This is a genomic window from Streptomyces xylophagus (assembly GCF_000716435.1).
GTDB classification, from domain to species: Bacteria; Actinomycetota; Actinomycetes; order Streptomycetales; family Streptomycetaceae; genus Streptomyces; species Streptomyces xylophagus.
In genome coordinates this window covers 169,398-284,740 of record NZ_JNWO01000021.1, presented here as the reverse complement: position 1 = coordinate 284,740, position 115,343 = coordinate 169,398, and the positions used below count along the sequence as shown (strand labels likewise).

The 115,343-nt window shown below is 69.9% G+C and carries 100 protein-coding genes, 1 tRNA gene and 1 pseudogene (2 of these 102 cut by a window edge); 45 read left to right on the top strand and 57 right to left on the bottom strand.

Annotation, left to right across the window (positions count from 1 at the left end; genetic code table 11):
- The 3 genes in view from OO70_RS37590 to OO70_RS37580 are tightly spaced (at most 11 nt apart) and all read right to left on the bottom strand, a layout consistent with a single transcriptional unit that may run on beyond the window.
- Positions 1–180 carry the 5' portion of a 3-oxoacyl-ACP reductase gene (locus tag OO70_RS37590; protein ID WP_043681777.1) on the bottom strand. The gene continues 603 nt to the left of window position 1, outside the view, so only the first 180 of its 783 coding nucleotides appear in the window; the start codon lies at positions 178–180; its stop codon lies off the left edge, out of view.
- Entirely contained in the window at positions 177–1,556 is a 1,380-nt protein-coding gene (locus OO70_RS37585) for an aldehyde dehydrogenase family protein (protein ID WP_043681774.1), read from the bottom strand. The genes OO70_RS37590 and OO70_RS37585 overlap by 4 nt, the downstream gene beginning before the upstream one ends.
- Positions 1,557–1,567: 11 nt before the next feature.
- On the bottom strand, positions 1,568–2,938 hold the full coding sequence (locus tag OO70_RS37580; RefSeq protein WP_043681771.1) for a glutamine synthetase family protein: 1,371 nt from the start codon (positions 2,936–2,938) through the stop codon (positions 1,568–1,570).
- A gap of 85 nt (positions 2,939–3,023) precedes the next feature.
- Between OO70_RS37580 and OO70_RS37575 the strand changes: the two genes are divergently transcribed.
- Both OO70_RS37575 and OO70_RS37570 read left to right on the top strand, forming a co-directional pair.
- Entirely contained in the window at positions 3,024–3,758 is a 735-nt protein-coding gene (locus OO70_RS37575; RefSeq protein ID WP_043681768.1) for a FadR/GntR family transcriptional regulator, read from the top strand.
- 137 nt (positions 3,759–3,895) lie between these two features.
- A complete protein-coding gene (locus tag OO70_RS37570) occupies positions 3,896–4,600 on the top strand; it encodes a gamma-glutamyl-gamma-aminobutyrate hydrolase family protein (protein WP_043681766.1) in 705 nt (234 codons plus the stop codon).
- A 67-nt stretch (positions 4,601–4,667) separates the two neighbouring features.
- On the opposite strand, the gene OO70_RS37565 is transcribed toward OO70_RS37570, so the two are convergent.
- Positions 4,668–5,591, bottom strand: coding sequence for a LysR family transcriptional regulator (locus tag OO70_RS37565; protein WP_051742004.1), 924 nt, complete (start codon positions 5,589–5,591; stop codon positions 4,668–4,670).
- Positions 5,592–5,661: 70 nt separating this feature from the next.
- Between OO70_RS37565 and OO70_RS37560 the strand changes: the two genes are divergently transcribed.
- A complete protein-coding gene (locus OO70_RS37560; RefSeq protein ID WP_043681764.1) occupies positions 5,662–6,771 on the top strand; it encodes a TDT family transporter in 1,110 nt (369 codons plus the stop codon).
- Here the strand turns inward: OO70_RS37560 and OO70_RS37555 are convergent.
- The 4 genes from OO70_RS37555 to OO70_RS37540 form a co-directional block, all read right to left on the bottom strand.
- The gene (locus OO70_RS37555; protein WP_043681761.1) at positions 6,698–7,417 is read right to left on the bottom strand and encodes a helical backbone metal receptor; all 720 of its coding nucleotides are present in this window, start codon (positions 7,415–7,417) and stop codon (positions 6,698–6,700) included. The two genes, OO70_RS37560 and OO70_RS37555, sit on opposite strands and share 74 nt — an antisense overlap.
- Positions 7,417–7,980, bottom strand: a complete 564-nt coding sequence (locus OO70_RS37550; RefSeq protein WP_043681759.1) for a helix-turn-helix domain-containing protein — start codon at positions 7,978–7,980, stop codon at positions 7,417–7,419. The genes OO70_RS37555 and OO70_RS37550 overlap by 1 nt, the downstream gene beginning before the upstream one ends.
- A 350-nt stretch (positions 7,981–8,330) precedes the next feature.
- Complete coding sequence (locus OO70_RS37545; protein ID WP_043681756.1) at positions 8,331–10,127, bottom strand: ABC transporter permease/substrate binding protein; 1,797 nt, start codon at positions 10,125–10,127, stop codon at positions 8,331–8,333.
- Positions 10,120–11,169, bottom strand: a complete 1,050-nt coding sequence (locus tag OO70_RS37540) for a quaternary amine ABC transporter ATP-binding protein (RefSeq protein ID WP_043681753.1) — start codon at positions 11,167–11,169, stop codon at positions 10,120–10,122. The genes OO70_RS37545 and OO70_RS37540 overlap by 8 nt, the downstream gene beginning before the upstream one ends.
- 121 nt (positions 11,170–11,290) lie before the next feature.
- Between OO70_RS37540 and OO70_RS37535 the strand changes: the two genes are divergently transcribed.
- From OO70_RS37535 to OO70_RS37525, 3 genes are all read left to right on the top strand, one after another.
- On the top strand, positions 11,291–11,659 hold the full coding sequence (locus OO70_RS37535) for a hypothetical protein (protein WP_043682022.1): 369 nt from the start codon (positions 11,291–11,293) through the stop codon (positions 11,657–11,659).
- A gap of 21 nt (positions 11,660–11,680) precedes the next feature.
- Complete coding sequence (locus tag OO70_RS37530; protein ID WP_234337027.1) at positions 11,681–12,610, top strand: 5'-3' exonuclease; 930 nt, start codon at positions 11,681–11,683, stop codon at positions 12,608–12,610.
- A 90-nt stretch (positions 12,611–12,700) separates the two neighbouring features.
- Positions 12,701–13,540 carry a siderophore-interacting protein gene (locus OO70_RS37525; protein ID WP_043682016.1) on the top strand — a complete coding sequence of 280 codons (840 nt, stop codon included), beginning with the start codon at positions 12,701–12,703 and terminating at the stop codon, positions 13,538–13,540.
- 104 nt (positions 13,541–13,644) lie between these two features.
- On the opposite strand, the gene OO70_RS37520 is transcribed toward OO70_RS37525, so the two are convergent.
- From OO70_RS37520 to OO70_RS37510, 3 genes are all read right to left on the bottom strand, one after another.
- Complete coding sequence (locus OO70_RS37520) at positions 13,645–14,421, bottom strand: ABC transporter permease (protein WP_043681749.1); 777 nt, start codon at positions 14,419–14,421, stop codon at positions 13,645–13,647.
- Positions 14,418–15,440, bottom strand: a complete 1,023-nt coding sequence (locus OO70_RS37515) for a daunorubicin resistance protein DrrA family ABC transporter ATP-binding protein (protein ID WP_043681747.1) — start codon at positions 15,438–15,440, stop codon at positions 14,418–14,420. The genes OO70_RS37520 and OO70_RS37515 overlap by 4 nt, the downstream gene beginning before the upstream one ends.
- Before the next feature lie 180 nt (positions 15,441–15,620).
- Positions 15,621–16,241: a PadR family transcriptional regulator gene (locus OO70_RS37510; protein WP_043682013.1), complete on the bottom strand. Its 621-nt coding sequence runs from the start codon at positions 16,239–16,241 to the stop codon at positions 15,621–15,623.
- Between the two features lie 224 nt (positions 16,242–16,465).
- Between OO70_RS37510 and OO70_RS37505 the strand changes: the two genes are divergently transcribed.
- The 3 genes from OO70_RS37505 to OO70_RS37495 all read left to right on the top strand — a co-directional run bounded on the left by OO70_RS37505 (position 16,466) and on the right by OO70_RS37495 (position 20,660).
- A complete protein-coding gene (locus OO70_RS37505) occupies positions 16,466–18,037 on the top strand; it encodes an amino acid permease (protein WP_043681744.1) in 1,572 nt (523 codons plus the stop codon).
- A gap of 645 nt (positions 18,038–18,682) precedes the next feature.
- Positions 18,683–19,687, top strand: a complete 1,005-nt coding sequence (locus OO70_RS37500) for a terpene synthase family protein (protein WP_043681741.1) — start codon at positions 18,683–18,685, stop codon at positions 19,685–19,687.
- A 31-nt stretch (positions 19,688–19,718) separates the two neighbouring features.
- Entirely contained in the window at positions 19,719–20,660 is a 942-nt protein-coding gene (locus tag OO70_RS37495; protein WP_078651709.1) for an RluA family pseudouridine synthase, read from the top strand.
- Positions 20,661–20,678: 18 nt separating this feature from the next.
- On the opposite strand, the gene OO70_RS37490 is transcribed toward OO70_RS37495, so the two are convergent.
- The 6 genes from OO70_RS37490 to OO70_RS37465 all read right to left on the bottom strand — a co-directional run bounded on the left by OO70_RS37490 (position 20,679) and on the right by OO70_RS37465 (position 26,156).
- Positions 20,679–22,169 carry a cytochrome P450 gene (locus tag OO70_RS37490; RefSeq protein ID WP_043681734.1) on the bottom strand — a complete coding sequence of 497 codons (1,491 nt, stop codon included), beginning with the start codon at positions 22,167–22,169 and terminating at the stop codon, positions 20,679–20,681.
- Positions 22,170–22,230: 61 nt separating this feature from the next.
- Entirely contained in the window at positions 22,231–22,851 is a 621-nt protein-coding gene (locus tag OO70_RS37485; RefSeq protein ID WP_043681731.1) for a GTP-binding protein, read from the bottom strand.
- Complete coding sequence (locus OO70_RS37480) at positions 22,832–23,236, bottom strand: DUF742 domain-containing protein (RefSeq protein WP_043681728.1); 405 nt, start codon at positions 23,234–23,236, stop codon at positions 22,832–22,834. Before OO70_RS37480 ends, OO70_RS37485 begins: the two co-directional genes overlap by 20 nt.
- Positions 23,233–23,640 carry a roadblock/LC7 domain-containing protein gene (locus OO70_RS37475; RefSeq protein ID WP_019066134.1) on the bottom strand — a complete coding sequence of 136 codons (408 nt, stop codon included), beginning with the start codon at positions 23,638–23,640 and terminating at the stop codon, positions 23,233–23,235. The genes OO70_RS37480 and OO70_RS37475 overlap by 4 nt, the downstream gene beginning before the upstream one ends.
- On the bottom strand, positions 23,637–25,223 hold the full coding sequence (locus OO70_RS37470; protein WP_051742000.1) for a sensor histidine kinase: 1,587 nt from the start codon (positions 25,221–25,223) through the stop codon (positions 23,637–23,639). Before OO70_RS37470 ends, OO70_RS37475 begins: the two co-directional genes overlap by 4 nt.
- A 297-nt stretch (positions 25,224–25,520) precedes the next feature.
- Positions 25,521–26,156: a TetR/AcrR family transcriptional regulator gene (locus tag OO70_RS37465; RefSeq protein WP_043681723.1), complete on the bottom strand. Its 636-nt coding sequence runs from the start codon at positions 26,154–26,156 to the stop codon at positions 25,521–25,523.
- A 174-nt stretch (positions 26,157–26,330) separates the two neighbouring features.
- Here OO70_RS37465 and OO70_RS37460 point away from each other — a divergent pair, with 174 nt between their 5' ends.
- The 4 genes from OO70_RS37460 to atzF are packed head-to-tail and all read left to right on the top strand — an operon-like array spanning position 26,331 to position 32,942.
- Positions 26,331–27,155: an urea amidolyase associated protein UAAP1 gene (locus OO70_RS37460; protein WP_043681720.1), complete on the top strand. Its 825-nt coding sequence runs from the start codon at positions 26,331–26,333 to the stop codon at positions 27,153–27,155.
- Positions 27,152–27,751, top strand: coding sequence for an urea amidolyase associated protein UAAP2 (locus OO70_RS37455; protein WP_043681717.1), 600 nt, complete (start codon positions 27,152–27,154; stop codon positions 27,749–27,751). Before OO70_RS37460 ends, OO70_RS37455 begins: the two co-directional genes overlap by 4 nt.
- On the top strand, positions 27,748–31,257 hold the full coding sequence (locus OO70_RS37450; RefSeq protein WP_043681714.1) for a 5-oxoprolinase/urea amidolyase family protein: 3,510 nt from the start codon (positions 27,748–27,750) through the stop codon (positions 31,255–31,257). Before OO70_RS37455 ends, OO70_RS37450 begins: the two co-directional genes overlap by 4 nt.
- The gene (gene atzF, locus OO70_RS37445) at positions 31,254–32,942 is read left to right on the top strand and encodes an allophanate hydrolase (RefSeq protein ID WP_267881250.1); all 1,689 of its coding nucleotides are present in this window, start codon (positions 31,254–31,256) and stop codon (positions 32,940–32,942) included. Before OO70_RS37450 ends, atzF begins: the two co-directional genes overlap by 4 nt.
- A 79-nt stretch (positions 32,943–33,021) precedes the next feature.
- Here atzF and OO70_RS37440 read toward each other — a convergent pair whose 3' ends face one another.
- The 11 genes from OO70_RS37440 to OO70_RS37390 form a co-directional block, all read right to left on the bottom strand.
- Positions 33,022–35,886 (bottom strand): DEAD/DEAH box helicase, encoded by a 2,865-nt coding sequence (locus OO70_RS37440; protein ID WP_043681709.1) that lies wholly within the window; start codon positions 35,884–35,886, stop codon positions 33,022–33,024.
- Positions 35,887–35,971: 85 nt separating this feature from the next.
- Positions 35,972–36,934: a twin-arginine translocase subunit TatC gene (tatC, locus tag OO70_RS37435; protein WP_199827486.1), complete on the bottom strand. Its 963-nt coding sequence runs from the start codon at positions 36,932–36,934 to the stop codon at positions 35,972–35,974.
- 48 nt (positions 36,935–36,982) lie between these two features.
- Entirely contained in the window at positions 36,983–37,264 is a 282-nt protein-coding gene (tatA, locus tag OO70_RS37430; protein ID WP_043681703.1) for a Sec-independent protein translocase subunit TatA, read from the bottom strand.
- Positions 37,265–37,524: 260 nt separating this feature from the next.
- A complete protein-coding gene (locus OO70_RS37425; RefSeq protein WP_043681702.1) occupies positions 37,525–37,719 on the bottom strand; it encodes a hypothetical protein in 195 nt (64 codons plus the stop codon).
- 19 nt (positions 37,720–37,738) lie between these two features.
- Positions 37,739–38,050: a hypothetical protein gene (locus OO70_RS37420; RefSeq protein ID WP_043681699.1), complete on the bottom strand. Its 312-nt coding sequence runs from the start codon at positions 38,048–38,050 to the stop codon at positions 37,739–37,741.
- Complete coding sequence (locus OO70_RS37415) at positions 38,047–39,072, bottom strand: helix-turn-helix transcriptional regulator (RefSeq protein ID WP_078651708.1); 1,026 nt, start codon at positions 39,070–39,072, stop codon at positions 38,047–38,049. Before OO70_RS37415 ends, OO70_RS37420 begins: the two co-directional genes overlap by 4 nt.
- Before the next feature lie 19 nt (positions 39,073–39,091).
- Complete coding sequence (locus OO70_RS37410; protein WP_043681693.1) at positions 39,092–40,045, bottom strand: helix-turn-helix transcriptional regulator; 954 nt, start codon at positions 40,043–40,045, stop codon at positions 39,092–39,094.
- Between the two features lie 130 nt (positions 40,046–40,175).
- Positions 40,176–40,547: an FKBP-type peptidyl-prolyl cis-trans isomerase gene (locus OO70_RS37405; RefSeq protein ID WP_043681690.1), complete on the bottom strand. Its 372-nt coding sequence runs from the start codon at positions 40,545–40,547 to the stop codon at positions 40,176–40,178.
- Positions 40,548–40,638: 91 nt separating this feature from the next.
- Positions 40,639–41,652, bottom strand: coding sequence for an FKBP-type peptidyl-prolyl cis-trans isomerase (locus tag OO70_RS37400; protein WP_043681687.1), 1,014 nt, complete (start codon positions 41,650–41,652; stop codon positions 40,639–40,641).
- 141 nt (positions 41,653–41,793) lie between these two features.
- Complete coding sequence (gene pafA / locus OO70_RS37395) at positions 41,794–43,155, bottom strand: Pup--protein ligase (protein WP_043681683.1); 1,362 nt, start codon at positions 43,153–43,155, stop codon at positions 41,794–41,796.
- A gap of 9 nt (positions 43,156–43,164) precedes the next feature.
- Positions 43,165–44,424: an MFS transporter gene (locus OO70_RS37390; RefSeq protein ID WP_043681680.1), complete on the bottom strand. Its 1,260-nt coding sequence runs from the start codon at positions 44,422–44,424 to the stop codon at positions 43,165–43,167.
- Positions 44,425–44,523: 99 nt separating this feature from the next.
- On the opposite strand from OO70_RS37390, the gene OO70_RS37385 reads away from it, so the two are divergent.
- Positions 44,524–45,543 (top strand): LacI family DNA-binding transcriptional regulator, encoded by a 1,020-nt coding sequence (locus OO70_RS37385; RefSeq protein WP_043681677.1) that lies wholly within the window; start codon positions 44,524–44,526, stop codon positions 45,541–45,543.
- Positions 45,544–45,601: 58 nt separating this feature from the next.
- Here OO70_RS37385 and prcA read toward each other — a convergent pair whose 3' ends face one another.
- The 6 genes and pseudogenes from prcA to arc form a co-directional block, all read right to left on the bottom strand.
- On the bottom strand, positions 45,602–46,348 hold the full coding sequence (gene prcA / locus OO70_RS37380) for a proteasome subunit alpha (protein ID WP_043681674.1): 747 nt from the start codon (positions 46,346–46,348) through the stop codon (positions 45,602–45,604).
- A 70-nt stretch (positions 46,349–46,418) separates the two neighbouring features.
- Positions 46,419–47,264 (bottom strand): proteasome subunit beta, encoded by an 846-nt coding sequence (gene prcB / locus OO70_RS37375; protein WP_043681671.1) that lies wholly within the window; start codon positions 47,262–47,264, stop codon positions 46,419–46,421.
- Positions 47,216–47,410 (bottom strand): annotated as a pseudogene (locus tag OO70_RS52995) (endonuclease domain-containing protein); the annotation flags it as partial. The pseudogene OO70_RS52995 and the gene prcB, both read right to left, overlap by 49 nt.
- Positions 47,411–47,539: 129 nt before the next feature.
- Positions 47,540–47,758, bottom strand: coding sequence for a ubiquitin-like protein Pup (locus OO70_RS37370; protein WP_019066113.1), 219 nt, complete (start codon positions 47,756–47,758; stop codon positions 47,540–47,542).
- A 155-nt stretch (positions 47,759–47,913) separates the two neighbouring features.
- The gene (gene dop / locus OO70_RS37365; RefSeq protein ID WP_199827485.1) at positions 47,914–49,425 is read right to left on the bottom strand and encodes a depupylase/deamidase Dop; all 1,512 of its coding nucleotides are present in this window, start codon (positions 49,423–49,425) and stop codon (positions 47,914–47,916) included.
- Positions 49,426–49,670: 245 nt separating this feature from the next.
- The gene (gene arc / locus OO70_RS37360) at positions 49,671–51,437 is read right to left on the bottom strand and encodes a proteasome ATPase (RefSeq protein WP_043681664.1); all 1,767 of its coding nucleotides are present in this window, start codon (positions 51,435–51,437) and stop codon (positions 49,671–49,673) included.
- Positions 51,438–51,823: 386 nt separating this feature from the next.
- Here arc and OO70_RS37355 point away from each other — a divergent pair, with 386 nt between their 5' ends.
- The gene (locus OO70_RS37355; protein WP_043682010.1) at positions 51,824–52,129 is read left to right on the top strand and encodes a ferredoxin; all 306 of its coding nucleotides are present in this window, start codon (positions 51,824–51,826) and stop codon (positions 52,127–52,129) included.
- Between the two features lie 30 nt (positions 52,130–52,159).
- On the opposite strand, the gene OO70_RS37350 is transcribed toward OO70_RS37355, so the two are convergent.
- The 3 genes from OO70_RS37350 to OO70_RS37340 form a co-directional block, all read right to left on the bottom strand.
- Entirely contained in the window at positions 52,160–52,741 is a 582-nt protein-coding gene (locus OO70_RS37350) for a hypothetical protein (RefSeq protein ID WP_043681661.1), read from the bottom strand.
- Between the two features lie 249 nt (positions 52,742–52,990).
- Positions 52,991–53,896: a tRNA (adenine-N1)-methyltransferase gene (locus tag OO70_RS37345; RefSeq protein ID WP_043681659.1), complete on the bottom strand. Its 906-nt coding sequence runs from the start codon at positions 53,894–53,896 to the stop codon at positions 52,991–52,993.
- Between the two features lie 139 nt (positions 53,897–54,035).
- A complete protein-coding gene (locus OO70_RS37340; protein ID WP_043681657.1) occupies positions 54,036–55,802 on the bottom strand; it encodes a site-2 protease family protein in 1,767 nt (588 codons plus the stop codon).
- Positions 55,803–55,977: 175 nt separating this feature from the next.
- On the opposite strand from OO70_RS37340, the gene OO70_RS37335 reads away from it, so the two are divergent.
- Both OO70_RS37335 and OO70_RS37330 read left to right on the top strand, forming a co-directional pair.
- Complete coding sequence (locus OO70_RS37335) at positions 55,978–57,000, top strand: RecB family exonuclease (RefSeq protein ID WP_234337026.1); 1,023 nt, start codon at positions 55,978–55,980, stop codon at positions 56,998–57,000.
- A gap of 938 nt (positions 57,001–57,938) precedes the next feature.
- Positions 57,939–58,610, top strand: coding sequence for a response regulator (locus OO70_RS37330; protein WP_019066105.1), 672 nt, complete (start codon positions 57,939–57,941; stop codon positions 58,608–58,610).
- Positions 58,611–58,692: 82 nt separating this feature from the next.
- On the opposite strand, the gene OO70_RS37325 is transcribed toward OO70_RS37330, so the two are convergent.
- From OO70_RS37325 to metH, 4 genes are all read right to left on the bottom strand, one after another.
- Positions 58,693–60,273, bottom strand: coding sequence for an ABC transporter substrate-binding protein (locus OO70_RS37325; protein WP_043681656.1), 1,581 nt, complete (start codon positions 60,271–60,273; stop codon positions 58,693–58,695).
- A gap of 69 nt (positions 60,274–60,342) precedes the next feature.
- Positions 60,343–61,947 (bottom strand): ABC transporter substrate-binding protein, encoded by a 1,605-nt coding sequence (locus tag OO70_RS37320; RefSeq protein ID WP_043681654.1) that lies wholly within the window; start codon positions 61,945–61,947, stop codon positions 60,343–60,345.
- 429 nt (positions 61,948–62,376) lie between these two features.
- Complete coding sequence (locus tag OO70_RS37315; RefSeq protein ID WP_043681651.1) at positions 62,377–63,072, bottom strand: HAD family hydrolase; 696 nt, start codon at positions 63,070–63,072, stop codon at positions 62,377–62,379.
- Between the two features lie 98 nt (positions 63,073–63,170).
- Positions 63,171–66,689, bottom strand: coding sequence for a methionine synthase (gene metH / locus OO70_RS37310; RefSeq protein WP_043681648.1), 3,519 nt, complete (start codon positions 66,687–66,689; stop codon positions 63,171–63,173).
- Between the two features lie 319 nt (positions 66,690–67,008).
- Here metH and OO70_RS37305 point away from each other — a divergent pair, with 319 nt between their 5' ends.
- From OO70_RS37305 to OO70_RS37290, 4 genes are all read left to right on the top strand, one after another.
- Positions 67,009–67,773, top strand: coding sequence for an IclR family transcriptional regulator (locus tag OO70_RS37305; protein ID WP_043682004.1), 765 nt, complete (start codon positions 67,009–67,011; stop codon positions 67,771–67,773).
- Positions 67,774–68,165: 392 nt separating this feature from the next.
- Positions 68,166–68,945, top strand: a complete 780-nt coding sequence (locus OO70_RS37300; protein WP_043681645.1) for an MIP/aquaporin family protein — start codon at positions 68,166–68,168, stop codon at positions 68,943–68,945.
- Positions 68,946–69,028: 83 nt separating this feature from the next.
- Positions 69,029–70,567, top strand: coding sequence for a glycerol kinase GlpK (gene glpK / locus OO70_RS37295; protein ID WP_019059123.1), 1,539 nt, complete (start codon positions 69,029–69,031; stop codon positions 70,565–70,567).
- A gap of 9 nt (positions 70,568–70,576) precedes the next feature.
- Positions 70,577–72,193 carry a glycerol-3-phosphate dehydrogenase/oxidase gene (locus OO70_RS37290; protein ID WP_043681642.1) on the top strand — a complete coding sequence of 539 codons (1,617 nt, stop codon included), beginning with the start codon at positions 70,577–70,579 and terminating at the stop codon, positions 72,191–72,193.
- Positions 72,194–72,306: 113 nt separating this feature from the next.
- On the opposite strand, the gene mtnK is transcribed toward OO70_RS37290, so the two are convergent.
- The 4 genes from mtnK to OO70_RS37270 form a co-directional block, all read right to left on the bottom strand.
- Entirely contained in the window at positions 72,307–73,476 is a 1,170-nt protein-coding gene (mtnK, locus tag OO70_RS37285; protein ID WP_043681639.1) for an S-methyl-5-thioribose kinase, read from the bottom strand.
- Positions 73,477–73,498: 22 nt separating this feature from the next.
- A complete protein-coding gene (locus OO70_RS37280) occupies positions 73,499–74,545 on the bottom strand; it encodes an ABC transporter permease (RefSeq protein WP_043681636.1) in 1,047 nt (348 codons plus the stop codon).
- A gap of 67 nt (positions 74,546–74,612) precedes the next feature.
- Positions 74,613–76,142, bottom strand: a complete 1,530-nt coding sequence (locus OO70_RS37275; RefSeq protein WP_043681633.1) for a sugar ABC transporter ATP-binding protein — start codon at positions 76,140–76,142, stop codon at positions 74,613–74,615.
- Positions 76,129–77,226 carry a substrate-binding domain-containing protein gene (locus tag OO70_RS37270; RefSeq protein WP_043682001.1) on the bottom strand — a complete coding sequence of 366 codons (1,098 nt, stop codon included), beginning with the start codon at positions 77,224–77,226 and terminating at the stop codon, positions 76,129–76,131. The genes OO70_RS37275 and OO70_RS37270 overlap by 14 nt, the downstream gene beginning before the upstream one ends.
- A gap of 541 nt (positions 77,227–77,767) precedes the next feature.
- Between OO70_RS37270 and OO70_RS37265 the strand changes: the two genes are divergently transcribed.
- The 3 genes from OO70_RS37265 to mtnB are packed head-to-tail and all read left to right on the top strand — an operon-like array spanning position 77,768 to position 79,694.
- Positions 77,768–78,367 carry a 1,2-dihydroxy-3-keto-5-methylthiopentene dioxygenase gene (locus tag OO70_RS37265; protein ID WP_043681630.1) on the top strand — a complete coding sequence of 200 codons (600 nt, stop codon included), beginning with the start codon at positions 77,768–77,770 and terminating at the stop codon, positions 78,365–78,367.
- A complete protein-coding gene (mtnC, locus tag OO70_RS37260) occupies positions 78,364–79,089 on the top strand; it encodes an acireductone synthase (protein ID WP_043681627.1) in 726 nt (241 codons plus the stop codon). Before OO70_RS37265 ends, mtnC begins: the two co-directional genes overlap by 4 nt.
- Positions 79,086–79,694: a methylthioribulose 1-phosphate dehydratase gene (mtnB, locus tag OO70_RS37255; RefSeq protein WP_043681624.1), complete on the top strand. Its 609-nt coding sequence runs from the start codon at positions 79,086–79,088 to the stop codon at positions 79,692–79,694. Before mtnC ends, mtnB begins: the two co-directional genes overlap by 4 nt.
- A 108-nt stretch (positions 79,695–79,802) precedes the next feature.
- Here mtnB and mtnA read toward each other — a convergent pair whose 3' ends face one another.
- Positions 79,803–80,843 (bottom strand): S-methyl-5-thioribose-1-phosphate isomerase, encoded by a 1,041-nt coding sequence (gene mtnA / locus OO70_RS37250; RefSeq protein WP_043681620.1) that lies wholly within the window; start codon positions 80,841–80,843, stop codon positions 79,803–79,805.
- Positions 80,844–81,152: 309 nt separating this feature from the next.
- On the opposite strand from mtnA, the gene OO70_RS37245 reads away from it, so the two are divergent.
- The 8 genes from OO70_RS37245 (at position 81,153) to OO70_RS37210 (ending at position 89,672) form a co-directional block, all read left to right on the top strand.
- Positions 81,153–82,205, top strand: coding sequence for a BMP family ABC transporter substrate-binding protein (locus OO70_RS37245; RefSeq protein ID WP_043681617.1), 1,053 nt, complete (start codon positions 81,153–81,155; stop codon positions 82,203–82,205).
- Positions 82,186–83,709 carry an ABC transporter ATP-binding protein gene (locus OO70_RS37240; protein ID WP_043681614.1) on the top strand — a complete coding sequence of 508 codons (1,524 nt, stop codon included), beginning with the start codon at positions 82,186–82,188 and terminating at the stop codon, positions 83,707–83,709. The genes OO70_RS37245 and OO70_RS37240 overlap by 20 nt, the downstream gene beginning before the upstream one ends.
- A gap of 1 nt (position 83,710) precedes the next feature.
- On the top strand, positions 83,711–84,796 hold the full coding sequence (locus OO70_RS37235; RefSeq protein ID WP_051741996.1) for an ABC transporter permease: 1,086 nt from the start codon (positions 83,711–83,713) through the stop codon (positions 84,794–84,796).
- Positions 84,796–85,668 (top strand): ABC transporter permease, encoded by an 873-nt coding sequence (locus OO70_RS37230; protein ID WP_043681608.1) that lies wholly within the window; start codon positions 84,796–84,798, stop codon positions 85,666–85,668. Before OO70_RS37235 ends, OO70_RS37230 begins: the two co-directional genes overlap by 1 nt.
- Positions 85,665–86,417 carry a nucleoside phosphorylase gene (locus tag OO70_RS37225; RefSeq protein WP_043681605.1) on the top strand — a complete coding sequence of 251 codons (753 nt, stop codon included), beginning with the start codon at positions 85,665–85,667 and terminating at the stop codon, positions 86,415–86,417. Before OO70_RS37230 ends, OO70_RS37225 begins: the two co-directional genes overlap by 4 nt.
- The gene (locus tag OO70_RS37220) at positions 86,414–87,709 is read left to right on the top strand and encodes an amidohydrolase (protein ID WP_043681602.1); all 1,296 of its coding nucleotides are present in this window, start codon (positions 86,414–86,416) and stop codon (positions 87,707–87,709) included. The genes OO70_RS37225 and OO70_RS37220 overlap by 4 nt, the downstream gene beginning before the upstream one ends.
- Positions 87,710–87,794: 85 nt before the next feature.
- Positions 87,795–88,466 carry a FadR/GntR family transcriptional regulator gene (locus OO70_RS37215; protein ID WP_033283704.1) on the top strand — a complete coding sequence of 224 codons (672 nt, stop codon included), beginning with the start codon at positions 87,795–87,797 and terminating at the stop codon, positions 88,464–88,466.
- A 198-nt stretch (positions 88,467–88,664) separates the two neighbouring features.
- Positions 88,665–89,672 carry a PAC2 family protein gene (locus OO70_RS37210; RefSeq protein ID WP_043681598.1) on the top strand — a complete coding sequence of 336 codons (1,008 nt, stop codon included), beginning with the start codon at positions 88,665–88,667 and terminating at the stop codon, positions 89,670–89,672.
- Between the two features lie 78 nt (positions 89,673–89,750).
- Here OO70_RS37210 and mshC read toward each other — a convergent pair whose 3' ends face one another.
- The 4 genes from mshC to OO70_RS37190 form a co-directional block, all read right to left on the bottom strand.
- Positions 89,751–90,980, bottom strand: a complete 1,230-nt coding sequence (mshC, locus tag OO70_RS37205) for a cysteine--1-D-myo-inosityl 2-amino-2-deoxy-alpha-D-glucopyranoside ligase (RefSeq protein WP_043681595.1) — start codon at positions 90,978–90,980, stop codon at positions 89,751–89,753.
- Positions 90,981–91,074: 94 nt separating this feature from the next.
- Positions 91,075–91,893: an SCO1664 family protein gene (locus tag OO70_RS37200; protein WP_199827484.1), complete on the bottom strand. Its 819-nt coding sequence runs from the start codon at positions 91,891–91,893 to the stop codon at positions 91,075–91,077.
- Positions 91,857–92,447, bottom strand: coding sequence for a DUF3090 domain-containing protein (locus OO70_RS37195; protein WP_043681589.1), 591 nt, complete (start codon positions 92,445–92,447; stop codon positions 91,857–91,859). The genes OO70_RS37200 and OO70_RS37195 overlap by 37 nt, the downstream gene beginning before the upstream one ends.
- A gap of 75 nt (positions 92,448–92,522) precedes the next feature.
- Positions 92,523–93,209 (bottom strand): histidine phosphatase family protein, encoded by a 687-nt coding sequence (locus OO70_RS37190; protein WP_043681586.1) that lies wholly within the window; start codon positions 93,207–93,209, stop codon positions 92,523–92,525.
- 71 nt (positions 93,210–93,280) lie between these two features.
- On the opposite strand from OO70_RS37190, the gene corA reads away from it, so the two are divergent.
- Positions 93,281–94,279: a magnesium/cobalt transporter CorA gene (gene corA, locus OO70_RS37185; RefSeq protein ID WP_043681583.1), complete on the top strand. Its 999-nt coding sequence runs from the start codon at positions 93,281–93,283 to the stop codon at positions 94,277–94,279.
- Positions 94,280–94,282: 3 nt separating this feature from the next.
- On the opposite strand, the gene OO70_RS37180 is transcribed toward corA, so the two are convergent.
- A complete protein-coding gene (locus OO70_RS37180) occupies positions 94,283–95,071 on the bottom strand; it encodes a ferritin-like domain-containing protein (protein ID WP_043681581.1) in 789 nt (262 codons plus the stop codon).
- Between the two features lie 236 nt (positions 95,072–95,307).
- Positions 95,308–96,363, bottom strand: a complete 1,056-nt coding sequence (locus OO70_RS37175; protein ID WP_043681579.1) for an LLM class F420-dependent oxidoreductase — start codon at positions 96,361–96,363, stop codon at positions 95,308–95,310.
- Between the two features lie 186 nt (positions 96,364–96,549).
- Between OO70_RS37175 and OO70_RS37170 the strand changes: the two genes are divergently transcribed.
- Positions 96,550–97,533, top strand: coding sequence for an aldo/keto reductase (locus OO70_RS37170; protein WP_043681576.1), 984 nt, complete (start codon positions 96,550–96,552; stop codon positions 97,531–97,533).
- Positions 97,530–99,761: a helix-hairpin-helix domain-containing protein gene (locus tag OO70_RS37165; RefSeq protein WP_043681572.1), complete on the top strand. Its 2,232-nt coding sequence runs from the start codon at positions 97,530–97,532 to the stop codon at positions 99,759–99,761. Before OO70_RS37170 ends, OO70_RS37165 begins: the two co-directional genes overlap by 4 nt.
- A 143-nt stretch (positions 99,762–99,904) precedes the next feature.
- Here OO70_RS37165 and OO70_RS37160 read toward each other — a convergent pair whose 3' ends face one another.
- Complete coding sequence (locus OO70_RS37160; RefSeq protein ID WP_043681569.1) at positions 99,905–100,639, bottom strand: hypothetical protein; 735 nt, start codon at positions 100,637–100,639, stop codon at positions 99,905–99,907.
- Positions 100,640–100,686: 47 nt separating this feature from the next.
- On the opposite strand from OO70_RS37160, the gene OO70_RS37155 reads away from it, so the two are divergent.
- Entirely contained in the window at positions 100,687–100,875 is a 189-nt protein-coding gene (locus OO70_RS37155) for a DUF5703 family protein (protein ID WP_005485166.1), read from the top strand.
- Between the two features lie 75 nt (positions 100,876–100,950).
- Here the strand turns inward: OO70_RS37155 and OO70_RS56920 are convergent, their stop codons facing one another.
- From OO70_RS56920 to OO70_RS37140, 3 genes are all read right to left on the bottom strand, one after another.
- The gene (locus OO70_RS56920) at positions 100,951–102,084 is read right to left on the bottom strand and encodes a chaplin (protein WP_043681563.1); all 1,134 of its coding nucleotides are present in this window, start codon (positions 102,082–102,084) and stop codon (positions 100,951–100,953) included.
- 190 nt (positions 102,085–102,274) lie between these two features.
- Complete coding sequence (chpH, locus tag OO70_RS37145) at positions 102,275–102,508, bottom strand: chaplin ChpH (protein WP_043681560.1); 234 nt, start codon at positions 102,506–102,508, stop codon at positions 102,275–102,277.
- A 172-nt stretch (positions 102,509–102,680) separates the two neighbouring features.
- Entirely contained in the window at positions 102,681–104,006 is a 1,326-nt protein-coding gene (locus tag OO70_RS37140; protein ID WP_043681557.1) for a M20/M25/M40 family metallo-hydrolase, read from the bottom strand.
- Between the two features lie 200 nt (positions 104,007–104,206).
- Between OO70_RS37140 and OO70_RS37135 the strand changes: the two genes are divergently transcribed.
- From OO70_RS37135 to OO70_RS37115, 5 genes are all read left to right on the top strand, one after another.
- Positions 104,207–104,291: transfer RNA gene (locus tag OO70_RS37135), tRNA-Leu, on the top strand.
- A 277-nt stretch (positions 104,292–104,568) separates the two neighbouring features.
- Positions 104,569–108,432, top strand: a complete 3,864-nt coding sequence (locus tag OO70_RS37130) for a Pls/PosA family non-ribosomal peptide synthetase (protein WP_043681555.1) — start codon at positions 104,569–104,571, stop codon at positions 108,430–108,432.
- Between the two features lie 80 nt (positions 108,433–108,512).
- On the top strand, positions 108,513–109,856 hold the full coding sequence (locus OO70_RS37125; protein WP_043681551.1) for a M1 family metallopeptidase: 1,344 nt from the start codon (positions 108,513–108,515) through the stop codon (positions 109,854–109,856).
- Positions 109,857–109,920: 64 nt separating this feature from the next.
- Positions 109,921–110,652 carry a hypothetical protein gene (locus OO70_RS37120; RefSeq protein WP_043681548.1) on the top strand — a complete coding sequence of 244 codons (732 nt, stop codon included), beginning with the start codon at positions 109,921–109,923 and terminating at the stop codon, positions 110,650–110,652.
- Between the two features lie 19 nt (positions 110,653–110,671).
- Complete coding sequence (locus OO70_RS37115; protein WP_199827483.1) at positions 110,672–111,052, top strand: YchJ family protein; 381 nt, start codon at positions 110,672–110,674, stop codon at positions 111,050–111,052.
- A gap of 5 nt (positions 111,053–111,057) precedes the next feature.
- Here the strand turns inward: OO70_RS37115 and OO70_RS37110 are convergent, their stop codons facing one another.
- Complete coding sequence (locus OO70_RS37110; protein WP_043681542.1) at positions 111,058–111,759, bottom strand: FadR/GntR family transcriptional regulator; 702 nt, start codon at positions 111,757–111,759, stop codon at positions 111,058–111,060.
- A 130-nt stretch (positions 111,760–111,889) separates the two neighbouring features.
- Here OO70_RS37110 and OO70_RS37105 point away from each other — a divergent pair, with 130 nt between their 5' ends.
- The 4 genes in view from OO70_RS37105 to OO70_RS37090 are tightly spaced (at most 56 nt apart) and all read left to right on the top strand, a layout consistent with a single transcriptional unit that may run on beyond the window.
- Complete coding sequence (locus OO70_RS37105) at positions 111,890–112,408, top strand: gluconokinase (protein ID WP_043681539.1); 519 nt, start codon at positions 111,890–111,892, stop codon at positions 112,406–112,408.
- 56 nt (positions 112,409–112,464) lie between these two features.
- On the top strand, positions 112,465–113,862 hold the full coding sequence (locus OO70_RS37100) for a GntT/GntP/DsdX family permease (protein WP_043681536.1): 1,398 nt from the start codon (positions 112,465–112,467) through the stop codon (positions 113,860–113,862).
- A 10-nt stretch (positions 113,863–113,872) separates the two neighbouring features.
- Complete coding sequence (locus OO70_RS37095) at positions 113,873–114,631, top strand: glucose 1-dehydrogenase (RefSeq protein ID WP_043681533.1); 759 nt, start codon at positions 113,873–113,875, stop codon at positions 114,629–114,631.
- A gap of 17 nt (positions 114,632–114,648) precedes the next feature.
- Positions 114,649–115,343: the 5' portion of an L-idonate 5-dehydrogenase gene (locus tag OO70_RS37090; protein ID WP_043681530.1), read on the top strand. 331 nt of this gene lie beyond the right edge of the window; 695 of the gene's 1,026 nt are visible here — the first part of the coding sequence; the start codon lies at positions 114,649–114,651; its stop codon lies beyond the right edge, outside the window.

Genomic DNA, 115,343 nt, shown 5'->3' with positions numbered 1-115,343 from the left:
GAACAGCCCGCCGACCTCGTCGGCCGCCGCCTTGCCATGGGTCTCGTCGATGTCGCCGCAGACGACGTGCGCGCCCTCGGAGGCGAGCCGGCGCGCGGTGGCGAGACCGATGCCGCTGCCGGCTCCGGTGATGACGGCGGTACGGCCGACGAGACGCCGGCAAACAATCTCTGAGGTCACTGTGCGGGGCCCTCCGTGCTGATGAAGACGTTCTTGGTTTCGGTGAAGGCGGTGAGCGCGTCCGGGCCCAGTTCGCGGCCGATCCCCGACTGCTTGAAGCCGCCGAAAGGGGTCCAATAGCGGACGCTGGAATGGGAGTTGACGGACAGGTTGCCGGCCCGGACGGCCCCCGAGACGCGCAGGGCGCGGCCGACGTCACGGGTCCAGATGGAGCCGGAGAGGCCGTAGTCGGTGGCGTTGGCCAGGCGGATCGCGTCCGCCTCGTCCTCGAAGGGGAGCACTACGGCGACGGGGCCGAAGACCTCCTCGACGGCCACGCGTGCGTGCGGGTCGACGCCGGTCACCACCGTCGGCGGGAACCAGAAGCCGGGGCCTTCGGGAGCCTTGCCCCGGATGCCGTCGAGGTCGTCCGTGACGTACGAACGGACGCGCTCCAGCTGGACCTTGGAGATCAGCGGGCCCATGTCCGTCGTCTCGTCGGCGGGGTCGCCGACCGTCACCCCCTCGATCGCGGGGGTCAGGAGTTCCAGGAAGCGGTCGTAGGCGCTGCGCTGGACGAGGATGCGGGTGCGGGCGCAGCAGTCCTGGCCGGAGTTGTCGAGGAAGGACATGGGGGCCGCGGCTGCGGCGGCCTCGATGTCCGCGTCGGCGAAGACGATGTTGGGGCTCTTGCCGCCGAGTTCGAGGGTGACGCGCTTGAGGAGCGCCGACCCCTTCGCCAACACCTGTTTGCCTACGGCCGTTGACCCCGTGAACACGATCTTCGCGACGCCGGGGTGCTCGACGAGCGCGGTGCCCGCGACCGGGCCGTGCCCGGGCAGCACCTGGAAGAGGCCCTCGGGAAGACCTGCCTCCAGGGCGAGTTCGGCCAGCCGGAGCGCGGTCAGCGGGGTCGTCTCGGCCGGCTTGAGGATGACCGCGTTGCCCGCCGCGAGTGCCGGTGCGGTGCCCCAGGCGGCGATCGGCATGGGGAAGTTCCAGGGCGCGATCACGCCCACCACGCCCAGCGGTTCGAGGATCGTGATGTCGAGACCGCCCGCGACGGGGATCTGCCGGCCCGTCAGCCGCTCCACTCCCCCGGCCGCGTAGTCGAGCAGATCACGGACGTTCCCGGCCTCCCAGCGGGCGTTGCCGACCGTGTGCCCGGCCTCGCGCACCTCCAACTGGGCCAGTTCTTCGAGGTATTGATCGACCGTGGCCGCGAAGCGGCGCAGCAGGCGGGCCCGGTCGGCGGGCGGGAGCGCGGCCCACTTCGCCTGGGCCCGCGCGGCGCGTACGACGGCGGCGTCCACGTCGGCCGCGGTGGCGGCCGGGACGGTGGCGACGACCTCCTCGGTGGCGGGGTTGAGCACCTGGAGTTCAAGCTGGTTGGACAACGAAGGACCTCTCACAGACGTTCGAAGGAGCGACGCAGCTCCCAGTCGGTGACGGCGGCGTCGAAGGCTTCCAGTTCGACGCGCGCCATGTTGCGGTAGTGCGCGACGACCTCGTCGCCGAAGGCGGCCTTGGCGATCGGGCTGTTCTCCCACAGCTCGGCGGCCTCGCGGAGGTTGGTGGGAACGTGCGCGTAGTCGCCGCTGTAGGCGTTGCCCGCGCAGGCCTCCGGCAGCTCCAGCTTGTGCTCGATGCCGTAGAGCCCGGCCGCGACGAGCCCTGCCACCGCCAGATGCGGATTGACATCCCCACCGGGCAGCCGGTTCTCGAAGCGCATCGAGCGTCCGTGGCCGACGACCCGCAGCGCGCAGGTGCGGTTGTCGTACCCCCAGGCGACGGCGGTCGGCGCGAACGAACCGGGCTGGAACCGCTTGTACGAGTTGATGTTCGGGGCATAGAGCAGCGAGAAGTCGCGGAGCGCGGCGAGCTGCCCGGCGAGGAAGTACCGCATGACCTCGGACATGCCACCGGGGTCGTCGGCGGACCCCGCCATGGCGTTGCCGCCCTCGCCGTCGCCGAGCGAGAGGTGGATGTGACAGGAGTTGCCCTCGCGTTCGTTGTACTTCGCCATGAAGGTCAGCGAGACGCCTTCCTGCGAGGCGATCTCCTTGGCGCCGGTCTTGTAGACGGCGTGCTGATCGCAGGTGACGAGGGCGTCGTCGTAGCGGAAGGCGATCTCGTGCTGGCCGGGATTGCACTCGCCCTTGGCGGACTCGACGGTCAGGCCCGCAGCGGCCATTTCGTTGCGGATGCGGCGCAGCAGCGGCTCGATGCGCCCGGTGCCGAGCACCGAATAGTCGATGTTGTACTGGTTGGCCGGCGTGAGCCCTCTGTAGTTGGCGTCCCAGGCCTGTTCGTACGTGTCCTTGAACACGATGAACTCCAGCTCCGTACCGACCTGCGCGGTGAAACCGTGCTCGGCAAGGCGCTCCAGCTGGCGGCGCAGGATCTGGCGGGGTGCGGCGACCACCGGCGATCCGTCGTTCCAGGCGAGGTCGGCGATCAGCATGGCGGTGCCGGCGTTCCAGGGCACACGGCGGAGGGTGGACAGGTCCGGGTGCATGGCGAAGTCGCCGTAACCGCGCTCCCAGGAGGACATGGCGTAGCCGTCGACCGTGTTCATCTCGGTGTCGACGGCGAGAAGGTAGTTGCAGCCCTCGGTGCCGTGCCGGAGCACGTCGTCCAGGAAGAAGGGGGCGGCGAACCGCTTGCCCTGGAGCCGCCCTTGCATGTCGGGGAAGGCCAGGACGACAGTGTCGATCTCACCACTGGCAACGAGGCGTTGGAGTTCCTCGACGCTCAGTGGGGGTGTGCGGTCTGCCACGGGAAAGCCTCCTTCGGCTTCTACGGTCAGCCGGAAGCCATAAGGTATTGCGGAGAACCATTGCTTGGGAAGGGGGTGCCGCCATATGTCGCTGGATGCGGAGAACGGGCTTGAGGACCGGTTGACCCCGGTACTGCGGCCGGTGCGGGCGGGCAACGGCTTCGAAGAGGCGCTGGAACAGATTCTGCAGGTCGTGCGGCTGGGTCTGGTGCCGGGGGGGGAACGGTTGCCGGCCGAGCGGGAGCTGGCCGAGCGGCTCGGGATCAGTCGGGTCACGCTGCGCGAGGTTCTGAAGGTACTGCAGGACCAGGGTCTGGTGGAGTCGCGGCGCGGACGCTACGGCGGGACGTTCGTCCTGCCGAAGTCGGACGCCGGCGGCGAGGACGAGCTGCGGCGCCGGATCAGCGTCGTCGACATCGAGGACGTGCTGCGCTTCCGCGAGGTGCTGGAGGTCGGCGCGACCGGCCTGTGCGCGACGCACGGCCTGACCGCCGAACAGGCGGGCCGCCTGCGCGACGCCCTCGCCCGCACGCACGACGCCCCGCTCGCCGACTACCGCCGCCTGGACACGCTCCTCCACCTCACCCTGGCCGAGCTGTGCGGTTCACCGACCCTGACCGCGCAGTACGCGGCGGTACGGGCCACGGTGAACGACCTCCTCGACTGCATCCCCCTCCTCGTCCGCAACCTGGAGCACTCGCAGCGGCAGCACATCGCGCTGGTGGAGGCGGTGCTGGACGGGGACGCGGACGGGGCGCGGGAGATGATGCGGGAGCACTGCGCGGGGACGGCGGCGCTGCTGCGGGGGTTCCTGACGTAGCCCTGCGGGGCGGGGGCGGGGGCGGGGCGCAGGTGGACCTTGCCCTTCGGGGTCACCCTCGGCGAAAGTAGCCCCTGCAAAGGTACGGATGCAATCCATTGCTCCGGGCCCTTCGGTTGCTTCAGGTGGGAGGACGCATGGCGGGCAGGCCGCTGATCGGCATCAGTACATACCTGGAGGCCGAAGCGCATTGGGGCACATGGCAGTTGGAGGCGGCGCTGCTGCCCGCCGGCTACCCACGGCTCGTCCAGCGCGCGGGCGGCCTCGCCGCGATGCTGCCGCCGGACTCCCCCGAGCACGCCGCGGCCACCGTCGCCCGCCTCGACGGCCTGGTGATCGCCGGCGGCCCCGACGTCGAACCGGTCCGCTACGGCGCGGAGCGCGACCCCCGCACCGGCCCGCCCGCTCTCGCCCGCGACGCCTGGGAACTCGCCCTGATCGAGGCCGCGTTGACAGCCGGCGTGCCGCTCCTGGGCATCTGCCGGGGAATGCAGCTCCTGAACGTCGCCCTCGGCGGCACCCTCGCCCAGCACATCGACGGTCACGCGGAGACCCCGGGCGTCTTCGGCCACCACAAGGTCAAGCCGGTACCGGGAACGTTGTACGCGTCCGCTGTACCCGAGGAGACCTCGGTACCCACCTTCCACCACCAGGCCGCGGACCGCCTGGGCACAGGCCTCACGATATCGGCCTGGGCCGAGGACGGCACCCCAGAGGCGATCGAACTCCCCTCCGCAGACTGGGTGTTGGGGGTGCAGTGGCATCCGGAGATGGGCGAGGATCTGCGGGTGATGCGGGCGTTGGTGGAGGCGGCGACGGCGGCTGGGGCGCGCATCTCTTGACCCACCGAGTCGGGTGGTGGGTGGGCATAGGTCGGGGGGCTGGGGGCGGAGCCCCCAGGGCGGGGCGCTAACCCCGGGTCAGGGACAGCAACTCCCTTGCCGGTCCCGTAGGTCGATGCCCCGTAGGCCATACCGCCCTCAAGTCCCGGGCCAGGGACACCCCTTCCACCGGGATGCGGACCAGCCTCCGCATCGACAGTTCCTCGCCCACCGCCAGTTCGCTCAGGACAGCCGGCCCCGCTCCGCTCACCGCCGACGCCTTGACCGCCGTAGTGGAGGACAACTCGATGAGGGGGCGGGCCAGGCCGCCCAGGGCTGCGTCCAGTACTTGCCTCGTGCCTGAGCCCTTCTCACGGAGGATCAGCGGTGTGGACGCCAACTCCTCTGCCGGGACCGGGCGTCGGCGGCGGGCCCAGGGGTGGGTCGGGGCCGTGACGACGATCAGGTGGTCGTGGGCGATCACCGTCGAGTCGAGGCCGGGCGGGACCGACAGGCCCTCCACGAAGCCCAGGTCCGCCTCGTCGGACAGCAGCTGTTCCGCGACCGTCGTCGAGTTGCCGGCCAGCAACGAGACGGCTGTGTCGGGGCGTTGGGAGCGGAGGGCCAGCAGCCAACCCGGGAGCAGGTACTCGGCGATGGTCATCGACGCTGCGACGCGGAGCCGGGAGTCGCGGCGATGCCGTAGCGCCTGGGCACCGGCGTCGAAGGCCGCGGCCGCCTCGACGACCCGGCGGGCCCAGTCGGTGACCAGGGCCCCGGAGTCCGTGAGGCGTGAGCCGCGTGGGGAGCGGTCGACCAGAGCGACGCCGAGTTGCCGTTCCATGGAGCGGATACGGCTGCTGGCGGCCGGCTGGGTGATGCCCAGTTCGCGGGCCGCGGCGCCGAGGCTGCCGAGCCGTGCCACCGCCAGGAGCAGCTCCAGCGCGCCCAGGTCCGGCACCCGGTGCGCTATGGACCCCTCCCGCTGCTCACCCGTCTCACCGTTGCTCATAAATCCAGTTTATGTCCCCATAGACAGATACTCCCTGGTCGCGTGTCTCAGCCCGCGAGACGGTGAAGGCATGGTCACCGCCGTTCGTCACCTCGGACCCAACTGGTACGCCTCCGTCATGGGCACCGCCATCGTCGCCACGGCCGGTGCCGGGCTCCCTGGCCACCTCCCGGGGCTGCGCACGGCCTGCACCGCCGTCTGGGCCCTCTCCCTCGCGATGCTCCTGGCCCTGCTCGCCGCCCGCACCCTGCACTGGACCCACCACCGCGACCAGGCCCGCGCCCACCTCCACGATCCCGCGATGGCCCCGTTCTACGGTTGCCTCGCGATGGCCCTGCTGGCGGTGGGCGGCGGTGCCCTGGTCGTCGGGCAGGACTGGATCGGGATGCGGGCGGCGGTCGTACTCGATGCCGTGCTGTTCGCGGCCGGTACGGCCGTCGGGCTCACGGCCGCCGTCGCCGTCCCGTACCTGATGGCCGTACGGCATCACGTGCACCCCGCGCAGGCGACCCCCGTGTGGCTGCTGCCCGTCGTCGCCCCCATGGTGTCCGCCGCCCTCGGACCGCTCTTGGTGCCCCACCTGCCGCCCGGACAGCCCCGGGAGACCCTGCTCCTCGCGTGCTTCGCGATGTTCGGACTGAGCCTGCTGGCAACCCTGTTGATGCTGCCGCTGGTCTTCGCCCGGCTCGTCGCCGGCGGACCGCTGCCCCTCGCGCTCACCCCGACGCTCTTCCTCGTACTGGGTCCGCTGGGTCAATCCATCACCGCCGTAGGCAAGTTCGCGGACTTCGCCCCGGGAGTCGTACCGGCCCCCGACGCCCAGGGCTTCAGCCTCCTCGCCGTTCTCTACGGCGTCCCCGTCATGGGCTTCGCCCTGCTCTGGTTCGGCCTCGCCACCGCGCACGTCGTCCGCGCCCGCCGCCGGGGCATGGGCTTTTCGATGACCTGGTGGGCGTTCACCTTCCCGGTCGGCACCTGCGTCACCGGCGCCGAGACCCTGTCCCGGCACACCGGCCTCGCCGTCTACGACGGGCTCGCGATCCTCCTCTACGGCGTGCTGGTCGCCGCCTGGGCCACCGCCACCTGGCACACGGCACGCGGGCTGGTCAGCGGTGAGCTGCTCGCAGGGCCGCGCCCAGCACCCGTGGCGCCTCGGCCAGTGACGGCCCGTACCAGGTGAGGTGCCTGCCGCTGACCAGCGCGCAGGGCAGGCCCGGGAAGGCCTCCGGGCCGTCGTCCGCCGTGAAGCGGTACGGCTCGTCCGGGAGGACCACCAGGTCGGGGGCGCTCGCCCGCAACTCCTCGACCGTGGCGCGCGGATAGCGCTCGGCGTGCGCCGCGTACGCGTTCTCCACGCCCAGCCGGGACAGCACATCGCCCGCGAAGGTGTCCCGGCCCAGCACCATCCAGGGGCGGCGCCAGACGGGGACGACGGCGGTCAATCGGCTTTCGGGGGCCGGGAGTTCAGCCCATGCCCGCTCGGCCACGTCCAGCCAGCGCGGTCGTAGCGACGCTCCGCACGCGTCGAGCACCCGGGCCAGTTCGCGGAACGCCTGCGGGACGTCACGCACTTCGGTGACCAGGACCCCAACACCCGCCTCCCGCAAGGCCGCCAGGTCCGGCGCGCGGTTCTCCTCCTCGTTGGCGATCACGAGGTCGGGGGCGAGGGCGAGGATCGGGTCGAGCTTCGGGTTCTTCGTGCCGCCGACGCGGGTGACGTCGAGGTCGGGCGGATGGCTGCACCAGTCGGTCGCACCGACCAGAACTCCCGGCGCCGACACGGCGATCGCCTCGGTCAGGGACGGTACGAGGGAGACGACGCGCATCAGCGCGGGCGGTCCTGGACCGCCTCGATGTGCTCGGCCACCGCGACCACGACCACCCGGGTGTCCGGCACGGTCGCGCGCCAGCGGTGCCGGACGCCTCCGGTGAGGTACATCGTGTCGCCGCGCACGAGGCGGTACGCACGGCCCTCCGCCTCGATCTCGACGGCGCCGTCCGCGACGTACATCAACTCGTCGTTGCGGTGCTGGAATTCGCGCCCGGCGTCGTGGTCGCCGGTGAACTCCGAGGCATGCAGCTGGTGGTGACCCCGCACAAGGGAACGCATCCGGGGTGCGGCCGACTCGGGTTCCTCGGCGCGGACGACGTCGACGCTGCACGCGGGGTCGGCGGCGGCGAGGAGTTCGACGGCCGTGGTGCGCAGGGCGTCGGCCACCTTCTCCAGGGAGCTTCGGCTGGGGCGGGCGCGGTCGTTCTCGACCTGGCTCAGGAAGGGCACCGACAGGCCGCTGCGTTCGGCCACGACGGCGAGGGTCAGCGAGAGCGCACGGCGTCGCCGCCGTACGGCCGCACCCACCCGAAGGGGCTGTTCTTTGTGGTCGCCCATCGCTCCGGCTCCCTCCTTCGCTCGTCGGTCCTGGTTGCTTCTGTCGCTACATCTGAAACTGCCTCTGATGAGTTCTCTGCACCCTACGCATGTTCGGCAAACCGTTTCATGCGCCTGTCACATCCACGTCACACAGCGTGCGATCGGACCTCACAGTTCTGGCCAGTGCGGGAGGGCCCACCGCCCCTCGATCCGCGCGAGAGTTCGTCCCTCCTCTTCAATGCGTACGCGGCCGCCTGTGTTCCCGCTCACATCGCAGGCCCGATTACGGGGTTTCGTAGCGCTATGTGGTTGGCCGGATTCTTTCCGTACCGGCGAGGGCCGTTCCCGGGGCGGCGGCTGCGGGGCCGTCAGGTCACCGGGGCCAACTGGTCGACGAGGCCCGGGTGTTGCTTGAGCCAGCTGCGGACGGCGGCCTGTTCCTCGCCCTTGCCCGACTTCTGGATCTGCGCCTCCAGACCGGTGAGCTGTCCCTCGGTCATCCGGAAGTCCCTCAGCCACTTGCCGACGTCGGGGTTGTCGGCGGCGAAACCCTTACGGGCCACGGTGTGCACGCCGTCGCCCTTGCCCCAGGCGTTCTTCGGGTCCTTGAGCTTCTTCAGCTTGTACTCGCTGTACGCCCAGTGCGGCGACCAGAGCGTGACGACGATCGGCTGCTTCTTGGCGTACGCGCGCTGCAGCTCGGCCAGCATCGCCGGGGTGGAGCCGTCGACGACGTCGTAGGAGCCCTGGAGGCCGTACTCCTTGAGGACCTTGGTCTTGAGGAGGCCCATCATTCCGGCGCTCGGTTCGATGCCGGTGATCCTGCCGCCGAACTCGGAGGCGTGGGTCTTGAGGTCGGCGAGGGTGTTGACGTCCTTCATGTACGACGGGACGGTCAGCTCCAGGGACGTGGAGCCGTACCAGCTGCCGAGGTCGTCGAGCTGCTTGCCGTACTTCTTCCAGTACTCGGCGTGCGTGGTGGGCAGCCAGGCGTCGGTCTGGAAGTCGATCTGGCCGGTGGCTACGCCGGTGTAGAGGGGGCCGGCGGCGTACTGGGTGGTGGTGACCTTGTAGCCGCGCTCCTCCAGGACTTCCTTCCAGAGGAAGGTGGAGGCGATGCCCTCGTCCCAGGGGATGTAGCCGATGGTGATGTTCTTGCCCTTGCCGACGTCCGTGGCGGAGTTCACCTTCGTGCCCGAGGAGGGGCCGAAGATGCCCATGCCGCCGGCCACCAGGGCGAGGACGACCACGCCGATCACGGCGAACGCGGGGCGGGGGCGGTAGTTCCAGGGCTTGGCACCGCCGGCCATGCGGGCCTTGGCTGCGGCCCTGCGGCCCAGCGGGGAGATCTGGGTGCCGAGCGCGCTGGTCATGCGGTCCAGGTAGATGGCGAGGACGACGATGCCGACGCCCGCCTCGAAGCCGAAGCCGATGTCGAGCTGGCCGATGGCCTCGTTGACGGCGCCGCCGAGTCCGCCGGTGCCGACCATGCCGGCGATGACGACCATCGACAGGCCCAGCATGATGACCTGGTTGACGCCCGCCATGATCGTCGGGAGCGCGAGGGGCAGTTGGACGCGCAGCAGGGTGTCGCGCGGTGAGGTGCCGAACGCCTCGGCCGCTTCCACGAGTTCGGCGTCCACCTGGCGGATGCCCAGCTCGGTCATGCGGACGCCGGGGGCGAGCGCGAAGATCAGAGTGGCGATCACGCCGGCGGAGGTGCCGAGGCCGAAGAAGAGGATCGCCGGGATCAGCAGCACCATCGACGGCATCGTCTGGAGCAGGTCGAGAGCGGGTCGTACGACCGCGCTGACCGTCCTGGAACGGGCCGCCCAGATGCCCAGCGGGATCGAGATCACCAAGGCGATGACGGTCGCGACGAGTACCAGGGCGAGTGTCGACATGGCCCGGTCCCACAGGTCGAGCGAGTCGATGAGCAGGAATCCGGCGAAGGCCAGGACACCCGCGACCAGTCCGCGCAGCCACCAGGCGATCACCGCCAGGATGCCCGCCAGGAGCAGGGGTTCGGGGGCGGCGAGGGCGGCGTTGATGCCGTCGTACATGCCCTCGACGACGGTCTTGATCGCGTCGAAGAGCCAGGACATGTGGGCGAGGAGCCAGTCGACACCGGAGTCGACCCAGTCGCCGAGCGGAAGCCTAGGCATGGGCGGCCACCTCCTCCGCGGATTCCCCGCCGAGGAACGCGACCAGGCGTTCCTGCGGTACGACTCCCACGACCTCGTCGGCCTCGTCGAGCACCGCGACCGGGTGGGTGAGGCGGGCGCTGAGGGCGCACAGGTCGGTGAAGGGGGTGTCCGGGGTGGCGGTCGCGCAGGCGCAGTCGGCCTCGTGGCCGTCGACGCCGGTGTCCATGACGGAGCTCGCGGTCAGTACCCGGGAGCGGTCGACGTCCTGGATGAAGGAGGCGACGTAGTCGTTGGCCGGGCGGAGCAGGATGTCCTCGGCGGTGCCGGTCTGGACGATGCGGCCGTCGCGCATGACGGCGATGCGGTCGCCGAGGCGCATGGCCTCGTTGAGGTCGTGGGTGATGAAGACGATGGTCTTCTTCAACGACTTCTGGAGTTCCAGGAGTTGGTCCTGCATGTCCCGGCGGATCAGCGGGTCGAGCGCGCTGAACGACTCGTCCATGAGGAGCAGGTCGGCGTCGGTGGCGAGAGCGCGGGCCAGGCCCACGCGCTGTTGCATGCCTCCGGACAGCTCGTCGGGCCAGGAGTCCTCCCAGCCGGCCAGGCCGCACAGGGCGAGCGCCTCGCCGGCGCGGCGCTCGCGCTCGGCGCGGGGTACGCCCTGCACTTCCAGGCCGTAGGCCGCATTCTCGCGGACGCTGCGGTGCGGGAAGAGCGCGAAGTGCTGGAAGACCATGCTGATCTTGCGGGCGCGGACGGCGCGGAGTTCGCGGTCGCTGAGCGCGGTCAGGTCCTGGCCGTCGTAGCGGACGCGGCCCGCGGTGGGTTCCAGGAGTCCGTTGAGCATGCGCAGGAGGGTGGACTTGCCGGAGCCGGACAGGCCCATGACGACGAAGATCTCGCCAGGGGCGACGGAGAAGGAGGCGTCGACGACGGCGGCGGTGATGCCGTCGGCGCGCAGTTCCTCCCGGTCGGTTCCCTGGCGGAGCCGCTCGACTGCCTGGTCCGGTCGTCTGCCGAACACCTTGTGCAGGTGTTCGGCTTCTAGCCTGGCTGACACGTGTACCTCTCGATGGGGGGCGGGACTGGCCGCGCCTGCCCTGGCCCGTCACCCGCAAACGCGAAGGTGCTTCAGGTCACTCGCGTCGTAGGATCGCTTCCCGAGTCCCTGGGGGGTGACCGTGGAACGACCGGACGACCGGCTGCCGTCGGCCTTTCGCTTCGGCACGGAGCTCGTCGCCTGGGTGGGCATGCCGTGGGCGCTGGCCCGTCATTCCTGGGTGCTGGCGGTGCTGTCACTCGTGGTGCTGATCGGGCTGCCGACCGTGTTCGCCACTCCCGGCGACAAGGAGCGGGCGGTCGTGCCGGTACCGGGGTGGGTCACGATCCTGCTGGTGCTGCTGCAGATCACCGGTGCCCTGGTGGCCGCCTGGTGGATCATGCCGCTGTGGGCCGCCGTACTGGTGTCCGTGCTGGCCGCCGTCACGCTGGTCACGGAGCGCCCGCGGTGGACCTGGCTGCTCTCGCTTTCGTCCCGCGCCGACACCTGACCGTCCGCGCGGTGCGGCATGATGCGTGACGTGACCGGACGACTGATGCTCCTCGACACCGCCTCGCTCTACTTCCGCGCCTACTTCGGCGTCCCGGAGTCCGTGAAGGCACCGGACGGGACGCCGGTGAACGCCGTGCGCGGGCTGCTCGAATTCATCGACCGGCTGGTCAAGGACCACCGTCCCGACCAGCTGGTGGCGTGCATGGACGCGGACTGGCGGCCGCAGTGGCGGGTCGACCTGATCCCCACCTACAAGGCGCACCGCGTCGCCGAGGTGCGCGAGAGCGGCCCGGACGCGGAGGAGGTGCCGGACACGCTCTCCCCGCAGGTGCCGATCATCGAGGCCGTCCTCGACGCGGTCGGCATCGCGCGCGTGGGTGTCGAGCCGTACGAGGCGGACGACGTGATCGGTACGTTCACGGCGCACGCCAAGGGCCCGGTGGACATCGTCACCGGCGACCGCGACCTGTACCAGCTCGTCGACGACGCCCGCGGGATCCGGGTGCTGTATCCGATCAAGGGCGTCGGCATGCTCCAGCTCACCGACGAGGCGCTGCTGCGCGAGAAGTATGGAGTCGACGGTAGGGGGTACGTGGATCTGGCGCTGCTGCGCGGCGACCCCAGCGACGGGCTGCCGGGGGTGCCGGGCATCGGCGAGAAGACGGCGGCGAAACTGCTCGCCGAGTTCGGTGACGTGCCCGGGATCATGGCGGCGATCGACGATCCGAAGTCCAAGCTGACACCCTCGCAGCGCAAGCGCCTCGACGAGGCGCGGCCGTACGTCGCGGTCGCGCCCAAGGTCGTACGGGTCGCGGACGACGTACCGCTGCCGGATGTCGACCCGACGCTGCCGCACGCGCCGCGTGATCCGGAGCTGGTGGGCGCACTGGCGGAGCGCTGGGGGCTGGGCGGATCATTGCAACGACTGCTCACCACGCTGGGCGCGTAAGCATTGTTCTTGACCCTTGCTTTCTTGCCTTTCACAGAGAATGTAGTGCTAACTTAGGTAAGCCTAAGCATGGGAATCTGGGAGGCCGTCATGGCAGAACGTCCGGCACGGAAGCCGCGAAAGCCCCACTCCGCGCAGGTCGTCCGCACCGAACGCCTGACTCCCCATATGCAGCGGGTGGTGCTCGGTGGCGAGGGTCTGGCCGAGTTCTCGGCGGACACCTGCACCGACCATTACGTGAAGCTGCTGTTCCCGGCCGGGGGTGCGACCTACCCCGAGCCCTTCGACGTGGAGCGCATCCGGGCGGAGTTCCCGCGCGAGCAGTGGCCGGTGACCCGGACCTACACCGTGCGCGCCTGGGACCCCGAGCACCTCGAGATGACCCTGGACTTCGTCATCCACGGCGACGAGGGCCTCGCCGGGCCGTGGGCCACCCGCGTCCAGCCGGGCGAGACCGTCCACTTCATGGGCCCCGGCGGCGCCTACGCCCCCGACGCGGGCGCCGACTGGCATCTGCTCGCCGGGGACGAGAGCGCGCTGCCCGCGATCGCCCGCGCCCTGGAGTCGCTGCCCGAGGGCGCCACGGCACACGCTTTCGTGGAGATCTCCGGGCCCGAGGAGGAGCAGAAGATCGACTCCGACATCGAGGTCGTCTGGCTGCACCGCGGAGACCGTCCCGTCGGCGAAACACTCGCCGCGGCCGTACGGGCACTGGAGTTCCCGGAGGGCCGGATGCACGCGTTCGTGCACGGCGAGGCGGCCTTCGTGAAAGACCTGCGCGCCCTGCTGCGGGTCGAGTTGGCGATTCCGCGCGAGGACCTGTCGATCTCCGGCTACTGGCGGCTGGGCCACAACGAGGACGGCTGGCAGGCGTCGAAGCGGGAGTGGAACGCGAAGATCGAGGCGGAGCAGGAGGGCGTCGCCGCGTAGGTGCGCCACGGAGGGTGCCGCTTTGGGTTGTTTGGCGTCTGCGGGTGCGTTGTGGCTGGTCGCGCCGTTCCCCGCGCCCCTTCGGGGCGCTTGTCTCGGGGCGCTTATACGGACCGCTGATACGACCTGAACGTACGGATCGACAGCCATACCGCTGCCACCGCCAGCCCCAGTAGCGCGCCACCCCGGCTCAGCACGTCGCCCCAGTCCGGGTGTTCGCTCATCGCCGAACGGCCCGCCACCATCGCCCAGTTGAGCGGGTTGAAGTCGGCGGTGTGCCGCATCCACGAGGGCATCTGGGACGGGGCCATGAAGGCGCTGGAGAGGAATGTCAGCGGCAGCAGCAGGAACGTGTTGATGCCGATGATGGATTCCCGCTCGCGCACCAGCATGCCGAGCGCGTTGGAGAGCGCCCCGAATATGGTGCCGAGCAGTACGGACGCCGCGACCAGGATCGCGATGCCGCCGATGCCGCCCGGGTAGTCGGCGCCGCCCAGCAGTCCGAGCAGCACGATGACCACCGACTGGAACGCGGTCACCAGGCCGTTGTTGACGACGTTGCCGTTCATCAGCGCGGCCCGGCTGACCGGGGTGGTCAGGAAGCGGTTGAGGGTGCCGCGCTGGATCTCCTCCAACGTGCCCATGCCCGCCCACATGTTGGAGCTGAGGGCGCTCATCGCGACCACACCGGGGACGAGGTAGTCCAGGTACGAGGTGGTGCCGAAGCCGCCGAGTTCGACGACCTTCTTGAAGAGGTTGCCGAACAGGAACAGCCAGATCACCGGCTGGATGAGCGTGATGACCGCGAAGGCGGGCTGCCGTACGAACACCATGAGTTGACGCTGCGTCATGTACCAGGTCTGCGATACGGCGGTGCTCATCGCGCACCTCCGGCGACGGCGACGGCGAGCTGCTCGGTGCCGTTCGAGTCGGCCTCGGAGTAACGGCGGCCCGCGTAACGGAGGTAGACGTCGTCGAGTGAGGGGCGGGCGACGGTCGCGGCGGCGACTCCGACGCCGACGCGCTCGAACGCCGCCAGCAGTAGGGGCATCGCGGCCGCTCCGTCGTCGGCGCGGGCACTGACCCGGCGCCCGTCGACCAGCACCTCGTGCACGCCCGGCAGTCCGACGAGGGTGCCCCGCAGGAGCGTACGACCGGCGTCGCCGACCGCTTCCCGCAGCTCCAAGTGGACGGCGTCGCCCCGGAGTTCACCCTTGAGGGAGTCGGGGGTGCCTTCCACGACGACCCGGCCGCGGTCGACGATCGCGATGCGCTCGGCGAGCCGGTCGGCCTCTTCGAGGTAGTGCGTGGTGAGCAGGATGGTCAGTCCCTCCTCCCCCGCCAGCCGACCGATCTCGTCCCACATCGCCGTGCGGGCCTCCGGATCGAGGCCGGTGGTCGGCTCGTCGAGGAACAGCACCTCGGGCCGGTGCACCAGGCCGAGCGCCACGTCCAGGCGGCGGCGCATTCCGCCGGAGTAGCCCTTCACCGGGCGCTTCGCGGCGTCGGTGAGGGTGAAGCGGTCGAGGAGTTCGTCCACCCGCTTCGCGAGGGCGGCGCCCTTCAAGCCGTAGAGCCTGCCCTGGAGTTGGAGGTTCTCGCGGCCGGTCGCCGTCGGGTCGGCGCCCGAGTTCTGGGCGACCACACCGATCGCGCGGCGGACCCGGTCCGGGTGGCGCAGGACGTCGTGGCCGGCGACGGTGGCCGTGCCCGAGTCGGGGCGGGCCAGGGTGGTGAGGATCTTGACGGTGGTGGACTTGCCGGCGCCGTTCGGGCCGAGGAGGCCGAAGACGGTGCCGGGTTCGACGGTGACGTCCATGCCGTTGAGGGCGGTGACATCGCCGGGATAGGTCTTGATCAGCTGACGCGCCTGGACCGCGGGCGCACGGGTACCACTCATGACGACTGCTCTCCCTGTGTGGGCGGATGTGTGCAAGGGCACGACTGATCCGTGTGAAGAGCGCCGGGCTATCCTGGGTGTGCCGCACCTCGATCGCCTGGCTCTGCCGCACGGCGGGTCAGTTCGGGGTTCGTGACCCCGGCGGGGCTGCTGCAACAGCCCGGTCGGGGTCAGTCCTGTTCATGCGAACTCCGGTGGCAGCTCCCCCGTTTCGTGGAAGTGGCGCCATCCGTCGACGCCGGCGAGCGAGCCCCTCTTGATCTCTTCGACGAGATCTCGGACCCACGCCGTCTGCGCCTGGACCATGTGCAACTGGTACTCGGTCTCGACCAGGAAGAGCCGGGGCACCGTCTCGTACAGCTTCTCCAGCGCCCCGCGCTGACTCGCCGCCTGCACCTCCAGGGTCCCCACCCGCTCCTCCAGGAGCGTCACCACCTCATCGGGCGGCAGGGCGCCGAGCAGGGACAGGGCGGTCTCGAAGATCGGGTACTCCTTGACCGGGCGGGCCAGCAGCTCGGACAGCCACTCGGTCATCTCCTCGCGGCCGGCCCCGGTCAGGCCGTAGACCGTGCGCTCGGGGCGGTTGCCCTTCCGCTCTATGTCGGCGACCTCGACGAAGCCGTGCTTCTCGAGGTTCTGCACGACCGTGTAGAGCGATCCGTAGTTGATCTTCGTGCTGGTGTCCTTGCCCTGGCGGCGCAGGGTCTGGGCGATCTCGTACGGATGCATGGGCTTCTGCCAGAGGGTGACGAGCACGGCGAGGGCCAGCGGATTGCTCAGCTTGCGACGCTTCCCGGCCATCGGGATCCCCACCTCCATCCGCGCCTCGCGTCCGAATATCCGTGACCGAACATATCGCGAGTTCGAGGCGGACGTCAATACACACGATGTATCGCGTTTCCAGTGCGATGGCAAGAGCGTGAGGACTTAGGCCCGCACCGGACACGGCGGCGTGACGCGGCCGAAACAGCCTCTCCCTAATTTCTGTCACCCGACAGGAATTCGCGCCGAAGGCAGGTGCCGCCGTGGCCACAACCACCCCCTCCGACGTTCGCCCCGATCCGCCCCACTCCCCCGACGACGGCTCCCTCGCGGAGTTCGGCTACCGCCAGGAGCTGCATCGCAGCCTCGGCCGGTACGCGTCGTTCGCGGCCGGGTTCTCCTTCATCTCCGTACTGACGACCGTCTTCCAGTTCTTCGCCTTCGGGTACGCGTTCGGCGGCCCGGTCTTCTTCTGGGCCTGGCCGATCGTGCTGGCCGGCCAGCTGCTGGTGGCCGCCTGCTTCGCCGAACTGGCCGCGCGCTACCCGATCTCGGGCGCGATCTACCAGTGGTCCTCGCGCCTCTCGAACGCGACCTTCGGCTGGTTCGCCGGCTGGATCATGGTGATCGGGCAGATCGTGGTGGTGGCCGCGGCGGCCCTGGCCCTCCAGATGGTGCTGCCGGCGATCTGGTCGGGCTTCCAGCTGGTGGGCACCGACCCCGCGCCCACCTCACCGGACGGCGCGGCCAACGCGGCGGTCCTGGGCGTGATCCTGCTCGTCCTGACGACCGTGGTGAACATCCTCGACAACCGCGTGATGTCGGTGATCAACCGGGTCGGAGTGACGGCGGAGATCATCGGCGCGATCCTGATCGTCGTGCTCCTGCTGACCCACTCGAAGCGCACCCCGACCATCACCTTCCACACGACCGGCAGCCTGGAGGGCGGACTGCTCGGCGCGCTGCTGGTCGGCTCGTTCACGGCGGCGTACGTGATGATCGGCTTCGACAGCGCGGGCGAGATGAGCGAGGAGACCCACAACCCGCGCCGCACCGCGCCCCGCACGATCCTCACCGCGCTCAGCGCCGCGGGCCTGCTAGGCGGCCTGATCATCCTCGGCGGCCTGCTCGCCGCCCCCAGCCTGACCGACGGGCACCTGGGCGTCGACGGCCTGAGCTACGTCCTGACGAGCAGGCTCGGCGACGGCGTCGGCAAGGCGTTGCTGGCCGACGTGGTGGTGGCGATCGCGGTGGCGACCCTGGCCATCCAGACGGCGGCCTGCCGCATGCTCTTCTCCATGGCCCGCGACGGCCAACTCCCCTTCTCCGGCCGCCTGTCCAAGGTCAACCCCCGCACGGGCATGCCCAGCGCCCCCGCCCTCGTCGTGGGCGTCCTGTCGGCAGTGCTGCTCCTCCTCAACTTCGCCTCCCCGGACGCGTTCCTCGCCATCGGCACCACCTGCATCGTGATGCTGTACCTGGCGTACGCGATGGTGACGGGCCCGCTGCTGATCCGCCGCGTGCGCGGCGAGTTCACCACCGACGGCACGGACGAGACGGGCGCGCGCCTCTTCTCCCTGGGGCGGTGGGGAGTGCCGGTCAACGCCCTGGCGCTTCTCTACGGCCTCGTCATGACGGTCAACCTGGCATGGCCGCGGGCCGCGGTGTACGACCCGGCGGGCGGGCACTGGTACTTCCAGTGGTTCACGGTGCTGTTCCTGGCGGCGACGGTTGCGTTCGGAGCTGTGTACCGGCTCATGCGCGCGCGCCGCGTGCGCTCCGCGACCGAACCTGCTCGATCCTTTGCTGATACTGCTCAACTACCGCCGAAATAGGCCTTGTTGTGGTCGGTTGACGGCGCATGGACAGCTCACTGGACGGAGCGCGAAGCCGCGCATCCGGCAAGCGGAGAGCCGTTCCATGCGCCGGGGTAGCTCCATGCGCCGGGGCAGAGCGCCCTTTTGGGGAGGCGGGGGCCGTCGCATGGTCCGGAGCAAGGGTCTTTCAGGGCGAATTGACGACATCACTCGATGTCGCACCCGGACCCGTTGGAGGTGGTGCCCGGATGCCCGCGACGGCCGGCAGCGCGACACCTCGCGACGGCGCCTTCCCTGAGTTCCGTCCGGCCTCGAACAGTTGACTAAATCCGCTGGCACAACGGAAGGTGGAGACGATCCGCGACCGCACCGCCCGGCGGTCGCGTCCAAGGCCACGGCTGACGGCACCACCGGCACGCGGTCGATGGGACCCGCTCGACCGGTTCAGCTCGCAGGCCTCATTCGTGCACGAATCAGCCACGCCGCAGTCACGGCGTAGGGAGCACAGCGCGCAGTTCGTGGACTTGGTCGGCTCCGTCACGTCACCCGGAGGGCAACGCCAAGGGCTCCCCCGCGAGTCTCCGATTCCGTGCTCCGCACAGCCGAAAGGCCTGACAACCGCTGCCCGTGTCAGGCCTTGCGTCCCGACAGGAGATCAGCACGATGAGCACATCCTCGCTCCGATCACATTACACATGGCAGGGGAACCCGTACGTCGAATTGCTGAATCGCGACGGCGACGACTGGACGTACGACATGGGGCTCCTGCCCGTCGCGGCCGACCCGGACGAGTGGGCGGCCATCGGGCTCGCCGACTGCACCGCGTGGTGCTATCCCGGCGCGGACAAGGATGAGCTGTTCCTCGCCTACCACCTTTACGCATGGATGTTCGCCCTGGACCTGCTGTTCCCGAGGACCTTCAAGGCCGAGCGCGATCTCCACGGAGCGCGGGCCCTGGTCGACCGGCTCTCTCTGTTCATGCCGCTGCACGGCACCTCCCACGCGATGCCGAAGCACCCCATCGAGAGGTCCCTTGCCGATTTATGGATACGGATGACGCCGACCCGGTCGACGGACTGGAAACGCAACATGCGGGACGCCGTGCTGGAATACGCCGACGGGCAGTGCTGGGAACTGGAATGCATGTGCACCGGGCGTATTCCTGATCCGGCCGAGTACCTTGGCCGCCGCCGCGGCTCGTTCGGCGGCCAGGTCGGGATCTGCCTTGCCGAGCACGTGGCCGGCGCGGAAGTGCCGGCGCGCGTGCGCCGCTCCCGCCCCTTCCGTGCGCTGACGGACGCCTGGATAGACCTTCAGACTCTCTACAACGACGTCCGCTCCTACCGTCGAGAGGTCGAGAAGGAGGACGAGATATGCAACTTCGTCCTCGTGTTCGCGAGGTTCCTGGACGTCTCCGTCGACGAGGCCGCAGCCGTGATAACCCGGCTGCGTACGGCCAGGCGGTCGGAGTACGAACACCTTGAGAACACTCAACTCCCGGACCTCTGTGAACAGTTGCGGCTGAACGGCAACGATCGTGAGCAACTGTCGGCCGTCGTCGAAGTGATGGGTTACCACCTCGCCGCCGTCGACGCCTGGACGACCACCGCCCCGCGGTATCAGGCGCCTGCCCCGGGAGACGCGCCATCCACAGTTCTTGGATCCTGAGAACCCGCACCGCCACGTACGCTTGATCGTGATGAGACGCCGTACCCCGCTCCCGCCCTCTCCCCTGCCCCAGCGCGACGGAGTGGATCCGGTGCGGGTGCGGCTGCCGGCCGGGAACGCGTGGGCGACCGTGCGGGATCATCTCGTGGCCCGGCTCGCGGCCGGGGCCGAGGTGATCGACACCATGCTCGAAGAGGGACGGATCGTGGACGTCACCGGGCACCCGGTGTCGCGGGACACGGCGTACGTGCCGGGGATGTTCGTGTGGTTCCACCGGGAACTGCCGGACGAGGAGCGCGTGCCGTTCCCGGTCGACGTCGTGTACCGGGACGAGCACGTGGTGGTGGCCGACAAGCCGCACTTCCTGGCCACCACCCCGCGCGGCAGCCACGTCGCCGAGACCGCCCTGGCGCGGCTGCGGCGGCAGCTGGGAATCCCGGCACTCGGCGCGGCCCACCGCCTCGACCGGCTGACGGCCGGGCTGGTGCTGTTCATCGTGCGACCGGAGGAGCGCGGCGCGTACCAGTCGCTGTTCCGCGACAGGCGGGTGGCGAAGGAGTACGAGGCGGTGGCCCCGTACGACCCGACGCTGACCCTGCCACGCACCGTGCGCAGCCGGATCGTCAAGGAGCGCGGGATCCTGGCGGCCCAGGAGGTCGAGGGCGAGACCAACGCGGTCAGTCGGGTCGAGCTGCTGGAGCACCGGCACGGGCGGGCCCGGTACCGGCTCACCCCGCGTACCGGGCAGACGCACCAACTGCGGGTGCACATGAGCGCCTTGGGGGTGCCCATCCTCGGCGATCCCCTCTATCCGGTGGTGACCGACCCCGTGCCGGCCGGTGATTTCCGGCGTCCGCTCCAACTGCTGGCGCGGGGCCTGGAGTTCACCGATCCGGTCACGGGGTACGAGCACCGGTTCGTCAGCCCGCGGGTGCTGCGGGCCTGGTCGTCGTACGAGGAATGGGCGGAGTGACCCCGCCGGCCGGTCGGCTCATTCGCCGTGCCACCAACGCAGGAAGCGGCGGAACAGGCCCGGCCGGCGGGCCGGTTGGGGCACCGGCGCCGGAGCGGGCACCGCGGCGGGCTCGTCGACCGGGACGGCGGGCGCCGGAACCGTGGGCCGGACCGGCGCGGAGCTGACCTCCCAGTCGTTCGGGCGCTGCCGCATCGACGGGTTGACGGCGGGCAGTTCCGTGACGTCCTGCTGGGCCTTCGGCGCGAACCTCACCGGCAGTTCCACCAGGTGCCGGTTCCCGATGGACGACCGCCAGCGCAGTTCGTGCTCCCCGCAGGCGAGCTGGATGTCCGGAACACGGGTCAGCAGTGCGTCGACGCCGACGTCGGCGATGGCGCGGCCGATGTCCTGGCCCGGGCATTCATGGGTGCCGCCGCCGAAGGCGAGGTGCGAGCGGTTGCCCATCATGTTGGCCTTGAGGTCGGGCCGCACCCGGGGGTCCACATTGCCCGGCGCGGGCGCGAACAGCAGTCCGTCGCCCTTGCGGATGCGCTGGCCGCCCAGCTCCGTCTCCTGCTTGGCGAAGTAGGCGAAGACGGTGCTGAACGGCGGCTCGTCCCACAGGGACTGCTCGACCGCCTCGGGCACGGTCATCTGGCCGCCGTTCAGCTGGGCCCGGAAGCCCGGTTCCGTGAGCACCATGCGCAGCACGTTGGCGAGGAGGTTGGCCGTGGTCTCGTAGGAGGCGAGGAGCACCACGCGCAGGTGTTCCCTGAGCTCCTCGTCGGTGAGCCCCGCCGGGTGGGTGACGAGATGACTCGTGAAGTCCTCCTGAGGCTGGGCCCGGCGACGGACGGCGAGCCGGTTGAGGACCTCCATGAGGTAGGCGTGGCTGGCGAGCGCGGTCTCGCTGCCCTTGAGACAGTCGCGGGCGGCATGCACCAACCGGTCGCCGTACTCCTCGGGCATGCCGAGGATCTCGCACATGACCGCCATCGGCAGATGCTCGGCGAACTGGGAGACCAGGTCGGCCCTGCCCCCCTCACAGAACTCGTTGACGAGGTGTTGGGTCGCACGGTAGATGTGCCGGCGGATGCCCCGGTGGTCGATGGTCGACATGGCGCCGGTGACCGCGTCGCGCAGCCGCCGGTGCTCGTCGCCCTCGGCGTGCGCGCAGATCGGCTGCCAGGCGAAGTGCGGCATCAGCGGGTGGTCGGGCTTGACCTCGCCCTCCAGCATGGGAGTCCACAGCCGGCTGTCCTTGCAGAACTGCGAAGGGCTGCTCACCATGTGCAGGTTCTCGCCGTGGCCGAGCACCACCCAGATCGGCACGTCCTGGTGCAGCAGCGCGGGGGCCACCGCACCGTGTTCGGCGCGGAGTTGCTCGTACACGGCTCCCAGGTCCTCGGCCTCGGGACCGTACAGCCGGCGCAGTCCGCCGGGGCCCGTGCCGTGTGCGGGGCAGCCGGGGGGCGGACCGGGCGAAAGGTCGTCCGTATCGGTCAGGGAGTGGGGTTCAGACGTCACGGTGTTCGCTCCGAAACTGAAGTGGATTCGGTGTCAGGGGAGTTGGGGCAAAGGGGTGGGGTCAGGTGAGTGAACCCGTCAGGGCGAGGGAGTGCAGAAAGCCCATCAGCGTCATCAGGACGTCCCGGCTGGAGGCCCGGCGGCGTGCGTCGCACTCCACGATGGGGATCTCCGGTGCCAGGTCGAGCGCCGCCCGCAGGTCCTCGATGGGGTAATGCGGGCCGTCCGGGAAGGAGTTGACGGCGATCACGAACGGCACGCCGCGCTCCTCCAGCCGTCCTATGACGTCGAAGCTGACTTCGAGGCGGCGGGTGTCGATCAGCACCACCGCGCCGAGCGCGCCCTCGAACAGCCCGTTCCACAGGAACCAGAAGCGTTCCTGGCCGGGGGTGCCGAAGAGGTACAGCACCAGTTGGTCGGTGATGCTGATGCGGCCGAAGTCCATCGCGACGGTGGTGGCCGTCTTGCTCTCCGAGCCGTAGTTGTCGTCGACGCCGACGCCGGCCTGCGTCATGGTCTCCTCGGTGGTCAGCGGCCTGATCTCGCTGACCGAACCGACCATGGTCGTCTTGCCGACCCCGAAGCCGCCGACGATCACGATCTTCACCGCGGCCTGGGCCGTGTGCGGGAGATGGTCCTCGGTCCGTGGACCCGTGATGGTGTCAGAGCTTTTGAAGTCCATGCATCACCGCTTCGAGGAGGGAACGGTCGGGGAGCGCCTGGCGGACGATCGGGGCGCGCGCCTGCACCAGTTCGGCCGTCAGCAGCTCGGTGAGCAGGACGGTCACCACGCTGTACGGCAGGTTGAGATAGGCCGACAGCTCGGCCACGGACAGGGGGGCGATACAGAGCCCGAGCAGGGTCGCCTGCTCCGGAGTGGCCGACTGCGGCGCGTCGGAACGCGCCACGATCAGCGTGACCAGGTCGAGTTCGGCCCGGTCACCGTCCTCGGCCGCGCCGGTGAGCACGTACAGCCGCTCCGGGATCTTTCCTTCGCCCTGTTTCTTCGGGGGTTCGGGCGGCGGTTCTTCCTTGGGATGTCGCCGTCGGCGTTGCGGAGGAGTCATACGGTCTGCCCGTTGCGCCTCGGCGGGCTGGTGAGGTGGGCGCCGATTCTGACGACGAGGTCGCGCATGCGGTTGCTCATCAGGCCGGGTTCGGCGACCACGTCGGACAGGACGGCCAGATAGGCGTTGGCGCCCGCGGCCATCAGATAGAAGTAGCCGCCGTTGATCTCGATGATGACCATCTTCATCCGGCCGTCGCTGCCCGGGATCTCGGAGGCGACGGCGCCCGCCAGGCTCTGCAGTCCGGCGCACGCCGCGGCGACGCGGTCGGCGGCGTCCGGATCGCCGCCGTAGCGGGCGATGCGCAGTCCGTCGGCGGACAGGACCACGATCTGCTGGATGCCGGGCACGCCGTCGGCGAGATCCTTGAGCATCCAGTCGAAGTTGGCTCGCTGCTGGATCACTTGAGGTCCCCCTCGTCGTCGGCCTCGACACGGGCCGGCTCGGTCTTCTGGGTGAAAGCGGTCGGGTCCGGGTCGCCCTTGAGGCCTTCCATGAACGCCTCGACCCACAGGCCCGGTTCGGGTTCGTCCTTCTTCTCCGGCTCGGGCTCGGGCGTGCCCCAGGCGGAGCGGGCCTCCCTTGCGGCGGCCTCGGCGCGCTCGGCGGCGGCCTGTTCGGCGTACCGCTGGGAGAGCGGGGTCTTGACCCGGCTGCGGCGCTGCGGCAGGCCGCCCGCCGTCCACTCGGTGACCTCGGGGATCTCGTCCTCCATGCTCACCGAGGCCGGGATGCGCGGGCTGGTGGGGCGGCGGCGCTTGACCGTGCGCTTGGGTCCCTCGAGCGCGCCGAGCTCCACCTTGGGCACGGCGGTGGCGCCGATGCCGTGGGCGAGTCCGGGCGCGGTGCCGGGGGTGAGCATCTCGCTGGGCACGATGAGGACGGCGCGGACGCCGCCGTAGGCCGAGGCCCGCAGCGAGATCTGCATGTTGTACGTCGCGCAGAGCCGGCCGACGACGGCGAGGCCCAGGCGCGGGCTCTCGCCGAGGTCCTGGAGGTCGGTGCCGGCCTTGGCGCGCTCCAGCATGCCCTCGGCGCGGGCCCGGGACTCCTCGCTGAGGCTGACGCCGCCGTCCTCGATCTCGATGGCGACGCCGGTCTGCACCTCCACGGCAGTGACGTGGACCTTGGTCTGCGGGGGCGAGTAGCGGGTGGCGTTGTCGAGGAGTTCGGCCGCCGCGTGGATGACCGGCTCGACGGAGATGCCGCGGATGTTGACCTTGGCGATGGAGTGCAGCTCGATGCGCCGGTACTCCAGGATGCGGGACATGGCGCCGCGCAACACGCTGTACAGCGGCACCGGTTCGGGCCACTGGCGGCCGGGGCGGCCGCCACCGAGCACCGAGATGGAGTCGGCGAGACGGCCGATCAGCGCGGTGCCGTGGTCGATGCGCAGAAGGTCGTCGAAGACCTCGGGGTTGCGGCCGTGGTCCTCCTCCATCTCCCGGAGTTCCTTGGCCTGTTGGTGGACGATGGCCTGGACACGGCGGGCGATGCTGACGAAGGAACGCTGCGCGGAGTCACGCATGTTCTCCTCGCGCTCCACGATCCTGAGCACGGTCCTCAGCAAGTCGCGCTGCGGCTCCGGAAGTTGCCGCCACTCGGGATCGGCGTCGACGACTTGGCGAATCACCTCTCCGGGGGATTCTCCACTGCTGAGCCGGTGCAGCGTGGCGGGCAGGATCTCCTGGCCGAGACGGACCATCTCCTGGGTCTGGTCGGCGATCCGCCGTTCCAGATACGCGGTGTGACGGTCGTGCTCGACGCGCAGGTCCCTGAGGTTGCGTCCGCGGCGGACCGCTTCGGCCGCCGTGAGGATCACCAGGAGTGTGGCGACGGCACCGCACCAGCCGACGGCCATCCGGGCAGGCCCCGCCACCAGGGCGACGGCGGCCCCGGTCGCCGCGGCCATCACTATGGCAGGCGGCAACAGCACGCGCGCGTAGGGAAGTTCACGGCCACCGGGAGGCGATTGAACACTCACCATGTATGCCCTCTGAGACAGGTCGGCTGGGGGGGGAAGGGGGAAAACCAGGGGGGAGCTTCTGTATCTTTTGCATGTTTGGGAACAAGCGCACGAATACAGCCCAACTCGGTGCGCTGCGGGCGAGCTTAGTCCGACCGGATCATCGCTGTGTCATATTCAGCAAGCCCCTGAAAAGGGACACAAGAGAGGAGTACCCTCAGCCCATTTGCACGCAACGGCACCAATCGCACACCATGAGTAACGACGTACGGGCATACGAAAATCACTCACCGTAATGAGTGAAGCACCTGTTCCGGATCAGATTCCGGCGATGCGCAGCGCGGCGTCGGCCGTCGCCTCGGCGAAGGCGGACACGGGGCGTTCGGGGTCGGAGCGGTGCACGAGGATGACCCCCTCGATGAGCCCGAACACCAGATCCGTGCGCAGCTCCAACTCGCTCTTGACCAGCGCCCCACCGGCGGCCGTGGCGGCGAGCAACTGCCGGTAGGCGTCCTTGAGTTCGGCGCGTACGGCATGGAAGCCGGCGAAGCGCTCGGCCCGCACCTCGGGCAGCAGATAGAGCCCGCCGAGGTTGTGCGAACCGCCGCACAGCAGCTCGACGTCGGTGCGGCACAGCTCCCACAGCCGGCCCTCGGCCGGGGTGGCGTCGTCCGCGAGGAGTTCCCGGGCGTAGGCCAGCGAGGGCGTGACCGTGGACTCCAGGAGGTCCGCGAGCAGTTCCTCCTTGCCGGAGACGTAGTGATACATGGACGCCTGCCGCATGCCCGCCCGCTCGGCGACTGCGCGGGTGGTGGTGGCCGCGTAGCCGCGGGTGGTGAACAACTCGGCGGCGGCGGCGAGGAGTTCGGCGCGCGGGGTCAGTCCGCTGTCCGGCCGCTGATCGGCCCGCGGCCTGCCGACCCGGCGGCCCCCCTGTGCACCTGTTGTCCCCATGCGTTCGATCCTCGCACACGACCCCGCACGGCAAACGCCCGACGATCTTCGTGAGGGCTCGGTAACCGACCGGCAACACCCGGGCAACCCCGACGACCCGACGGCCTCCTAATTTCTGTCGAGCGACAGAAATGTCGTACGACCGAGATGTCCCCGCAGCCGGAGGTCCCCGCAATGGCGACAGCGACCACTTACGGAGCCCGCGCCCACGCCCGCGCCCAGGAGGGCAGGCGCGCCGAGGCCATGCCCGTCGTCCCGGCCGGCGACTGGCCGGCCCCGCCCTGCGAGGCGGGCCACCTGGTGTGGGCCGAGACGGTCGCGGGCGGCAACTACACCCACCGCGTCCTGGCCCGCGGCACGGAACTCCGCCTGACCGACCTGCGCGGCGACGCCTGCGCCCACTTGCTCCTGTACGCGGCCGACCGCCCCTGGGAGCGCCTGAACGTCGCCGACACGGTCAAGGTCCAGTGGAACGCCTACCTCGGCGAGGGCCAGCTCCTCCTCTCCGACCAGGGCCGCGTCCTCGCCTCCCTCGTCGCCGACACCTCCGGCCGCCACGACGCCCTGTGCGGCACCTCGACCCTCGTCCGCAACACCGAGCGCTACGGCGACGGCACCCCGCAGTCCGAATCCCCCGCCGGCCGCGAGCTGTTCAAGCTCGCCGCCGCCAAGAACGGCCTGGAACCACGTGACTTGCCGCCCTCGCTCTCCTTCTTCCAGGGCGTCGAGGTCCGCGACGACGGCTCCCTCGACTTCACCGGCTCGACCGGCCCCGGCGGCAGCGTGACCCTGCGCGCCGAGCAGGACGTGACCGTACTGATCGCGAACGTGCCGCATCCGGTCGATCCGCGCGACGACTACGTCAGCACCCCGCTGGAGGTGCTCGCCTGGCGCGCCGAGGCCACCGAGCCGGGCGACCCCCTGTGGGAGGCCACGCCCGAGGGCCGCCGCGCCTTCCTCAACACCACGGAATTCCTTGCCGCAAGGGGGCTCGCATGAGCACGACCGTCGTTCCCGCCCGCGCCGCCTGGTCCGCCGTCGTCCGGACGGGCGAGACCCTCACCATCACCGACCTGCACGGCAACCAGGCCGTCGACTTCCTCGTCTACGACGCCCACGACACGTCGGTCCGCTACAGCGCCCCCGACACCATCCACGCCCAGGGCAACCTCTTCCTGACCACCGGCAGCGTGCTGATGTCCAACGAGCACACCCCGCTGATGACCGTCACCGACGACGAGGTCGGCCGGCACGACACGGTCGGCGGCGCCTGCTCCAAGGAGTCCAACACCCTGCGCTACGGCCACCACACGTGGTCGCAGCACGCGTGCGTGGACAACTTCCTCGCGGAGGGCGCCCGTTACGGCCTCGGCAAGCGGGACCTGGTCTCCAACATCAACTGGTACATGAACGTGCCGGTCGAGAAGGACGGCACCCTCGGCATCGTCGACGGCCTCTCCGCGCCGGGCCTGAAACTGACCCTGCGCGCCGAACGGGACGTCCTGGTCCTGGTCTCCAACTGCCCCCAGATCAACAACCCTTGCAACGGCTTCGAGCCGACGGCCGTGGAGATGACCATCGGGGTCACGGAATGACCTTCGACACGCTGCTGATCGCCAACCGGGGCGAGATCGCCGTCCGCATCATCCGCACGGCCCGCGAACTCGGCCTGCGCACGGTCGCCGTGTACTCCGACGCCGACCGCTCGGCACCCCACGTACGGCTCGCCGACGAGGCGGTACGGCTCGGCCCGGCACCGGCCAAAGAGTCGTACCTGGACGCCGACTTGGTGCTCAAGGCGGCCAAGGACACGGGCGCGGGCGCGATCCACCCCGGCTACGGCTTCCTCTCCGAGGACGCGGCCTTCGCCCGGCGCTGCGAGGACGCCGGGATCGTGTTCGTGGGCCCGACGCCCGCGCAGCTGGAGCTGTTCGGCGCCAAGCACACCGCACGCGCGGCGGCCGAGGCGGCCGGGGTCCAACTGGCGCCGGGCACAGGCCTGTTGGCGGACCTGAACGAGGCGCTCGCCCAAGCCACGCTGATCGGCTACCCCGTGATGCTCAAGGCGACCGGCGGAGGCGGCGGTATCGGCATGTCGGCATGTCGCTCCGCCGACGAACTGACCGAGGCCTGGGAGCGGGTGCAGCGCGTCGCCGCCGCCTCCTTCTCCTCCGCCGGAGTCTTCCTGGAACGCCTCGTCGAACACGCCCGCCATGTCGAGGTACAGGTCTTCGGCGACGGCGAGGGCAGGGTCGTCACCTTCGGCGACCGCGACTGCTCCCTCCAGCGCCGCAACCAGAAGGTGGTGGAGGAGGCCCCCGCACCGGGCCTGCCCGACTCCATCCGTACCCAACTGGCCATCTCCGCCCGCGACTTGTGCGCCTCGGTCGGCTACCGCTCCGCCGGCACGGTCGAGTTCGTCTACGACGCGCGGCGCGAGGAGGCCTACTTCCTGGAGGTCAACACCCGTCTCCAGGTGGAACATCCGGTCACCGAGGAGGTCTACGGCGTCGACCTGGTCGCCTGGATGCTGCGCCTGGCCCGCGGTGAGACCGACGTCGTCCAGGACCCGGGCAACCCGCACGGCCATGCCGTCGAGGCCCGCGTCTACGCCGAGGACCCGTCCCGCGAACACCGGCCCAGCGCGGGCCTGTTGACCCGGGTCGAGTTCCCGCACGGCGTGCGCGTCGACGGCTGGGTGGAGACCGGCACCGAGGTGACGACGTCGTACGACCCGATGCTCGCGAAGGTCATCGCGTACGGCTCCGACCGCGCCCACGCGCTCCGACGGCTCGACGAGGCACTGGCCCGCACCCGCGTGGACGGCATCGAGACCAACCTGGGCCTGGTGCGGGCGGCGCTGGCCGAGCCGGACTTCCGCACGGCCACCCACTCCACAGCGACCCTGACCACCGTCACCGACCCCACTCCCCGCATCGAGATCGTCTCCGGCGGCACCCTCACCACGGTCCAGGACTGGCCCGGCCGCACCGGCTACTGGCAGGTCGGCGTCCCCCCGTGCGGCCCGATGGACGACCTCTCCTTCCGCCTCGGCAACCGCGCGCTCGGCAACGAGGACGGCACCCCCGGCCTCGAATGCACCCTCCAGGGACCGACGTTGAGGTTCACCCACGCCACCACGGTGTGCGTGACGGGCGCCCCGGCACCAGTGACGATCGACAGCGCGCCGATCCCGCAGTGGGAGCCGGTGACGGTACCCGCAGGCGCCGTACTGGAGATCGGCGCCCCGGCCGAACACGGCCTGCGGACCTACGTGTTGTTCGCGGGCGGCCTGGACGTGCCCGCCTTCCTGGGCAGCGCGAGCACCTTCACTCTGGGCCGCTTCGGCGGCCACGGCGGCCGGGCCCTGCGCACCGGTGACGTCCTGCACGGCGGCACGGTCGCCGAGGGCACGCCCGTACCCACCGCCGACCGCCCGGCCTTCGGTGCCGTGTGGGACGTGGCGGCGGTCGAAGGCCCGCACGCGGCACCGGAGTTCTTCACCGAGGACGACATCCGCGACTTCTACGCGGCCGACTGGAAGGTCCACTTCAACTCGGCGCGCACGGGCGTCCGGCTGGTCGGCCCGAAGCCGCGCTGGGCCCGCACCGACGGCGGCGAGGCGGGCCTGCACCCGTCCAACATCCACGACACCCCGTACTCGGTCGGCGCCGTCGACTACACGGGCGACATGCCGGTACTGCTCGGCCCCGACGGCCCGTCCCTCGGCGGCTTCGTCTGCCCGGCGACGGTCATCAGCCAAGAGCGCTGGAAACTGGGCCAGTTCAGGCCCGGCGACACAGTCCGCTTCCTCCCGGTGCACGTCGACGGCTCAGCCCGCCCTGACATCGTGGACGGCGGAATCCTGGCCCGGGACGGCGACGTCACGTTCCGCCGCAGCGGCGACGACAACCTCCTCGTCGAATTCGGCCCCATGCAACTGGACTTGGCGCAACGCATGCGGGTCCACGCCCTCATGGAGGCGATCACGGAGGCCGACTTCGAAGGCGTCACGGACCTCACCCCGGGCATCCGCTCGCTCCAGATCCAAACGGACCCGAGCCGCCTCCCCCAGCACGAACTCCTCACCTCCGTAAGGGAGATAGCGTCGGCACTCCCGCCCACCGACCAACTGATCGTCCCCTCCCGCACGGTCCACCTCCCCCTCTCCTGGGACGACCCGGCGACCCGCGAGGCCATCGCCCGCTACATGGCGGGCGTCCGCGACGACGCCCCCTGGTGCCCCTGGAACATCGAGTTCATCCGCCGCGTCAACGGCCTCGACTCGGTAGAGGACGTCTACGGCACGGTCTTCGACGCGGAATACCTCGTACTGGGCCTGGGAGACGTCTACTTGGGCGCGCCCGTGGCTACCCCCCTGGACCCCCGCCACCGCCTGGTGACGACGAAGTACAACCCGGCCCGCACCTGGACGGCCGAGAACTCGGTCGGCATCGGCGGCGCGTACCTCTGCATCTACGGCATGGAGGGCCCCGGCGGCTACCAGTTCGTGGGCCGTACGACCCAGGTGTGGTCGGGCTGGCAGCAGCGCGGCGCGTTCGAACCGGGCTCCCCCTGGCTGCTGCGCTTCTTCGACCGCATCAAGTGGTACCCGGTGGAGCCGGACGAACTCCTCGACCTCCGGGCAGACATCACCTCCGGCCGCTTCGTCCCCCGCATCGAAGAGGGCACGTTCTCACTCGCCGAGTACGAGGCGTTCCTCACCGAGAACGCCGAGTCCATCGCGGAGTTCAGGTCCCGGCAGCAGACCGCGTTCGGCGCGGAACGCGACGCCTGGGAGGCCGCCGGCGAGTTCACCCGCGCCGAGGCGGCAGCCGCCCCGGCACCCCCACAGGCCGAGGTGACGGTCCCGGCGGGCGGACGCCTGGTGGAGGCCGAATTCGCCGCGTCCGTATGGCAGTTGAACGTAGAGCCAGGCGACGAGGTGACAGTCGGCCAACCCCTCCTGGCCCTGGAGGCAATGAAGATGGAGTCCAGGGTCCACGCCCCGATGGCCGGAGTGGTCACGGAAATCCTGGCCAGGCCCGGCGACCAGGTCGAAGCGGGCACGGCGTTGCTCGTCCTCGCCCCCGCAAGCTGAACCTCACGCCGAACCGCAAGGAGCACCAAGAGATGTCGACCATCGTGTCCCGAGTCCGCGCCGCCTACGCCCGCATCGAGGCAGTGGACCGCCCCGAGATCTGGATCGACCTGCGCCCGCAGGCAGAGGTCGAGTCCGAGGCGCGGGCGATAGCCGATCGAGTGGCGGCAGGCGAACAACTCCCCCTCGCCGGTCGCCTGTTCGCGGCCAAGGGCAACATAGACGTCCACGGCCTGCCGACAACGGCAGGCTGCCCGGCGTACGCCTACGACCCGGAGACCGACGCCCCGGTGGTGACCCGCCTCCGCGCGGCCGGCGCGATCGTCCTCGGCACCACGAACCTCGACCAGTTCGCCACGGGCCTGGTCGGCACCCGCTCCCCGTACGGCGCGGTACGCAACGCCCACGACCCGGAGCGGATCAGCGGCGGCTCCAGCGCCGGTTCGGCCGTCGCCGTGGCCCTCGGCATCGTCGACTTCGCCCTCGGCACCGACACGGCGGGCTCGGGCCGGGTCCCCGCCGCCTTCAACGGCATCGTCGGCCTCAAGCCCACCAGGGGCCTGGTCCCGACAACGGGGGTAGTCCCGGCCTGCGCCTCGATCGACTGCGTGACGGTCTTCGCCCGCACACTCCCGGAGGCCGAACAGGCCCTGTCCTTCATGACCTCCCCACCGGCCCGCGACCTCCCGCTCCTCCCCCAGCGAGCCCCCGGCCCATGGCGCATCGCGGTCCCCACGCGGGAACAACTCGGCGAACTGGACGAAGGCTGGGCGGAGGCCTACGAGGCGGCGGTGGAACAGCTCAGGAGCGCGGGCGCCGAGATCCGCACCCTGGACCTCACCCCCTTCACCGAGGCGGCGGCGATGCTCTACCAGGGGGCGTTCGTGGCCGAGCGCTACACAGCGGTAGGCACCTTTGTCGACAAGGCGATCGCATCCGGCACCGAGGGCCTGGACCCCACGGTCACCGGCATCATCACCCGGGCCCGAGACATCCCGGCCCACCAGCTGTACACCGACCAGGAGCGCCTGGCGGCCCTGCGCACCCGGGCCCTGTCGGAACTGGCCGACGCGGACGCCCTGTTGCTCCCGACAACTCCGGGCCACCCGACCCTGGCCGAGGTAGCCGCCGACCCGCTCGGGGCAAACGCCCGCCTGGGCCGCTTCACCAACTCCACGAACCTCTTCGACCTGGCGGCGGTAGCAGTCCCGTCGGGCGAGGTGAACGGGCTCCCCTTCGGGGTGATGCTGATCGGCCCGGCGTTCACCGACGACCGCTTGGCGCGCATCGCGGGCGAGTTGGAGCCATCGCTCCAACTGGCCGTCGTAGGAGCCCACTTGACGGGCCAGCCCCTGAACCCCCAACTCCTGTCCCTGGGCGCCCACTTGGACCGCACGACTACGACAGCGCCGGTGTACCGCTTGCACGCCCTGGCGACGACTCCGCCCAAGCCGGGCCTGGTGCATGTGGGCGAGGGCGGCGCGGAGATAGAGGCGGAGGTGTGGCGACTCCCGGCGGAGGGCTTGGGCCGCTTGCTGGCAGCACTCCCCCGCCCAATGACACTGGGCAACGTGCAACTGGCAGACGGCACAAGCGTCCCGGGCTTCCTCTGCGAGCCGGCAGCTCTGGAAAACGCAGAGGACATCACAACCTACGGGGGCTGGCGAAACTACGTGAGCTCTTGAGGGCCGCAAGGCTCACTCCCTAGGGGCGCGGGGAACTGCGCGCCCAGCCACAACGCACCCGCACTCGCCCCTCAAACGGTCACCCCACAGACGAGTAGGCCACCACTCCCCGCAGCAACAGATCAACAGCCTTACGCGCATTCTTAGCCACGGTCGAAGACGCCTCGCCCCCAGAAACCGGCGCCGCCGCCGAAATCTGCCCCAACACATCAATCACCTGCTTGCACCACCGAACAAAGTCCCCGGCCGGCATCTCCACCTCCCGAAGGACCTCGTCCAACCCCTTCCCACTGGCCCACATATACGCGGCCCAGGCAAACCCAAGATCCGGCTCCCGCTGCCCAACCCCTTCGGTCTGAGTGATCCGGAAATCCTCCTCAAGGGCATCAAGCCGCCCCCAGATCCGCACCATCTCACCGAGCGCGGCCTTGGCCTTGCCGGACGGCACCTTCGGCGCCGTCGCGTCATCGCTGACCCGCGCCTCGAACACCAAGGCAGAGACGCACGCGGCGAGTTCGGCAGGGGCGAGCCCCTCCCAGACGCCCTCCCGCAGACACTCACTGGCGAGCAGATCGAGTTCGCCGTACAACCGGGCCAGCCGCTTCCCGTGCTCGGTGACATCGTCGCCGCGCAGATAGTCCAGCTCGGTCAGCAGCGCGACGATCCGGTCGAAGGTCCGGGCGATCGTGTTGGTCCGCCCCTCGATCCGCCGCTCCAGCTGCGTGGTGTCCCGCTGCAGCCGGTGGTACCGCTCGGCCCAACGGGCGTGGTCCTCACGGTCGGTGCAGCCGTGACAGGGGTGCGCCCGGATCGCCGTACGCAACTGCGCGATCTCCCGGTCATCGGCGGCCTGCGACCGCTGCTTGCGGGCGCGCTCCGGCGGGATGTGCCCGGCCTTGGTGCGCAGCGCGGAGGCCAGGTCCCGACGGGACTGCGGGGAACGGGCGTTGAAGGTCTTCGGGATCCGCATCCGGTCCAACGCCTCGACGGGCACCGGGAAGTCGATCGACGCGAGCCGCTTGACCTGCCGTTCGACCGTGAGGACCAGCGGGCGCGGCCCGTCGTGCTGCTCGAAGCCGCGGTGGCCGTTGGACCGCCCTGCGGGCAGTCCCGGGTCCAACACCAGCGCCAGACCGGCGTACTTGCCGGTCGGGACGTGGATGATGTCTCCCGGCTTGAGCTTCTCCAGCGCTACGGCGGACTCGGCCCGCCGTAGGGCCACGCCCTGCCGGGCCAGCTCGGTCTCCCGGTCCTTGAGCTCGCGACGCAGCCGCATGTAGTCGTCGAAGTCGCCCAAGTGGCAGGTCATGGAGTCCTTGTAGCCCTCCAGACCCTCCTCGTTGCGCTGCACCTGCCGCGAGATCCCGACGACGGACTTGTCCGCCTGGAACTGCGCGAAGGACGTCTCAAGGAGCTCACGCGACCGGTGCCGCCCGAACTGGTCGACGAGGTTGACCGCCATGTTGTACGACGGCTTGAAGCTGGAGCGCAGCGGATACGTGCGCGTGCCGGCCAGTCCCGCGAGGTGCTCGGGACTGATCCCGCGCTGCCACAGCACGACGGCGTGACCCTCGACGTCAATGCCGCGCCGACCGGCACGACCGGTCAACTGGGTGTACTCGCCGGGGGTGATGTCGGCGTGCTGCTCGCCGTTCCACTTGACGAGCTTCTCCAACACCACCGAGCGCGCGGGCATGTTGATGCCGAGCGCCAGGGTCTCCGTGGCGAACACGGCCTTCACGAGCCCGCGCAGGAACAGCTCCTCCACGACCTCCTTGAACGTCGGCAGCATGCCCGCGTGATGGGCCGCGATACCGCGCTCCAGGCCCTCCAACCACTCGTAGTACCCGAGGACATGCAGGTCCTCGTTGGGAATGGACGCCGTGCGCTCCTCGACGAGGGCGCGCACCTTTTCCCGCGCGTCGTCGTCGTTGAGCCGCAGCCCGGCGTACAGACACTGCTGCACGGCGGCCTCGCAGGCGGCGCGGCTGAAGATGAACGTGATGGCGGGCAGCAGGTCCTCGCTGTCCAGCCGCTCGATGACCTCAGGACGGCCCGGCGTCCACACCCGCGAACGCGATCTGCGCTCGCGCTCCCGGTCGGCCTCACGCATGGCACGGCCACGCTTGCGGTCCTGGTACGAGGGGCGCTGGGCCTCCATGCGGGCCAGGCGGGTGAGGTCGGGGTTGACGGCCTTCTTGTTGCCCTCGCCCTCCTCGAACAGGTCGTACATCCGCCGCCCGGCGAGCACGTGCTGGAACAGCGGGACGGGCCGGTGCTCGGAGACGATGACCTCGGTGTGGCCGCGGACGGTGTCGAGCCAGTCGCCGAACTCCTCGGCGTTCGACACGGTCGCCGACAGGGAGACCAGGGTCACCGACTCGGGGAGGTGGATGATCACCTCCTCCCACACGGCACCACGGAAGCGGTCCGAGAGGTAGTGCACCTCGTCCATGACCACGTATCCGAGGCCGAGGAGGGTCTGCGAACCGGCGTACAGCATGTTGCGCAGCACCTCGGTGGTCATGACGACCACCGGTGCCTCGGAGTTGACGCTGTTGTCGCCGGTGAGCAGGCCGACCTTGTCCGCGCCGTAGCGGCGGCACAGGTCGGCGTACTTCTGGTTCGACAGTGCCTTGATGGGGGTCGTGTAGAAGCACTTCTTGCCCTGCTGGAGGGCGAGGTGGACGGCGAACTCGCCGACGATCGTCTTGCCGGAGCCGGTGGGCGCCGCTACCAGCACGCCCTTCCCCGCTTCGAGCGCCTGGCAGGCCTCGATCTGGAAGGGGTCGAGACCGAAGTCGTACATCTCGCGGAAGTCCGCGAGCGCGGTGGCCTGCTCGGCTGCCCGCAGGCGGGCTGCCGCGTACCGCTCGGCCGGGGAGAGGTCCTCTGTCATCGTGCTTTCGAGCGTACCGGGCGCCACTGACAACAGGACGATCATTATCCGTTCCCATGAACCCCGCACACACGGAGACCGGCCGCCCGCGCTGCGGGAACGGCCGGTCTCGGCGGAGATCCGGAGGGGATCAGGTCACGTCGTCATAGCCGTTGACCCGGTCCGAACCCGTACCGCTCGCCTGCTCGGGCAGAGCTGCCCGGCCGGCCGAGACGGCTTCGATCTCACCGATGTCCTCGGGAGTGAGGTCCAGGTCGGAGGCCTCGTCGTCGCCCGGTCCCTCCGCATCGCGGCGGCGCTTGCGCCGGTCGTTGACCAGGGAGAAGACGACCGCGGCGAAGTACAGCACCCAGATCGGCCCGGCCAGGGCCAGCATGGTCAGCGGGTCGGTGCTGGGGGTGGCGACGGCAGCGAAGACCGTGATGCCGAGGATCATGCCGCGCCACCAGCCGAGCATCCGCTTGCCGGTCAGCGCACCCGTGAGGTTGAGCATGATCAGCAGCAGTGGCAGCTCGAAGGAGAGGCCGAAGACGAGCACCATGCGCGTGACCAGGTCGAGCAGGTCGTCCAGCGGCAGCAGGTTGTTGACGTCCTTGGGCGTGAAGCCGATCAGGACCTGCGCCGTGGTGGGCAGCACCTTGTAGGCGAAGTAGGCGCCGCCGAGGAACAGCGGAACGCCGGTGCCCACGAAGGAGAGCGCGTACTTCTTCTCGTTCTTGTGCAGGCCGGGGGCGACGAAGCCCCACAGCTGGTACAGCCAGACCGGGGAGGCCAGGACGACACCGGCCATCAGGGACACCTTCAACGCCAGGGTGAACGGCGTCAGCAGACCGTTGATCGTGATCTGCGCGCACGGCTGGGACGTCTTGGACGTCTTCGCCAGCTGCTCGAAGTTCTGGGAGCAACCGACCGAGTGCAACACCGGCTTGGTGATGATGTTGACGATGTCGTTGTAGAAGAAGGCGGCCACGCAGGTCACCACGATGATGGCGAGCATCGCCTTCGCGAGCCGGTTGCGCAGCTCGCGCAGATGGTCCGCGAGGGGCATCCGCCCCTCGGGGTCCTTCTCCTTCGTGCGGGCAGACTTAGGCAACCCACGTCCTCATCTCGTGCGGCAGGCCGGGGGCGTCCCGGCCCTGCGTCAGCGCTTGGTCGTGTCCGACGGCTCAGTGACGGGGCGCGAGCTGGTCACGTCGCCGGGGGCCGCCTGGATGGTGCGCTGCACGGGCTCGTCGGTGTTCGGCGGGCCGGCGGGGGCGGGGGTGGTGTTGCCCTCTTCCTTCATCGCCTTGGCTTCGCTCTTGAGGATGCGGGCGGACTTGCCGAGCGAGCGGGCCATGTCCGGAAGCTTCTTCGCGCCGAAGAGCAGCACGATGACGACGAGGATGAGAATGATCTCGGGAGCTCCGAGCCTTCCGAACATAAGTCTTTACCTTCTCACCGAGGCGGCTGGGGTGGGGGTGCTGTCCGATCGCTCGGACATGTGTCCGACGTTCGTGCTGCCAGCGATCGTAACGCTCAGGGGTAAACGTCAGGCAATCCCCGTGCGTACTCCCGGTCCGCGCTCCGGGCCTCGTTATCCGGACCGCGATCAGCAGCGTACCTGCCCCCACCGACAACGTGACAGGGCAAAGTGACGCGAAGCGCATCAGGCGCGCAACTCACACCCCACGCATACGTGACTCACAGTGCGTCGACGGAACGGGCCGTCGCCACGGCCGCCCGTTCCAGGTCCTCGGCCGCCCTGTTGATGCGCTGCGCGGCGTCCGTGACCTGGCGTCCGAGCCGCTGCGCCTCCAGGAAGACCCGGACGGCGAGCACGCCGAGCACGGCGAGACCAAGGAAACCCACAGCTACCGCGACCATCGCCCAGAACATGGGGCGAGCCTAGACCCTGTTATCCGACGGAGGTCAGCCGCAGGGTCCTGACCCCGCCGCCGGTGAGCAGTTCGACGATCCGCTCACCCGCGGGCTTGCGGACCGCGGCGCCGCAGTCGGGGCAGGTGAACGAGTAGAACGTGGTGCGGCTGGTGGCGCCGATGGCGAGACGCAGGGCGCTCGCCGCCAGTTCGAAGTTGCCCCGGCAGTCCGGGCAGCCCGCTCTGAACATCACCGGCACCACGCTCTTCATCCCGGCGAACGCGGCGGCCACCGTCATCTCCGGAACACCCGAGACGCCCGGGACACCCGACATCGTCGACTCACTCACAGCCCTTGCTCCTGCCTGTCGTCAACTCCGTGCACACCATCAACAACGCCCTGCGGTCCGTCGTACGCCGTCAACGCCTCGCGGGCGGCCCGTCGGGCGCTGTCGGCGAGGTCGCCCGGCGAGACGATCCGGCCGTCGCGCCCGAGCCGTAGGGCCAGGCGTCGCAGGGACGTCGGGTCGGGGGTGCGCAAGGTAATACGCAGCCCGCCGTCGGGAAGCTCATCGGCACTGTCGTGCGGGTAGTACTCGGCGACCCAGCGTCCACCCGGGCCGACCTCCACGACGACCTCCGGGTCCTCGGCGGCGGGCTGCACCAGCGCCTCCGACAGGTCCCGCAGTTCGATCTCGGGCGGCGCGGACGGCTCGTCGAGGATCTTGATCTCGGCGACCCGGTCGAGCCGGAAGGTGCGGCGCGCCTCGGAGCGCCGGCACCAGGCCTCCACGTACGTGTGCCCGACGCTGACCAGGCGGATGGGGTCGATCTCGCGCTCGCTCAACTCGTCGCGCGCGGGCGAGTAGTAGCGGATCCACAGGCGCCGGCGCTCGGAGATCGCCCGGTCGACGTCGGCGAAGACACCGCCCTCGGACTCGAAGGTCACCGAAAGCCGTGCACTGGCTCCGGCCGCCTCACCGGCCGCCGCCTCCAGCTTGGCGTTGGCCCGCAACAGCGCCTGCCGGTCGCTCTCGCGCAGGCCCGGCAACGTGGATACGGCGCGGGCGGCCACCAGCAGCGCGGTCGCCTCGTCGGCCGCCAGCCGGAGCGGCTCGGCGACGTCGTCGGGGTTGTGCCACCAGATGCGGTCGCCGTCGGTGTCGATGTCGAGCAGGTCGCCGCCGCGGAAGCTGGTCCCGCACATGGGCAGGATGTCGAGGTCGGAGACCAGCTCGTCCTCGGTGATCCCGAAGGCACGGGCCACGTCCTCGATACGTGCTCCGGGGCGCTCCTTCAGATAGGTCACCAGGGAGAGCATCCGCCGGGTCTGGTCGATGGCGTTCACGGGCCTGACCGGTTTGCCTGCCACAGTTCTCTTCCGCTCCCCCTCAGCCCTTGGCCACGGCACGCAGCCGGTCCACCACGTCGGCCCGCAGCTCGGCGGGCTCCAGGACCACGACATCGGGCCCGAACTCCACCAGCCAGGCGTCCAGTCCGTGGCCGTACGGAATCTCCAACTCGTCCCAGCCGTCCCCGAGTTCCCGCACCGCCGTGGCTTTCGCCCGCAGGGGGTACCCGGAGCCGGTGCGCAGCCGGATCAGCGCGGAGCGGTCGGCGGTCTCCCCCGCCCAGCTCGCGACGGTCTCGCGCACGGTCACGACATCGGGGATGTCCGCGGTGAACCGCCCGTTGCGCGACCGCACTCTGCCGGTGATCCGGGAGAGCCGGAAGACCCGCTCGGCCCCGCGGTCCCGGTCCCAGCCCGCGAGGTACCAGTGGCCGCGCCAGCACTCGAGGGCCCACGGCTCGACGCTCCGCGTCTCGGGGCGGGCGGCGGTGGCCTTGCGGTACTCGAACACGACGGGCCGACGGTCGCGGCAGGCCAGCATCAGCGGCTCGAACGACGCCTCGTGCACCGGAATGCGCGGCTCCAGGGCGCCGTGCGGCTCGTACGGGTCGAGGTCCTCGGGCATTCCGGCCGCGCGCAGTTTCTGCAGGGCGCCGCTGGCGGCACCGGCGAGACGGGCCTGCTGCCACACCTTGGCGGCGAGACCGAGCGCGGCGGCCTCCTCGGCGTCGAGGGTGATGGGCGGGAGGCGGTTGCTGTCACGGCGGGCGAGATAGCCGACCTCGCCGTCCAGGTTCTCCACCGTCTCGATGACCAGCCCGAGTTCGCGCAGATCGTCCTTGTCGCGCTCGAACATCCGGTTGAAGGAGTCGTCGGACCCGGCTTCGAGGTAGGCCTCGATGGATTCCCGCAGCTCACGCTTGCTGAGCGGCCGCCGCGTCCCGAGCAGACACAGCGCGAGGTTCATCAGCCGCTCGGCCTTGGCAATGGCCATCGACGCCCTTCGCCTTCCTATGTGCTTACGAACGATGACCGTACCGCCCCACGAGGGCCCGGCAAAAGCCGAGGGCCCATGCCCGAGCAGGCATGGGCCCCAGGTGATCGGGTCCGGTCGGATCCGGTGATCAGACGGCGACGAGGTCGACCACGAAAATCAGGGTCTCGCCCGGCTTGATCGCCGGGGTCGGGCTCTGGTTGCCGTAGGCGAGGTGTGCCGGGATGGTCAGCTGGCGACGGCCGCCGACCTTCATGCCCTGCACGCCCTGGTCCCAGCCCTTGATGACACGGCCGCCACCGAGCGGGAACTTGAACGGGGTGCCGCGGTTCCAGCTGGCGTCGAACTCCTCGCCGGTGCTGAAGGCCACGCCCACGTAGTGGACGGTGACGTTCTGGCCCGACTTGGCGACCTCGCCCTCACCCTCCCAAAGGTCCTTGATCTCCAGGTCGGCCGGGGGCTCGCCACCCGGGAAGTCGATCTCGGGCTTCTCGATGCTCACGTCTCTAGCTCCTGCTTGTGTACGACAAGGCAACTCGGACAGTCTCGCATCCCGGTCGGAGTCGTGCGCCGGGACGCCCTCCACCTGTGGACTACATCGCCGCCAGGATGTCGACCGAGAAGACCAGGGTGTCGCCCTTCTTGATGGCACCGCCGGTCGGCGGGGTGTCGCCGTAGGCCAGGTCCGGGGGCGCGACGATCATGACGCGGCTGCCGACCTTCTTGCCGGTGACGCCCTGCGCCAGGCCCTTGACGACCGACTCCATCTGCGAGATCGCGAACTGGCTCAACCGGCCCTGGGAGTACGTCGATTCGAACTCCTTGCCGGTGTTCCAGACCACGCCCTTGAACTGGCACAGGATCGTCTGGGACGCCTTGACGACGGCTCCGTCGCCCTCCAGGACGTAGTTCGACACCAGCTTCTTCGGCGGGTCCGCCTTCGGGATGGTCACCGAGGGGGCCTTGCCGTCGGTGTTCGTGCCGACCTTGGGCAGCGCGGCGTCGGACTGCGCCACGGTCGTGCCCTTGGCGGAGCTCTTGACGTTGAAGGAGTCCTGCACGTCGATCACGAAGACGAGCGTGTCGGTACCCTTGATGCCCGCCTGGCTGTTGCCCGTCGTGCCGTACCCCCAGGTCGGCGGGATGGCCATCACGACGCGGCTGCCGACCTTCCGGCCCGCCAGGCCGTAGCGCCAGCCGTCGATGATGCTGCCCTGGGCGAGCTGGATCACCAACGGGGTCTTGCGGTCATAGGAGTTGTCGAAGACCTTGGCCGAAGACCAGATCTGGCCCAGGTAGTTGACCTGGACGAAGTCGCCCTCCGCTACGGCCTTGCCGCTGCCCGCGATGACCGTCTTCACCGCGAGGTCCTTCGACGGATCGCCGGTGCCCTTGGCGACGGTCGGCTTCTCGTCGAACTTCGTGCCCGCGGTGATCGCCGGCACCGGACCGTCCACGACCTTCGGCGGCGGAGCGGTCGTGGCCGAGCCGGACGGCGAGGGCGACGGCGACGCGCTGGCCTTGCTGGAGGAGGAATCGCTGTCACCGCACCCCGCGAGCGTCACGAGTCCTGCGGGAACAGCGATGAGAAGGGAGCGTCGGCGCACGGTGAAGGCCTCGTATCGGTCGATCTTGTTGATGGCGTGCGCGCAACTCTACGGCGTGGCACGGGCCCCGTACGTGAAACGTACGGGGCCCGTGTGGCGTACCGAATATGTATCCGGACGTCGGTGTCCGGACGCTTTCGCCTACATTCCGGCGATCAGTTTCTCCACCCGGTCGTCCACGGAACGGAACGGGTCCTTGCACAACACCGTGCGCTGTGCCTGGTCGTTGAGCTTGAGGTGGACCCAGTCGACGGTGAAGTCCCGTCGCTGCTCCTGGGCCCTGCGGATGAAGTCGCCGCGCAGCCGGGCCCGAGTGGTCTGCGGGGGAACGGACTTGCCCTCGAAGATCTTCAAGTCGTTGCAGATCCGGGCGGCTTGGCCCTTCCTCTCGAGGAGGTAGTAGAGCCCTCGGCGACGGTGGATGTCGTGGTAGGCGAGGTCGATCTGGGCGACCCGCGGGTGGGACATCGTCATGTTGTGCTTGGCCCGGTACCGCTCGATCAGCTGGTACTTCATGACCCAGTCGATCTCGGTGCCGATCCGGTCGAGGTCCTCGGCCTCGATCGCGTCGAGCGTGCGGCCCCACAGTTCGAGGACCTGCTCGACGGTGCCGGTGCGGATGCCGCGGCGGTCTACGAAGTCCACGGCCTTCTCGTAGTACTCGCGCTGCACCTCGATCGCGGAGGCCTCGCGGCCACTGGCCAGGCGCACCTTGCGCCGGCCCGTGATGTCGTGGCTGACCTCGCGGATCGCCCGGATCGGGTTCTCCAGGGTCAGGTCGCGCATCACCGTGCCCGCCTCGATCATGCGCAGCACCAGGTCGGTGGCACCGACCTTGAGCAGCATGGTCGTCTCGGACATGTTCGAGTCGCCCACGATGACGTGCAGTCGCCGGTAACGCTCGGCGTCCGCGTGCGGTTCGTCACGGGTGTTGATGATGGGCCGGGAACGCGTCGTCGCCGAGGAGACGCCCTCCCAGATGTGTTCGGCGCGCTGGCTGACGCAGTACACGGCGCCGCGCGGGGTCTGCAGAACCTTGCCCGCGCCGCACAGAAGCTGACGCGTGACCAGGAAGGGGATGAGGATGTCCGCGAGCCGGGAGAACTCGCCGTGCCGTGCCACCAGGTAGTTCTCGTGGCAGCCGTACGAGTTGCCCGCCGAGTCGGTGTTGTTCTTGAAGAGGTAGACGTCGCCCGCGATTCCCTCCTCGTGCAGGCGTCGTTCGGCGTCCACCAGGAGTCCTTCGAGAATGCGCTCGCCGGCTTTGTCGTGGGTGACCAGTTCGGTCACGTTGTCACATTCGGGGGTCGCGTATTCCGGATGTGAGCCCACGTCGAGATAGAGCCGGGCGCCGTTTCGCAGAAAGACATTGCTGCTGCGGCCCCATGACACGACACGGCGGAAGAGGTACCGAGCCACTTCGTCGGGAGACAGACGCCGCTGTCCCCTGAACGTACACGTGACGCCGTACTCGTTCTCCAGCCCGAAAATGCGGCGGTCCATGACTGAACATTACGCCCGATCCCCTGTGCTGAAACGGGGTTCGACGGCACGGTTTGGATCATTTTCCGATGAAGCCGCAACCACCGCACCCCCGGCGGGAGCTGCGAGGACCCGTCCGGTCGCCACCAGAACCAGCAGCGACACGGCCCCGGCGACCCCCGGCACGGCGAACCCCCACAGGGCCCCACCGGCCTGTACGACCGGGCCCGCGACGCCCGTTCCGACCGACGCGCCCACGGTGAACGTCGTCACAAGCCACGAGAAAGCCTCGGTGACCGTGCCCTTGGGCGCGTGCCGGTCGACGATGATGAAGGCGCAGGCGAGGGCGGGCGCGAGGAACACCCCGGCGAGCACGGTGAGCAGCACCATGGCGACCGCGCCCGGCATGAGCATCAACGGCAGGTAACACACCGCCAGGAGCCCCACCAGGACCCGCAGTCGGCGCTCGGGCACCCCGCTCCACTGCCGCGCCCCGTAGACGGTGCCACCGAGCAGCGCGCCCAGACCGATCGCCGCCATGAGCCAGCCGTACACCACGTCACCACCGTGCTCGTCCGCGTACGGAACAGAGGCGACCGTGATAGACCCCATCGCGATCCCGACGAACAGGAACGCGCCCAGCAGCGCCAGCAGCCCCGGCGAGCGCAGGGCGCCCAGCCAGTGCGCCTCACGCGGCGCCGAACGCCACGCGCGCGAGGGCGGCGACGCGACCACGGAGAGGGCGCCCAGCACCCCGATGACGTTCAGCACGAGCAGCGCCACCGGGGCGGACCACAGCGACACGAACACCGTCACGAGCAACGGCCCCACGGTGAACATGACTTCCTGCGCCACCGCGTCCATGGCGTAGGCCGTGTGCACCTGGTCCTCGCGCCGCAGCACGGCCGGCCACAGCGCGCGCAGACCGCCCTCCAGGGGCGGCGCGAAAAGACCGGCGCCCGCCACGGCGACGTAGGCGAGGGGCAACGGATCGGTGCCGCCGAAGGCGAAGACCGCCATGGCGAGCGCCGACAGGATCGCGGCGGGCAGCTGCACACGCGGCTGCCCGTGGACGTCCACCAGCCGCCCGAGGAGGGGCTGCCCGACCGCGTTGGCGACGCCGTAGACGGCCGCCAGCGCCCCCGCGAGGCTGTAGGTGCCGCCCTCGGCGCGGATGAACAGCACGATCGCGATCGCGGCGGTGGCGTTCGGCAGCCGCCCCACCAGCGTGCCCACCAGCAGGCGGCTGGCGTGCCTCGCCCTGAGGATCTCCAGATATCCCACGGCCATGCCCCACCCTCACGTTTTACGTATAACTTCCACTGTCATACGTACCATGTGCCCTGTTCACGCGTCCAGACGGAGCACAGTCGAAGGAGCAGGCCCACGGTGGCACGAGGCAGCACCCGCCCCACGAGCCGCGACGTCGCACAGGCGGCGGGAGTGTCCCAGGCCGCGGTCTCGCTGGTGCTCGGCGACAAGTGGCGAGGCCGCGTCTCGGAGACCACCGCTGAACGCGTCCGCGAGGCCGCACGCGATTTGGGCTACCGCCCCAACCTCGCCGCCCGCAATCTCAGGCTGGGACGCACCCGTACCGTCCTCCTGGTGGTCCCGGTCCTGACGACGGAGTTCTTCGCCGGCGTCTACACCGGCGCCGCCCGCGTCGCCGCCGAACACGGCTTCGGCGTGGTCCTCTACCCCTCCCCCGAGGGCATCGGCCCCGCCCGGGACCCCTTCGCCTCCGCCCAGGCCGCCCTGGACGGCGTGATCGCCTCCTCCATGGCCGCCGACGCCCTCACCGCGATCCGCGGCGACCAGCTCCCCCTGGTGATGCTCGACAGCGACCCGGAGGGCAGCCTGGGCGCCGCCACGGTCAACCTGGACATCGCCGACGGCGTCCGCCAGGTCGCCGAACACCTACTGACTCTGGGCCACCGCCACTTCCTGCACCTGGCCGCCGACGTACCGTCCTGGACCTTCGAGGTACGCGCGCGTGAACTCGCCGCGCGGGTGGGTGCCGTGGAAGGCACCTCGGTACGTACGACCCGGGCCCCCATCTCGATCGAGGGCGCCCTGGCCGCCGCCGAGGCCGCGCTCTCGCTCCCCGGCCCCCGCCCCACCGCCCTGGTCTGCGACGACGACAAACTCGCCGCCGGCGCCTACAAGGCCGCCCGCCGACTGGGCCTGCGCATCCCGGACGACCTGTCGGTCACCGGCCTCGACGACCTCGCCCTGGCCACCGCCATCGACCCGGAACTGACGACGGTCCGCCTCGACGCGGAACTCTTCGGAGAACACGGCATGCGAGCCCTCCTGGCGGTCCTGGACGGCCGCGTACCGGAGGAGGGCGACATCCCGGTGGAGCTGGTCGTACGGGGCTCCACGGCGCCGCCGAGCGCGTCGCGCTGAAACGCCGCGCGCCCCGGCCGAGGTGGCCGGGGCGCGCGAGAGGCTGGGTGAGGCCGGCTCACTTCTCGTCGTCGGAGTCGTCACCGTCGGACGAGGTGTCCGCGGCCTCGCCCTCCAACAGGCGGGACAGCTGACGCCCGACGATCCGCTTGAACTTGCGGGCCTGCGGGCGCGTGCGGTCCAGGACCGCGACCTCCAGGCGCTCGGCGGGAATCTCCCGCTCGCTGCCGTTCGTGTCACGGGACAGGGACTGCACGGCCAGCTTGAGCGCCTCCGCGAGAGTCATGCCGTCACGGTGACGCTGGTCCAGATAGGTACTGATCGTCTCGGCGTTGCCACCGACCGCGACCGAGCCGTGCTCGTCCACGATCGAACCGTCGTGCGGCAACCGGTAGATCTGATCGCCGTCGGGCGTGTCCCCGACCTCCGCGACGACCAGCTCCACCTCGTACGGCTTCTCGGCCGCACTGGAGAAGATCGTGCCGAGCGTCTGGGCGTAGACGTTGGCGAGACCGCGGGCGGTCACGTCCGCACGGTCGTAGGTGTAACCGCGGAGGTCGGCGTACCGCACGCCGCCGATCCGCAGGTTCTCGTACTCGTTGTACTTTCCGGCGGCCGCGAACCCGATCCGGTCGTAGATCTCGCTGAACTTGTGCAGCGCACGGGACGGGTTCTCGCCGACGAAGACAATGCCGTCGGCGAACTGCAGCACGACCAGGCTGCGGCCACGGGCGATGCCCTTGCGGGCGTACTCCGCCCGGTCGGCCATCGCCTGCTGGGGTGAGACATAGAACGGCGTCGACACCGGTATCCGTCCCTCTCTTTAAAGTTCCGTCGAAGTCACTGGATCACCTTGAATGAGAACGGGCCCCGGGTCAGAGCAGCGCGGCGCGCGGGCCGTCGGGCTGCTGCAGTCGCCGTTCCAGGATCGAGCGGGCGATCTCGGAGGACTCGTCGTCGGTGAGTCGACGGAAGCCGTCCTCGGTGATCACGGTGACGATCGGGTAGATCCGGCGGGCGACGTCGGGACCACCGGTCGCCGAGTCGTCGTCAGCCGCGTCGTAGAGGGCCTGGACCACGAGGGTCGTGGCCTCGCTCTCGGTCAGCTGGTCGTGGAAGAGCTTCTTCATGGCGCCCCGCGCGAACACCGAACCGGAGCCGGTGGCCGCGTAGCCGAGCTCCTGGGAGCGGCCGCCCGTCACGTCGTAGGAGAAGATGCGGCCCTTGCCGCGGTCCACGTCGAACCCGGCGAAGAGCGGGACCACGGCGAGGCCCTGCATGGCCATGCCGAGGTTGGAACGGATCATCGTGGACAGTCGGTTCGCCTTGCCCTCCAGGGAGAGTTGGGCGCCTTCGACCTTCTCGAAGTGCTCCAGCTCCAGCTGGAAGAGCTTGACCATCTCCACGGCGAGTCCCGCGGTGCCGGCGATGCCGACGGCCGAGTACTCGTCCGCGGGGAACACCTTCTCGATGTCCCGCTGCGCGATGACATTGCCCATGGTGGCCCGCCGGTCACCGGCGAGCACCACGCCACCGGGGAAGGTGACAGCGACGATCGTCGTGCCGTGCGGGGCCTCGATGACGCCCTGGGTGGGCGGCAGTTGCCGATTGCCCGGGAGGATCTCCGGCTGATGATCGGAGAGGAAGTCCATGAAGGACGACGACCCAGGCGTCAGGAAGGCAGCTGGTAGACGCCCAGTGCTACGAGTGTTGGCTTCCACGAGGATCCTTCCAAGTAGGCGGCAGCCCGACGAACAGCGTCGGGATCAACTCCCAACTTGCCGATGGCCGAATTGCAGTTGAAGCACGTTGTGCCACGGACCCTACCCGTCTCATGGCGGTGATCCACATGAACGGCGGAGGCTTTCCGATGCCACTCCGAAGAGGGCGAAGACTGCGTGCGGCTTGGTCTCGCCGCACCGCACGCAGCACTTCATCTTGGACTCGCCCGCCACCACGCCACCCCGTTCACCTTCGAATCGAAGGGTAGAGCGGCCTACTGGCCGCCCTTCTGAACGAAGGAGCGCACGAAGTCCTCTGCGTTCTCCTCGAGGACGTCGTCGATCTCGTCCAGAACCGAGTCGACATCGTCGCTCAGCTTCTCGTGGCGCTCCTTGAGGTCGTCGGTCGCCTGCGCTTCCTCCGCCTGCTCCTCGACCTCCTCCGTGGAGCGCGTCGCCTTCTGCTGTCCGCCGCCGGTGTCCTTGGTCGCCATAACCCTCACCCCGCTCGGTTCGACGTTCTTGATCAGACCCTACTTGCAGGGACTGACATCGGCCCCGCAGTTCCTACAACGTACGGCGGCCACCTCGATGATTCCCGGCCACCGGACATTCCACCCTGTCCGGCGCCCTGGATCCGAGGGGCCCCTCAGCCGCCCGACAGGACCCTGACCAGGTCTTCCGCCGTGCGACAACGGTCAAGGAGCTCCTTGACGTGATTACGCGTTCCGCGAAGCGGTTCCAGGGTTGGGACGCGCTGGAGCGAGTCCCGGCCCGGGAGGTCGAAGATCACGGAGTCCCAGGAGGCCGCCGCGACATCGTCGGCGTACTGCTCCAGGCAGCGTCCGCGGAAGTACGCGCGCGTGTCCTCCGGAGGCGTCGTACGCGCCCGCTCGACCGTGTCCTCGTCCAGCAGCCGCTTGATGCGGCCGCGGGCCACCAGGCGGTTGTAGAGACCCTTCTCGGCCCGTACGTCCGCGTACTGGAGGTCGACCAGGTGCAGCCGGGCCGCGTCCCAGTCGAGGCTGTCGCGGCGCCGGTAGCCCTCCATGAGCTCCCGTTTGGCGACCCAGTCCAGTTCGCCGGCCAGGCTCATCGGGTCGTTCTCCAGCCGGTTGAGCGTGTCCTCCCAGCGGGCCAGGACGTCCTTGGTCTGGTCGTCCGCGTCGGAGCCGTAGCGCTCCTCGACGTATTTGCGGGACAGCTCGTAGTACTCCATCTGGAGCTGGACCGCGGTGAGGGTCCGGCCGCTGCGGAGGGTGACCAGGCGCTTGAGTGTGGGGTCGTGGGAGACCTGGTGGAGGGTGCGGACCGGTTGGTCCACGGCCAGGTCCACCGCGATGAAGCCGTCCTCGATCATGGAGAGGACCAGGGCTGTCGTGCCCAGTTTGAGGTAGGTCGAGATCTCGGAGAGGTTCGCGTCGCCGATGATCACGTGCAGGCGGCGGTACTTCTCGGCGTCCGCGTGCGGTTCGTCGCGGGTGTTGATGATCGGGCGCTTGAGGGTGGTCTCCAGGCCGACCTCGACCTCGAAGTAGTCGGCGCGCTGGCTGAGCTGGAAGCCGTGCTCGTGCCCGTCCTGGCCGATGCCGACGCGGCCCGCTCCGGTGACGACCTGACGGGAGACGAAGAAGGGCGTCAGGTGGCGCACGATGTCCGAGAAGGGGGTCTCCCGCTTCATCAGGTAGTTCTCGTGCGTGCCGTAGGAGGCGCCCTTGTTGTCGGTGTTGTTCTTGTAGAGGTGGATCGGCTGGGCGCCCGGGAGTTGGGCCGCGCGCTCGGCGGCCTCCGCCATGATGCGCTCGCCGGCCTTGTCCCACAGGACGGCGTCCATGGGGTTGGTGACTTCGGGGGAGCTGTACTCCGGGTGTGCGTGGTCGACGTAGAGCCGTGCGCCGTTGGTGAGGATGACATTGGCGAGGCCGATGTCCTCGTCGGTGAGCTGGCTGGAGTCGGCGGCCTCCCGGGCGAGGTCGAAGCCCCGCGCGTCCCGGAGCGGATTCTCCTCCTCGAAGTCCCAGCGGGCCCGCCGGGCCCGGTGCATCGCCGCCGCGTAGGCGTTGACGATCTGGGACGAGGTGAGCATGGCATTGGCGTTGGGGTGGCCGGGGACGGAGATCCCGTACTCCGTCTCGATGCCCATTACTCGCCGTACGGTCATGCGGCCCTCCTTGCCCGGCGGCGCCCTCGGTCGGGGGCACCGCTCAAGTACCGCTGGCGCTCCGGTGCGTGTGCGGTGCCCGTCCCCGCACTGCGCGACTCGGCGGTACCGAAGAGCCTAGAACGGCTTTGCGCTGGTGGGGAGATCATTTGCGTCATTGCCTCGCGCGCCCCTTGTTGCGGTCATGGCCTGAAAAGCAGTCGGCTGCGGGTACCCACCATGGGCACCCGCAGCCGCCCTGTTTTTTACAGGTACTGACCGGTGTTCGCCACCGTGTCGATGGAGCGTCCGGTGTCGGCGCCCTGCTTTCCGGTGATGAGCGTACGGATGTAGACGATCCGTTCGCCCTTCTTTCCGGAGATCCGGGCCCAGTCGTCGGGGTTGGTGGTGTTGGGCAGGTCCTCGTTCTCCTTGAACTCGTCCACGCACGCCTGGAGGAGGTGCGAGACGCGGATGCCCTTCTGCTTGTGGTCGAGGAAGTCCTTGATGGCCATCTTCTTGGCCCGGCCCACGATGTTCTCGATCATGGCGCCGGAGTTGAAGTCCTTGAAGTAGAGGACTTCCTTGTCACCGTTGGCGTAGGTGACCTCCAGGAAGCGGTTCTCCTCGGATTCCGTGTACATGTGCTCCACGGCCGTCTGGATCATGCTCTGGACGGTGGTGGTCTTGTCGCCGCTGTGCTCGCCCACGTCGTCGGGGTGGAGCGGGAGGCGCTCGGTGAGGTACTTGCCGAAGATGTCCTTGGCGGCCTCGGCGTCGGGACGTTCGATCTTGATCTTCACGTCCAGGCGGCCGGGGCGCAGGATGGCGGGGTCGATCATGTCCTCGCGGTTCGAGGCGCCGATGACGACCACGTTCTGCAGGCCTTCCACGCCGTCGATCTCGGCGAGCAGCTGGGGGACGATGGTGTTCTCCACGTCCGAGCTGACACCGGATCCGCGGGTGCGGAAGAGGGACTCCATCTCGTCGAAGAAGACGATGACGGGTGTGCCCTCGCTGGCCTTCTCACGTGCACGCTGGAAGACCAGGCGGATCTGCCGCTCGGTCTCGCCGACGTACTTGTTGAGGAGCTCGGGGCCCTTGATGTTGAGGAAGAAGCTCTTGCCGGTGGCCTGTCCGGTGACCTCGGCGACCTTTTTGGCCAGCGAGTTGGCGACGGCCTTGGCGATGAGCGTCTTTCCGCATCCGGGAGGCCCGTACAGCAGGACGCCCTTGGGCGGCCGCAGTTCGTGCTCCTTGAAGAGGTCGGGGTAGAGGTACGGCAGTTCGACCGCGTCGCGGATCATCTCGATCTGGCCGCCCAGACCGCCGATCTGCTCGTAGCCGATGTCGGGGACCTCTTCGAGGACGAGTTCCTCGACCTCGCTCTTCGGTACGACCTCGTAGACATAGCCGGACCGAGGTTCCAGCAGAAGGGCGTCGCCGGGGCGGATGACGACGTCCAGGAGCGGCTCGGCGAGCCGTACCACCCGTTCCTCGTCGGTGTGCCCCTGCACGAGAGCGCGTTCGCCGTCCTCGAGGATCTCCTTGAGGGTGACGATGTCGCCGACGCGCTCGTACTCCATGGCCTCGACCACGTTGAGCGCTTCGTTGAGCATTACTTCCTGGCCGCGGCGGAGCTCTTCGAGATCCACGCTTGGGCTGACGTTCACCCGCAGTTTGCGACCGCCGGTGAAGATATCCGCTGTGCCGTCCTCGTTGGCCACGAGGAAGACACCGAAACCGGCCGGCGGCTGTGCGAGCCGGTCGACTTCTTCCTTGAGGGCCACGATCTGGTCGCGGGCCTCACGGAGCGTGTTGGCGAGTCGCTCGTTCTGGGCGGACACCCCGGCCAGATTGGTCTGCAGCTCGACGATCCGCTCTTCGAGAATCCTCGTGTGTCGCGGAGAGTCGGCGAGCTTACGTCGCAGGACGGCGATCTCCTGCTCAAGGTAGGCAATCTGCCCGGACGGGTCGTCGGACCCTCGTCCCGGGCGGATGCCGCGGTTCATGTCGTCGTCGTGGGCTGCCACGGTCCTCACCTCCTCCAAGGGGAGCTGGACGCTTCCAGACCCTACCTGGGTGGGTGTCGATTGAAACCCCTAGATCACAAAGACTGTCAAGGTGTGTCGTCGGTCACCCTGCGCTCTCCCTCACGCCGTGTGGATACCCACTCAACGTGATTCAGAAGCGGACTGTTCCAAGGCCGGGTTGGTCAAAACCCTTCACGGCGGACGTGAGTTGCCGTGCGGGCGGGTTCGACGCCCGGTGGAAACCGGCCAATGTGCCCCTGACTGAGAGTGTCCATGCGGACAGTGTCCGTCATCGGGCGGCGGGAAACCTGAGATCGCGGAGAAAGGTCGTCCGGGCGGCCGGAGGTAGGGTCGAAGGTGTTCAACACCCTTCGGAATCAGGAGACATCACCGTGCAGGACGAGGCCGCGGCCGACGGCGAGGCGCTGGAGGTCTGGATCGATCAGGATCTCTGTACCGGCGACGGCATCTGCGCCCAGTACGCCCCCGAGGTCTTCGAGCTGGACATCGACGGTCTGGCCTATGTGAAGAGCCCGGACGACGAGCTGTTGCAGGACAAGGGCGCCACCACGCCGGTACCGCTGCCGTTGCTGGTCGATGTCGTGGATTCCGCGAAGGAGTGTCCGGGCGACTGCATTCATGTGCGCCGGGTCGCGGACCGGGTCGAGGTGTACGGGCCGGACGCGGCCTGAGGCCGGCTGTTCGTCAGATGCTCCGGGTCGTCAGATGCTCTGGGTATTGCCGGGCGTGGAGCGGACGAACTCGCCGTCCTGCCACTGCCACTTGGCGGTCTCCTTGACGTCGGGGCAGCAACTGGGCACGTCCTCGGTGGAGTAGCCGAGGAGTGTGGCGAGTACGGCTCCGTCGCGTACGGCGAAGTCGGTGACGGTTTCCCGGGCCTTCGGGGCGACCAGGGTGGCGACCACGCGCGGCTTGTCGGTGTTGGCCGCCCGGGTGAGGACGTAGACGCCGTCGGGCGGGGTACCCATGCCCGCGTCGCAGTGGACCACGGCGACCGTCTCGGGCCTGCCGTCGCCGTCGAGGTCTCCGGTGGCCTTCTTCTGCACGATGGCCTTCAGGGGGCCGCACTGGATGGGGAAGTCGACGCCCGTGGTCGCGGGTGCGGAGGCGGCGGGTGCGGACTTCGCCTGGGGGCCGGAGGCCTGGGCGGCGCGCGCGGAGTCGGGCTGCAGGACCGAGGAGAGGGCCACGACGCCGGCGAGTGCCGTGGCGGTGGCTACCCAGTGGATGGGCCGGGTGTTCGTGTGTGCCAGTTCCAGTTCCGGGACGGCGGAGTGCTGCACTAGGAGTGTCTCCTGTGAGGGCTGTGCCGGTGGGGGTGGCCTGCATGGTGCCACACGGCACAGTGCGGGGGAACGGCGGGGTGGGCAGTTCGTTCGCACGCTCGCACGGGGCGACCCGATGGTGCGGTACGTCGGAGGATTGCGGTTCGTCAGAAGCAGGACGCCGTGGCCGGGTTCCGGAGGTTTTCCGGGAACTCGGCCACGGCGTTCGCGCGTTGAGTGCGGCACAGGGCCGCCAATGGAGGGGGCTCAGCGGCCGGTGGCGCCGCCGTCCGCGTTCGGGCCGGTGTAGTCGTCGCCGTAGGCGCCCTTGGCGGGGCGGCGGCGGCGCATGGGAGGCTCGACGCCGTCGGCGAGGCGCCGGGCGGTGAGGAGGAAGCCGGTGTGGCCGATCATCCGGTGGTCGGGGCGGACGGCCAGGCCCTCGACGTGCCAGTTGCGGAGCATCGTCTCCCAGGCGGTCGGCTCGTTGAAGCAGCCGATCTCGCGGATGGACTCGACGGTCCGCGCGAGCTGGGTGGTGGTCGCGACGTAGCAGCACAGGATGCCGCCGGGCACGAGCGCCTTGGAGACGGCCTCCAGGCACTCCCAGGGGGCGAGCATGTCCAGGATGACGCGGTCCACGTCCGTGTCGGACAGGTTGTCCTGGAGGTCGCCGACGGTGAGCTGCCAGGCGGGGTGCGGTTCGCCGAAGTAGCGCTCCACGTTCTGCTGGGCGATCTCGGCGAAGTCCTCGCGGCGCTCGTAGGAGTGCAGCATGCCCTGGTCGCCGATGGCGCGCAGCAGGAAGCTGCTGAGCGAGCCGGAGCCCACGCCCGCTTCCACGACGCGGGCGCCGGGGAAGATGTCCGCGAAGGACAGGATCTGCCCCGCGTCCTTGGGGTAGACCACGGCGGCGCCGCGGGGCATGGACAGGACGTAGTCGGGGAGCAGGGGGCGCAGCGCGAGGTAGGCGACGTTTCCGGTGGTGCGGACAACGCTGCCCTCGGGTGCGCCGATCAGCTCGTCGTGCGGGAAGGAACCCTTGTGGGTGTGGAAGTTCTTCCCCGCTTCGAGCGTGAACGTGTAGTGGCGGCCCTTGGGGTCGGTCAGCTGAACCTGGTCCCCGACCTTGAAGGGCCCGCGCCTGCGGGCGGCACCGGTCGGTTCGGACATGTGACCAGCCTACCGGTCCCCGGAGAGAGCCCCGACCAACTCCAGGTGCGTGCGGAACTGCGGCAGTTCGTGGCTGGTCGCGCCCACGCGGCGGAGCCGCAAATACATGCAGCCCCGCGCCACGCCTGACGGGGCGCCTTCAGCTGGGCCTTGCCATGGCCTTCACGAACGCCCGCTCCACGTCCGCGGCGGACAGGACGCCGTAGATCTCGCCGGTCTCCTCGACCACGAGGTACTCGGTGGCGGGGGTGGCGCGCAGGGCGTCGAGGAGGTCCTCGCCGGCCAGCTCCGCGGAGACCCGCATGCCGTCGGTGAGGTCCTGGGCGAGGCCGCTGACGGAGACCCAGGGGCGACGGTGTTCGGGTACGCCGACGATGGCGGCCTCGCGGACGAGGGAGAGGGGCTGGCCGTCGGCGTCGACGACGACCAGGGCGCGGGCTCCGGCGGCGTTGGCGCGGCGCAGCGCTTCGGAGAGGGGGGTGTTGGTCTCGACGGGTACCGCGCGGCGGGTGAGGTTGCGGGCGCGGAGTTCCGGAAGGTGTTCGCGCAGTCGGGCCATACGGAGGCTGTTGCCGGCGCCGGTCCAGATGATCGCGGCGAGGATCGCGGCCAGGAGGGCGTCGGTGACGGTGTCCATGCCGTTGATGTCCTCGGTGTTGGTGCCGAGGGCGCCGGTCTGGGTGAGCAGCGGCAGGCCGATGAGGACGGAGACGGCGAGGGCGCGGCCGACCCAGGCGGCGGCGATGGTGCCGCTCATGGGCCTGCCGGTGATCTTCCAGACGACGGCGCGGAGCATGCGGCCGCCGTCCAGGGGCAGGCCGGGCAGGAGGTTGAAGGCGGCCACGATGAGGTTGGAGACCATCAGGCCTGCCAGCAGGACGCCGGGGACGGTGCCGGGCTCCACGGGCTGCATGGCGAGGTAGAAGATGCCCGAGAGGATCAGCGAGAGCAGCGGGCCGACGAAGGCCAGCACGAACTCCCTGCCGGGGGTCTCGGCCTCCTTCTCGATCTCGGAGACCCCGCCGAAGAACTGCAACTGGATGCGGCGGACCGGGAGTTTGAAGCGGAGGGCGGCGACGGTGTGGGCGAGTTCGTGCACCAGGACCGAACCGTAGAAGGCGACCGCGAAGAAGAGGGCCACGAGGTAGCGGGCGGCGCCGAGTTCGGGCAGGACGCGGTCCAGCTGACCGCCGAACACCCAGGTGATGAGCGCGGCGACGAGGAACCAGCTGGGGGCCACGTAGACGGGCACGCCGAAGGGGCGGCCCATGAGCAGGCCGCCGCCGGGTTCTTTGGGGCGGCGCGGGGGGCGGCCCTTGGCGATGCCGGGGTCGGTGTGAGGGGCGTCGGCTCCGGACCGGGCGTCGGGGTCGGTGTGGGCGTAGGGGAGGTTGGGGTGGCTGGGGGTGCGGTCGTGGTCGTCGGTGTGGTCATTGCCCGTGGGCGCGCCACCAGGCTTCGGCTCACCGTTCAGGTGGGCGTGCGCCGGGGGGACGGGAACCGGAACGGCGGCGGGGGGTGCGTCAGCGGGAGCCGGGGCGGAAGGGGTCGAGGGCGCGGGAGTGTCGTCGTGCGCCGTGTCGGTGTCGGTGTCCGTCCGGTCGTGCGGGGCGGGCGACGTGCTCGGCTCCGAGCCTCCGTCACGCGTGACGTGCTCGTGCGACGTGCTCGCCTCGTCGCGGGACTCGGGCGGGGCGCTGACGTCCTCGCGCTCCCCCGACGACACGGTCGCGTCCTTCTCGTCCTCAGGCGCCTGGGCGGATGTCTCGGACCCAGGCGAGTCGGAGTCGCCGTGTTTCGGTTCGGGGGTGCCGGGGTCGGCGGCCGGGGTCGTGGCACCCGTGGCGTGCTCGGTCGGCTCGTTGGTGCCGGACCGCGGCTGCCCGCTCCCGCCGCTCTCGTCCACGGTTTCCCCTCGTTCGAAGCGTCCTCCGCGCCAGCCGGGCGGAGGGGTCTCGGGTCGATGGTATGCGGCGGTCGCGACGCGTTCCGCCCCGGCACCCCCCGCGTTTCCCCGGCTGTCGCGAGCGCGTCGGCCGGGATCGGGTCACTGTCAGTGGTGGGCCGTAAGGTCTGTGGGCATGGAGACCAGTACCGAGGGTGTCGCAGGGGTGTCCGGCGACGAGGGCGCGGCGGCGGGGCCGACCGCGGAAGTGACGGTGGAGACGGGGACGGCGAGCGTGGCCGAGCGCGTCGCCATAGCGCCTGCCTCGCTGTCGCCCTCGCGTGCCAGTGACTTCATGCAGTGCCCGTTGTTGTACCGGTTCCGGGTGATCGACCGGCTGCCGGAGAAGCCCAGCGAGGCGGCGACCAGGGGGACCTTGGTGCACTCCGTCCTTGAGCGGCTTTTCGACGCGCCGGCGGCCGAGCGTACGGCGCCGCGTGCCAAGTCGCTGATTCCCGGGCAGTGGGACCGGTTGCGGGAGTCCAGGCCGGAGGTCGTGGAGCTGTTCGCCGACGATCCGGAGGGCGAGCGGCTGGCGCGCTGGCTCGGGGAGGCGGAGCGGCTGGTCGAGCGGTGGTTCTCCCTGGAGGATCCGACGCGGCTGGAGCCTGCCGAGCGGGAGATGTTCGTCGAGGCCGAGCTGGATTCGGGGCTGAAGCTGCGCGGGATCATCGACCGGGTCGATGTGGCGCCCACGGGTGATGTGCGGATCGTCGACTACAAGACGGGCAAGGCGCCGCGGCCGGAGTACGCCGAGGGCGCGCTGTTCCAGATGAAGTTCTACGCGCTGGTGGTCTGGCGGCTGAAGCAGGTCGTCCCACGGCGGCTCCAGCTGGTGTATCTCGGCAGCGGGGACGTTCTGACGTACGACCCCGTCCTCGCGGACCTGGAGCGGGTCGAGCGCAAGCTGCTGGCCCTGTGGGAGGCGATCCGGCTGGCCACGGAGACGGGCGAGTGGCGTCCCCGCCCGACCAAGCTGTGCGGCTGGTGCGACCACCAGGCGGTGTGCCCGGAGTTCGGGGGGACTCCCCCGCCGTATCCGTTGCCTGTGCGGGGTGCCTACGGCGTTTCTGCGGGGGTGGCGGAGGCGGGGAGCGATGTCTCTGCGGAGGGTTCGGAGGCGGGAGACGGCGTTTCCGCGGGAGGGCCGGAGGCATAGGTACGGCCTTCCTCCGGAGGGAGCGAAGGCAGGGGACGGCGTTCCCGCAGAGGGACCGGAGGCATAGATACCGCGCTTCCGCAGAGGGGGCAGATGCAAGAGGCGGCGTTCCCGAGTAGGGGGCGGATGCGTAAAGTACGGCGTTTCCGCAGAGAGGCCGGAGGCAGGAGACGGCGTTCCTACGGAAGGGCCGGAGGCACAGGTACCGCGCTTCCGTCGAGAGACCGGATGCTCCAGACGATCTCCCCACCAGGGGTCGGAGGCTATGGGGCGGCGGGCCAGGCGCGCCCGGTGCCCGGTGCCCGGTGCCCGGTGCCCGGTGCCCGGTGCCCGGTGCCCGGTGCCCGGTGCCCGGTGCCCGGTGCCCGGTGCCCGGTGCCGACGAGAGTGTTGCCGCCCAAGGGCCCGAGGCACTCGACGATGTTTCCGTCGGGGCCCGGCGGCGACCGACGGGGGTACCGGGACGGCGACGTTCTGTCCGCCCCGCCGAGGTGACCGACGGAATTCCCGGCTGAGCCCCGAAGGCAGCAGACCCCTGTTCCGCCAGGGACAGGGGCCAGAGCCGGAGCCGGTGAACGTGCCGGAGCTGACGGATGCGCTTCCCGCCCAGGCTTCGGGGGCAACAAACACCCCTCCCGCCCAAAGCGCCGAGGCAACGGGCACTCTCCAACGCCATCGCCCGCACAGCTCCCGAGGCGCCCGACCGTAGGTCACCCCGGCCTGGGCTACGGCGCCGACCTTGCCGCACAGGCCACGCTGGTCGAGGTTCCCGGGCGGGCCGCCCCGAGCCCAAACGCAGCGAACGCCTCTTCCCTCATCGCCCTGGGTGCAGCAACCAGTACCCCACCGGAAGCCCCAGGCCCCACCCCCTCCAGGCCGGTCGCGTCCCACGCCGCGGCGCAGGGCAGAATGGGGCCGGGCTAGCGAAGGAGACTCACGTGGCCATCCGCGTCCTACTTGTCGATGACCAGCCGCTGCTGCGCACCGGGTTCCGGATGATTCTGGAGGCGGAGCAGGATCTGGCCGTCGTCGGTGAGGCCGGTGACGGGCTGCAGGCGCTCGACCAGGTGCGGGCTCTGCAGCCCGATGTGGTGCTGATGGACATCCGTATGCCGCGGATGGACGGGGTGGAGGCGACCCGGCAGATCACCGGTCCCGGGCGGGACGGTCCGGCGAAGGTGCTGGTGCTGACCACCTTCGACCTCGACGAGTATGTCGTGGAGGCGTTGCGGGCCGGTGCCAGTGGGTTCCTGTTGAAGGACGCGCCGGCGAATGAACTGGTGCAGGCGATCCGGGTGGTGGCCGCCGGTGAGGCCATGCTCGCGCCGAGCATCACGCGGCGGTTGCTGGACAAGTACGCCGGTCATCTGCCGTCCGGTGACGAGCCGGTCCCGGATGCCCTGCACACGTTGACCGAGCGCGAGGTCGAGGTGTTGAAGCTGGTGGCGCGCGGGTTGTCGAACGCCGAGATCGCCGCCGATCTCTTCGTCAGCGAGACCACCGTCAAGACGCATGTGGGGCATGTGCTGACCAAGCTGGGTCTGCGTGACCGGGTGCAGGCCGCGGTGTACGCGTACGAGAGTGGGTTGGTGCGCCCCGGCGCGCAGTGAGTAGACCCCGGTACACGTGACATACGTAGAAGAGGGCGCCCCTTCCTGACAGGGGCGCCCTCTTCGTGTGTGCGGGCCCGGGTCAGCCCTTGCTGAGTTCCCAGAAGCGGAACACCGTCGAGGCGTCCAGGCAGTACTCGAGGCCGTAGACGTTGTCGCGGGTGACCGCGTACTGCTTGGCCTGCCAGACCGGGAGGACGGGCAGTTGGTCGGCGACGATGTCCTGGAGTCTGCCGTAGTCGGTGTCGGTGGCGGAGCGGTCGCTCTGGGCGGCGGTCCTGGGGATGAGCGTGTCGGTGATCGTGTTGTTGGTGTAGTTGTTGCTCAGCACGTTGCCCTTGCCGAAGAAGGGGGCGGTGAAGTTGTCGGCGTCCGGGTAGTCGGGCACCCAGCCCTTCACGTAGACGCCGTACTTGCCCTTGGTGATGTCCTTCTCGTACTGGCTGTAGGCCACGGACTTCACGTCGGCGTCGAACAGGCCGCTGGCGTTGAGCTGCCCCGCGATGGCCTTCAACTCCCGGTCGGTGGCCGGGCCGTAGCGGGACGGGGTGGACCAGAGGGTCAGTTTCACCTTGTCGGTGATGCCGTCGGCCTCCAGCGCGGCCTTGGCCTTGGACTTGGAGGGGCGGTCGCCGTAGGTGTCGAAGAAGGACGTGGTGTGTCCGGCGATGCCGGCCGGGATGATCGAGTACAGCGCGGTCGCCGTGTCCTTGTAGACGTCCCGGATGAGGGCTTCGCGGTCCAGGAGGTGGGCGATTGCCTTGCGGACGCCGATCCGTCCGGCGACCGGGTCGTCCATGTTGAAGACCAGGTGCTGGACCTCGGCGCTGCTGCCCTCGACGACCTCGACGCCGTCGCTGTCGTCGGAGTTCTCGATGTCCGCGATGTCGGTGGCGGTCAGGCCGCGGTAGGCGATGTCGATCTTGTTGTCGAGGAGGGCCGTCTTCAGGGCGGCCTGGTCGCCGTGGAAGAACTTGAGGGTGACGCCGGAGTTCTTGACCTCGGCGGTGCCCTTGTAGGTGTCGTTGACCGAGAAGACGGCCTCGTCGTCGCCGTAGGAGTCGAGTTTGTACGGCCCTGAGCCGACGGCCCGGCCGTCCTCGCGCAGTCCGTTGGCGGCGTACTGCGTGTGGTCGACGATCGAGCCGGCGCCGGAGGCGATCTTGCTCGGGAAGGTGGCGTCGGACGTGTTCAGGTGGAAGACGACGGTCTTCTTGTCCGGTGTCTCGACCTTGTCGAGCATGGGGAACATGATCGCGGGGCCGGCACCGTCGTTGATCTTCAGCATGCGGTCGAAGGAGAACTTGACGTCCTTCGAGGTGAGCGCGTCACCATTGCTGAACTTCAGACCGTCCCTGAGGGTGCAGCGGTAGACCTTGGCGCGGGTGTCCGTGAAGGAGCACTTCTCGGCGGCCTCCGGCTGCGGTTCGGTGCCGCCCTTGGGGAAGCTGAGCAGCGACTGGAAGACGTTGTTGAACAACAGCCAGGAACCGGGGTCGTAGCCGGAGGCGGGGTCGGTGGCCAGGACGTCGTCGGACATTCCCATGACCACGGAGGAGCCGGTGCCCGAGGAGCCGCCCGTCTGGGTGCCGCAGCCGGTCAACAGGCCGGAGGCCAGCCCCGCCACGATCGGCAGGACTGGCCACTGGTGGAGCTTGTTCACTGCATGTGCCTTGTCGTTGGTGCTTCGAAGCCCGGGGCTGTGCGTCCCGGCCCCGGGCACACGGGGCTGTCAGTTGCCCACGCCTCGGCCCAGCTCCCAGAGCTGGAGGGTCGAGGAGGAGTTGAGCACGTACGCGGTGCCCGTGACGTCGTTGCGTGCGGCGACGTACTGCTTGCCCTGCCACAGCGGGATCATCGGGACGTCCTGCGCGACGATGTCCTGGATGGCCGTGAGGCTCTTGGAGGCGGTGAGCCGGTCGGCCTCGCGGCGGGACTCCGGGATCAGCGTGCCGATGATCTCCGAGTTGGCGTACGGCGAGCCGAGGGTGTTGTCCTTGTCGAGGAACGGCGCGAGGTAGTTGTCGGCGTCGGGGAAGTCCGGGAACCAGCCCATCCCGTAGACGTCGTACTGACCCTTCTGCTCGGCCTGACGGAACGTCGACCAGGGCGTGCCCTTGATGGAGACGTCGAACAGGCCGCTGGCATTGAGCTGCTTCTGGAGCTGCTCGAACTCGTCCTTGGTGGCCGGGCCGTAGTGGTCGGTCGTGTAGTGCAGGGTCAGCTTCACCGGGGTGGTGATGTCGGCCTTGGTCAGCAGCGACTTGGCCTTGGTGACGCTCGGGTCGCCGTACTTGTTGAAGAACGAGTTCGAGTGACCGGTGATGGTCGCCGGGACCAGCGAGTAGAGCGGCTCGGCCTCGGTGCCGTAGACCTTGGAGACGAGTTCGCCGCGGTCGATGACCTGGGCCATCGCCTCGCGCACGGCCTTCGTCTTGACGGTCGCGGCATCGGTGTTGAAGGCCAGGTAGCGGATCTCGAGGCCGGGCATCTCGACGAGGTCGACGTCGCCGTCCGTGTCGTCGCTGAGCTTCTGGATCTGCGCCGGCGACATGGTGCGCGTCATGACGTCGATGTCGCCCTTGTTCAACGCGGTGCCCATGGCGGTGGCGTCGTCGAAGGAGCGCATCTCGACCTTGCTGTTGTTCACCTTCAAAGTCCCCTTGTAATTGGGGTTCTTGGTGAAGGTGGCCGTCGTGATCGCGTCGCCCTTCTTGTCGACCGAGAGGGTGTACGGGCCGGAGCCGTCCACCTCGAAGCCGTCGCGCAGCTTGTCCTTCTCGTAGTCGTCCGGGTTCACGATGCCGGCGACGGGAGTGGACAGCTTGTACGGGAAGGTGGCGTCGGCCGTCTTGAGGTGGAAGATGACCTCGCGGTCGCCCTGGGTCTCGACGGTGTCGACGGTGGACAGCAGGGCGAACACACCGCTGTCGGCCTTGATGCGCATCGCGCGGTCGATGGAGTACTTCACATCTTCCGCGGTGATCTTGTCGCCATTGGCGAACTTGAGACCGTCGCGCAGGGTGCAGGCGTAGCGCTCGTTGCCGGTGTCGGTGAAGCCGCACTTCTCGGCGGCCTCGGGCACCGGGTCGCCCTCGCCCTTGGGCTGGATCATCAGCGTCTGGATGGTCTGGCGCAGGATGTTCCAGGTGCCGACGTCGTAGGCGTAGGCGGGGTCGAGCGGCGCCGGAGCATCCTTCGTCGCCTCGAACCGGTCCGTGGTGCCGACGACTATCGCATCGTCGCTGGAACTGCCGCTGCCGGAACCGCCACACGCGGCGAGCACCGGCGCGAGCAGGCCGACGACGGCCGGCAGCACCAAAGTCTTGCGGTTCATGCGGGAGTTTCTCCAGAGCTGTTCGAGTCCGTGTAGCCGACATGCATGGGGTGGTGATGTCGATCAACGGGGGTAAGGGCGATGTTCTCGCGTTGAGATTAGTCCGGACCCGCACCGGGGTTCGCGGCCACCGTAGTTGAGTTCCCATCACGCTGCGGAACCGGCCGTGGACGCACCGAAAACCCGCCGGGGGAAGGATTAGTGCAGCCTTTCACCAATCGGGACACAAGGGTGCGTGATCGGCCTCAGAAATGGGGTGAACAGCACAGGGTGACCGCGATGTCGACCCTCCTGCACGTGGGGAACCTCACACGCATCAACTCGGTTGGAGAGCACCGGAATTCGACCGGTCGACCGTGCCCGGAATTCTTTTCCCATTGGGCCCATTGGACTTTGCACGCTCGGTGAACGCCTGGCGCATTTCCGTCATCAGTCCGCCATCAGTCCGCGCAGAAATGCCAGGTCGACGACTTCCAGGGAGGTCACGACGGTGCGCCGGGCGGCCGGGGCGATGGGCGCCACGGACGGCACCGCCACCACGTGGCAACCCGCCGCCTCCGCCGCCGCGACACCGGTCGCCGTGTCTTCTACGACGGCACAGCGGGCCGGGTCCACGCCGAGTCCGGCGGCGGCGAGGAGATACGGGTCGGGGTACGGCTTGGTGCGCGCGACCTCGTCGCCGGCGACCGTCAGCGCGAAGTGCTGGGGGCCGAGCGCGGCCAGGACGCGGTCGATGATGCGCCGGTGCGAGGCGGAGACCAGGGCCGTGGGGATCTCGTACTCCGACAGCTCGGCCAGGAGTCTGGCGGCGCCCGGCATCAGCGGCAGGTGCCGCCCGATGCGGTCCTCGAAGCCCGCGTTGAGCAGGAGGCTCAGCTCGGCGAGGGTGATGTCGGCGCCGGTGGCCTCGATCAGGAAGCCGGCGCTGCGGGTCATGGGGCCGCCGACCACGACATGGCGCCACGAGTCGTCGAGGGTGTGTCCGAGGGCGGCGAAGACCTCGACCTCGACGTCCCACCAGAAGCCCTCGGTGTCCACCAGGGTGCCGTCCATGTCGAGGAGTACGGCCTGGAGGGCAGAGCCTTCGGCCGTACGGGTTCCGAGCGCGGGGACCGTGCTGGTCATCCTGGCGCACCTCCTGGAGGGACGATCAGGCCGGCCACCCCTGATGCACACAAGGGCGACCGGCCTGCTGTGGACCGACCAGTGTACGACTTATCCGATCAACGTGCGTTGAAGTACTTCGCCTCGGGGTGGTGGATGACGATCGCGTCCGTGGACTGCTCCGGGTGCAGCTGGAACTCCTCGGACAGGTGGACGCCGATGCGCTCCGGCTCCAGCATGTCGGCGATCTTCGCGCGGTCCTCCAGGTCGGGGCAGGCGCCGTAGCCGAGGGAGAAGCGGGCGCCCCGGTACTTGAGGGCGAACATATCCTCGACGTCGGCGGGGTCCTCGCCGGCGAAGCCCAGCTCGGCACGCACGCGTGCGTGCCAGTACTCGGCGAGTGCCTCGGCCAACTGGACGGACAGGCCGTGCAGTTCGAGGTAGTCGCGGTAGGAGTTCGCCTCGAAGAGCTTCGCGGTCTCCTCGCCGATGCGGTTGCCGACGGTGACGATCTGGAAGCCGACGACGTCGGTCTCACCGGACTCCTCCGGGCGGAAGAAGTCGGCCAGACAGAGGCGGCGGCCGCGGCGCTGGCGCGGGAAGGTGAACCGGGTGCGCTCGTTGCCCTGGTCGTCCAGGATGATCAGGTCGTCATCCTTGGACACGCAGGGGAAGTAGCCGTAGACGACGGCCGCTTCGAGGAGGTTGTCGGTCTGGAGCTTGTCCAGCAGCCCGCGCAGCCGGGGGCGGCCCTCGGTCTCCACCAGTTCCTCGTACGTCGGTCCGTCGCCCGTACGCGCCTGCTTGAGGCCCCACTGGCCCTTGAAGAGGGCGCCCTCGTCGAGCCAGGACGCGTACTCCTTGAGCTGGATGCCCTTGATGACCCGGGTGCCGCGGAACGGCGCGGTCGGGATCGGGTTGTCGACGGCCACGTCGGAGCGGACGTGGCCCTCCTCCGGGCGCTCCTCGACCTCTACGGCGGCCGTCGTCGCCCGCACCCTGCGCTGCTTGAGCTCGGGCAGCTTCGCGCCGGGCACGCCGCGCTTGACGCCGATCAGGGCGTCCATCAGGCGCAGGCCCTCGAACGCGTCGCGGGCGTAGCGGACTTCGCCCTCGTAGATCTCGTGCAGGTCCTGTTCGACGTAGGCACGGGTCAGGGCTGCGCCGCCCAGGATGACCGGGTAGTCGGCGGCCATCTTGCGCTGGTTGAGCTCCTGGAGGTTCTCCTTCATGATCACCGTGGACTTGACCAGGAGACCCGACATGCCGATGACGTCGGCGCGGTGCTCCTCGGCGGCTTCCAGGATCGCGGAGACCGGCTGCTTGATGCCGAGGTTGACGACGTTGTAGCCGTTGTTGGACAGGATGATGTCGACGAGGTTCTTGCCGATGTCGTGGACGTCGCCGCGCACGGTGGCGAGCACGATGGTGCCCTTGCCCTCGGCGTCCGACTTCTCCATGTGCGGTTCGAGGTAGGCGACCGCGGTCTTCATGACCTCGGCGGACTGCAGCACGAACGGCAGCTGCATCTGCCCGGAGCCGAACAGCTCGCCGACGACCTTCATGCCGTCGAGGAGCGTCGCGTTGACGATGTCCAGGGCGGGGCGGGTCTGCAGCGCCTCGGCGAGGTCGGTCTCCAGGCCGTTCTTCTCGCCGTCGATGATCCGGCGCTTGAGCCGCTCGTCCAGCGGGAGGGCGGCCAGCTCCTCGGCGCGGCCCGCGGTCCGGGACTTGGTGGTGGCGCCCTCGAAGAGGGCCATCAGCTTCTGGAGCGGGTCGTAGCCCTCGGCGCGACGGTCGTAGACGAGGTCGAGGGCCGTCTGCACCTCCTCCTCGGTGAAGCGGGCGATCGGGAGGATCTTCGAGGCGTGCACGATCGCCGAATCGAGGCCCGCCTTGACGCACTCGTCGAGGAAGACGGAGTTGAGCAGGACGCGGGCGGCCGGGTTGAGGCCGAAGGAGATGTTGGAGAGGCCGAGAGTGGTCTGGACGTCGGGGTGGCGGGCCTTGAGGCGGCGGATCGCCTCGATGGTGGCGATGCCGTCGCCGCGGGACTCCTCCTGGCCGGTGCAGATGGTGAAGGTCAGGGTGTCGATGAGGATGTCCGACTCGTGGATGCCCCAGTTCGTCGTGAGGTCCTCGATGAGCCGCTCGGCGATGGCGACCTTGTGCTCCGGAGTGCGGGCCTGGCCCTCCTCGTCGATGGTCAGCGCGATGAGCGCGGCGCCGTGCTCCTGCGCCAGCCTGGTGACCTTCGCGAAGCGGGACTCGGGGCCGTCGCCGTCCTCGTAGTTGACGGAGTTGATGACCGCACGGCCACCGAGCTTCTCCAACCCGGCCCGGATGACCGGGACTTCGGTGGAGTCCAGGACGATCGGCAGGGTGGAGGCGGTGGCGAAGCGGCCGGCCAGTTCCTCCATGTCGGCGACGCCGTCGCGGCCCACGTAGTCCACGCAGAGGTCCAGCATGTGGGCGCCCTCGCGGATCTGGTCGCGGGCCATCTCCACACAGTCGTCCCAGCGGCCGTCGAGCATGGCCTCGCGGAACTTCTTCGAGCCGTTGGCGTTGGTGCGCTCGCCGATCGCCATGTAGGCGGTGTCCTGGCGGAACGGGACCGTCTGGTAGAGCGAGGCGGCACCCGGCTCGGGCTGCGGGTGGCGCTCGGTGGGGGTGGCCTCGCGGACCCGCTCGACGAGCTGGCGCAGGTGCTCGGGGGTCGTACCGCAGCAGCCGCCGACCAGGTTCAGGCCGTAGTCGCGGACGAAGTGCTCCTGCGCGTCCGCCAGGCCCTCGGGGTCGAGCGGGAAGTGGGCGCCGTCCTTGGTGAGGATGGGCAGGCCCGCGTTCGGCATGCACAGCAGCGGCGTGCGGGAGTGGCGGGCCAGATAGCGCAGGTGCTCGCTCATCTCGGCCGGGCCCGTCGAGCAGTTCAGGCCGATCATGTCGATGCCGAGGGGTTCCAGCGCGGTGAGCGCGGCGCCGATCTCGGAGCCCAGCAGCATGGTGCCGGTGGTCTCGAAGGCCATCGAGACCAGCAGGGGTACGTCGACGCCGGTCGCCTCCATGGCGCGGCGGGCGCCCAGGATCGACGACTTCGTCTGGAGCAGGTCCTGGGTGGTCTCGACGATCAGGGCGTCGGCGCCGCCCGCGAGGAGGCCCTCGGCGTTCGCCTGGAAGCCGTCGCGGAGGGTGGCGTAGCCGATGTGGCCGAGGGTGGGCAGCTTGGTGCCGGGGCCGATGGAGCCGAGGACCCAGCGCTGGCGGCCGTCGCGGGCGCCGAATTCGTCGGCGGTCTCGCGGGCGATGCGGGCGCCGGACTCGGAGAGTTCGTGGACGCGGTCGGCGATGTCGTACTCGGCCATCGCGGAGTGGTTGGCGCCGAAGGTGTTCGTCTCGACGCAGTCGACGCCCGCGCGGAAGTACTCCTCGTGGACCGAGCGGACGATGTCCGGGCGGGTGATGTTCAGGATCTCGTTGCAGCCTTCGAGATTCTCGAAGTCGTCGAGTGTGGGCTCCTGCGCCTGGAGCATGGTGCCCATGGCTCCGTCGGCGACCACCACGCGGGTGGCGAGTGCCTCTCGGAGCGCGGACACACGGGTCCGGCTGTCGGCAGAAGGGGTCAGTGGCGACGAGGCCATGAAGGGGCTCCCTGGAGTGCGACGGCTGTCGGCTTTTGCGGCTTCCCCGGGAACCTCTCACGGAACTCCCCGGGGAGCGTGCACGTCGCCAGGGTAACGGGGCGGGGCGGGATGATGTCGGAACGTCCATGGGGCGGACCGGGGTGACGGGCGGGTCGACGCCGTCTAGGTTCTCGCGACGGACGACGTAACGGATGACGCAACAGGTATTGACCGACCATTAGCGAGAGGTCGGCATGGACCGGTAGTGTTCGACATTGCCGAACGGCGGCAGCGACGTCGCGCGTCGACGGTCGAACGGGACGGAGGCAGTACGGCGATGGCACGGAACATCCAGTCGCTCGAACGGGCGGCCGCGATGCTGCGCCTGCTCGCGGGCGGCGAGCGACGGCTCGGCCTCTCGGACATCGCCTCGTCGCTCGGTCTCGCCAAGGGCACGGCCCACGGCATCCTGCGCACCCTCCAGCAAGAGGGCTTCGTCGAGCAGGACGACGCCTCCGGGCGCTACCAACTGGGCGCCGAACTGCTGCGCCTGGGCACCACGTATCTCGACGTCCACGAACTGCGGGCCCGCGCCCTGGTGTGGACGGACGACCTGGCCCGCTCCAGCGGCGAGAGCGTGCACCTGGGCGTCCTGCACCAGCAGGGCGTCCTGATCGTGCACCACGTCTTCCGCCCCGACGACAGCCGGCAGGTGCTGGAGATCGGCGCCATGCAGCCGCTGCACTCCACGGCCCTGGGCAAGGTGCTGTCGGCCTTCGACCCGGTCGCGCACAGCGAGGCCCTGGAAGCCGACCGCAAGCCCTTCACCGAGCGCACGGTGTCCGAGCTGGCCGACTTCGAGCACATCCTCGACGTCACACGCGCGCGTGGATACGCGGCCGACGTCGAGGAGACCTGGGAGGGCGTCGCTTCCATCGCCGCGCCCATCCACGACCGGCGGCGCATGCCGGTCGGCGCGGTCGGCATCACCGGGGCCGTGGAGCGGCTGTGCCGCGAGGGCGAGCTGCGCCCCGAACTGATCGCCGCGGTACGGGACTGCGCCCGCGCGGTGTCGCGGGATCTCGGCGCCGGGCGCTTCTGAGCCAGGCGTCCGACCTCAGCCGATTCACAGCAGGAACTCACCGGAACGTCAGGCGGACGTTCCGGTATCAGTCGTACTCTGGATGACAAAGTCGGCCAAATCGCCAAATCACCACACACGGTGTCCACTTGATCGCCGTCCGCATCGACCACGAGATCGATAGCCCACAGCAATCAATAACGATCGTGTTTTCGATAACAGCACTCTTGACGCGCCTGTAACCCCGGAGCAAGACTCCCGTCCATCGGTCGGCATTGCCGAACACCTACCGGCAATACGCGCTAGAGTGTGGCAACGCCAAAGGCCGGCATCGCTCTCACCCCCGAGGGCGCACGAACCCCCGGCGGGACCCGGGGTTCGGCTTCCCTGGACGAAGGACAAAGGAGTCGCGGGTGTCCAGCTCCGACATCTTCATCGGCGAGACCATAGGTACCGCCGTACTCATCCTGCTGGGCGGTGGCGTCTGCGCCGCCGTCACGCTGAAGGCCTCCAAGGCCCGTAACGCCGGCTGGCTCGCCATCGCCTTCGGGTGGGGTTTCGCCGTCATGACGGCTGTGTACATCTCGGCACCGCTCTCCGGTGCCCACCTCAACCCGGCCGTGACGCTCGCACTCGCGATCAAGGACGGTGGCTGGGACAACGTCCCGATCTACTGGGCCGGCCAGCTGCTCGGCGCCATGATCGGCGCGACCCTGGTCTGGGTGGCCTACTACGGCCAGTTCCAGGCCCACCTCACGGACAAGGAGATCGTCGGCGAGCCGACGGCCAAGGCCGTGGAGGCGGAGGAGAAGGGCGCGGGACCGGTCCTGGGCATCTTCTCCACCGGCCCCGAGGTCCGCAACGTGGTGCAGAACCTCGCCACCGAGATCATCGGCACCGTCGTCCTGATCCTCGCCATCCTGACGCAGGGTCTGAACGACAAGGGCAACGGCCTCGGCGTCCTGGGCGCCCTGATCACCTCGTTCGTCGTCGTCGCCATCGGTCTGTCGCTCGGCGGCCCGACCGGTTACGCGATCAACCCGGCCCGTGACCTGGGCCCGCGCATCGTGCACGCGCTCCTGCCCCTGCCCAACAAGGGCGGCTCCGACTGGAGCTACGCCTGGATCCCGGTGGTCGGTCCGCTGATCGGCGGCGCGATCGCTGCGGGACTCTACAACGTCGCCTTTGCTTAGAACCGGACGAGAACCGGAATTCAGAGCACTGAAGCAGCAGTAGAACCAGTCCTCATGACCACGGAACCCCTCAGGAGCACACAGTGACCGACGCGCACACCGCCGGACCGTTCATCGCGGCCATCGACCAGGGCACGACCTCCAGCCGTTGCATCGTCTTCGACCGGGACGGCCGTATCGTCTCCGTCGACCAGAAGGAGCACGAGCAGATCTTCCCGAAGCCGGGCTGGGTCGAGCACAACGCCACCGAGATCTGGACCAACGTCCAGGAAGTCGTCGCCTCCGCCATCGAGAAGGCGGGCATCACCCGCGACGACATCAAGGCCATCGGCATCACCAACCAGCGCGAGACCACGCTGCTGTGGGACAAGAACACCGGTGAGCCCGTCCACAACGCCATCGTCTGGCAGGACACCCGTACCGACGCGCTCTGCAAGGAGCTGGGCCGCAACGTCGGCCAGGACCGCTTCCGCCGCGAGACGGGCCTCCCCCTCGCCTCGTACTTCGCCGGCCCGAAGGCCCGCTGGCTGCTCGACAACGTCGAGGGTCTGCGGGAGCGCGCCGAGGCGGGCGACATCCTCTTCGGCACCATGGACAGCTGGGTCATCTGGAACCTGACGGGCGGTGTGAACGGCGGCAGGCACGTCACCGACGTCACCAACGCCTCCCGCACCATGCTGATGAACCTGCACACCATGGAGTGGGACGAGAAGATCGCCGAGTCCATCGGCGTCCCGCTGAACATGCTGCCCGAGATCCGCTCCTCCGCCGAGGTCTACGGCGAGGTCACCGGCGGCCGTCTCGGCGACGTGCTCGGCGGCATCCCGGTCGCCTCGGCGCTCGGTGACCAGCAGGCGGCCCTGTTCGGCCAGACCTGTTTCGCCGAGGGCGAGGCCAAGTCGACGTACGGCACCGGCACCTTCCTGCTGATGAACACCGGCGAGAAGCCCGTCAACTCGTACAACGGCCTGCTCACCACGGTCGGTTACCGCATCGGCGACCAGAAGGCGGTGTACGCCCTCGAGGGTTCGATCGCCGTCACCGGTTCGCTGGTGCAGTGGATGCGCGACCAGATGGGCCTCATCTCCACCGCCGCCGAGATCGAGACGCTCGCGCTCACGGTCGAGGACAACGGCGGCGCCTACTTCGTGCCGGCCTTCTCCGGTCTGTTCGCCCCGTACTGGCGCTCCGACGCCCGCGGTGTGATCGCCGGTCTCACCCGGTACGTCACCAAGGCGCACCTCGCGCGCGCCGTCCTGGAGGCCACGGCCTGGCAGACCCGTGAGATCACCGACGCCATGACGAAGGACTCCGGCGTCGAGCTCGCGGCGATCAAGGTCGACGGCGGCATGACCTCCAACAACCTGCTGATGCAGACGCTCTCCGACTTCGTGGACGCCCCCGTGGTGCGCCCGATGGTCGCCGAGACCACCTGCCTCGGCGCCGCCTACGCCGCCGGTCTGGCCGTCGGCTTCTGGACCAGCACCGACGACCTGCGTGCCAACTGGCGCCGGGCCGCCGAGTGGACCCCCAACATGGCCGCGGAGAAGCGCGACCGTGAGTACAAGAGCTGGCTCAAGGCCGTGGAGCGGACCATGGGCTGGCTCGACGACGAGGAGTAAGAACCCCACATGACCAGTCAGTCCACCCTGCAGTCCGTGCCTGCCCTCGGTACGCACCCGGCCTCCGGCTCGAACCCGAGCCGGGCCGAGACCCGGGAGCAGCTCTCCAAGGCGACGTACGACCTCCTCGTCATCGGCGGCGGCATCCTGGGCATCTCCACCGCCTGGCATGCCGCGCAGTCCGGGCTGCGGGTGGCCCTGGTCGACGCCGGCGACTTCGCCGGTGCCACCTCTTCCGCCTCCTCCAAGCTTCTCCACGGCGGTCTGCGCTATCTGCAGACCGGTGCGGTGAAGCTGGTGGCGGAGAACCACTTCGAACGCCGTGCGGTGTCCCGCCAGGTGGCCCCCCACCTGGCGAACCCGCTCACCTTCTACCTCCCCGTGTACAAGGGCGGTCCGCACGGCGCGGCGAAGCTCGGGGCGGGCGTCTTCGCCTACTCCGCGCTCTCCGCGTTCGGCGACGGCGTCGGCCACCTCCTGTCCCCCGCCAAGGCGGCGCAGGACGTGCCCGAGCTGCGTACCCAGAACCTCAAGGCCGTCGCCGTGTACGGCGACGACCAGATGAACGACGCGCGCATGGCGCTGATGACGGTCCGCGCGGCCGTCGAGGCGGGCGCGGTCGTCCTCAACCACGCCGAGGTCACCGGCCTGCGCTTCACCCAGGGCCGGGTGACCGGTGCGGAGCTGCGCGACACGACCTCCGGCGACGAGTTCGGCGTGAGCGCGCGGCTCGTGCTCAACGCGACCGGCCCGTGGGTCGACCACCTGCGCAAGATGGAGGACCCGAACGCGGCCCCCTCCATCCGCCTCTCGAAGGGCGCGCACCTGGTCCTGAAGCGCACGTCCCCGTGGAAGGCCGCACTCGCCACCCCCATCGACAAGTACCGCATCACCTTCGCCCTCCCCTGGGAGGACATGTTGCTCCTCGGCACGACCGACGAGGAGTACGAGGGCGACCCGGCCGATGTCGCGGTCAACGAGAAGGACATATCCCAGATCCTGGACGAGGCCGCGTTCTCGGTCCGCGACCAGCAGCTCTCGCGCGACCTGATCACATACTCCTTCGCCGGGCTGCGCGTCCTGCCTGGCGGCCCGGGCAGCACGGCGAAGGCCAAGCGCGAGACGGTGGTGACCGAAGGCAAGGGCGGCATGCTGTCCGTCGCGGGCGGCAAGTGGACGACCTTCCGGCACATCGGCCGTACGGTCATGCAGAAGCTGGAAGCCCTCCCGGGCCGTCCCCTCGGCGAGGACTTCGAGCCGATCTCCTCCCTCCCGAAGAAGCTCCCGCTGCCGGGCGTCGCCAACCCGCGCGCGGTCGCCCACCGCCTCCTCGTCGACAACCCGGCGCCGGGACCGCGCATGGCGGCCGACACGGCGAAGCACCTGGCCACGCACTACGGCTCGTTGGCCTTCGACATCGCCCGACTCACCAACGAGAACCCGGAGTTGGGGCAGCGGGTGCACCCCGACGCCCCGGAGATCTGGGCGCAGGTCGTGTACGCCCGCGACCACGAGTGGGCCGAGACCCAGGACGACGTTCTGCGGCGGCGGACGACGCTGACGATCCGGGGGCTTGCCACGGACGAGGTGCGGGCGAAGGTGCAGGATCTGCTCGACAAGAAGTAGGCGGTACGACGAGAAGGGGCGGTTCCTTTGTGGGAGCCGCCCCTTTCACGTGCCGTGCGCGTTAGTCGTTGTCTGCGGGTGGGTGGGGGCTGGTCGCGCAGTTCCCCGCGCCCCTAGGTAGGTTGCACAACCGCTCGTACAGAGTCCACGTCGGTCAACTCCTCGCGATGGATGACTAGTTCGCGGCCCAGCAGCAGTGCCCTGCGCGACGCCGGGGCCGGGTCCTCCAGCGTTGTCAGGTCCGTCAGGTGGGCGAAGCCGATGATTCTGCGGATGTTTTCCGTGCCTGCGTAACCCAGTGACTCCGTCCAGACCTTGCGCAGGAAGCGGTCCAGGTACGCGTCGTCGAAGAAGGTGTCGACGCGGGTCGGCCAGAGGCGGCGGAACTCCGTCTCGAACGCCTCCCAGGAGAGGCGGAGTTGGTCGGCGTGGTCGGACAACGTGCCCAGCTCGCGGGCACGTTGCTCCGACACCAGCACGTTGGCCCAGTACAGGCCGAGGTCGTAGCCGATCGGGCCGACGAAGGAGAACTCGGGGTCGAAGACCCGTACCACCGGGGCGCCTTCGCGTTCGCCGACCATGACGCTGCCGGTGTGCAGGTCGCCGTGGAGGAGTGCCTGCGCGCTGGTCATGAAGGTGTACCGGAGGTCGGCGACCTCCGTGCGCAGGCGGGTGTCCGCGCGGAAGTCGGCGGCCAGGTCCGTCAACTCCGGGAGCCAGTGGTTGTGTTCGTGCTCGATGTACGGCTCGGAGAGCACCACGTCCTCGGTGATCTTGCACAGCTCGGGGCTCACCGAGGCCGCGATCAGCGCCTTGCGGTCGGCGGACGCCATGCCGAAGTCGCTGGTCGCGAAGGCGAGTTGGGCGACGAACTCGCCGATTCGCGCCGAGGTGTCCGGGCCGTACGCCGCGCCCTCGTTGAGGACCGTGCGCAGGACCTCCAGGTCGGACATGTCCTCCATGACGAGGGCGTAGTTGTCGGCGTCGTAGCCGTGGATCGCCGGGATCTTGTCGGGGGCCACGCGGGCCACCTGCTCGTATGCCCTCGACTCGGCATCGGCGCGCTCCGGGCTCATCGGCCAGGAAGGGCCCGCCACCCGTACCCAGGGCAGCGCCTGCTTGATCGCGAGGCTGTGGCTGCCGTCGGCGTTCGACGCGAGGAACACCCGGTTCATATTGCCGTCCGACACCTCGCGGACGTGGATGTCGCTCACGTCCGCCCAGTGGCCCCGCTCGTGCAGGTAGGCCGGGATGTCGTCGGTCTCCAGGATGCGGTAGCCCATCGTACGAACTCCTCGAACTTCCTTATGCGGTGCGGCGCTTGGACAGGGTGAAGCTGAAGACCAGGGCGAGGATGAGGACCGCGCCCTCGACGACGTCCTGGGTGTAGTAGGGCAGGCCCTTGATGGTCAGACCGGTGGTGATGATGCCGATCAGCACCGCGCCGAGTGCCGTGCCCCAGACGTTCGGGCGGCCCCGGCCCAGCACCGACGTGCCGACCAGTGCCACGGCGACCGCCTCCAGCAGCTGTGACGTACCGGCGGACACGTCGCCCTGGCCGATCCGGGACGCCAGGATCAGGCCGCCGATCGAGGCGAGCATGCCGGACAGTACGTACGCCAGCGCCCGGTAGGCGCCTACGCGGATACCCGCCAGGCGCGACGCCTCGGGGTTGGCGCCGATGGCGTACAGGACGCGGCCCCAGCGGGTGCGGGCCAGGAACACCCAGGCGATCACCGTCAGCGCGCCGAAGATCAGTACGGAGATCGGGATGCCGAGCATCGTGCCCCGGTCGATGCGCAGGAAACCGTCGGTGAACTTGCCGGGGGCGGTGGTGCCGTCGGACTGGGTCATGCCGGCGGAGATGGACTGACCGTCCACCAGGATGAGTTTGGTGCCCTGGATGACGAACATGGTGCCGAGGGTGGCCAGCATGTCCGGGATCTTCATGACGACGATCAGCAGGGCGTTGAGGAGTCCGGCCAGCGCGCCCGCCGCGATCACCGCGAGGATCGCGACCGTGCCGACCTGGTTGTACGTCACCATCGTCTTCGCGGCGACGGTGACGCCGAGCCCCGCGACCGCGCCGACGGACATGTCCATTCCGCCGACGGCCATGGTGAGGGTGACACCGAGGCCGAGGATCGCGGCGACGGAGACGTACCGGAGGGTGTCGAGGAGGGTCGCGGACTCGCGGAAGGAGCCCTCGGTCAGCGCGAAGTACAGGAAGAGCACGACCGTGACGAAGATGAAGCCGTACTTGATGACGGCGTTCTGGACGAGCACGGCGGTGGAGACGGCGGACGGTGCCGCCGTCTTCGGTGCGGCCTCGGAGCTCTGGGTGGTGGTCATGGCGTACTTCCTGCCGTGGCTTCGTGCGGGGCGGGCATCGCGCGGACGCCGGAGTGGTCTGCCGGCATCACACGGACGCCGAGATGGTCTGGATCACGCGGTCGCGTTCCGCGTCTTCGCCGTACGCGTCGAGATGGACCTCGCCCGCCGACAGCACTACGACCCGGTCGGCGACCTCCAGTACCTCGTCCACGTCGGCGGAGAGGACGAGGACGGCGGCGCCTTCGGCGGCCAGGGTGCGGGCGCGGCGGCCGATGTCGCGCCGGGCGCCGATGTCCACGCCTCGGAACGGCTCGTCCAGGATGAGGACCCGGGGTGTCTCGGCGAGCCAGCGGCCGACGACGACCTTCTGCTGGTTGCCGCCGGAGAGTTCCTCGACGGTGCTGTGCTCGTCTCGGGCGACGACACCGAGGGCGTCGATGGTCTCGCGGCCGAGAGCGTCCTCCTTCGCGGTGTTCATGAGCCCGCCCCGGGACAGGGACTTGAGGAACGGCAGCGAGATGTTCTGCGCCACCGACCAGCCGGGGACGAGCGCGTCGGCGTGCCGGTCCTCGGGGACGAGGTGGACGCCGGCGCGGATCGCGTCGGCCGGGCGGCGGGGCGCGTAGGGCTTGCCGTCGAGTGCGACCGTGCCGGTGGCGAAGGGCTCGGCGCCGAACAGGCCGCGGGCCAGTTCCGTCTTGCCGGCACCCAACAGGCCTACGACACCGGTGACTTCACCGGCGCGCAGGTCCAGGTCGAGGGGGGCGCGGCCCTCGAAGAGGTGGACGCCGCGCAGGCCGAGGACGACGTCGCCGTGCTCGCCGGTGCGCTGCGGGCGGGCGCTCGTCGCCTCGTGGGCCTGGGCGAGCATCGCGCGCAGGGCGCTGTCCCAGTCGAAGGGCTTGACCTGGTCGTCGGTGAGACCGCCGTCCCGCAGGACGACCAGGCGGTCGGCGAGGGCGTCGATCTCGCCGAGGCGGTGGGAGACGTAGAGGACCGCGATGCCGTCGTCGCGCATCTTCTCGACGAGGGCGAAGAGCCGCTCCGCCTCGGCGGCGGAGAGTGCGGAGGTCGGTTCGTCGAGGATGAGCAGCCGGGGGCGGGTGGCGAGGGCGCGGGCCAGGATGAGCAACTGGCGGTCGGAGATGCCGAGTTCGGTGACGTCCCGGCGCAACACGGCGTCGCTCCAGTCCAGTTCGAGACCGGCCTGGATCTCGCGGGCGCGGGCCAGGACGCGGCGGCCGTTCAGGAACGGGTTGCCGCGCTTCTGCGCCAGCTCCTCGAAGACCAGGTTCTCGGCGACGGTGAGGCCTGGCACGATGCCCTCGCCGATCCGCTGGTGGACCGTCTGGATGCCCAACTGCCGGGCGGCGAGCGGCGACTGGAGAGCTGCGGGCTCCCCTGCGACCCGCACCTCGCCGCCGTGGTCCGTGTGCACGCCCGACAGGATCTTGATCAGCGTGGACTTGCCCGCGCCGTTCGCACCGAGCAGCGCGACCACGCTGCCCGGTGCGATGTCCAGCGAGACGGAGGCCAGCACCGTCTTGCCGCCGAAGGCCATGCTGACGTCGCGGAGCGAGACCGCGGCGTCAACCGCCGTGTCAGTGGGCGACATTGGGGATCCAGTCCGCGGTGCTCACCTTGGAGAGGTTCAGGGCGGGCAGGGCCGCGCGCAGCTGGTCCATGTTCGCGATCTTGTTCTTGCGCAGGAAGTCCTGGGTGATGGCGACGGCCGGGAAGTCGACGGACGTCTTGTTCAACTGGCCTGCCAGCTCAAGGGCTGCCGTACGCACGACGGCCGCGCCGACCGCGGACGGGTCGGTGCCGGCCGTGGCGACCCAGGGGCTGCCCGCGGCGGTCATGTTCTGGATGTCCGCGTTGGAGACGTCCGCGCCGAAGACCTTCACCTTGCTCTGGAGCTTCTTGTTCTGCACGGCAAGGAGCGTGCCCTTGGCCAACTCGTCGTACGGCGCGAAGATGCCCGTCACGTCGGAGTGCTGGGTGAGCGCGGCGGAGACCAGGGGAACGTTGTCGGTGGCCGTGGAGTCGGTGACCTTGCCGACCTTGAACTGCTGCTTCCAGCCGTTGGCGTCGACCGTGGACTTCCAGACGGTGTTGCGCTTGTCGAGGGCCGCGTAGCCGGCGACGTTGACGTAGCCGACCTTGGCGTTCTTGCCGACCGTCTTGGCCATCACGTCGAGGACGGCCTGCGCCATGCTCGCGTCGTCCTGCTCGGTGCTGATGACCGACTTGTTGGTCTGGTCGACGTCGTAGACGACGACCTTGATGCCCTTCTTCACCGCCTGGTCGATCTCGGGCTGGATGGTCGACGGGAAGCCGTGGTCGACGATGATCGCCTGCGCGCCGGAGTTGATCGCCGAGGACAGGTCGGTGGCCTGCTTGGCGTTGTCGGCCTGCGCGTCGTACACGGTCAGGTCGATGCCGAGGGCCTTGGCCTGCGCCTTGGCGCCGTTGCCCCACTGCTCGAAGTAGTCGCCGGCGCCGCTCTGCCGCACGAGCGCCACCTTGACCGTGCCCTTGCTGAAGGGGGCCGGCTTCGTGCCCGTGGCGGCCGAGGCCGAGGCGGCGGTGTCGGCGGTGCTCTTCGAGGCGTCCGTGGACTGCGAGCAGCCCGCCAGGAGGAGGGCGGAGACGGAGGCGAGCGAGAGCGCGGCGAGGGGGACGCGGATGCGGGACATGAGGAGCTCCAGGTGCAAGGTGGTGCAGAAGGGGTGAAGGAGGGGCATGCGTGACCCGGAGCATGGGAAAAGGAATCAGCCACCGCGGAACGGGTGGTGGGCCGCGGCAGCAAAGGCTCGCGGGGCTCCGGATGTGGTCAGCGACAGCTGGCTGTGGTCGACCGGAGCAAGTCCACGTACAGCCGCCGCACGAGCAGCAGCGTCTTCATAAACAGATCATGAGAACGTTTTCGGCCATTGGTCAAAGGGATGGAAGCGGTTTCTCACCAGATGAGACAACGACTACGTCACACCCGGTCCGTTCACCGACGCCGGTTACCATCACGGAACCGGCTCCCGACCCGGCACAGTGAGGCCCCGATGAAGACACCCAGCGCGACGACACCCCCCATGAGCTGCATGCGGTGCTGTCCCGGCGCACGGTGTCCGGGCTGACCGGCTGTCCGCCGCCGTCGCCCCGCCGCCCCCGACTTCTCCTCCCCACCCGTCCGGTGCTCGTCCCAGCATCCGGACATCCCTCCCACTTTTCGGAGTTGTTCCCATGACGCTGCTGACCACCTGGTCCGAGTCCGGCCCCGAGACCCTCGTGCGCCGCACCGCCGACCCCGTCGAGATCGCCGCCGCGCTCGCTCCCATCGGTGTGCGCTACGAGCAGTGGCCGATCCGCGAGGACGTCCCGGCCGACGCCGACAGCGACACCGTCTTCGCCGCCTACGGCCCGGAGATCGACAAGCTGAACGCCGAGGAGGGCTTCACCACCGTCGACGTCCTCGGCCTGCACCCCAGCGACGACCCGGAGTACCCGGCGAAGGCGGCGGGCGCCCGCGCGAAGTTCCTCCAGGAGCACACGCACGACGACGATGACGAGGTCCGCTTCTTCGTCTCCGGCTCCGGCATCTTCTACCTGCACGTGGGCGGCGAAGTGCACGCCGTGTACTGCGAGAAGGGCGACCTGCTGGGCGTCCCGCGCGGCACGACCCACTGGTTCGACATGGGCACCAAGCCCGCCTTCACCGCGATCCGCTTCTTCCACGAGGAGGACGGCTGGGTCGGCAACTTCACCGGCTCGACCATCGCCTCCCGCTTCCCGGACTACGACACGATCGACGCGGGCTACCAGCAGGACAAGGCCGCCGCGTGAGTTTGCGGTTCGACGTGGACGCCGTGGTGCTCGACATCGAGGGCACCACGAGCGCCACGGGTTTCGTCGTCGACGTGCTGTACCCGTACTCGCGCTCGCGCTTCGCGTCTCTTCTGACCGACCGGAGCGACGACCCCGAGGTGGCCCGGGCGGTCGCGCAGGTGCGCGAGCTGACCGGCGACCCGGACGCCGACGCCGTACAGATCGAGAAGGCCCTCAACTCCTGGCTCGACGAGGACCGCAAGGCCACGCCCCTGAAGACCCTCCAGGGCATCATCTGGTCAGAGGGCTTCGCCCGCGGCGACCTCGTCTCGCACTTCTACGACGACGTCGTACCGGCCCTGCGCGCCTGGCACACGGCGGGGCTGCGGCTGTACGTCTACTCGTCCGGGTCTGTGGCCGCGCAGCGCGCGTGGTTCATCTCGAGCCCGGATGGCGATCTGCTGCCGCTCGTCTCCGGTCTCTACGACACGGAGAACGCCGGTCCCAAGCAGGAGCCGGAGTCGTACCGCCGTATCGCGGCGGAGACCGGCGTCGAGCCGTCCCGGCTGCTCTTCCTCTCCGACCGGCCCGGCGAGCTGGACGCGGCCATGGCCGCGGGCTGGCACGCCGTGGGTGTACGGCGGCCGGGAGAGCCGTACTTCGAGCAAGGCGTCGGCGACCACGCGCAGGCGGGGGCGTTCGACGAGATCAGTATCACCAGTTCAAGGAGCACCACGTGACCAGCGAGATCAGTGACCTCGACCTGAAGGAGGCGGGGGCTCAACTCGCCGCCGAGTCCGCCCGGTTCGCCTCGTTCGGCTGGATGCGGGGGACCTCCGGTAACTTGTCGGTGGTGGTGGGCCGGGATCCCCTGCGGCTGGCGGTGACGGCTAGCGGGCATGACAAGGGTGAACTGACGCCTGACGATGTGGTGTTGGTGGACTCTGACGGTGCCGCCGTCCGGGGTGGTAAGCCGTCTGCCGAGGCCGAACTACACGCTCGTGTTGCCGCGTTGACCGGTGCCGGTGCCGTCGTCCACGTGCACACTGTGGCGTCCGTTGCCATGGGGCGGCGTACGCCGGGTGGGATCGTGTTCAAAGATGTCGAGATGCTCAAGGGTGTCGGGCAGCCTGCCCATGATGTCGAGGTGACGCTGCCTGTTATCGCCAACAGCCAGGATATGAAGGTGCTCGGGGATCGGCTGGAGGCAGCTCGGGATCCTCGGATGCCGGCGGTGGTTGTGGCTGGGCACGGGTTGTATGTGTGGGGGGCGGATCCTCGTCAGGCTCGGCATCACACCGAAGTGGTGGAGTGGTTGCTGGAGTTGGAACTGACGCAGCGTTGAGCGTTTTAGTCACAGTGCCGGCCGGTGGGGGCTGGTCGCGCAGTTCCCCGCGCCCCTAAAAGACTAAAAGCAGGGGCGCGGGGGTTGGCCGGTACTTCGAACTCGCCGCTACTTCAAGTGGTCGGCCGGGAGTTCGCCTGCCGACACTTCCAACACGCCCCGCTCTGTGACCAGTCCGGTCACCAGGCGGCCCGGGGTTACGTCGAAGGCGGGATTGTGGCCCCGCGACTCCGCGGGAGCCGTCCGCACTCCCGCCCACTCCAACACCTCGGCCTCGCCCCGGAGTTCGATGTGGATCTCGGCGCCGGTCTTGGTGGCGAGGTCGACCGTGGTGGTCGGGGCTGCCACGAGGAACGGGATGCCGGCGTCCGCGCAGGCCAGGGCGACGCCGACCGTGCCTACCTTGTTCGCGGTGTCGCCGTTGGCCGCGATGCGGTCGGCGCCGACGATGGCCGCGTCGACCTCGCCGCGCAGGATGGTGCCGGCGGCGGCGCCGTCGGCCTGGACGTAGTGCGGGATGCCCTCCTGGACCAACTCCCAAGCCGTCAGGCGCGATCCCTGAAGGAGAGGGCGCGTCTCGTCGGCGTAGACGACCTCCACCAGGCCACGCGCGTGCAGTTCACGGATGACTCCGAGTGCCGTGCCCCAGCCGGCCGTGGCCAGCGCGCCCGTGTTGCAGTGCGTCAGAAGCCTCAACGGCCGGTCCACGCCCACCTGTTGGAGCCTTTCGAGCAGCCAGTCCGCGCCGAACGCGCCCATCGCACGGTTGGCGGCGACGTCCTCGCGCTGGACGGCGGCGGCCTCTTCGAGGACCGCGTCGAGGCCTTCGTCGAAGCGGGTCATGACCCGGTCCACGCACACCATGAGGTTGACCGCGGTGGGGCGGGCCTCGCGGACGCGGGCGACCGCCGCACGTGTCTCGGCCTCGGTCCAGCCCTTCCGCTCGCCCTCGATGAGCGCGAGCGCGACGCCGTAGGCGCCGGCCGCACCGATCGCGGGGGCGCCGCGCACCACGAGGCGCTGGATCGCGTCGACCAGGGCGTCCACATCGTGGACAGCCATCGTCTCGTTGCGGTGCGGGAGGAGGGTCTGGTCGATGAGCTCGAGACCGGTTCCGGTCCAGTCGACCGCACGCAATTCCTGGTACATAACGGGACACTCCTGCTGTTCCGATGGTGTCGGACACCGTACATGACCTTGGAGAACCACAGTTCGAGACAGTCGAGCAGGTGTCTCAAAACGAATGTTAAAGTCCAGCTCCCGCAGCCCGAAGGCCGAGACGAAGGAGGACGTGTGCTGCTGACCATGCGCCGTTTCCTCGATCACGGCCGCTGCGCGAGCGACTGCTGTCGACGCTGACCTGTCCCTCTCGCGTCCACCCCTCGCCTGTCCCGTCTCACCATCTGGTCGCACGCGCTCCCGCCGGAGCGCGCCTTGCCGTACCCCCGGAAGGTCCCCATGCTCCGCAGATCACGTCGCACCCTGCAGCTCGTCGCCGCCACCACGCTCATGGTCACCGCCGCCACCGCCTGCAACGCCGCCGCGAAGACCGACGCCTCGGACAGCGCGAGCGGCAGCAGCGGGAAGTCGTTCACGCTGGTCACACCGGACGCGGTCGGGCAGAACGAGTTCCTGAAGCTCGCCGTCACCGGTGTGAAGGCCGCGGCTAAGACGCACAACGGGACCGAGAAGGTCTACGAGTCCACGGACACCGCGTCCCAGCAGCAGAACGTGCAGGCCGCCGTGGACGCGAGCCCGAACGTGATCGTGCTGGTCGGCTTCGAGTTCGCCGACATCGTCGCGCAGCAGGCCAAGGCGCACCCCAAGCAGCAGTTCCTGATGATCGACGCGTGCACGACGAAGACGTTCAGCAATGTCACCTGCGCCGTCTTCCGTGAGCACGAAGGTGTCTATCTCGCGGGCGCCGAGGCCGGGCTGCTGAGCAAGAGCGGCAAGGTCGGCGCGGTGGACGTGCTCGACACGCCCCAGTTCCGGCGCTACAGCGACCCGTTCGCGGCCGGTGCCAAGAAGGTCGCCGCCAAGACGTCCGCGTCGACGCGCTTCGTCGGCGGCCAGTCCCCGTTCGACGACTCGGCGCGCGCCAAGGAGCAAGCCAACTCCCTGCTCTCCAAGGGCACCGACCAGATCATGGCGGCCGCGGCGGCCGGCAACTACGGCGTCTTCGAGGCCGCGAAGGCCAAGGGCGCGTTCGCGTACGGCGTCGACGTCAACCAGTGCGTCTCCTCCCCCGGCACGGTCGTCGACAACGTGATCAAGAAGACGGACGTCGCCGTGGAGAAGGGCGTCGAGCAGGTCCTCGCGGGCAAGACCGGCACCTCGGTGTCGTACGGCCTGAAGGAGGGCGGCATCAGCCTCACCGGCCTCGAAGCCGGCGTCGACTCCTCGAAGTGCGTGATCGCCCAGCACAAGGACGTCCTCGCCAAGGTCAAGGCGCTGCGCGACCAGATCGTGTCCGGAGAGCTGAAGGTCGATGACCCCGCAGCCAGTTGACCCGGCGGTCGAGCTCCGGGGAATCACCAAGCGCTTCCCGGGCACGCTCGCCAACGACTCCGTCGACCTGACCGTCCAGCGCGGCGAGATCCACGCCCTCATGGGCGAGAACGGCGCCGGCAAGTCCACCCTCATGTCGATCCTCTACGGCATGGAGCGCGCCGACGCGGGCTCGATCCGGATCGACGGGCGCGAGGTCACGTTCGGCGACCCGAGCGCCGCCATGGCCGCCGGGCTCGGCATGGTCCACCAGAGCTTCAAGCTGTTCGACTCGCTGACAGTCGCGGAGAACGTCGTCTACGCCGCCGAACCGCGCCGCTTCGGCCTGGTGGACCGGGCCGCCGCCCGCCGCCGGGTGCGTGAGCTGGCCGAGGAGCACGGGCTCGCCGTCGATCCGGACGCCCGGGTCGGGGAGTTGCCGGTGGGGCTGCGCCAACGCGTGGAGATCCTGAAGCTGCTGCATCGCGGGGCCCGCACGCTGATCCTGGACGAGCCGACCGCCGTGCTGACTCCGGCCGAGGCGGACGCCCTGTTCGCGGTCCTCAAGTCGCTGGCCGCGCAGGGTCGTACGGTGATCCTTGTCACGCACAAGCTGCGCGAGGTCCTCGAAGGCAGCGACAACGTGACCGTGCTGCGGGACGGCCGGGTGGTCGCCCGCCTGGTCACCGCCGAGACCTCCGCCGACGAGATCGCCGCCGCGATGACCGGCCGCGCGGTCGAGCTCGATCGCGTGCACGCGCCCGGGACACCCGGTGACGTGGTCCTGGACGTGAGAGACCTCACCACCGACGCCGTCCACGATGTGGGAATCACTGTCCACGCCGGGGAGATCGTCGGGATCGCGGGCGTAGCCGGCAACGGCCAGAGCGAGCTGATCGAGGCACTGGCCGGGTTGCGGCCGGTCGCTTCCGGACAGGTGAGTCTCAAGGGACGGGACATCACCCACGCCTCGGCCACCGAGCGCCGAGCCCAGGGCCTCGCCTACGTCCCCGAGGACCGGCACGCGGTCGGTACGGCACCGGCGGCGTCCGTCGCGGAGAACCTCGCGATGGGCCACCACCGAACGTCCCTCTCCTCAAAGGGACTTCTGCCGCCCGCGTCCGTACGCGCCCACGCCGGGCGGCTGATCGAGCGCTTCGGCATCAAGGCGGCCAACCCCGAGGTGCCCGCCTCCGCGCTGTCCGGCGGCAATCTGCAGAAACTGCTGATCGGCCGCGAACTCGCCCACGAGGCACCGCTGTTGCTCGTCGAGCAGCCCACACGCGGGGTCGACATCGGCGCCATCCAGAACATCCACGACCAGATCGTCGCCTACCGCGACGCCGGTCACGCCGTCCTCCTCGTCTCCGCCGAACTGAGCGAGATCCGGGGCCTCGCGGACCGGGTCCTGGTCATGTACGAGGGCCGGGTCACGGCGACGTACACGAAGGACGAGGCGGACGAACGGGCGCTGGGACTCGCCATGGCGGGCGGGGCCGTAGCGCCGACGGAGGCCGTCGACTGACATGACGCACACTCATATACCGCGCATCTCAGGGGTGTTGCGCTCCCCCATCACCTTCTCCGTGCTCGCCGGCCTGGTCATCGGCGCCCTGTTCCTCGTCGGCACCGGCGCGGACCCGCTCACTGCCTACAGCGCCGTCCTCACCGGCTCGCTCGGCGCCGACGGCATCGGCTCCACGCTGAGCACCGGCACCAGCGTGCTCGGCATGGCGCTCGCGCTGGCGATCCCGCTGCGGGCCGGGCTGATCAACCTCGGCGGCGACGGACAGATGGTGCTCGGCGGCATCACGGCGGCCGTGACCGGTCTCTACTCCCCGCTGCCCGCACCGCTCACCGTCGTACTGGCACTGCTCGCGGGTATGGCAGTGGGCGCCGCGTACGCCGCACTGGCCGCCCTGTGCGAGAACCGCCTCGGCGTCCCGCTTCTGGTCAGCAGCCTGTTGCTGAGCTACCCGGCGGTCTCGCTCGCCTCCTACCTCGCGCGCTACCCGCTCAAGGAACCCGGCTCCAGCCTCCCCCAGACCCGGGCGATGCCGGACGGCGTGGCGCTGCCCGCGTTCGGCGACTCGACGGTCACCATCGGGCTCATCCTGGTGGTGCTGGCGGCAGCCGCGTACTGGTTCACCGACAAGCGCACGGCGTTCGGCTACGAGATCCGCATGACCGGCCTCAACTCCCGTTTCGCCGCCTACGCCGGTGTCGAACGCCGGGGCCTGACCCTCAAGTTGATGTCCGTGTCGGGCGCGCTGGCCGGACTCGTGGGCGCCATAGGGGTGTTGAGCTTCCCGTACCGCTTCGTGGACGGCTCGCTGACCGCGCCGGGTTACACCTGGACAGGCCTGACGGCTGCCCTGCTCGCCGCCGCGGCACCGCTCGGAACAGTCATCGCTTCCTTCTTCTTCGCCGTCCTCGCGGTCGGCGGTCTCGCGATGGAGCGGACGACCGAGGTGCCGCGCGAGTTGACGCAGGTGCTCCAGGCCATCGTGATCGTGTTCCTGGCAGCGCGGCTGCGCTTCCCCAGCGGGTGGTTCAGGAGACGGCCCCAGGAAAACCCCCAAGAAAGCCCTCAGGAAATCGGGGCCGTCTGATGTTCTTCGACTCCGATCTGCTGATGTCGGCGCTGCGCGCGCTGACCCCGATCCTGCTGGCCGCGCTGGGCGGTGCCCTGTGCGAGCGGGCGGGGGTCTTCAACATCGGCCTCGAAGGCATGATGTTGATGGGCTGCTTCACGTCGGTGGCCACGAGTTGGTTCACGGGCAGTGCCTGGCTCGGCGTGCTCGCGGCAGCCCTCGCGGCAGCCGCGTATTCGTTGATCCTCGCCGTGGGCGCGGTAACTCTGCGCGGGGACGCGGTCGTTCTCGGAATCGCCATGAATCTCCTGGCAGTTGGCCTGACCAGCTTCCTGCTGCGTACGGTCTTCGGTGTGCAGGGCACTTTCGACGATCCGTCACTCGCCGGGCTGCCGTTGATCGGTGGCTTCACCCCGCTCGCGTATCTCGCGTTCGTCGCGGTCGCGGTGGCCGCGGTGATGCTGTCCCGGAGTGTGTGGGGGCTGAGGCTGCGCGGGGTCGGCGAGGCGCCGGACGCGGCGGCCACGCTCGGGGTGAGCCCGGCGAAGTACAAGTACGCGGCCGTGCTGATCTCCGGTGTCCTGTGCGGGCTCGCGGGAGCCCAACTCGCGCTCGGCAACGTCACGTTGTTCTCCGAGAACATGACGGCGGGCCGGGGCTGGATCGCCGTCGTCGCGGTCATGCTCGGCCGCGCGGCACCCGTCGGTGTGCTGCTCGCCGCGCTGCTCTTCGGTCTCGCCGAGGCCGCCGGCTTCCGCCTCCAGGGCGTCGGCCTGCCCCAACAGGCCACGGATGCCGCGCCGTACGTCGTGACGCTCGTCGCCCTCTTCCTCTCGACGGCCCGCCGCCGTCGCCGTACCGCCAACTCCCCCTCCGGAGCCACCACATGACACAGGACCTGCTGCCCATCACCCGCGTACCGCGCACGGGGCTTCCGGCGCACGCGGTCGTCGTCGGCGACCCGGCGCGTGCCGCCGCCGTCGCCGCGCTGCTCGACGGTGCCGAGGAGGTGTCCTACCACCGCGAATACCGTGTGTTCAGCGGGAGTTGGAAGGGCCTGCCGGTCACCGTCGCCTCGCACGGGGTGGGCGGACCGGGCGCGATCCTGCTGTTCCAGGAACTGGCGGACGCGGGGGTCAGCACCCTCCTGCGCTTCGGCACCGCCGGCGCGATGAAGCCCGGCATCGGCGACGGCGACCTCGTCATCGCGGAAGCAGCCGTACGCGACGACGGCGTCACCCAGCAGCTCCTCCCGCCGGAGTACCCGGCCGTCTCCTCCCCCGAGGCCGTCCTCGCCCTCCAGCGCGCGGCCCGCGAGGCCGGCGCCCCGCACCACCGGGGCATCGTCTGGACCCGGGCGGCCTTCCAGCCCGGTCTCCTCCCCCTCTTCTCCTACGACGGTGCCGGGCTCGCGGCGATCGAGATGGAACTGTCGGCGCTGCTGGTCACGGCCTCGCTGCGAGGGCTGATCGCGGGCGGGGTGCTCGTGATCGACGGGGCGAACGCCGATGAACTCGTCGACGCGGAGACCACGGGCGGGTACGACCCGCACCGGGACGTCGTGGCAGCCGGTGTCGAGCGGGGCGCGGTCGTCACGCTGGAGGCACTGCGGCTGCTGGCGGAGGGGAACGAGGCGTGAGCATCGACCTGTTGGTGCACGGCGGTGACGTCCTGACCGTCGACGAGGCCGGAACTGTCGTACAGGACGGGGCAGTTGCCGTCCACGAGGGCGAGATCGTCGCCGTAGGGCCGAGCGAGGAGCTGACCACTCGGTTCACGGCGACGGAGTCCATTGACGCCGAGGGCTGTCTCGTCCTGCCCGGGCTCATCAACACGCACACCCACCTCGCGATGACGCTGCTGCGCGGTCGCGCCGACGACGTCACTCTTCAGGGCTTCCTGGAGCGGGTGTTGAAGTGGGAGGCCGAGCTGCTGGCGCCGAAGAACGTGGCGGCGGCGGTGCGGCTCGCGGTGGCGGAGAGCGTGCGGGCGGGGGTGACCTCGGCGCTCGACATGTACTGGTTCCACGAGGCGGCCGAGCAGGCGGCCCGCGAGGCGGGCTGGCGGCTGCACACCGGGCCCACCTTCATGGACGTGCCGGAACCGCCGGACGGTATCGCGTACGAGGACCGACTGGACTGGGCGCGCAGGGACTTGGCGGCGCGGGGCGAGGCACGCCCCGGCCTGCGGCCCGTCCTGTTCGCGCATTCGACCTACACCCTCTCCCCGGACCAGCTTGTCGAAATCGCTGCCCTGGCACGGGAGTTCGGCGCGCTGCTGCACATTCACGCGGCGGAGAACCCGACCGAGGTCGCCACCGTCGAGGTCAAGTACGGCAAGCGTCCTGTGGAGTTGCTCGACTCGCTGGGGCTGCTCGGTCCCGATCTGCTGCTCGCGCACGCGGTGGACCTGACCGGCCCGGAGATCGCGGCGCTGGCCCGCACGGGCACGTCGGTGGCCCACTGTCCGGTGTCGAACCTGAAGTTGGGCTGCGGGATCGCGCCGGTGCCGCGGCTGCTGAGCGCGGGTGTGACGGTGGGTCTGGGTACGGACGGGGCCGTCAGCTCCAACACGCTCGATGTGCTGGGCGCCGTACGGCAGGCAGCGCTCGTCCACAAGGCGGGCGGTGACCCGACGGCGGTCGGTGCCGAGCAGGCCGTACGGATGGCGACGATCGAGGGTGCGCGGGCGCTGGGGCTCGGGGAGCACCTGGGTTCGCTGGAGGTCGGCAAGCGGGCCGACCTGATCGTGCTCGACCTGGGTGGGCCGCATCTGCGGCCCCTGCACGACCCTTGGTCGACGCTCGCGTACGCCGCGCACTCGGCGGACGTGCGGGACACGGTCGTGGACGGCAGGGTGCTGATGCGGAACCGGACACTCGGCACGCTGGACGAGGACGCGGTGATCGCGGAGCTCGAAGCACTTGCCTGAGCTGTGGATTTCCCTCCCGTTCAGCCTGCTGAACCCCCATAATGTGCCTGATACATCGGATGTCTGAGCAACAGGGAGGCCGGCCATGGCAGTCACCGATGAGGCGATCGAGAAAATCAAGGGAATGATCGTCTCCGGCGCGCTGCGTCCCGGGGACCGGCTGCCCAAGGAGAGCGAACTCGCCGCCGAACTGGGCCTGTCCCGCAACTCCCTGCGCGAGGCCGTGCGTGCCCTGTCGTTGATCCGGATTCTGGATGTGCGGCAGGGCGACGGCACGTATGTGACGAGTCTCGATCCGCAACTCCTGCTGGAGGCGCTGAGTTTCGTCGTGGACTTCCACCGCGACGACACGGTGCTGGAGTTCCTGGCCGTGCGGCGCATTCTGGAGCCGGCTGCCACGGGGATGGCGGCCCTGCGGATCAGCGAGCAGCAACTGGACGCGCTCAGCGCCCAGTTGGACGCGCTGGGCGGGGCGCCCTCGGTGGAGGAACTGGTCGCCTGTGACCTGGAGTTCCACCGGGGGATCGTGCAGAGCTCCGGCAACTCGGTGCTGTGCTCGCTCCTCGACGGTCTGTCGGGCCCCACCACGCGGGCCCGCATCTGGCGCGGTCTGACTCAGGAGGACGCGGTCAGCCGGACCCTGCACGAGCACCGGGCGATTCTTGGCGCGCTGCGCGACCGGGACGCGGAGGCGGCGCGGTCGTGGGCGACGGTGCACATCGCGAGTGTGGAGCAGTGGCTGCGTTCGACCCTGTGATCGAGTGAGCGGGGCCGCTGATCCATCGGAGGAGTGACCGGCCGGGACAGGGCTGCACAGGATCGCGATCTTGTGTGTTCGAGCGTCCCGGACGGGGCAGGCATGGGGGCACTCCCCCGTGCAAGGGGGCTGCGGGCGCCCCCGTCGGACGCCGTAAGGTTGGGGCGTACGCGAGGGCAGATCGGAAGGAGGCGCTGGGTGATCGAGCTGGAGGGGGTTCCCGAGCTGATCGACCCAGTGATGGTGGCCGCGTTCGAGGGCTGGAACGACGCCGGCGACGCCGCCTCCACCGCGGTCGCGCATCTGGACAGGGAGTGGAAGGGCGAGGTGTTCGCGGCGCTCGACGCCGAGGACTACTACGACTTCCAGGTGAACCGGCCCACGGTGTGGATGGACGCCGGTGTGCGAAAGATCACCTGGCCCACGACCCGCCTGTCGGTGGTCCGGGTCGGCGGCGAGAAGCCGCGCGATCTCGTTCTCGTCCGAGGTATCGAACCGTCCATGCGCTGGCGCTCGTTCTGCAACGAGCTGCTCGGCTTCGCGCACGAGCTGGGCGTGGAGCTGGTGGTGATCCTGGGCGCGCTGCTCGGTGACACCCCGCACACACGTCCGGTGCCGATCAGCGGGACCACGTCCGACTCGGACCTGGCGCAGCGGATGGACCTGGAGGAGACCAAGTACGAGGGTCCCACCGGGATCGTCGGCATCCTCCAGGAGGCGTGCACGCACGCGGGCGTACCGGCCGTCTCGCTGTGGGCGGCGGTGCCGCACTACGTGTCGCAGCCGCCCAATCCGAAGGCCACCCTGGCGCTCCTGAACCGCCTGGAGGACCTGATCGACGTGCGCATCCCGCTGGGCGAGCTGCCCGAGGACGCGCGCGCCTGGCAGGTCGGCGTGGATCAACTGGCCGCCGAGGACAGCGAGGTCGCCGAGTACGTGCAGACGCTGGAGGAGGCCCGCGACACCGCGGAGCTGCCGGAGGCGTCGGGCGAGGCGATCGCCCGCGAATTCGAGCGCTATCTCCGCAGGCGGGACGGTGGCGGCAGCCCGTCGCCGGGCGGGCATGCCACGGCGGACGGGAGTGACAGCGCGTCGTATCTGCGCGACAACCCCGGCGGCCGTGCGAAGCCGACGAGGCCCGCGAAGCCGGAGACGGAGCCCGAGACCGGGCCCGAGGCAGACGACGAGGACTCCTCCGAGGAGTGAGTCCCTCGGTCAACAGGGCGTGAAACAGGGGCGGTTCCTCTCCCGAGGGAGGAACCGCCCCTGTGCTGTCCGCGGTTGCTAGAGGGCCACGCCCAACAGGGCGTCCACGGCGCGCGAGACGACGCCGGGGGCGCCCTCGTCGCTGCCGCCCCGGTCCCGCTGGACGGCCGCCCAGCGGTCGACGGCGGCGAGCGCGGCCGGGGCGTCCAGGTCGTTCGCGAGGGCCTCGCGCATCTCCTCGACGAGCTTCAGCGCGGACGGGCCGTCGGGGCGGGAGACGGCGGCACGCCAGCGCCCCAGCCGGGCAACGGCGTCCGCCAGCACCCCGTCGGTCCACTCCCAGTCGGCGCGGTAGTGGTGGGCGAGCAGCGCGAGCCGGATGGCGGCCGGGTCGACGCCCTCGCGGCGCAGCGCCGAGACGAAGACGAGGTTGCCCTTGGACTTCGACATCTTCTCGCCGTGCAGGGCGACCATGCCGGCGTGGACGTAGGCCTTCGCCATGGGGAACTCACCGGTCAGCACCTGGGCGTGCGAGGCGCCCATCTCGTGGTGCGGGAAGGCGAGGTCGGAGCCGCCGCCCTGTACGTCGAAGCCCATGCCGAGGTGGTCCAGGGCGATGGCGACGCACTCGATGTGCCAGCCCGGACGCCCCTGGCCGAGCGAGCCGCCGTCCCAGCTCGGTTCGCCCTCGCGGGCCGCGAGCCACAGGATCGGGTCGAGCGGGTTCTTCTTGCCCGGGCGGTCCGGGTCGCCCCCGCGCTCGGCGGACAGCAGTCGCATCGCGGCGGCGTCGAGGTTCGAGACCTTGCCGAAGTTCGGGTCGGACCCGACGGAGAAGTAGATGTCGCCTTCGAGTTCGTAGGCGGCACCGGCGTCCCTGAGGCGTTCGACGAGCGGCACGATGCCGGGTATCGCCTCGACCGCGCCGATGTAGTGCTTCGGGGGCAGCATGCGCAGGGCGGTCATGTCCTCGCGGAAGAGCGCCGTCTCCTTCTCGGCGAGGGCCACCCAGTCGACGTTGTCCCGCTCGGCGCGCTCCAGGAGCGGGTCGTCGACGTCGGTCACGTTCTGGACGTAGTGAACCTGCCGCTTGGTGTCGAGCCACACGCGCTGCACGAGGTCGAACGCGTTGTAGGTCGCCGCGTGCCCCATGTGGGTGGCGTCGTACGGCGTGATGCCGCACACGTAGATACGGGCGACGGGACCGGTGTCAGGGGTGACCAGACCGCCGGTCGCGGTGTCGTGGATCCGGAGGTCGCGGCCCTTGCCGGGAAGGGCGGGGACCTCAGAAGCGGGCCAGGCATACATGTCATGAGCGTAACCGGACGGATGTTTCGCATACGAACCGGACCAGCCCTGATGACCAGGAAGGCCCTCTTGCGCAACCCTGCCCGCCGTGCTGCTACACGGGCGGCCACGGAATGGCCGGCCACTCCCCGCTCGGCTCGGGATGCTTCCCGGACTCCAGCATCGCGTCGACACGCGCGCGTGTGGCATCGAGTTCCACGACGGTGATCAGCTCGGCGAGCTTCACGGCGAGCCCACCACCGGCGTTCAGCGCCTCCCTGAGCCCCTGGAGGACGTCGACCGCCTCCGGAGTGAGCTGCTCGCCCGCCCAGCCCCACAGGAGGGTGCGCAGCTTGTTCTCGGCGTTGAAGGTGACGCCGTGGTCGATGCCGTAGAGGCGGCCCTCGTCGGCGGGCAGCAGATGGCCGCCCTTGCGGTCCGCGTTGTTGATCACGGCGTCCAGGACGGCGAGCCTGCGCAGCCGCTCGTCGTCGGCGTGCACCAGGAGGGCCGTTTCCCCCTCACCGACCTCGGCGAACCCGATGGCCTTCCAGCCCGGTTCGGGCTCCTCGGCGTCGACCAGGGCCAGCAGCTCGGACTCGGCCGCGGCCTCGATCCACAGCTGGCACATGCCCTCGCCGTACGGCCCGTCGCGCAGCACGGTCGTAGGCACAAGGCCCCAGCCGGTCGCCTCGGAGACCTCGTACGCGGCGACCTCGCGCTGGGCGAGGTTGCCGTCCGGGAAGTCCCACAGGGGGCGCTCCCCGGCGACGGGCTTGTAGACGCAGGACGTCTCACGGCCCTCGTACGTCACGGAGCAGAACAGCACCGCGTTCGAGGCCTCGCGGATGCGTCCGCGTACCTTCAGCTCACCCTTGGCGAGCAGCTCGGCCGTGGTCACGCTCCGCGGCGGTATCCGTTCTGGCGCGGACATACGTGTCCTTCCGGGTCGAGCGGGAGGCTGCACAGCGGGCACGGCGGTCGGCCGGCGTTGACGACGTCGAGGGCCCGCTTGGCGAAGGCGCGGGCCTGGGCGCCGGTGAGGCGGACCCGCAGCATCGGGGGTCCGTTCTCCTCGTCCTGGAGGAGTCGCTCCTCGGCCTCGGCAAGGTCCTCGTCGGTGTCGGCGTCGAGTTCGACGAGGGCCTGTGCCTCGACGATCATGCGCTGTTCGTCACCGTCCCAGGCGAGCGCCATGGTGCCGACGCGGAACTCCTCCTCGACGGGGGTCTCCAGCGGGCGGGTGTCGGAGATCTCGGTGGGGGTGACGGCGGGGACGGCCGCACTGCCGCCACTGCGCCGTACGACCTCGTCCAGAAGCTCGTCCATGCGCTCGGCGAGCGCGGCGACCTGTGTCTTCTCCAGGGCCACGCTGGTCACCCGAGGGCCGGCGGCGGCCTGGAGGAAGAACGTACGGCGCCCGGGCAGACCGACCGTACCGGCTACGAAGCGGTCCGGCGGGTCGTAGAGGAACACCTGACGTGACACGTCCTGTCTCCATGGGAATCGACTGCTGACAAGTGCGGCGCTACTGCGACCGCTTCACCCTACTGCGGCCGACGATCACGGTGCGCCCGCGCCGCCCCCGACCGTGGCCTCGTCGCTCGGGGGCTCCTCGCGCGGCGCCAGGGAGGCGAGATCGCCGGTGTCCCCGAGCCGTACGAGAAAAGGCCTGAGACGGGTGTAACGGATCGCGGTGATGGAACACGGTTCTACGGAGATCCGCTGGAAGAGGTCGAGATGAAGTCCGAGTGCGTCCGCGACAAGGGACTTGATGATGTCGCCGTGCGAGCACATGAGGTACACGGCGTCGGCACCGTGATCGCGCTCCACGCGCGCGTTCCACTCGCGTACGGCCTCGGCCGCGCGGGTCTGCATCGACCGCATCGACTCGCCGCCGGGGAACGCGGCGGCCGAGGGGTGCGTCTGGACGACCTCCATCAGGGGCTCGTCCTTGAGCTCGGCGAGCTTGCGGCCGGACCAGTCGCCGTAGTGGCACTCCCCGATCCGCTCCTCGGTGTGCGGCCGCAGGTCGGGGCGGGCGTCGAGGAGGGGCTGGAGGGTCTCCTGGCAGCGTTGCAGCGGGCTGGTGACGACCTCGGCGATCGGCAGCGCGGCGAGCCGTCCGGGGAGCGCGGCGGCCTGGGCGTTGCCGCGCTCGTCGAGGGCGACTCCGGGTGTCCAGCCGGCGAGCACTCCCCCGGTGTTGGCGGTCGAACGTCCGTGCCGGACAAGGATCAACGTGGGCATGCCGCCAAGGGTAGGCGCACGCCGAAAATGTCAACGTGCGGCTTCGGCCGGACGGCGGGAGAATACGCACCGTGATCGTCGACTACGCCATCTACCGTGACGGACGCCGGACGGAGGGGCCCGGCGACTTCTCCGACGGCCTGGACCACTGCCGTCGCGTGGGCGACGCCTTCGTCTGGATCGGCCTCTACGAGCCGACGGAGAAGGAGTTCGACCGGGTCACCCAGGAGTTCGCGCTGCACCCGCTGGCCGTCGAGGACGCCCTGACCGCGCATCAGCGGCCCAAGCTGGAGGTCTACGACGACTCGCTGTTCGTGGTCCTCAAGCCGGTGGGCTACGAGGCGGACGACGACGTGGTCAGCTCCGGCGAGGTCATGGTCTTCGTCGGTGACTCCTTCGTGGTGACCGTCCGGCACGGCGAGGAGGCCCCCCTTGCGGCCGTACGACACCGTCTCGAGGAGGAGCCGGAGATGCTGCGGCACGGGCCCACGGCGGTGCTGTACTCGATCGCGGACGCCGTGGTCGACCACTACGTGGACGTGGCGGGCGAGTTGCAGACCGACCTGGAGGAGCTGGAGGCGGCGGTGTTCTCGCCGACCGGCGGCGGCTCGCGGACCACGGCGTCGCGGATCTACACCTTCAAGCGGCAGATCCTGGAGTTCCGCCGGGCCACCGGACCGCTCGCGCAGCCGCTGGCCCGGCTCGCGGGTGTCGGTCTCGCCGGTGACCGGGTGCCGTTCGTGAACGACAAGTCGCGGCCGTTCTTCCGTGACGTGAACGACCACCTGATGAAGGTCAACGAGTCCGTGGAGGGCCTGGACCGGCTGGTCTCGGACGTCCTGTCGGCGCATCTCGCGCAGACCAGCGTCCGGCAGAACGACGACATGCGGAAGATCTCCGGGTGGGCGGCCATGGCCGCGGTCCCCACGATGATCGCGGGGATCTACGGCATGAACTTCGATCACATGCCGGAGCTGCACTGGCTGTGGGGGTATCCGGCGGTGATCCTGCTGATGGCCGCCCTGGAGGTGCTGCTGTACCGGACGTTCAAGCGGCGCGGCTGGCTGTAGGGCCTACGCGAACTCGGGTGCCGCGGTGGCCGGTCCGCCGAGGGCGTCGCGTCGCTCCGGCATCCGCAGGGACACCATCCGCCGCCAGCCGCCGAGCCGTTCGTAGGCGTACACGGCGTGGATGCCCGCGGTGAGCACCGCCGACTTCGCACGCGGCCAACCGAGGACGCGTCCCATGTGGGCCATCACGGCGAGGCTGACGTCCCGGTAGATGCGGATCTCCGCCAACGCGCAGTCGCGCAGCGTCCGTTGGATGGCGTGGCCGTGTCCGGCGTGCGCGAAGCGCAGCAACTCCTCGTGGCAATAGGCGAGATGGTTGTCCTCGTCGTTTGAGATCATCCGTACGGCGCGGCCGAGGTCGGGATGGTCGGCGAAGTGCCTGCGCAGCAGATCCATCTGCTCGGAGGCGCGCTGTTCGGTGACGCGGCTGTGGGCGAGGTAGGTGACGATGTCCTGGACGGTGAGCGGCGTCTCGGCCTTGAGCTTCTCGTGGGCGAGACCGATGCCGTGCCGCTCCAGGAGCATCGTGTAGTCGGTGTCGGCCGGTACCGGGACGGGTCGGAGGCCGCGCTTCTTTAGAAGAGCGTTGAAAATGCGCCCGTGCTTGTCCTCGTCGGCGCCGTGCCGGCTGATCTTGGGGGCGAGGTCGCGTTCGGTCGGTGGGACGAGGACGGCGATGCGCCCGTTCTCCCAGCCGCCCTGCGATTCGCCGCTGGCCGCGATGGAGCAGAACAGCCGGAAGGACTCGTCGTTGTCGAGGATCTCCTGGAACAGGCTCTTGGCCGAAAGCATCTGAAGGCACCTCCATGCAGGATTCCGCCGCATTCCGCAAAGAACGAGTCAAATGCGGCATCAGAGGTGCTGCAACAGCTGTGTCGGACAACTCCGCCAAAAGGAGGACTGCCGATGTCCCGACGGGGGCGTAACCGCACGGGCTGCCGCGCGTTGTTCCCCGTGACGGCCGTGGCGGGGAAGACCCCCCGAGCCCCCACCACGGCCGTAGAAAACTTCCGTGCTGTAGAGCCGCGTTACGCGAGACCCGCGCGATCCAGTGCCTCGGTTCCGGCGCGGAGGGCGGCGATCCGCTCCTCCAGGGTCCAACCCGCGGGGGCGAGCGTCAGGGTGGTGACGCCGGCCGCCGCGTACTCCTTCATCCGGTCCGCGATGCGGTCCACGGAGCCCAGGAGCGTCGTCTTGTCGATCAGGTCGTGCGGGATGGCGGCGGCGGCGCCGTCCTTGTCGCCGGCCAGGTACTTGTCCTGGATCTCGGCAGCCGCGGCCTCGAAGCCCATGCGCCGGGCCTGCTTGTTGTAGAAGTTCTGCTGCCGGCTGCCCATGCCGCCGACGTACAGCGCGGTGTACGGGCGGAAGGTGTCGGCGAGCTTCTCGACGTCCTTGTCCTCGCCGAGGGCGAGCGGGACCGTCGGGACGATGTCGAGGCCTTCGAGGGTCTTGCCCGCCTTCTCGCGCCCGGCGCGCAGGTGCCTGACGGCGGTGTCCTCCAGGTGCTCGGCGGACGGGAAGATCAGCAGCGCGCCGTCGGCGATCTCGCCGGTCTGCTCCAGGTTCTTCGGGCCGATCGCCGCGATGTACAGCGGGATGTGCTCGCGCTCCGGGTGCACGGTCAGCTTGAGGGGCTTGCCCGGGCCGCCGGGCAGCGGCAGCGTCCAGTGCTCGCCGTCGTACGAGAGCCGCTCGCGCGTCATCGCCTTGCGGACGATCTCGACGTACTCACGCGTGCGTGCCAGCGGCTTGTCGAACTTGACGCCGTACCAGCCCTCGGAGACCTGCGGGCCCGAGACGCCGAGGCCGAGGCGGAAGCGGCCGCCGGAGAGCGAGTCGAGGGTCGCGGCGGTCATCGCGGTCATCGCGGGCTGGCGGGCCGGGATCTGGAAGATGGCCGAGCCGACGTCGATGCGCTCGGTCTGCGCGGCGACCCAGGTGAGCACGGTGGCCGCGTCGGAGCCGTAGGCCTCGGCGGCCCAGCACACGGCGTAGCCGAGGCGGTCGGCCTCCTGGGCCACGGCCAGATTGTCGCCGTCCATTCCGGCACCCCAGTAGCCGAGGTTGATCCCGAGCTGCATGGCAGACCCCTTACCGATCAGTAACGTCGCTGTTGTGCCGACCCTAGCGCGAGGTGCTCCGGGCGGACAGGACGGGTGCCGGCGAGCGGTCACGGAGCGTGCCGTGCGAGGGACTGTGGATCATCGTGCGAATCGGTTATCCACAGGCAACCACAGGGCAGGTTCAGGCCAGTAATCTCGGCGTTCATGGAGCAGAGGCATCTCGGCCGTACCGGCCTTCGTGTGTCCCGGATCGGACTCGGCACCCTCACGTGGGGGCGCGACACCGACGAGCATGACGCCGCGGACCTCTTGAAGGCGTTCTGGGAGGCCGGCGGCACCCTCGTCGACACGGCGGACGTGTACGGCGACGGGGAGGCCGAGTATCTGCTCGGACAGCTCATAGAGGGGCTCGTGCCGCGCCGGGACCTGGTCATCTCGACGAAGGCGGGGAGCGTACCCGACCCCGACCGCCGCTTCGACGGCTCGCGCGGCCATCTGCTCGCCGCGCTGGACGCCTCGCTGGCCCGCCTCGGCACGGACTACGTCGACGTGTGGCACATCCACGCCTTCGACCCGTTCACGCCGCTGGAGGAGACCCTCCAGGCCCTCGACCTGGCGGTCAGCAGCGGGCGGGCGCGTTACGCGGGCGTCTCCAACTACTGCGGCTGGCAGCTGGCCAAGGCGGCGACCTGGCAGCTGGCGGCGCCGGGCACGCGGACCCGGCTGGCCAGCACGCAGCTGGAGTACTCGCTGTTGCAGCGGGGCGTGGAGCGCGAGGTGCTGCCGGCCGCGCTCGACCTGGGCATCGGACTGCTGCCCTCCTCACCGCTCGGGCGCGGGGTCCTCACCGGCAAGTACCGGCAGGCGACCCCGGCCGGCTCGCGCGGCGCCTCGGAGCACATGGCGCCCTTCGTCGCGCCGTACCTCGACGACACGGCGACCCGCATCGTGGACGCGGTGACCATTGCCGCGGACGGGCTCGCCGTGACGCCCCTCCAAGTGGCCCTCGCCTGGGTCCGCGACCGGCCCGGGGTGGCCGCCCCGATCGTCGGCGCGCGCAACGCGCACCAGCTCACGGCCGCATTGTCAGTGGAGGCGCTTAGTCTTCCTGACGAGATCTGCCGAGCGCTCGACGATGTGTCGGCGCCTCTGCACCGCTATCCCGATCACGACTGGAGCACGCTGTGAGCACGGACCCGGAGACCACGGAGACCTCGCCAGCCGAGGACACGGGCACGGACGCCGTGGAGGGCGCCGAGGGCACGGGGGAGGACACGGCCGAGGCCGCCGTGGAAGGCACCGAGGGCACCGGTGAAGCCACGGCCGAGGTTGCCGCCCCCGAACTGTCCGAGGCCGCCGCCGAGTTGCTGGCCCAGAAGCTGGAGCGGGAGCGGATCGAGCGGCGGAAGGCGGAGAAGGCCGGGCCGATCGTGGCCGGGACCAAGCTCAGCGGGACGGCCGCCGAACTGCTCGCGGCGGTGCGGGCCGTGGAGAGCGGCGAGAAGCCCGTGCCCATCCCCTCCGCCAAGCCGGAGCCCGCCCCGCGCCCGTCCGCCGCCCCGGAGGCGGTGCGGCGGCCCCAACCCGTCGCGGCGGCGCCCGGCGCCCCCGCGACCGAGACCGTCGAGTCCGTACGCCGGGTGCTGGCCGAGGGCGGCGCGCCCGAGACGCTCGCGGCACAGGTGGCGGCGGCACTCGGCGAGATCGCGGACGAGCAACTCCGCGAGGACCCTTGGCAGTTGCTGCGCGTCCCGGGTGTACGGCCCGAGCAGGCCGACGGATTCGCGCGGGCGCTGCTCGGCGCCGAGTGCGCGCCGGACGACGAGCGGCGGGGCCGGGCGGTCATCGCCTGGCTCCTGGAGCAGGCGGCTCTGGCCGGGCATACGGCCCTGGAGGCGTCGACGTTGACGGCGGCGCTGGCCAAGCAAGGGGTGCCCGATCCGGACGCGGCGACGCAGAGCGCCATCGCGGAGGGTGAAGTGCTGGTGTTCCAGGACGCGTTGGACGAGCCCGCGGTCCCGGTGCAGCGCACGGACGACGCGTCCGATTCCGATGAGGACTCGGAGGCCGAGGAGCGTCCCGTCCGTGTGCTGATCGGCCTGGAGCGGTACGCGCTCGCCGAGGAGAGCCTCGCCGACGGACTCGCCAAGCTGATCAACTCGGTGCCGAAGGAGGACGGTTCGGCGGCGGACTGGGAGCAGGCCGGTGCCGCCAAGGGGTCCACCGGCGAACTGATCCGCGCGGTCGCGGGGCACGGGCTGGTGCTCCACACCGGCGGCGAGGCGTCCCTGGAGGAACCGGCGGCACTGCTCCGCGCGGCGACGGGTTTCGGGTTGCGCGCCTGGGCCGCCGCCCACAGTCCGGTCGGCCGGGACCGGTTCGCCGCGCTGCTGACGCGGTCCACGGAATCAGGGAGCACGTCGTCCGGCGAGTCGGAAAGTTCCGAGCCGGGTGACGCCCCCCGCACCGCCACCGTCGCCGGGCTGCTGTCCGGTGCCGAAGGCCCCGGGCGGGACGCGGACGGTGCCCTCGACCTGGATCTCCTCGTCGTGCTCGACGCGCCCCAACTGGACGTCGAGACGGCCGCGTTGCTCACCGAGTCGCTGCCGGACGGGGCTCGGCTGGTGCTGGCCGGGGACCCGGCGGTGCTGTGGTCGGCGGGACCCGGGCGGGTCTTCGCCGATCTGCTCGCGTCGAAGGCCTGCCCCCAGGTCGTCTCGCGGCGCCCGGATCTCGGTCCCGTGGGCGAGCTGGTCTCGGGCATCGGTATCGGCGAGCTGAACCAGGTGGAGGCCCCCGGCAAGGAGGTCGTGATCGTGCCGGTGCGGGACGCCGGCGAGGCCGTGCACCGGACCGTGCAGCTCGTCGCCGACTCGGTGCCGCGGGTGATCGGCGTCCCGGCCGAGCAGACGGTGGTGATCACACCGGGGCACGGCGGCGCAGCGGGCACTCGTGCCCTCAACGTGGCGCTGAAGGAACGGCTCAACCCCGGCCCCGGCCGCTTCGGCGGCTTCGACCCCGGCGACCGGATCGCGTACTCCCCCGCCCCTGGCCGTACGGTCCCCGGCCAGGTGGTGAACGCCGACGCCGAGGGACTGCATCTGACGTGCGCCGGCGGACCCGTCGTCGTACCGAAGGAGCGGGTGGAGCAGGCCGTGCGGCACGGGTGGGCGCTGACCGCGCACCAGGCGGTCGGGGCGCGGTGGCCCGCGGTGGTCGTGGTGCTGCCGGGGGACGCGGCGCAGGCCCTCAGTCGGCCCTGGGTGTACACGGCGTTCAGCCGGGCGGACCGTCATCTGTCCGTGGTGCACGGTGTGGACCAGGCGCTGCCCCGGGCCGTGGCCGAGATCCCGGCCAAGCCGCGTACGACCCGGTTGCCGGTGCTGCTGCGGCCGCAGGTACCGGCGGAGGTCTGAGCAGGACGACAGTCCTGACCGGAGGGCCGACGGCCACGGTCACGTCACGGAGGTCCGAGGCGGACGACGGACGGCGGCGGTCGCGGAGGGGGTTCCTCCGCGACCGCCGCCGTCGTCGTCGCAACAGCCGGGCGCGGCGCGGCTCAGCGGTCCGCTTCCAGCGCCTCCAGGTCCTCGTCCTCGTCGAGATCGGCGTCGAGCTCGGGATCGAGTTCGTCCTCGATCTCCTCCTCGGCCTCGTCCACCTCGTCGATGTCGTCCAGCTCGTCGTTGATCTCGTCGTCGAAGACCGCGCTGACGTCGAAGCGGCACACCACCCGCTGCGGATCGACCTGCTCGAAGGGGGCCTCCAGCCAGGAACCCGGCTCGGCCGTCTCGTCGGCGGCGGTCACCCACAGCGTGGAGTCGCCCTCTTCCAGGCCGAACTCCTTGGGCCGGGAGGCGATCTCGTCCGCCTCGAACTCGTCGAAGAGGATGCCGAGCGCGCCGTGGATCGTGGCGGAGGCCTCCGTGCCCGTGCCGTCGCCGACCGCCGCCTCGACCCGCTGCGCCTGGGCCAGCAGCCGCTGCGGCTCCGCCACGGCGTAGTCACGGCGGATCAGCACGCTCACCGCGTTCGGCTCCTCGGGGCCGGTGTACGGCGGCAGGGAGTCGTCCGTACCGGGGATCTCGAAAGGCGTGACCTCGTCATAACGGTCGTAGAGCAGCTCGTCGTAGACCTCGGCGGCCGCGGCGAGCTGGTTGAACGCCTCGTAGACGGCCGGGTCGTCCTCCCCCGACCGGCCTTCGACCGCGGCCAGGTGGCGGTCGAGCGCGGTCTTGACCGCCTCGGCGGCGGCGCGTACCTCGGCAGCGGTGGGCTGCGCAGCATCAGACATAGTGCAGACGCTATCCGTACCGGGGCTCTGCCCGCACAATAGATGCGATGCCGGAATACGAATTTGTCGACGTGTACGTACCGCGCGGGGTCTCCCGCAAGGACGCCACACGTCTCCTGACGGACCATGCCGAGTACGGACACTGGGAATTGGACCGACTGAGCCTGCTGCGCGACGGCAGTCGCAGGGTGCGGCTGCGCCGGCGGATCATCCGCCAGGTGCGTGCCACGTGGTGAGCTGAGCCGGACGCAACGGAGCGGGCCCCGACGATGCGGGGCCCCTCCGTTGCGCAGATCACATGTTCCCGGGTGCTACGCCGAGGCCCGCGCCTTGCGGTAGAGCACCGCGCCCGCGAGCAGCGAGCCCGCGCCGATCGGCAGCGCGAGGCCCAGCGGCAGCTCGCTGCCGGTGTGCGCGAGCTGCGGGGCGCCCTGCGACTGGACCGCGGACTGGGCGCCGGGCTGGTTGACGTGCGCGGAACCGGTCGGCGTGTGACCGCCCTTGATCGGCGAGGTGCCCGGCGATGCGGGGTGACCGGGCGTGCCGGGGTGTACGGGAGTACCCGGGTGCCCAGGAGTCCCGGGGTGGCCCGGCGTTCCGGGGTGACCCGGAGTCCCCGGCGGGGTCGTCCCGTGACCGCCGCCCGGAGGCGTGCCCGGGTGGCCACCGCCCCCGTGATGACCGCCACCGCCGTGGTGACCGCCTCCCTGGTGACCCCCTCCGTGGTGGCCGCCGCCCTCATGACCGCCGCCACCGTGGTGCCCCCCACCGTGGTGACCGCCCCCCTCGTGACCGCCGCCCCCGTGGTGACCGCCGCCGCCCGGAGGCGTCCCGTGGTGGTGCCCGCCGCCGTTCCAACCGCCGCCGTTGGCGCAGTCGTTGCCGGTGACGGCGTTGCCGATGCCGATGACGTCGACGCTGTTGCCACACACGTTCACCGGCACGTCGATCGGTACCTGGACGTGGTTGCCCGAGCCGACACCGGGCGAGCCGGACGCGTGTCCGCCGGCGTGCGCGCCCCCTGAGCCGCCGTGCGCTCCATGTCCGCCCGACCCGCCATGGCCACCGGAACCGCCCGAGCCGCCGTAGCCACCGGAGCCGTAACCACCGTCGTCGCCGTAGCCGCCCGACGAACCGTGACCGCCGCCATGACCGCCGCCGGCGCTGTGACCACCGCCGTGGCCACCGCCCTTGCCGCCCCCGCCCTGGTTGGCGCACTTGTTGCCGACCGCCGGGTTGAGGATTCCGACGACGTTCACGGTGTTGCCGCAGACGTTGACCGGCACATGCACCGGTGCCTGCACGGTGTTGCCGGACAGTACGCCGGGCGAGTCCGCACTGGAGCCGTGCGCGCCCGAGTCCGCGTGGGCGACACCGCCCGCGGCGGCGATCACTCCGGTCGCGGCCGCCACGGTCATCAAACTCTTGCGGGTGACTTGTCGCATTGCTGAATTCCCCCCTGCCTTCATTCCTGACTGAATTCCTCGCGCGATTTCACTCGACGTCCCGCTCGACATCTCGCTCGATGTCTTGCTCGACGTCCTGCTCGATTTCCCGCGCAAAGACCGTCGGCCCCGGAGCGCATGGCGCGCGCTCCGGGGCCGAGGACGTGGTCACCCCCTCAGAGGGGCGACGTCACTTGTTGATGCAGGTGTTGCCGAAGGCGGGGTTCAGCACGCCGATCACCGAGATCGTGTTGCCGCACACGTTCACCGGGACGTGCACGGGCACCTGGATGACGTTGCCGGAAACGACACCCGGGGAGTGCACAGCGGCACCCTGGGCACCCGAGTCGGCGACGGCCAGGCCCGCTCCCGCGAGAACCAGGCCACCAGTGGCAGCCGCAGCGGCGACGACCTTCTTGATCATTATTCCTCCTTGTTGGCAAAAGCGATCTCGTGTTGCCGATCGCATCACCTGTAACGAGGAGGGAGTAATGGAGCTACGAGCTTATGAGCACATTCACTCGTCCCAGTCACCCCCGCACGCGCGGTCGAATTCCGGCGTCAACCAGCGTCGACCGGTGTTTCAGGACGCCGTTTCAGGAGGCGTCGATGAACCGGTCCAGCACCCGCACCCCGAACTTCAGCCCCTCCACCGGCACCCGCTCGTCGACCCCGTGGAACATGCCCGCGAAGTCCAGCTCCGGCGGCAGCTTGAGCGGTGCGAAGCCGAAGCCGCGGATGCCCAGGTCGTCGAAGGACTTGGCGTCCGTACCGCCGGAGAGCATGTACGGGATCGCCTTCGCGGTCGGGTCCTCGGCGAGCAGCGAGGACTGCATGGCCTCGACCAGGGGCCCGTCGAAGGAGGTCTCCAGGGCCTTGTCGGAGTGCGTGCCCTCACGCTTCACGTTCGGCCCGAGAATCCGGTCGAGGTCGGCGAAGAACTCCTCCTTGTACCCGGGCAGGAAGCGCCCGTCGACGTGCGCGGTGGCCTCGCCGGGGATGACGTTGACCTTGTAACCGGCGTTCAGCTGCGTCGGGTTGGCGGTGTTGCTGAGGGTCGCGCCGATGAGCTTGGCGATGCCGCCGAGCCGCTTGAGGGTCGCCTCCATGTCCTCGGGGTCGAGCTGGGTGCCGAGCGCGTCGCCCAGTTCGTCGAGGAAGGCGCGCGTCGTCTTCGTGACCCGTACCGGGAACTTGTGCCGGCCGATCCGGGCGACCGCCTCCGACAGCTCGGTGATCGCGTTGTCCCGGTGGATCATCGATCCGTGCCCGGCGGTGCCGGCCACGGTCAGCTTCATCCAGTGCATGCCCTTCTCGGCCGTCTGGATCAGATAGAGCCGCCGCTCCTCGCTCACCGTGAACGAGAACCCGCCGACCTCGCTGATGCCCTCGGTGACGCCGTCGAACAGCTCGGGGTGATTGTCGACGAGGTGCCGCGCCCCGTACGTACCGCCCGCCTCCTCGTCCGCGAGGAACGCGAGCACGATGTCGCGCGGGGGCCGGCGCCCGCTGCGCAGCCGGTCGCGGACGACCGCCAGGGTCATCGCGTCCATGTCCTTCATGTCGACCGCCCCGCGCCCCCACACACACCCGTCCGCGACCTCGCCGGAGAAGGGGTGGTGGGTCCAGTCCGCCGCGTTCGCCGGTACGACGTCCAGGTGGCCGTGGATGAGGAGCGCGGGCCGGGAGGGGTCCGTGCCCTCGATCCGGGCCACCGTCGAGGCGCGTCCCGGGTGCGACTCGAAGATCTTGGGTTCGAGGCCCACCTCGGCGAGCTGCTCGGCGACGTACTCGGCCGCCTTGCGCTCCCCCGGGCCCGAGTGGTCGCCGTAGTTGCTGGTGTCGATCCGGATCAGCTCGCGGCAGAGGTCCACGACCTCGTCCTCACCGGTGACGCCCTTGGCCGTGTCCGTGTCGCTCACGCTGCTTCCTCCCACTGTCACTGCTGGTGGTCCTCCCCCTCATCCTCTCTCTCCCCGGCCCGCGCCCCAAGGGCGGTCCGCCGCCGTCACACGCCGTTCACGCGGGACGGGGGTGGGAACAGGGGGTGATCGGCCACCCCTGGAAGCCTGGTAATGTTTCCTTCGTCGCCGCGGGGGAAACCACGCGCGACAGACACCTTGTCCGGGTGGCGGAATGGCAGACGCGCTAGCTTGAGGTGCTAGTGCCCTTTATCGGGCGTGGGGGTTCAAGTCCCCCCTCGGACACATCGCTGGCGAGGGCCGCGACCACCAAGGTCGTGGCCCTCGCCGCATTTGTGGGGGATGTCTCCTTCGGACCGAAGATCACCAGGTCAGAGCGTTGCCGGACGCTCACGGAGCGCCCCCGTTCGGCTCCCCCGAGTGGCCGTCGGCAGGCCGGGCGCATAGCGTCGTACTAAAATTTCCGGCTTGTTACGGAACGGAGCTGGAGCCGGACAACCCCAGGCATACCTGCGGGCCCGCCAGCACCCCGGAAGTTTCCGGGTTCGAGACGCGAGGACCGATGGCAGCCATACACGAGAGCAGTGCTCTCGGGCTTGACGAAGAGATCCGCACACAGTTCGGCGATACGGCACGTTTCTCCGCGGCGCCCGCCGCCTCGGCCCGCACGCTCGTCGACATTCTCGACGCGTCGGTGCGGTCGTATCCCGACGAGCTCGCCCTGGACGACGGCACCGTCCGTCTCACCTACCGTGCGCTGGCCGTCGAGGTGGAGACCCTGCGCCGCACCCTGGCCGCGGCCGGCGTCGGCCTCGGCGACCGGGTCGGCGTGCGCGTCCCCTCCGGGACCAACGATCTCTACGTCGCGATCCTCGCCGTACTCGCCGCCGGTGCCGCCTACGTCCCCGTGGACGCCGAGGACCCGGACGAGCGGGCCGAGCTGGTGTTCGGCGAGGCCGATGTGCGGGCCGTCATCGGTGCCGACCACGCGCTGACCGTGCTCGGGCACAGTGACGTCCCGGCCGCCCGGCCCGGTGTCGAGCAGGACGCGTGGATCATCTTCACCTCCGGCTCCACCGGCAAGCCCAAGGGCGTCGCCGTCACCCACCGCAGCGCGGCGGCCTTCGTGGACGCCGAGGCGGCACTGTTCCTCACCGACGACCCCATCGGTCCGGGTGACAGGGTCATGGCGGGGCTGTCCGTGGCCTTCGACGCGTCCTGCGAGGAGATGTGGCTGGCCTGGCGCTACGGCGCCTGCCTGGTGCCCGTGCCGCGCTCCCAGGTCCGCAGCGGCGCCGACCTCGGCCCCTGGCTGGTGGACCAGGACATCAGCGTCGTCTCGACCGTGCCGACCCTGGCCTCCCTCTGGGAGCCGGAGGCCCTGAACGACGTACGCCTGCTGATCTTCGGCGGTGAGGCCTGCCCGCCCGAGCTGGTGCAGCGGCTGGTCACCGAGGGCCGCGAGGTCTGGAACACCTACGGGCCGACCGAGGCGACCGTCGTCGCCTGCGCCTCCCTGATGACCAGCGACGAGCCGATCCGCATCGGACTCCCGCTGAACGGCTGGGAGTTGGCCGTCGTCGACGAGGCCGGGGTGCCCGTACCGATGGGCGGCAGTGGGCAGTTGGTGATCGGCGGCGTCGGGCTCGCCCGGTACCTCGACCCCGAGAAGGACGCGGAGAAGTACGCGCCCCTCGAATCGCTGGGCTGGGAACGGGCGTACCGCAGCGGCGACTTGGTCAAGGCCGAGCCTGAGGGTCTGATCTTCCTCGGCCGGGCCGACGAGCAGATCAAGCTCGGCGGACGCCGGATCGAGCTGGGCGAGGTCGACGCGGCGCTTCAGGCCCTGCCTGGTGTCGCGGGTGCGGCTGCCGCCGTGCGGACCGCGCGCAGCGGCAATCAACTGTTGGTCGGTTATGTCGTGACGCAGGAGGGCTGGGACCAGGCCTCCGCCGTCGAGAAGCTGCGGGCCGAACTGCCCGCCGCTCTCGTGCCGTTGATCGCGCCGGTCGAGGACCTGCCGACCCGCACGTCCGGCAAGGTGGACCGGAACGCGCTGCCGTGGCCGCTGGAAGGCCTGGAGACCGGGGGCGCCAAGGAGCAGCTCTACGGCACGGAGGCCTGGCTCGCGGAGCAGTGGGCCGAGGTGCTCGGCATCCCCGTGAGCAGCGCGGCCGACGACTTCTTCGCGATCGGCGGAAGCAGCCTGGCCGCCGCCCAGTTGACGACTCGGCTGCGCACCCGGTACCCGAGCGCGGCCGTCCTCGACATCTACCAGCAGCCGACCCTGCGCAAGTTGGCCCGGCACCTGGAGGACTCGGCGCAGGGCGACGGCACGGCACGGGTGATCGCGCCGGTGCCGACGCGCGCCAAGGTGATCCAACTCCTCGCGCTGGTCCCCCTGTTCACTCTGGTCGGCCTGCGCTGGACTGTGGCGCTGGCCGCGCTCGGCAACGTACTCAACGGCTATGCGTGGCTGCCCACCGCCTCCTGGTGGCTGGTCGGCGCCGGTGCGCTGCTGCTCTTCAGCCCGCCCGGACGGCTCGCAATCGCCGCGGGCGGTGCGCGGCTGCTGCTGCGTGGGGTGAAGCCGGGACGCTACGACCGTGGTGGCAGCGTGCATCTGCGGCTGTGGGCGGCGGAGCGGCTGGCCGAGTTCAGCGGCGCGACCGCGCTGACCGGCTCCTGGCTGGAGCGGTACGCGCGCGCCCTGGGCGCCAAGATCGGCCCGGACGTCGACCTGCACTCCCTCCCCCCGGTCACCGGCATGCTCAAGCTGGGCCGCGGTGCCGCCGTCGAGTCCGAGGTCGACCTGTCCGGCTACTGGCTGGACGGCGACCGTCTTGAGATCGGCCCGGTCAAGGTCGGCGCCCATGCCGTCGTCGGCACGCGCAGCATGCTGTTCCCCGGCGCCCGGGTGGGCAAGCGGGCCGAGGTGGCGCCGGGTTCGGCCGTCACCGGCACGGTCCCGACCGGCCAGCGCTGGGCGGGCGCGCCCGCGGTCAAGCTCGGCAAGGCCAAGCGCAACTGGCCCAAGGAGCGCCCGCAGCGGGGCACGTACTGGCGGGTGATGTACGGCGTGACGGGCTTCGCGCTCACCATGCTGCCGGTGGTCGCCGGCGCGGTCGCGCTGCTGGTGGCCCGTGTGTTCGTGGCACCGGGCGACGGTCTCGGCGAAGCCCTGCGGGGCGCGTCGCTGGCCCTGGTCCCGGCGACACTCGCCTTCGGGCTGGCGTACGCGCTGCTGATCCTTATCGGTGTACGGCTGCTCAGCCTGAGGCTGCGCGAGGGCACGCACCCGACGCACAGCCGGATCGGCTGGCAGGCGTGGACGGTCACGCAGCTGATGGACCTCTCCCGCGAGACCCTGTTCCCGCTGTACGCCGGACTCGTGACGCCGGTGTGGCTGCGGCTGCTCGGGATGCGGATCGGGCGGGGCGCCGAGGTGTCGACCGTGCTCGCGCTGCCGAGCCTGACGACCGTCGGTGAGGGTGCGTTCCTGGCGGACGACACGCTGACCGCGCCGTACGAGCTCGGTGGTGGCTGGGTGCACATCGGGCGGGCCGAGATCGGGCGGCGGGCGTTCCTCGGGAACTCCGGGATGACCGCGCCCGGACGGAGCGTGCCGGACGGCGGGCTCGTCGGGGTGCTGTCGGCGACGCCGAAGAAGGCGAAGAAGGGCACGTCGTACCTGGGGCTGCCGCCGGTGAAGCTGCCGCGCAGCACGAGTGGCGGCGACCAGAGCCGGACGTACGACCCGCCGGCCAAGCTGCTGTGGGCGCGCGGGCTGGTCGAGCTGTGCCGGATCGTGCCGGTGTTCTGCTCGGCGGCGCTGGCCGTGCTGACGGTGGCGGCGCTGTGCGCGCTCGGTGTGTGGGCGCCGCTGTTGTCGGGGCTGGTGCTGCTGGCGGTGGGTGCGCTGGCGGGGCTGATCTCGATCGTGGCCAAGTGGACCCTCGTGGGGCGGCACCACGGTGCCGAGCACCCGCTGTGGAGCGGTTACGTGTGGCGCAACGAGCTGGCGGACACCTTCGTCGAGGTCGTGGCGGTGCCGTGGCTGGCCGGTTCCGTGCCGGGTACTCCGGTGCTGACGGCCTGGCTGCGCGGGCTCGGCGCGCACATCGGCAAGGGCGTCTGGCTGGAGAGCTACTGGCTGCCGGAGACCGACCTGGTGACCCTGGAGGACGCCACGACGGTGAACCGCGGATGTGTGCTCCAGACCCACCTCTTCCACGACCGGATCTTGCGGACGGATACTGTGGTCCTCCGTGCGGGCGCGACGCTGGGTCCTGGCGGAATCGTCCTGCCCGGCAGCGAGGTCGGGGCGCGCACCACTCTGGGCCCCGCGTCACTCGTGATGGCGGGGGAGTCCGTTCCGGACGACACCCGCTGGCTGGGCAATCCGATCGAGTCATGGCGACCCTGAACACAGGTCACGCGGCGTCGGCTTCGGAGGGCGGTGCACGGGTACGAGATACGAGCACAGCGCAGGGAGCAGACGCAGCAGTGACCGTTCAGCAGGCGGCGGGTCCGGACCCGTATTTCCCGGCAAACGGCGATGCCCGCTACCGGGTGCACCGCTATGAGCTCGCGCTGGACTACCGCCCCGGCCCCAACCGTCTCTCCGGCACGGCCCGGATCAACGCCATAGCGGGCCGTGCTCCGCTGCCCGAATTCCAGCTGAACCTGGGCGACTTCAAGATCGGCCGGATCCGGGTGGACGGCCGCCAGCCGCACTACACGCACCGCGGCGGCCGGCTCCGCGTCCGGCCCGCGAAGCCGCTGCGGGCCGGTGCCGCGTTCACCGTGGAGGTCCACTGGTCGGGCAACCCCAAGCCGGTCGCCAGCCCCTGGGGCGGACTCGGCTGGGAGGAGCTGACCGACGGCGCGCTGGTGGCGAGCCAGCCGATCGGGGCACCGTCCTGGTACCCGTGCAACGACCGCCCCGCCGACAAGGCCTCGTACCAGATCTCGATCACCACGCCGTCCGCGTACGCGGTGGTGGCGGGCGGCCGCCTGCTGACCCGAACTACCAAGGCTTCTACGACCACTTGGGTGTACGAGCAGTCGGCGCCGACGTCGAGTTATCTGGTCGGGCTGTCGATCGGGAAGTACCAGACGGTGCTGCTGGGCGACCCGGGTCTGGGCGGCGTCCCGCAGCACGGGCACATCCCGTCGGACCTACTCCCGGAATTCTCAAGGGACTTCGCGCGGCAGCCCGCGATGATGGAGCTGTTCCAGGACCTGTTCGGGCCCTACCCGTTCGACGAGTACGCGGTCGTGGTGACGGAGGAGGAACTCGATGTCCCCGTCGAGGCACAGGGGTTGTCGCTGTTCGGCGCCAACCACGTTGACGGGGCCCGCGGTTCGGAGCGGCTCGTCGCGCACGAGCTGGCCCACCAGTGGTTCGGCAACAGCGTGTCCATCGCCGACTGGCGGCACATCTGGCTGAACGAGGGTTTCGCCAAGTACGCCGAGTGGCTGTGGTCCGAGCGCTCGGGCGGCCGCACGGCCCACCAACACGCCGCCGCCGCGCACCGGTTGCTCTCCACGCTCCCCCAGGACCTGCGGCTCGCCGACCCCGGCCGCAAGTCCATGTTCGACGACCGGCTCTACGAACGCGGCGGCGTCACCGTCCACGCGGTGCGCTGCGCGTTGGGGGACATCGCGTTCTTCCGCATGCTGCGGGGGTGGGCGAGCCTGCACCGCAACGGGACGGTGACGACGGCTACGTTCACGTCTCACGCGTCCCGGTTCACGTCCGAGCCGTTGGACCAGCTTTTCGAGGCGTGGGTTTATGGGACGCGGTTGCCGCCGATGCCTTCGGCCGAGACAGGGATCGCGGTCTGAGCTGTCGGCTCCGTTGCGGGTGGGGAACTGACGGAGTATCAAGTGACTTCACGGGGGTGAGGTCATGGGAGCCGCGTGGAACCGGGGGTTCGCGGAGACGGGTGAGTGGCTGGAGGTCTACGGGGAGACCGAGCCGCAATCCGTCCCGCTGGAGCAGATGTTCGCCACGGGACCGGACACCGGACGCCCTTTCACCGGGTATCTCTACGTCTGGTCGCTCGGGTACACGGGGGACGACGCGCCGTCGGTGAAGGTAACGCTGCTGTTCCCGGCGATGGGCAGTTGGCGGGTGAAGGACGTCCAGGCCATCGTGTACCACCTGCCGCCGGTGGCGGACGAGCGGGCGTGGCGGAACACGCTGGCCAGGGACCTGCGGGCGGCCGGGCCCGCCCTGGAGGCCGCCGGCAAGCTCACGGCGGATCTGGTCGGCTTTCCCGAGATCAACGCGATGATGTCCGCCGCGGCCCACCTGAGGGCGCGCAGCGCACCGCAGATGCAGGACGAGGAGTGGTTCGTCAAGAGAGTGCACCACAGTCCCGGCGGGATCCTGCACCAGGGAGTCGAGTGGACACTCCCGGCGAACTTCGTGCAGCAGATCGGGAGTCGGGTCACCGGCGCCCTCCTCGTGGAGTTCATCGGTGCCGCACCCGCGCACGAGGTCACCGACCCTCCTGGCGACGAGCCGCTGCCTCTCCTGGCCTGCGCGGCTCTCACGCGCGACAAGGAGGTGAGGCTGCCCGAGGACGCCTACGTCCGACTGCCGCTCCGCGTCACCCCCGAGCGCCCGCGAACATAGGCCCGGCACAATGATGCCCATGACCCCACGCACCACCTGCCCCTGCGGCCTCCCCACCCCCTACGACAACTGCTGCGGCCGCTACCACTCAGGCACCGCCACCGCCCCCACCGCCGAGGCCTTGATGCGCTCCCGCTACAGCGCCTTCGTGCGCCTGGACGCGCCCTACCTGCTGCGCACCTGGCATCCGCGGACCCGGCCCGCCGAGCCGCTCGAACTCGATCCGGGGATGCGGTGGACGGGTCTGGAGATCCTGGAGACAGGGGGCGGGTCGGCGTTCCACTCGGCGGGGACCGTGACATTCCGGGCGTCCTACAAGGGCGGCTCGATCCATGAGCGCAGCCGGTTCGAGCGGGTCGACGGGGCGTGGGTGTACGTCGACGGGGAGTTCCTGGACTAGGTCAACTACGGTGCGAGGATGTCGAGTTCCTGCAGCGCGCCGACCGTGATCTCGCGGGTCAGGGTCTCCGCGCGGAGTGCGTCGCCCTCGCGGACCGCTTCCGCGACCTGGACGTGCAGGGTGACGGCGGCGGGGTCGGGGTCCTCGAACATGACCTCGTGGTGGGTGCGGCCGGCGAGGACCTCGGTGACGACGTCGCCGAGGCGGGCGAACATCTCGTTGCCGGAGGCGGCGAGGATCACCCGGTGGAAGGCCACGTCGTGGACGAGGTAGGCCTCCAGTTTGTGACCGCGTGAGTTGGCCACCATGCCGATCGCGCACTCGGTGAGTTCCGCGCACTGCTCCGCCGTGGCGAACTTGGCGGCGAGGCCGGCCGCGATCGGTTCGATCGCGGAGCGCAGGACGGTGAGTGAGCGCAGTTGCTGCGGGCGGTCGGCGCCGGCCAGGCGCCAGCGGATGACCTGCGGGTCGTAGACATTCCACTCGGACTTGGGCCGCACGGTGACGCCCACACGGCGGCGGGACTCGACCAGGTGCATGGATTCGAGGACGCGGACCGCCTCGCGCATCACGGAGCGGGACACCTCGAAGTCCTTGGCGAGTTCGTCCGTACGCAGGACGCTGCCCGGTGGGTACTCGCCCGCGGTGATGGCGGGGCCCAGGGAGTCGAGTACGCGGCCGTGCAACCCGCGGCCCGGAGTGGTCATGCACTCAGCGTACGGGGCACATCACGGAACCAAAAAGTCAGACTTATATGTCACAGACTCTTGAATTCGTCGTACCTAATCGGTTTCAGTGGGTTCGACATCAGGTGTCGACGGAGACAGTGAGGCAGCGATGCGTACCCCCCATGTCGTCGTGGTCATGGGCGTAGCGGGCACCGGGAAGACCACCATCGGTCCCCTGCTCGCGGCCCGGCTCGGCGTGCCGTACGCCGAGGGCGACGACTTCCACCCGCAGGCCAACATCGCCAAGATGTCGGCCGGGCACCCGCTGACGGACGAGGACCGGTGGCCCTGGCTGGACGCCATCGGCTCCTGGGCGCACGGGCGCGCGGGGCTCGGCGGGGTCGTCAGCAGCTCGGCGCTGAAGCGGTCGTACCGTGACCGGCTGCGGGCGGCGGCACCCGGTGTCGTCTTCGTCCATCTGACCGGCGACCGCGCGCTCATCGAGGACCGGATGGCGCACCGGCACGGGCACTTCATGCCGACCGCGCTGCTCGACTCGCAGTTCGCCACGCTGCAACCGCTGGAGGCCGACGAGGCCGGAGTCGCCGTGGACGTCAGCGGCAGCCCGGAGCAGATCGCCGAGCGGGCGATGGCCGCGCTGGAGCAGGTTCCCGAGCCGACCGTCTGACACTCGTCCGACACCTGTAGCCATACCCACTCCCCCGTATCCGCAAGGAATCCACCGTGACCAGACTCAGCGTCGAGATGCTGGCAGCGGACCCCGTCGAGCCCATCACCTCGGCCGGACACGCTCAGCTGGGCATCGCCGTACTGGCGGGCATCGCCGTCATCGTCCTGCTCATCACCAAGTTCAAGATGCACGCCTTCCTGGCGCTGACCATCGGCTCGCTCGCGCTCGGCGCGTTCGCCGGGGCGCCGCTGGACAAGGCCATCACCAGCTTCACCACCGGGCTCGGTTCGACCGTCGCCGGTGTGGGTGTGCTGATCGCGCTGGGCGCGATCCTCGGCAAACTGCTCGCCGACTCCGGCGGCGCCGACCAGATCGTCGACACGATCCTCGCGAAGGCGAGCCCCCGGTCGATGCCGTGGGCGATGGTGCTGATCGCCTCGGTGATCGGGCTGCCGTTGTTCTTCGAGGTCGGCATCGTGCTGCTGATCCCGGTCGTGCTGATGGTCGCCAAGCGCGGCAACTACTCGCTGATGCGGATCGGTATCCCGGCGCTGGCCGGTCTGTCCGTCATGCACGGCCTCATTCCGCCGCACCCCGGGCCGCTGGTCGCCGTCGACGCGGTCAAGGCCAACCTCGGGTTGACCCTCGCGCTGGGCGTCCTGGTCGCCATCCCCACCGTCATCATCGCCGGTCCGCTGTTCTCGAAGGTCGCGGTCCGCTGGGTGGACGTCCAGGCCCCTGAGCGGATGACCCCTGCCCGCCCGTCCGAGGAGCTGGAGAACCGTCCGAGCTTCGGCGCGACCCTCTCCACGATCCTGCTGCCGGTCGTGCTGATGCTCTCCAAGGCACTGGTCGACATCATCGTCGACGACCCGGAACACACCGTGCAGCGTGTCTTCGACGTCATCGGCTCCCCGCTGATCGCGCTGCTCGCGGCTGTCATCGTCGGCATGTTCACGCTGGGCCGCCCGGCCGGCTTCACCAAGGAGCGGCTGTCCTCGACCGTCGAGAAGGGGCTGATGCCGATCGCGGGCATCCTTCTCATCGTCGGCGCGGGCGGCGGTTTCAAGCAGACGCTGATCGACTCCGGTGTCGGCCAGATGATCCTGGACATCTCCAAGGACTGGTCGATCCCGGCGCTGCTGCTGGCCTGGCTGATCGCGGTGGCGATCCGGCTCGCGACCGGTTCGGCGACGGTGGCCACGATCTCGGCGGCCGGTCTGGTCGCCCCACTGGCCGCCGACATGTCGAGCACCCACACCGCCCTGCTCGTGCTGGCGATCGGTGCGGGCTCGCTCTTCTTCAGCCATGTCAACGACGCCGGGTTCTGGCTGGTGAAGGAGTACTTCGGCCTCAGCGTCGGCCAGACCCTCAAGACCTGGTCCGTCATGGAGACGATCATCTCGGTGGTCGCCGGCGGACTGGTACTCCTCCTCTCGCTGATCATCTAGGGGTACGGGAATGAGTCATCCTCTCTTCGACATCAGTGGCCGTACGGCCCTGGTCACCGGTTCGAGCCGGGGCATCGGACTCGCCCTCGCCCGGGGCCTGTTGGAGGCCGGTTGCACGGTCGTCCTGAACGGACGGGACGGCGAACGGCTCACCAAGGCCGCCGCCGAGTTGTCCGGCGACGTCCACACGGCGGCCTTCGACGTGACCGACGGTCCGTCAGTCGCCGCCGGGATAGCGGATGTTGAGGAACGGGTCGGCCCGCTGGACATCCTCGTCAACAACGCGGGCATGCAACTGCGCGCCCCGCTCCTGGAGTTCACCGACTCCGACTGGCACCGCATCATCGACACCAACCTCACCAGCGCGTTCCTGGTCGGCCGCGAGACGGCTCGCCGGATGACGGAACGCGGCCACGGGAAGATCATCAACATCTGCTCGCTGCAGAGCGAGGTGGTCCGCCCCGGCATCGCGCCCTACGCGGCCACCAAGGGCGCCCTGAAGATGCTCACCAAGGGCATGTGCGCGGACTGGGGTCCGAGCGGGGTGCAGGTCAACGGTCTGGGCCCGGGCTACATCGAGACGGAACTGACCCAACCCCTCGTCGACGACGAGGAGTTCAGCGCCTGGGTGCGCAAGCGGACCCCGGCCGGCCGCTGGGGCACCACGGACGACCTGGTCGGCGGGGTGCTGTTCCTGGCGTCGCCCGCCGCGGACTTCGTGAGCGGACAGGTGCTGTACGTCGACGGCGGCATGACGAGCGTGCTGTAGAGAACGGGAGTCCAGACATGCTGGGTTGTGTGATTCATGGTCAGGACGACCTGCGGGTCGACGAGTTGACGGTCCCGGAGCCCGGCCCCGGCCAGGCCCTGGTCGCCGTCCGCTACGGCGGCGTCTGCGGCTCCGACCTCCACTACTGGCGCCACGGCGGCGTCGGCGACTTCCGCCTCAAGGAACCGATGCTGCTCGGCCACGAGGTGGTCGGCACGGTCGTGTCCTACGGCCCCGGGGCCACAGGTCCCGTCGCCGGTACGGCAGTTGCGGTGCACCCGGCCACTCCGTGCGGGGTGTGTCCCGAGTGCGCGGCCGGCCGTCGCAACGTGTGCCGCGACACCCGGTACCTCGGCAGCGCGGCCCGCTTCCCGCACGTACAGGGCGGATTCGCGGCCCAAGTCGTCGTCCCCGCAGACCAGTTGAGGGCGATCCCGGCGGGCCTGGAGCTGCGTCGGGCCGCCCTCGCCGAACCGCTCTCCGTCGCGCTGCACGCCGTACGACGGGCCGGTGACGTGACCGGACGCCATGTGCTGGTCACCGGCGCGGGCCCGATCGGCTGCCTGGTCGTCGCGGCGGCGAAGGCGGCCGGCGCGGCACACGTGACGGTCACCGATCTGCTTCCGGCGGCCCTGAGTTACGCCACGGCGGCCGGCGCCGACACCGTCGTACGGGCCGATGATCCGGACGATTCCGGGTGGCCGTCCGAAGT

Coding starts and splice junctions, on each gene's coding strand:
- OO70_RS37160 (WP_043681569.1), bottom strand. CDS start 100,639: ATGTCTGATGCTGCGCAGCCCACCGCTGCCGAGGTACGCGCCGCCGCC.
- OO70_RS37230 (WP_043681608.1), top strand. CDS start 84,796: ATGTTCTTCGACTCCGATCTGCTGATGTCGGCGCTGCGCGCGCTGACC.
- OO70_RS37290 (WP_043681642.1), top strand. CDS start 70,577: ATGACCAGTCAGTCCACCCTGCAGTCCGTGCCTGCCCTCGGTACGCAC.
- OO70_RS37275 (WP_043681633.1), bottom strand. CDS start 76,142: ATGTCGCCCACTGACACGGCGGTTGACGCCGCGGTCTCGCTCCGCGAC.
- OO70_RS37225 (WP_043681605.1), top strand. CDS start 85,665: ATGACACAGGACCTGCTGCCCATCACCCGCGTACCGCGCACGGGGCTT.
- OO70_RS37515 (WP_043681747.1), bottom strand. CDS start 15,440: ATGAGTGGTACCCGTGCGCCCGCGGTCCAGGCGCGTCAGCTGATCAAG.
- OO70_RS37370 (WP_019066113.1), bottom strand. CDS start 47,758: ATGGCGACCAAGGACACCGGCGGCGGACAGCAGAAGGCGACGCGCTCC.
- OO70_RS37495 (WP_078651709.1), top strand. CDS start 19,719: ATGAGACGCCGTACCCCGCTCCCGCCCTCTCCCCTGCCCCAGCGCGAC.
- OO70_RS37570 (WP_043681766.1), top strand. CDS start 3,896: ATGGCGGGCAGGCCGCTGATCGGCATCAGTACATACCTGGAGGCCGAA.
- OO70_RS37485 (WP_043681731.1), bottom strand. CDS start 22,851: ATGGACTTCAAAAGCTCTGACACCATCACGGGTCCACGGACCGAGGAC.
- OO70_RS37200 (WP_199827484.1), bottom strand. CDS start 91,893: ATGTCCGCGCCAGAACGGATACCGCCGCGGAGCGTGACCACGGCCGAG.
- OO70_RS37560 (WP_043681764.1), top strand. CDS start 5,662: ATGGTCACCGCCGTTCGTCACCTCGGACCCAACTGGTACGCCTCCGTC.
- OO70_RS37315 (WP_043681651.1), bottom strand. CDS start 63,072: ATGACCAGCACGGTCCCCGCGCTCGGAACCCGTACGGCCGAAGGCTCT.
- OO70_RS37425 (WP_043681702.1), bottom strand. CDS start 37,719: ATGTTCTGGGCGATGGTCGCGGTAGCTGTGGGTTTCCTTGGTCTCGCC.
- OO70_RS37245 (WP_043681617.1), top strand. CDS start 81,153: ATGCTCCGCAGATCACGTCGCACCCTGCAGCTCGTCGCCGCCACCACG.
- OO70_RS37575 (WP_043681768.1), top strand. CDS start 3,024: ATGTCGCTGGATGCGGAGAACGGGCTTGAGGACCGGTTGACCCCGGTA.
- OO70_RS37120 (WP_043681548.1), top strand. CDS start 109,921: ATGGGAGCCGCGTGGAACCGGGGGTTCGCGGAGACGGGTGAGTGGCTG.
- OO70_RS37480 (WP_043681728.1), bottom strand. CDS start 23,236: ATGACTCCTCCGCAACGCCGACGGCGACATCCCAAGGAAGAACCGCCG.
- OO70_RS37130 (WP_043681555.1), top strand. CDS start 104,569: ATGGCAGCCATACACGAGAGCAGTGCTCTCGGGCTTGACGAAGAGATC.
- chpH (WP_043681560.1), bottom strand. CDS start 102,508: ATGATCAAGAAGGTCGTCGCCGCTGCGGCTGCCACTGGTGGCCTGGTT.
- OO70_RS37450 (WP_043681714.1), top strand. CDS start 27,748: ATGACCTTCGACACGCTGCTGATCGCCAACCGGGGCGAGATCGCCGTC.
- OO70_RS37530 (WP_234337027.1), top strand. CDS start 11,681: ATGCGTGACGTGACCGGACGACTGATGCTCCTCGACACCGCCTCGCTC.
- OO70_RS37320 (WP_043681654.1), bottom strand. CDS start 61,947: ATGAACCGCAAGACTTTGGTGCTGCCGGCCGTCGTCGGCCTGCTCGCG.
- OO70_RS37545 (WP_043681756.1), bottom strand. CDS start 10,127: ATGCCTAGGCTTCCGCTCGGCGACTGGGTCGACTCCGGTGTCGACTGG.
- OO70_RS37110 (WP_043681542.1), bottom strand. CDS start 111,759: ATGACCACTCCGGGCCGCGGGTTGCACGGCCGCGTACTCGACTCCCTG.
- OO70_RS37525 (WP_043682016.1), top strand. CDS start 12,701: ATGGCAGAACGTCCGGCACGGAAGCCGCGAAAGCCCCACTCCGCGCAG.
- OO70_RS37265 (WP_043681630.1), top strand. CDS start 77,768: ATGACGCTGCTGACCACCTGGTCCGAGTCCGGCCCCGAGACCCTCGTG.
- OO70_RS37345 (WP_043681659.1), bottom strand. CDS start 53,896: ATGTCCGAACCGACCGGTGCCGCCCGCAGGCGCGGGCCCTTCAAGGTC.
- OO70_RS37550 (WP_043681759.1), bottom strand. CDS start 7,980: ATGGGCGACCACAAAGAACAGCCCCTTCGGGTGGGTGCGGCCGTACGG.
- OO70_RS37095 (WP_043681533.1), top strand. CDS start 113,873: ATGAGTCATCCTCTCTTCGACATCAGTGGCCGTACGGCCCTGGTCACC.
- dop (WP_199827485.1), bottom strand. CDS start 49,425: ATGACCGTACGGCGAGTAATGGGCATCGAGACGGAGTACGGGATCTCC.
- OO70_RS37410 (WP_043681693.1), bottom strand. CDS start 40,045: ATGGCCATTGCCAAGGCCGAGCGGCTGATGAACCTCGCGCTGTGTCTG.
- OO70_RS37565 (WP_051742004.1), bottom strand. CDS start 5,591: ATGAGCAACGGTGAGACGGGTGAGCAGCGGGAGGGGTCCATAGCGCAC.
- OO70_RS37240 (WP_043681614.1), top strand. CDS start 82,186: ATGACCCCGCAGCCAGTTGACCCGGCGGTCGAGCTCCGGGGAATCACC.
- OO70_RS37305 (WP_043682004.1), top strand. CDS start 67,009: ATGGCACGGAACATCCAGTCGCTCGAACGGGCGGCCGCGATGCTGCGC.
- OO70_RS37105 (WP_043681539.1), top strand. CDS start 111,890: ATGCGTACCCCCCATGTCGTCGTGGTCATGGGCGTAGCGGGCACCGGG.
- OO70_RS37460 (WP_043681720.1), top strand. CDS start 26,331: ATGGCGACAGCGACCACTTACGGAGCCCGCGCCCACGCCCGCGCCCAG.
- OO70_RS37155 (WP_005485166.1), top strand. CDS start 100,687: ATGCCGGAATACGAATTTGTCGACGTGTACGTACCGCGCGGGGTCTCC.
- OO70_RS37115 (WP_199827483.1), top strand. CDS start 110,672: ATGACCCCACGCACCACCTGCCCCTGCGGCCTCCCCACCCCCTACGAC.
- OO70_RS37500 (WP_043681741.1), top strand. CDS start 18,683: ATGAGCACATCCTCGCTCCGATCACATTACACATGGCAGGGGAACCCG.
- pafA (WP_043681683.1), bottom strand. CDS start 43,155: ATGGACCGCCGCATTTTCGGGCTGGAGAACGAGTACGGCGTCACGTGT.
- OO70_RS37335 (WP_234337026.1), top strand. CDS start 55,978: ATGGAGACCAGTACCGAGGGTGTCGCAGGGGTGTCCGGCGACGAGGGC.
- OO70_RS37190 (WP_043681586.1), bottom strand. CDS start 93,209: ATGCCCACGTTGATCCTTGTCCGGCACGGACGTTCGACCGCCAACACC.
- OO70_RS37470 (WP_051742000.1), bottom strand. CDS start 25,223: ATGGTGAGTGTTCAATCGCCTCCCGGTGGCCGTGAACTTCCCTACGCG.
- OO70_RS37510 (WP_043682013.1), bottom strand. CDS start 16,241: ATGGCCGGGAAGCGTCGCAAGCTGAGCAATCCGCTGGCCCTCGCCGTG.
- OO70_RS37235 (WP_051741996.1), top strand. CDS start 83,711: ATGACGCACACTCATATACCGCGCATCTCAGGGGTGTTGCGCTCCCCC.
- metH (WP_043681648.1), bottom strand. CDS start 66,689: ATGGCCTCGTCGCCACTGACCCCTTCTGCCGACAGCCGGACCCGTGTG.
- OO70_RS37215 (WP_033283704.1), top strand. CDS start 87,795: ATGGCAGTCACCGATGAGGCGATCGAGAAAATCAAGGGAATGATCGTC.
- OO70_RS37455 (WP_043681717.1), top strand. CDS start 27,152: ATGAGCACGACCGTCGTTCCCGCCCGCGCCGCCTGGTCCGCCGTCGTC.
- OO70_RS37440 (WP_043681709.1), bottom strand. CDS start 35,886: ATGATCGTCCTGTTGTCAGTGGCGCCCGGTACGCTCGAAAGCACGATG.
- OO70_RS37180 (WP_043681581.1), bottom strand. CDS start 95,071: ATGCTTTCGGCCAAGAGCCTGTTCCAGGAGATCCTCGACAACGACGAG.
- OO70_RS37465 (WP_043681723.1), bottom strand. CDS start 26,156: ATGGGGACAACAGGTGCACAGGGGGGCCGCCGGGTCGGCAGGCCGCGG.
- mtnK (WP_043681639.1), bottom strand. CDS start 73,476: ATGGGCTACCGCATCCTGGAGACCGACGACATCCCGGCCTACCTGCAC.
- OO70_RS37280 (WP_043681636.1), bottom strand. CDS start 74,545: ATGACCACCACCCAGAGCTCCGAGGCCGCACCGAAGACGGCGGCACCG.
- OO70_RS37555 (WP_043681761.1), bottom strand. CDS start 7,417: ATGCGCGTCGTCTCCCTCGTACCGTCCCTGACCGAGGCGATCGCCGTG.
- mtnA (WP_043681620.1), bottom strand. CDS start 80,843: ATGTACCAGGAATTGCGTGCGGTCGACTGGACCGGAACCGGTCTCGAG.
- OO70_RS56920 (WP_043681563.1), bottom strand. CDS start 102,084: ATGCGACAAGTCACCCGCAAGAGTTTGATGACCGTGGCGGCCGCGACC.
- OO70_RS37270 (WP_043682001.1), bottom strand. CDS start 77,226: ATGTCCCGCATCCGCGTCCCCCTCGCCGCGCTCTCGCTCGCCTCCGTC.
- tatA (WP_043681703.1), bottom strand. CDS start 37,264: ATGTTCGGAAGGCTCGGAGCTCCCGAGATCATTCTCATCCTCGTCGTC.
- mshC (WP_043681595.1), bottom strand. CDS start 90,980: ATGTATGCCTGGCCCGCTTCTGAGGTCCCCGCCCTTCCCGGCAAGGGC.
- OO70_RS37175 (WP_043681579.1), bottom strand. CDS start 96,363: ATGCAGCTCGGGATCAACCTCGGCTACTGGGGTGCCGGAATGGACGGC.
- OO70_RS37390 (WP_043681680.1), bottom strand. CDS start 44,424: ATGGCCGTGGGATATCTGGAGATCCTCAGGGCGAGGCACGCCAGCCGC.
- OO70_RS37170 (WP_043681576.1), top strand. CDS start 96,550: ATGGAGCAGAGGCATCTCGGCCGTACCGGCCTTCGTGTGTCCCGGATC.
- OO70_RS37520 (WP_043681749.1), bottom strand. CDS start 14,421: ATGAGCACCGCCGTATCGCAGACCTGGTACATGACGCAGCGTCAACTC.